The organism is Thauera sp. 2A1 (assembly GCF_009469595.2).
Taxonomy (GTDB): domain Bacteria; phylum Pseudomonadota; class Gammaproteobacteria; order Burkholderiales; family Rhodocyclaceae; genus Thauera.
The window spans coordinates 1-113652 of sequence record NZ_SSXV01000002.1; the positions used below are offsets into that span (position 1 = coordinate 1).

Sequence of the window (113652 nt, forward strand, 5' to 3'; positions counted from 1 at the left end):
TCGCCTTCAACCTGCTCAAGAATGCGGCGGGCGAAGGCGTGACGATCGGCCCGATCCTGCTGGGGGCCTCCAAGCCGGTGCATGTGCTGACGCCGTCGGCCACCGTGCGCCGCATCATCAACATGACTGCGCTCACCGTGGTCGAGGCCGGGCAGGGGCAGTAAGTCACGCTCCGCCCGCAGGCGCGGTTTTTCGTCCTCACTCCCCTGTGCCATGATGTTTGCAGGGGAGGCGCGGGATGGGGAGCAAGGCGGGGCGGGCGGCACTGGTACTGACGGGAGGGGGCGCGCGCGCCGCCTATCAGGTCGGCGTGCTGTCTGCGATCCGCGAGATCCGCGGGCGGCAGCCCGGGAATCCCTTCCCGATCCTGTGCGGGACGTCGGCGGGCGGCATCAACGCTGTCGCGCTGGCAGTGCATTCGACCAACTTCAATCACGCGGTGCGCCATCTCGCGCGCATCTGGCGCAATTTCCACGTCGGTCGCGTGTATCGGGTCGATCCGGTCGCGCTTTTCGGCAGTGGCCTGCGCTGGGGGGCGGCGGCCTTCACCGGCTGGCTGGTGCACCAGACGCCGCGGTCGCTGCTCGACAATGCCCCGTTGCGCGAGCTGCTCACGCGTGTGCTCGACTACCCGGCCATCGACCGTGCGATCAAGGCAGGTTATCTGCGGGCAATCAGCGTGACCGCCTCGGGCTATTCCTCGGGCGAGAGCCTGAGCTTCTTCGAGGGCTCGCTCGACATCGAGCCCTGGCACCGCGCACATCGCATGGGGGTGCGGGCGCGCCTCGGCGTCGATCACCTGATGGCGACCAGTGCCCTGCCGCTGGTGTTTCCGGCGGTGCGCATCAATCGCGAGTTCTTCGGCGACGGCTCCATGCGCCAGCTCGCGCCGGTGAGCCCGGCGATCCATCTCGGTGCCGACCGCATCCTGGTGATCGGTGCCGGCCGCCTGGCTGAGGAAGGGCGGCAGCGCGCCGGCGCCTATCCCTCGCCGGCGCAGATCGCTGGCCATGCGCTGTCCAGCATCTTCCTCGACACGCTGGCGGTCGATCTCGAGCGGCTCGAGCGCATCAACCAGATCATCGGCTGCCTCAACGGCGAGCAGCGCGATGCGGCAGCCGGCGGCCTGCGGCGGATCGAGACGCTCGTGATCTCGCCCTCGCGGCGCATCGACACCATCGCGGCGCAGTACCGGCAGGAGATCCCGCCACTGCTGGCGGCCGTGCTGCGCGGGATCGGCGCGATGCGGCGCGACGGCTCCACCTTGTTGTCCTATCTGCTGTTCGAGCCAGGCTTCATCCGCGCGCTGATGGACCTTGGCTACGGCGACGCGATCGCGCGCCGCGACGAGATCGCCGCCTTCCTCGATCTGTAGCATGGCGCTCGCTGCCGCATCCGGCCCGGTGGCCGCCCCCCTTTGTTTGTAAAGATTCGGCCACGTTCTGCCGTTCATGGGAGAATGGCGACAAGAATTTTCGAAACACCTTGAAAAGAACTTGCTATCTGCTTATTTTAGTTGAGAATTAGCACATAGCCTGCTGCGCCGTGTGTCTGCCTTTCCGCTCGTACTTTCGCTTTCCCGCCGCCATGAAGCCCCGACTTCTCCTTGCCCTTCTTCTTGGCCTGTCCGTCGCGCACACCAGCATCGGCACCGCTGCTGCCGCAACCGCGTCCCACGCCAATAAATCTACCAAGGCCGCGAGCAATCACGCGCGCGCCGCCGCCAAGACGACAGCCAGGTCGGCCGCGAAGAGCACAGGCAAGCCCGTCGCCAAGACGGCTGGCCGCAGCACCGAAAAGGCCGCAGTGCGCGTCTCCAGGGTGTCCGAACGCGTCGAGGCGCGCCGTGGCACCAAGGCGCAGCGGCTCGCCGAGGCCCGCCGCGGCGCGAAGGGTGGGGCGATGCGCGTGTCGCTGCGCCGTGAGCCGGTGGTGGCCAAGGCCGCGCCCGCGCTCGCCGCGCCGGTGGAACCGTCCTTCAGCGTTGACGCGCACGGCATGCCGCATCTGGGCTCGGCGGCGTTCTACGTCGTGAACCAGCATACCGGCGAGGTGCTGCTCGAGCGCAACTCCTCCTCCGTATTGCCGATCGCCTCCATCACCAAGCTGATGACGGCAATGGTCGTGCTCGACGGTGGCCAGAGCCTGTCCGAAGAGCTCTCGATCAGTGATGGCGACATCGACACGTTGAAGGGCACCGGCTCGCGCCTGGTGCTGGGAACGCGCCTGACGCGCGAGCAGTTGCTCAACCTCGCCCTGATGTCCTCCGAGAACCGCGCGGCGTCGGCCCTCGCGCGCAACTATCAGGGCGGCGAGCAGGCCTTCATCCATGCCATGAACGTGAAGGCACGCATGCTGGGCCTGAGCGACACGCGTTTCTACGACAGCACCGGACTGACGCCGCAGAACGTCTCCAGCCCGCGTGACCTGGCCAAGATGGTGGCGGCGGCCGCCTCCTACCCGCTGATCCGCGAGTTCTCGACCACGCCCGAGCGCTACGTCGAGATCGGCACGCGCCAGTTGCGCTTCGGCAACACGAATTCGCTGGTGAAGAACCCCGACTGGCAGATCGCCGTGCAAAAAACCGGCTACATCAGTGAGGCGGGCCGCTGTCTGGTGATGCAGGCCTGGATCCAGAAGCAGCCGGTGGTGATGGTGCTGATGGATTCGAACGGCCGTTACACGCGCACGGCGGATGCGCAGCGCGTACGCAAGTGGCTCGAGGCCGAGGGCGCGGAGCGTCTTGCTGCCGCGCCGAAGGACCGCGCCGGCTGAGCAGCGCGCGAGATGCGAGGAGCCCCGCTTGCGGGGCTCCGATCGTGATGTCCTGAGTTCAGTGGCGGGCGCCGCTGTAGCCGAGCGCCTGCGACACTTCGTCGGCCGTCTCGCGCACCAGCGGGGCCCAGTCCGGATTGAAGCGTTCGGACGGCGTCGATAGCGACAGACCGGCGATCAGCTCGCCATTGTTGTCGCGGATGCCGGCGGCAATGCAGCGCACACCCGATTCCACTTCGTCGAGGTCGAAGGCGACGCCATGGCGACGTACGCGGTCGAGTTCCTTCTCGAGCGCGGCGAACGTGGTGATGGACGCCGGTGTGGAGGGCGGCAGGCTGGTGCGCCGTGCATAGTCGCGCACCTGCTCGAGGCCGTCCTCGACCAGGAACAGCTTGCCGGTGGCGGTGGTGTGCAGTGGCGCGCGCGCGCCGACGATGTGCACCACGCGCACCGACGAGCGCCCGCTCGAGGTCCGCTCGACATAGACGATCTCGTCGCCTGCGCGAATGCCCAGATTGACGCTTTCCCCGGTGGCCGCGTGCAGCTTCAGCATGTAGGGCATCGCCGTGTCACGCAGCGAGATGCGCGACTTGACCAGGCTGCCGAGCTCGAGCAGACGGATGCCCAGCCGATAGACGCCCGCGTCGGAGCGTTCGACGAGACCGCTCTGCGACATCGCACCCAGGATGCGATGCGCGGTCGAAGGGTGCAGTCCGGTTTCGAGCGCCAGTTGCTTTAGCGGCACTGGATCGGCATGCTGCGCCAGGACGTCGAGCAGTTTCATCATGCGCTCGATGACCTGGATGGGGTTCTTGCCTTCGCCGGCGGCGGGAGTGGTTTCAGTCTTGGGCGGGGACACTTCGGCCTTGCAATCGATGTTGCGATGGGGTGCGGTACTGGGGTGAATGGTAACTCTGTCGCCTCATTTCGCCTAGTGAAATGAACTTCCAGTCCACGGTGTGCCCCGACTGCCGATGAGCCTGCCACTGATCGTCCTGCTGCCCTTCATCGGTGCGCCACTGGCTGCGCTGATGATCCGTGCCGGCCGCAACGCCTGCGCCGGGACGGCGTTCGCCTTCAGTCTCGGCGCCTTCGCTTTGCTGTTGTCGCATCTGCCCGATGTGCTGCAGGGCGAGCCGATCGAGGCGGGCTGGAGCTGGCTGCCGTCGCTGGGGCTGGACCTGGACTTCCGCCTTGACGGCCTGGGCTTCCTGTTCGCGCTGCTCATCCTGGGCATCGGCCTGCTGATCATCGTCTATGCGCGCTTCTACCTTTCCGGGCGCGATCCGATGGGCAGCTTCATGGCCTATCTGCTGGCCTTCCAGGGCGCGATGCTGGGCATCGTGCTGGCGGACAACGTGCTGCTGCTGCTGGTGTTCTGGGAACTGACCAGCCTGTCGTCCTTCCTGCTGATCGGCTACTGGAAGCATCTGCCCGACGGACGGCAGGGCGCGCGCATGGCGCTGACGGTGACCGCGGCCGGCGGGCTGGCGATGATCGCCGGCATGCTGATCCTCGGCGACGTCGCCGAGTCCTACCGCCTGTCGGACATCCTGCAGCAGGCCGAGGCGATCCAGGCCTCGCCGCACTACCTGCCGGCGCTGCTGCTGATCCTCGCCGGCTGCTTCACCAAGAGTGCGCAGTTTCCCTTCCACTTCTGGCTGCCGCATGCGATGGCGGCGCCGACGCCGGTGTCGGCCTATCTGCATTCGGCGACGATGGTGAAGGCGGGCGTATTCCTGCTGGCGCGGCTGTGGCCGGTGCTCGCCGGCTCCGAGGCCTGGTTCTACCTGGTGGCGACGACCGGCCTGGTGACCATGCTCGCGGGCGCGTTGATCGCACTGTTCAAGGACGACCTGAAGGCGGTGCTGGCGTATTCGACCGTCAGTCACCTGGGGCTGGTGACCATGCTGCTGGGCTTCGGCACGCCGATGGCGGCGCTGGCGGCGGTGCTCCACATCCTCAACCACGCGAGCTTCAAGGCGGCGCTGTTCATGATCGCCGGCATCGTCGACCACGAAGCCGGCACGCGCGACATCCGGCGCCTGGGCGGGTTGGCGCAGGCGATGCCGATCGCCGCCACGCTCGCCGTGCTGGCCGGGGCCTCGATGGCCGGGGTGCCGCCGCTGAACGGCTTTCTGTCCAAGGAGATGATGCTGCAGGAGGCGACGCTGCTGGCCGACTGGGCCGGCAACGCCTGGCTGGTGGCGGCATTGGCGACGCTGGCGGCCTGCCTGTCGGTGGCCTACTCCTTGCGCTTCGTCATCCACGTCTTCTTCGGTCGCCCGCGCGCCGTGCTGGCGCATCACCCGCATGATCCGCCCGCCGGCATGTGGTTGCCGCCGGCCTTGCTGGTCGTGCTGGTGGTGGCCATCGGCCTGATGCCGTCAACGCTTGCCGGCGCGCTCGTCGCGGCGGCTGCGTCCGCGGTCACCGGCGGCGATCTGCCGGCGCATGAGCTGGCCCTGTGGCACGGCTTCAACCCCGCGTTGGGGCTCAGCGCGCTCGCACTGCTGTCGGGGCTGGTGCTGCTGAAGGCCTATCGCAGCGCGCGCGCCTCGTGGTCGGCCGGACCGCACCCGCAGGCGAAAGCGATGTTCGACGGGGTCATCGACTACGTCGTCGACCTCGCGCGCACCATCACCCAGGGCTTGCACAACGGCTCGCTGCAGCGCCAGCTCGCCTTCGCCGTGGGCGCGGTGGTGGTGCTCGGCTTCGGTACCTTCCTGACCACGCCCTACGAGGCCGGTGAGCGCGCGACGCTGCCGGCGGAGCCGGTGGCGGTGGTCGGCTGGCTGCTGCTGCTGGCCGCCACGGGCGCGGTGCTCGCGCTGCACCGCAATCGTCTGCTGGCGCTGGTCAACGTCGGCGTGATCGGCCTCATCGTCTCGCTCGGCTTCGCCTACCTGTCGGCGCCGGATCTGGCGCTGACCCAGATCGCGGTGGAGGTGGTGACGGTCATCCTGCTGCTGCTGGCGCTTGCCCACCTGCCGCGCCACACGCCGCGTGAGACCGGGTGGCTGCGCCGGCTGCGCGATGCCGGCCTTGCCGTGGCCGCCGGCCTGGGCGCGGGCGGCGCGGTGTGGGCGATGATGACGCGGGAGTTCGAGACCCTTTCCGGCTACTACCTGGAGCAGTCGGTGCCCGGCGGTGGCGGGGCGAACGTGGTGAATGTGATCCTGGTCGACTTCCGCGGTTTCGACACTTTCGGCGAGATCACCGTGCTGGGCATCGCCGCGCTGGCGATCTACGCGCTGCTCGATCGCGGCACGCCGTCGGTGTACGGCGCGCCGCCCGCCGTACCGCCGGCGCAGGATGCATCCAACTCGCTGATGATGGCGGTGGCGATGCGCATCATGCTGACGCTGTCGATCGTCGTCGGCGCGTTCATCTTCCTGCGCGGACACAACGCGCCGGGCGGCGGCTTTGTCGCCGGCCTGGTGGTGTCGATCGCGCTCGCGCTGCAATACATGGCGCATGGCATGCGCTGGGCCGACACTCACATGCGCATCGACTACCACACGCCGATCGGCTGGGGCGTGGTCGTGGCCGCGACCACCGGCCTGGGCGCCTGGCTGGCCGGGCATCCCTTCCTGACGAGCACGGTGTGGCACCTGGACGTGCCGGTGGTGGGCGAAGTGCACATCGCCTCGGCGATGTTCTTCGACACCGGGGTGTTTCTCGTCGTCGTGGGCGCGACGCTGCTGGCACTCACCAGCCTTGCCCGCCTCCGCGTGGGGGATGGCCCGGCGCGCAAGCCCGGCACCGGTGGCGCGGCCGCGCGCAAGGAGGCCTGACATGGAATTCCTGGTTGCCAGTTCGGTGGGCGTGCTGACGGCGGCGGGCGTATACCTGCTGCTGCGCGCGCACACTTTTCCGGTGGTGCTGGGGCTCACGCTGCTGTCTTACGCGACCAACGTCTACCTGTTCGCGACGGGCCGGCTGGCGATCAACGCGCCGCCGCTGATCGACGCGCAGGTTGCCCGCTACACCGACCCGCTGCCCCAGGCCCTGGTGCTGACCGCCATCGTGATCTCCTTCGGCATGACGGCGCTGCTGGTGGTCATGGCGCTGCGCAGTTGGTCCGCCAGCGGCGACGATCATGTCGACGGCGGCCCGGCGGCTCCCGGCACGGCGCCGGAGGACAGGCGGTGAACCACTGGATCGTGCTGCCGGTGCTGCTGCCCGCGCTGCTCGGCAGCGTGCTGGTGCTGATCGGACGGCGCGACCCTGTCATCGCGCGCACGCTTTCCGTCGCGTCGTGCGCAGCGCTGCTGGCGCTGGTGGTGTCCTTGCTGGCGACGGCATCGACCGAGGCGCCGCAGGTGTATGCGCTGGGCGACTGGCCTGCGCCCTTCGGCATCGTGCTGGTGCTCGACCGGCTGGCGGCGCTGATGCTGGTGCTGGCCAACCTGCTCGCGCTGCTCGTGCTGCTGTCGGCCATCGGTGGCGCAGATCGCGAGAGACAGCATTTCCATGCGCTGTGGCAGTTCCAGGTGATGGGCATCAACGGCGCCTTCCTGACCGGCGATTTCTTCAACCTGTTCGTGTTCTTCGAGATCCTGCTCATCGCATCCTACGGGCTGATGGTCCATGGCGGCGGGCGCGAACGGCTCAGGGCTGGCGTGCAGTACGTGGTGGTGAACCTTGTCGGCTCCACGCTCTTCCTGCTGGCGGTGGGGCTGATCTACAGCGTGACCGGCACGCTGAACATGGCCGATCTCGCGTCGCGCGTGCCCGAGGTTGCAGCGGGCGATCGCGCGCTGCTGCACACCGGGGCGCTGCTGCTGCTGCTCGTGTTCGCGCTCAAGGCGGCGCTGGTGCCGGTGCATTTCTGGCTGCCCGGTACCTATGCGCACGCGCCGGCGGCGGTTGCCGCGCTATTCGCGATCATGACCAAGGTGGGTGCCTACGCCATCATCCGCCTGTTCACGCTGGCCTTTGGCGACGATGCGGGTGCCTCGTCCTGGCTGGCCGCACCCTGGCTGTTGCCTGCGGCCATGCTGACCTTGCTGGCCGGCATGACCGGCGTGCTGGGGGCGCAGTCGCTCGCACAACTGGCGGGTTTCTCGGTGATCGGCTCGATGGGTACGCTGCTGATGGCCGTGGCGCTGTTCACCGAGGAGGCGCTGAGCGCCGCCCTGTACTACCTGCTGCATTCCACGCTCGCTGCCGCGGCGTTGTTCTTGCTCGTCGGCATGATTGCGCAGCGGCGCGGCGGCGCTGGCGATCGGCTGCGCATTGCGCCGCCAGTGGCGCAGGCGCCGTTGCTCGGCGCGTTGTTCTTCATCGCCGCGATCGCGGTGTGCGGCATGCCGCCGCTGTCGGGCTTCATCGGCAAGCTGCTGATCCTCGACAGCGCGCGGGAATCGGTGAGCGCGTCGTGGATCTGGGGCCTCATCCTGGGAACGTCGTTGCTGGCCGTCATCGGCTTTTCACGTGCAGGCAGCCTGGTGTTCTGGAAGAGCACCGCGCAGGCTGAGGCGCAGGACGCAGAGGGCGGGGGCGCTGCCGAAGATGAGGGCGCTGCGCCGCCTGCCAGGGGCGGTGCGCTGCCGCTGGTGGCGACGTCCGCGTTGCTGGCCGGCCTGGTCGGACTGACGGTGTTCGCAGGTCCGGTGAGCGAGTGGCTGGACGACACCGCCGCTCAGGTGCACGAGCCTGCGCAGTATGTGGATGCGGTGCTGGGCGCCGCAGCGGGGAACGAATGATGGCACGCGACGCCTCCACCGCGTTGCCGCGCCCGTCCAGCCGTCGCTGGCTGCCGCATCCGTTGATCAGCGCGGTGCTGGTGGTCGTCTGGCTGCTGCTGCAGAACGATTTCAGCCTTGGCCAGTTGCTCATCGGCCTCGTCCTCGGCCTTGTCGTGCCGCGGCTGAGCGCGGGCCTCTGGCCGGCACCGCCGCGCATCCTGAGCTACCGCAAGGCGATCGCCTTTGTGCTGCTGGTGGCGTGGGACATTGCCGTCGCCAACGTGGTGGTGGCACGGCTGGTGCTTTTCCGGCCGGTGGCGGAATTGCGCATGCGCTGGGTGCGCGTGCCGCTGGAGCTCGAGGCGGCCGAGGCGATCGCCGCCTTTGCCGCAACGATCACGCTCACGCCTGGCACCGTCAGTTGCGAGCTGTCCGCGGACGGCCGCAGCCTGCTGGTGCATTGTCTGGACGTCGGTGACGCAGAAGAGGCGGCCACCGACATGAAGCGGCGCTACGAGGCGCGCCTGAAGGAGATCTTCGGATGACGACCCACGCCCCGCTCGATTACGCGCTCGCCTTCGGCTTTGCCGCCTTCGCGCTGGCGCTGCTGATGAACCTCGTGCGCCTGCTGAAGGGGCCGACGTCGATGGACCGTGTGCTGGCGGCCGACACCATGGTGATCAACGTGATCGCGCTCATCGTGCTGCTCGGCATCCACCAGGCCACCAAGGCTCACTTCGAGGCGGCGCTGCTGTTCGCGATGTTCGGTTTCGTGGCCACCGTGGCGTTTTGCCGCTTCATGCTGCGCGGCCGGCTGATCGACTGAGGAGGTGGCGATGAACCTCTATGCCGAGATCGCCGTGGCCCTCCTCATCGTGGTCGGCGCCAGCTTCGGCCTCGTCGGCTCATGGGGCTTGCTGCGGCTGCCGCACCTGATGGCGCGGCTGCATGCGCCAACGAAGGCAACGACGCTGGGCGTGGGCAGCGTGCTGCTGGCGTCGATGGTGTACTTCCTGGCGACCGGCGAGGGTTTCTCGGTGCATGAAGTGCTGATCGTGCTGTTCCTGTTCCTCACCGCGCCGGTTTCCGCGAGCTTCATCGCCAGGGGTTATCTGCGCGCGCATGTCGACCCCGCCGAGTTGCCCGGTGCAGGCGAGCAGGGATGGGCGAGCTTCGTGCCACGGGCAGGCGATGGCGGCGATCAGGCTGAAGCATCGTCGTCCTGGGACGTCCGAAAGGACTGATGCGCCGTCGCCGGCTCGCGCCGGTCGGCCGGGCTGGCGCATAATCGCGGCCTGTTTTCGCATCGCGCCATCCGGCGCTCCGAGGTCTGTCTTGGTTTCCATCCGCAAGAATCCCCCGCAACCGGCGCCGTCGCGCATCGCCGGCACGCTCAAGGTCAAGAAGCGCGAGCCCGATCCGGTCGTGGATGAAGCCGCGGCGGAGGCGCCGCGCCAGTCCGCGCGGCGCGCCAGCGAGACGGACCAGCCAGCGCGCGGGAGGACGGCCGATCGTGCGGCGAAGCCGGCCCGGCAAGGGGAGGGAAAGGGGCAGGCGAGGGGGGCCGCGAAGACCGAGGCGGGAGGCGGGAAGATGGCGGGGCCGAAAGCGGGGCCGAATGCGGCAGGCGCATCCGGCCGCCGTACGTCGGCCGCGCGGGCGCCTGCACGTGACGAGGGCAGCCGCGCGCACGCGCCTGCTCCGATTTCATCCACGTCGGCCGAAGGCGTGCGCCTGTCCAAGGTGATGGCCGACCGCGGTATCTGCTCGCGGCGCGAGGCGGATGAACTCATCGCGCGCGGCTGGGTGTTCGTGGACGGCAAGCGTGTTTCGGAACTCGGCACGCGCATCGATCCGGCGGCCGGCATCACGCTGGCACCGGAAGCCCGGCGCGAGCAGGCACAGCGGGTGACGATCCTGCTGCACAAGCCGGTCGGCTATGTGTCGGGCCAGCCCGAGCCCGGCTTCGAGCCCGCCGTGAGCCTGATCGGGGCGCACAACCAGTTCGACCGCGACACCGCGCAGCGCTTTCATCCCTCGCAGTTGAAGAACCTCGCGCCGGCCGGCCGCCTCGACATCGATTCCACCGGCCTGCTGGTGCTGACGCAGGACGGCCGCGTGGCGCGCCAGTTGATCGGTGAGGACTCCGAGATCGACAAGGAGTACCTGGTGCGGGTGGAAGGAACGCTCGTGCGGGACGGCCTCGAGTTGCTGAACCATGGGCTGGAGCTGGACGGGCGCAAGCTGCGGCCGGCGCAGGTGGAATGGCTCAACGACGACCAGTTGCGTTTCGTGCTGCGCGAGGGCCGCAAGCGCCAGATCCGCCGCATGTGCGAACTGGTCGGGCTGAGAGTGACCGGCCTCAAGCGCGTGCGCATCGGCCGCGTGCGCCTGGGCGACCTGCCGCTGGGGCAGTGGCGCTACCTGCGCGAGGACGAGGCGTTCTGAAATGGAGGAGGGGCAGCCGGCGGTGCCGGACTGCCCCTCCTCCTCCGTTCCTGCCCCGCGCTTGCGGGGCACAATCATCACGCTGCGACAGACTCCCGCAGCTCCTTGTGGGCGGCGCGGATGACGGCTTCGTGAGCTGCCCTCGCAGCGAGCTCACCGGCCATCTCTTCGGACACTCCGCTGACGGTCGCGAAACATCCATCCAGCGGGCACTTGAACCCCGGCGGACATCCATGTTCGCAAGCGCATTCCCTTTGGGTTTCGTCCAGCAGGACCATTTCCCTGACGGCTTCGCACCGGCCGATCGGCGAATCAAAAAAGCACATTTCAGCCTCCTCTTCTCTTGCCCAGTTTTTAGCTGCTGCCGTGAAAAACCGCACAATTTTTTGTTGTTTTCATGTTACTCCTCGAAGCGCTTTTTACCCGGCAATTTGAGTATTCGTTGACTTTTGTCAATACGTCCATTTCGCCAATTGAAGTTGCGTTCGGTGTATGCAAGCGGCTTTAGACAGCGGCTATCGTGGAAGGGGCCACGTGCCCACTCCCAGCCCGGACCTGGGCGTGTCTGCAGGCAGAGCTCGCGGCTGTTGATGGTGCTGCGCCACAGGTGCCATGGTGCGGGCGCTGCGCCGAGTGGCGCGCTCGCGCTTGCCGCCAGCATGAAGACCGTGCCCCGGGTGAGTCGCCGGATGAAGCTCCTGCAGCGCCCCGCGGACTGCGGCGTCGCCGGCAGCGTCCTATTCGGCACGTAGTGCCTCGACCGCGTTGAGGCGGGCAGCCTTGCGCGCCGGCAGCACGCCCGCCGCGAGGCCGATGACCACCGCCACCGCCTCGGCGAGAAACACGAAGCGCCACGGTGTGGTGACGGGCAGCGCCGGTACCAGCAGGCCGACGAGCTGCGCGATGCCGGCGCCGAGGGCGAGACCCAGGAAGCCGCCGATGGCGGCCAGGGCTACCGCCTCGCCGAGAAAGAGGCCGAGGATGGTGCGTCGGCGCGCGCCGAGCGCGACCAGCAGGCCGATCTCGTTGGTGCGCTCGGCGACCGCGATGGTCATGATCGTCACGATGCCCACCGCGCCCACCAGCAGCGAGATGCCACCGAGCGCACCCACCGCGGCGGTCAGGATGCCGAGGATGTTCGACAGCGTGGCGAGCATGTCCTCCTGGGTGATGAGGGTGAAGTCCTCGCGGCCGTGGCGTGCGACGAGGATCTTGCGGATGCCGTCGGTCACGCGCGCGGCCGGCACGCCTTCCTCGTAGGTGATGTTGATCTCCATCAGGCCGGTGCGGTTGTACAGGGCCATCGCCCGCGCAGTGGGGATGTAGGCGGCGTCGTCGAGGTCGATGCCGAGGAACTGGCCCTTGCGTTCCATGACGCCGATCACGCGGAAGCGCTCGCTGCCGATCTGCACCCGCTCGCCGAGCGGATTGTCGCTGCCGAACAGCTCCTGCCTCAGCGTCGCGCCCAGCACCAGGAAGGCGCGTGGATTCTCAGGGTCGTCGTGCGGCAGGAAACTGCCCACCTTGATCCTCATCGCGAACGCGCGCTGCATGTCGGGGCCGGCGCCGACGATGAAGGTACGGCGCGTGCGACCGTTGGCGCGCACCTCGGAGTTGCCCGAGACCGAGGGCGTCAGGCCGGTGACGTGCGGCGCGCGGCGCAGCGCAGCGGCGTCGTCCAGCGTCAGCTCGCGGGCGGTGGAGGGCAGGCCGGGCGGGCCACCCTTGGCGCTGCGACGGCCGGGCTGCACGGTGACGATGTTGGTACCGAACTGCGAGAACTCCTTCAGCACGAACTGGTGCAGGCCTTCGCCGATCGAGGTGAGCAGGATCACCGCGGCGATGCCGACGGCGATGCCCAGCAGGGTCAGGAAGCTGCGCATCCGGTGCGCGGTCAGGGCGCGCAGCGCGAGGTGGAGGAAGTCCGGCCAGCGCATGGTGGCTTCAGCGCTTCATCAGTGCCTGCACCGGGTCGAGCCGGGCGGCGCGGCGCGCCGGCATCACGCCGAACAGCAGGCCGGTGGTGAGCGCGGTGCCCAGCGCGGCGATCACGGCCCACTGCGGCGGCCAGGCCGGCAGCACCGGCCAGGTCAGGCGGATGCCCCAGGCGCCCAGGTGGCCGAGCGCGAAGCCGACGAATGCGCCCGCGAGGGACAGCAGGGCGGCTTCGGTCAGGAAGGCGAGGCGGATGTGGCGACCGCTGGCGCCGAGCGCCTTCAGCAGGCCGATCTCGCCGGTGCGCTGGGTCACCGCGACCAGCATCACGTTCATCACCAGGATGCCGGCCACCGCCAGGCTGATCGCAGCGATGCCGGCCACCGCCAGCGTCAGCGCGCCGAGGATGCGGTCGAAGGTGCCGAGCACCGCGTCCTGCGTGATCAGCGTGACGTCGAGCTCGCCTTCGTGGCGGGCGCGCATGATCTTCTCCATCTCGCGCTGTGCCGGCACGATGGCTTCGCGGCTGCGCACCTCGACCATGATGCGGAACAGCGTGTTGGTGTTGAACATCGCCTGCGCGGTGGCGACCGGCACGATGACGATCTCGTCGGTGTTCATGCCCAGGCCCTGGCCGGACGGTGCCATGACGCCCACCAGCCGCAGGCGGTGGTCGCCGATGCGCACCATGCGTCCCACCGCCGGCTCGTTGCCGAACAGCTCGCGCCGCAGCGTGTCGCCGATCACCGCGACGGCCGCGGCACGCCCGAGATCCTCGCGCGGCAGGAACTGGCCGGCGGCGACGCGGTAGTTGCGGATGTCGACATAGTCGGCAGTGGTGCCCAGCACCAGCACTTCGCGCAGCTTGCCGCCCACCGAGATCTCCGAATTGCCCAGCGACAGCGGCGCGACGCGGGTCACCAGGGGCGCGCGCAGCAGCGCACTGGCGTCGGCCACCGTGAGGTCGCGCGGGGTGCTGGTGACGAAGCTGCCCGCGTTGACGCCCCCCGTCTCGTTGCGCCCGGGCAGCACGATGACGAGGTTGGCGCCCAGCGAGGCGAACTGGCCGACGACGTAGCGCCGTGCGCCGTCGCCCAGCGCGGTGAGCACCACCACTGCAGCCACGCCGATCGCCATTGCCAGCACCATCAGCGCGGTGCGCACGGGATAGGCGAGGGCGGCGCGGCTGGCAAAGCGCAGGGTGTCCGCGGGTGTCATGTGCTCAACCGGTGGCCGGGGTGGCAGATTCCGGCCGGCGCACGTCCTGGCGCAGCGCGCCATCCTCCATCAGCAACTGCCGGCGCGCGCGCGCGCCCATGGAGGGGTCGTGCGTGACCACGATCAGCGTGGTGCCGCCGGCGTTGAGCGCCTCGAGCAGCGCGGTGACCTCCTGGCCGGTGGCGCGGTCGAGGTTGCCGGTGGGTTCGTCGGCCAGCAGCATCGCCGGCCGCATGATCGTGGCGCGCGCGATCGCGACACGCTGGCGCTGCCCGCCCGACAGCTCTTCTGGCCGATGGCCTGCCCGGGTTTCGAGGCCGAAGTCCTTCAGCGCGCGCGCCACGCGCGCGGCGCGCTCCGGCGGCGCCACGCCGGCCAGCATCAGCGGCAGTCCGATGTTCTCCGCAGCGGTGAGGCGCGGCACGAGATGAAAGCTCTGGAACACGAAGCCGATGCGGGCACGCCGGACTTCGGCCTGCTCGTCGGCCGACAGCGTGGTGACGTCACGCCCTTCCAGCCGGTAATGGCCGGCATCGGGGCGGTCGAGCAGTCCCAAGAGGTTCAGCAGGGTGGACTTGCCCGACCCCGACGGGCCCATCACCGCGACGTATTCGCCGGCCTCGATCGACACCGACAGGTCGCGCAACGCGTGCACCTCGCTGTCGCCGAGGCGGAAAATGCGCTCGATGCCGCTCAACTCGATCTGCGCCATTCGGCCCCCGTTCCGACCTTGGTCCGTGGCCGCTAGCGGCTGCCGGGTTCCGCCGCCACGTGCGCGCCGGCTTTCACGCCTTCACGCTCGAGCGAGGTGACGATGCGCTCGCCTGCGTTGAGGCCTTCCAGCACCTCGGTGTATTCCCAGTTGGCGACGCCGGTCTTCAGCGTGCGCTCGACCAGGCGGCCGTCCTCGACCACCAGCACCTTGCTGCCTTCGCGCAGCGCCGCGGTGGGGATGCGCAGCGTGTCCGGCCGCGTCGCGAGCACGATCTCGACGTCCGCGCTGTAGCCGACGAGCATGCCCTTCGCTTCTTCGGGATGCACGAAGTCGACGTCGACCTCGACCGTGCGCGCCTGCTTCTCGACCGCGGTGATGTAGGGCGCGACGCGCTTCACCCGGCCGTCGAACACGCGGCCCGCCAATGCTTCCAGCGTGATGCGCACCGGCTGGCCGGGCTGGATCTTCGGTGCGTCCACTTCGTCCATCGGCGCCGTCACGTAAAGGCAGGAATCGTCGATGAGGTCGATCGCGGGCGGGGTGGGCACGCCCGGTGGCGAGGGGATCGAGATCTCGCCCAGCTCGCCGGTGATCTTCGCCACCGTGCCGGCGAAGGGCGCCACCAGCACCAGGCGCTGGCGCTCGGTGGTGGTGGCATCGATCTGCGCCTGGGCAGTGGCGACGTCGGCGCGCGCGGTGTCGCAGGTGGCGCGGCGCGCGCGCGCTTCGGTGCGCGCCTTTTCCTCGAGGCTGGCCGAGACGAAGCCGCGCTTCACCAGTTGTGCCTGGCGCTCGGCCTCGCGTGCGGCGTTGTCCGCCACCGTACAGGCTTCCCGCACGCGCTGGCGCGCGGTGGCGAGCTGCGCCTGATTCACCGCCAGCCGGGCGTCGAGGTCGCCGTGCCACAAGCGCATCAGCACCTGCCCCGCCTGCACACGGTCGCCTTCCTTCACGCCGAGATACTCGATGCGCCCGCCGACGATGGTCGCCATCTTGGTGCGCTGGCAGGCTTCGATCTCGCCGGCCCGGGTATTGGCGAGGGTGGCCTCGACCGTGCCACGCGCCACCTCATGGACGACCACCGGGATGGCTTTCGGCCGGGTGAACCACCACCCTGCGGCGGCGAGCGCGGCGAGCATGAGGAGAAGCGGGATCAGGCGGCGAAGTGACTTCATGTTGAGTGGAGAGTCCGGGAAGGTCGTGGTTCGCTGAGTTCGCGCGCGGGATGCGCAAGCGGTATTCCTTCCGAGGCTGCGGAACTCGCTGCGCTCGGACAGTCCTCGCCTCTCCAGCAACACCGCTCGCACATCCCGGAACCACTGAGGGAGATCAGGCAGAAAGGCGAAAGGCGGCGTGAAACGGGCTCAGGTTGAAAGTGCCTCACTTCGGTAGCCGGGGGTGTGCTGGGCATTCCTGGCGCAGGCGAGGACTGTCTGAGCCCGAAGGGCGAGTTCCGCAGCCTGCAGAAGGAATGCCCAGCATGCCCCTGGCGGGCTGACAGCGCTCCGCGGCCAGGAAACGAAGCACCAAGCTGAAGATCGGCAGCGAAGTCATTGACTAAGCTCATTGGCCCATCCTGTACGCGCGCCCTGTGAGGCTTACTTCCCGCCCTTCGCCCACGAATCCTTCAGCGTGACCGTGCGGTTGAACACCGGCGCGCCGGGTTTGGAGTCCACGCGGTCGGCGACGAAGTAGCCGTGGCGCTCGAACTGGAAGCAATCCTCCGCTTGCGCGTTCTTCAGTGCAGATTCCAGGTAGGCGGTGATGGTGCGCTTGCTGTCCGGGTTGATGTCGGTGAGGAAGTCGCGCTCGAAATCGGGTGCGTCGCCCTCGCGGCGCTGGCCCGGATGCGGGTGGGCGAACAACCGGTCGTAGATGCGCACCTCGGCTTCGTAGCCGTGCGCCGCCGACACCCAGTGCAGGTTGCCCTTGACCTTGTAGTTGTCGGCGCCCGGGGTGCCGGACTTGGAGTCGGGCATGTACTCGGCGAGCACCGCGGTGACGTTGCCGGCGGCGTCCTTCTCGCAGCCGGTGCACTTGACCACGAAGCCGTAGCGCAGGCGCACCATGTTGCCGGGGTAGAGGCGGTGGAAGCCCTTCACCGGCGCTTCCATGAAGTCCTCACGTTCGATCCACAGCTCGCGGGAAAACGGCATGTCGCGCTTCCCCAGCTCCGGCTTGAGCGGATGGTTCGGTGCCTGGCACAGCTCGGACTGCCCTTCCGGGTAGTTGGTGATGACGAGCTTCAGCGGGTCGAGCACCGCGACGCGACGCTCGGCGGCCTCGTTGAGGTCGTCGCGCATGCATTCTTCCAGCACGCTCATGTCGATCCACGAGTCGGCCTTGGAGACGCCGATGCGCTCGGCGAAGCGGCGGAAGCCGGCGGCGGTGAAGCCGCGGCGGCGAGCGCCGACGAGGGTGGGCAGGCGCGGATCGTCCCAGCCGTCGACATGGCCTTCGTTCACCAACTGGATCAGCTTGCGCTTGGACAGCACCACATAGGTGAGGTTGAGGCGGGCGAACTCGATCTGCTGCGGCAGCGGGCGCGGGAAGTGGCCTTCGGTGGCGAGCGCGTCGAGCAGCCAGTCGTAGAACGGGCGCTGGTCTTCGAATTCGAGCGTGCACACCGAATGCGTGATGTTCTCGATCGCATCCTCGATCGGATGCGCGAAGGTGTACATCGGGTAGATGTGCCAGGCGTCGCCCGTACGGTGGTGGGCGGCGTGGCGGATGCGGTAGATCGCCGGGTCGCGCAGGTTGATGTTGGGGCTCGCCATGTCGACTTTCGCGCGCAGCACGTGGCTGCCTTCGGCGAACTCGCCGGTGCGCATGCGCGCGAACAGGTCGAGGTTCTCGGCCACGCTGCGGTCGCGGAACGGGCTGTTCTTGCCCGGTTCGGTGAGCGAGCCACGGTTGGCGCGCATCTCTTCGGCCGACTGCGAGTCGACGTAAGCCTTGCCGGCCTTGATCAGGCTCAGCGCACAGTCGTGCATGCGGTCGAAGTAGTCCGAGGCGAAGTACAGGTGCTCGCCCCAGGCGAATCCGAGCCACTTCACCGCCTCGAGGATGGCGTCGACGTACTCCTGCTCTTCCTTCTCGGGGTTGGTGTCGTCGAAGCGCATGTGGCACACGCCGCCATAGGATTCGGCGAGGCCGAAGTTCAGGCAGATCGACTTGGCGTGGCCGTAGTGCAGATAGCCGTTGGGTTCGGGCGGGAAGCGTGTCTCGACGCGGCCGCCCCATTTTCCGGTGCGATTGTCCTCGTCGATGATGTTGCGGATGAAGTTGGAGACGACGGGAGCCTCGGCGGCGGGAGCGGTGTTCTTGGCGTTGTTCGGGTTCATCGGTCTGTGCGGGCAGGCGCCGCGTGGGCGGCGGGTACGTGTATCGGACATCGGCGATGTCGACCTGCCCACCTCGGACCATGGCAGGACGGCGGCAGGCCGGTCTGGAATGCCGCGATTGTAGCCGATGCACCGCCGCAGCCGGGCAGGCTGGCGGTGGCGCTAGAATGCGTGGCACGTACTTTTGGTGACGTGATCCATGAACTTCTCCGCATTCGCCGCGGTCGGCGCCGGCGCCGCCTGTGGCGCATGGCTGCGCTGGGGCCTGGGCGTCTGGCTGAACCCGACATTCGCCTTGATCCCGCCGGGCACGCTCGTCGCCAATCTGCTCGGCGGTTTCGTGATGGGTATCGTGCTTGCCGCGGTGCACGCCTGGCCCGAGATGCCCGCGGCGCTCAAGCTGCTGCTCACGACCGGCCTGCTCGGCGGCCTCACCACGTTTTCCACGTTTTCTGCCGAATCGTTCCACCTGATCCAGCGCGGTGCCTGGGGCTGGCTCGCCGTTCATCTCGGCGCGCATGTCGCGGGCTCGGTGCTGCTGACCTGGGCCGGCTATTCACTTTTCAATGCGCTGCGCGGATGATGGAGCGATCCCTCTCATTCGTCTTCAACGCTTTGTTGCACTCTGGCGCCACGGCGCGGCTCATCGGGGCTGGATAATTCGTCCGGCCAATTCCCCACTGGAGGCTCACAACATGAAGAAGATCGTCGTTGCCCTGACTGCAGTCACTTTCGCCACCAGCGGCCTGGTCGGCTGCGCCAACATGAACGAAACCCAGCGCGACACCGGGACCGGCGCCGCGATCGGCGCGATCGCCGGCGGCCTGATCGGCGCCGCGACCGGCGGCGGCAACAAGGGCAAGTCAGCCGCGATCGGTGCGGCTGCAGGCGCGGCGCTCGGCGCAGGCGGTGGTTATCTGTGGTCCAAGCACATGCAGGAGCAGAAGGCGGCCATGGAGCAGGCCACCGCAGGTACCGGCGTCGGCGTGTCGCAGACGGCCGACAACCGCCTCAAGCTCGACATCCCGAGCGACATCTCGTTCGATACCGGCCGTTACGACGTCAAGCCCAACATGCGCCCGATCCTGGATCGCTTCGCCACCACGCTGAACCAGAACCCGGTGACGACGGTGACCATCATCGGCCACACCGACAGCACCGGCAGCGACGCGATCAACAATCCGCTGTCGATCAACCGTGCGAGCTCAGTACGGGATTACCTGTCCGCGCGAGGGGTGTCGGCCTCGCGCATTGCGGTCGATGGCCGCGGTTCGCGCGAGCCGGTGGCCGACAACGGGACCGCGGATGGCCGCGCCAAGAACCGCCGCGTCGAGATCTTCGTCGCCGAGGCCGCGCCGGCGCGCTGAGCATCAAGCAGTGGAATCCCGGTCAAGCCCGCTTCTGCGGCACAAGGTGCCGCGCGTACCGTGCAGGAGCGGGTTCGGATTGCGCATAGAACCCCTGGTCGACCGCTCCTGCTGGGGCGGGTACCGCACGAACCGCGTAGCAGCGGGCTTGACCGCGACCGGGGTGTGATCGAGTTGCCGCAGTCCGGTCCTATCGCACCGGATCGGGGAGCGGCGCCAGCAGCGCCGCAATGTCCGCCTCGCCGAATTTGGCCAGCGCGTTCGCATCCTCGGACAGCACGCTGGCGGCGAGTGCAGCCTTCCTGTCCTGCAGCGCGAGGATGCGTTCCTCGATGCTGCCGGCGCAGATCAGCTTGAACACGAACACCGGCTTGTCCTGCCCGATGCGGTGAGCGCGGTCGGTGGCCTGGTTCTCGGCGGCCGGGTTCCACCACGGGTCGAAGTGGATCACGGTATCGGCGGTGGTGAGGTTGAGCCCCAAGCCGCCCGCCTTCAGGCTGATCAGGAACACCGGCGCGCGACCTTTCTGGAAATCCTCCACCGGGATGCGGCGATCGCGCGTGTCGCCGGTCAGGCTCACCCAGCCGATCCGCGCGCGATCGAGTTCGGCGGCGATCAGCGCCAGCATGGTGGTGAACTGCGAAAAGATCAGGATGCGCCGCCCCTCGGCGATCAGCTCGGGCAGCATGTCCATCAGCAGCTCGAGCTTGGCGCGCTCCTTCACCTTGGCGGCTGCCGGGCTCTTCAGCAGGCGCGGGTCGCAGCACACCTGCCGCAGCTTGAGCAGCGCATCGAGGATCACGATCTGGCTGCGCCCGAAGCCCCTGTCGGCGATCTCGCTGCGCACCTTCTCATCCATCGCGGCGCGCACTGTCTCGTAGAGGTCGCGCTGGCCACCCTCGAGGCCCACGGTACGCACGATCACCGTCTTTGGCGGCAGTTCGGCGGCCACGTCCTCCTTGCGCCGACGCAGGATGAAGGGCTTCAGGCGCACCGCCAGCAGGTCGCGGCGCACGGCGTCGCCGTGCTTCTCGATGGGCGTGCGCCAGGCCGCGTTGAACTGCTTCTGGGGCCCGAGGAAGCCGGGCAGCAGGAAATCGAACTGCGCCCACAGTTCGCCCAGGTGGTTCTCCAGCGGCGTGCCGGTGAGGCCCAGGCGGTGCCGCGCTCGCAACCGCCGGATGACCTGCGCGCCCTTGCTGGCGGCGTTCTTCACCGTCTGCGCCTCGTCGAGGATCAGCAGGCTCCACTCGCGCGCCTGCAGCGCTTCGGCGTCGCGCCAAAGCAGCGGGTAGGTGGTGAGTGCCACGTCCGCCCGCGCCGTTCCCGTCTCGAGTTCGCCCAGCCGGGAATGCCGATCGGCGCCGTGCAGGCTGACCACCTTCAGGTCGGGCGCGAAGCGCGCCGCCTCTGCCTGCCAGTTGAACACCAGCGAAGTCGGCAGGATCACCAGCGCGGGCAGGTCCAGACGGCCGGCCTGCTTGAGGGTGAGCAGATGGGCCAGCGTCTGCGCCGTCTTGCCCAGGCCCATGTCGTCCGCCAGGATGCCGGCCAGGTCGTGTTTCACCAGATGCTGCAGCCAGGCCAGGCCCTCGAGCTGGTAGGGACGAAGTTCGGCGCGGAAGCCTTTGGGCGCGGGCAGCGGCGCGATGCCGGCGGCGTCGCGCAGGCGCTGCGCCATCGCCGTGACGAGATCGCGACCGCGGCCGGGCAGGTCGAGGTCGGCCAGGCGCGGCGCGTCGAGCCGCGAAAGCCGCAAGCGTCCGTCCGGGCGGTCGAAGAGATCCACCAGTGCGCGCACCAGCGGCTTCAAGCGCCGCGCCGGGATGCGCAGGCGGCCGAGCTCGGCATGGTGCAGGATGACCGCCTCGCCATCGGCGATGTCGTCGAGCCGACCGGACAGCCAGCGCCCGTCCTCCGCGAACAGCGTGGCGAGCAGCGGCCCGAGCGCCACCGGCCGGCCTTCGACCTCGATGCCGGGGGAAATGGCGAGCCAGCCGCCATCGGTCTCGTCCACGTCCAGCACCAGCGCATCGACATCGGTGGCGTGGTGGCGGAAGTCGGCTGGCATGTCGATTTTCCAGCCTGCCGTCTGCAGTTCGGGCAGAACGTCTGCCATGAAGCCCACCCACTCGTCGGCGCTGGCCAGGCCCAGTGCGCCATCGGGAAGCGGCCGTTGGGCCCACTGGATCCGGCCCGGCGGCACTGGGGCGAAACCCGCCCTCGTCAGCTTCGCCTGTGCAGCGTGCTCGGCTCGTGTGTCGCGGCTCACGCGCGCGCCGCGGCCGTCGGGCAGCGTGTGGAACAGCGCTGGATCGTCGGCAGCCAGGGTCAGCGGCCCGTAACGGAAGGCGAGGGTGGCGTAATCGAACTCCGAGGTGCCATCGGGCGCGTAGCCGCGGTAATGAGTGCCGGCGACCGGCGTCGTCGCCAGCCGCAGCACCGGCACCGGGGGGCCGCCCAGTTGCAGTGCCGGTTCGGCGCCGTGCGTGGGAGAGGGCAGCTCGGGGGTGAGTTCGGCCATCGCCTTCGCCACCAGTTCTGCTTCCACCTCGGTCAAGGGCGGCAGCGAGAGCAGCCGGTGCACGCGTTCGGGTGCCGCGTCCAGCGCGAGCGGACCGGTTTCGGCGCGCGTCGTATCCACATACCAGGGCCGCAGCAGGGTCAGCACCACGTTCGCGGGCGGGTCGCAACGTACGGTGGCGGCGCGGCGTCCGTCCGCGGTGGTGAGCCAGTCGGGCCAGCCCCGCCGCGGGCCGCCGGCGCGCAGCGGCGCACCGCTGAAGTCGCCGAAGTAGGCGCGCCCGCTTTCCGCCAGCCGCTGCATCAGTTCGTCCGCGTGGCGGCCGTCGAGCGGCAGCGCCTGCAGCGGCGCGTGATGGCGCGGACGCTGCATCCACAGCAGGCGCAGGATCTCGAGGTCGCCATCGTCGATGAAGGCGGGCGGCGCCTCGAGGGCGCGCTCGAAGTTGCTCCAGAATTCGGTGTGCCGCACCTGGCCCTGCTTGTCGAAGCGCGCCTTGAAGCAGCGCACGACCGCTGGCTGAGGGGACGCCGCGAGGAGGTAGACGAGCCCATGGACGCTGCTGCGGGCCTGCGATGTTGCTGCGTCCCGGACCCCTTCCGCGCTCACCGCGCCGCGCAGCGCCTCGACCCAGGCCAGCACCTGTTCGCGCGGGCGCTCGGGGCTGGCGCGCTGGCGCAGCCAGGACAGCATCATCGCCGCGACGTGCTTGCAATTGCGCCCTACCGGGCAGGTGCAGTCCGACATCAGCCGCCACAGGCCGCCACGCCCCTCGGCGACTTCCATGTAAACGCTGTACGGCGACCGCGCAGTTCCCTTGACCAGCGCCGACACACTGAAGTCGTTGCTCGACAACTGGCTGACGCGTGCGATGTAGCCCAGGCCCTTCGCGACCTCGTTCGCGCCCAGCCATTCGACGAGGGTTTTCTGGGTGATCTGGTCGAGAGCGGACATGCGGGCGATGGAGGTCTGTAGGTTCGGCTTGTGCGGCTGGCCGCAGAGGCCCGCGCCGGATGCTGCTGGCGTGCGGCGTGCGGCGTGCGGCGTGTGGCGGCGGGGCCGAATGTTCGCATGAATGGGGCGCGGACGCATCCGACGCCAGCCGGACGTCCGGATTCCGGACGGCAATCGCGAAAACGATCGACCTGCAGCGGCGGTGGCGGTGCTGCAGTGCCGCGTAGCTGTGCCGTGAATGCTTTCGCCCAATGTCTTCCGGGAATTTTGCGCTGCACACGCGCCGATCCGGCGCCGGCCCTGCTGTCTCCGTTTGCCAGCTACCAGCCGTTGCCGCCGCGCCGGTTCGGGGCGACGATCTGCAGCCTCGCGAGCTTGCGGTAGAAGGTGGCGCGGGACATGCCCAGCTCCTGCGCCGAGCGCTTCACCTCCCACTGGTTGTGGCGCAGGGTTTCGATCATGCGCGCCCGCAGCGTCGCTTCCGTGTCCGACAGGGCGAGGGGCTGCGCGGCCTGGGGCGAGGAGTTGCGCGGCGGCGGGACTGCAAGGACAAGTTCGCGAGGCGCTGGCGCCGGTTCATGCGCTGCAGTGATCTCGGGCGGGAAATGCTCCAGCCGCAGCGCGTTGCCGTCGGCAATCGCGCAGGCGTAGCGCACCGCGTGCCTGAGCTGGCGGATGTTGCCCGGCCAGCGGTAGCGCTCCAGGGCACGCCGCGCCTCGCTGTCGAGCTGCTGGCCTTCCCTCCCCATCGCGCCGGATTCGTCGTGCAGCACGCGCTCGATCACATGGGCGATGTCGGTCCGTTCCCTGAGCGGCGGCAGCACGAACACGGCGGCATTGAGACGGTAGTAGAGGTCCTCGCGGAAGCGTCCCTCGCGCACCAGCTCCGGCAGATTCTGGTGGGTGGCGCAGATGATGTGGAGCCTGACGGGGATCGGCGTTTCGGCGCCGAGCGGAAGCACCTCGCCTTCGGCCAGCACCCGCAGCAGCCGGCACTGAAGCTGCAGGGGCATGTCGCCGATCTCGTCGAGGAACAGCGTGCCGCCGTCGGCCTGCTGGATCTTGCCGCGGGCGCCCTTGCTGCGGGCGCCGGTGAAGGCGCCGTCGCGGTAGCCGAACAGTTCGCTCTCGATCAGGCTTTCCGGGATGGCGGCGCAGTTGAGCGCGACGAAAGGCTTGTCGCGGCGCTCGGAGAAATCGTGGATCGCGCGCGCGAACGCTTCCTTGCCGGTGCCGGTCTCGCCCAGCAGCATGGCCGGGATGTCGCGGTTCGCGATCTTCAGCGCGCGCTCGACGTTGTCGCGCAGGCGCTGATCCTCGATGGCAAGATGGCCGAAACCGCGCACCGCCTTGCCCGCCGGCGGCGCCACCACAGCGGCATCGCGAGGCGCTTCGTCGATGCGGGGCGATGTGCTCCGCCTCGGCGAGGCAGGCGCGTGCAGCGTGGCGAACAGCCGCTCGCCCGAGCCTTGGACGCGCAGCGGAAAAGCCTGTCCCGCCCGCCCGTGCGCGGTGGTCAGGATGTCGTGGGCGGTGCATTCGAACAGATCGTGCACGTATTGCGGGGGCGGGCCGTCGCCGCCGAACAGCTCCTGCTTCGCGCGGCGGTTGCCGCCGGTGATGCGTCCGCGCTCATCAAAGGCGACCAGGTAGTCGGTCTGCACGCTGAGGAACTCCGCGAGCCGGCCGCACTGCAGCACCCAGTACGGGCGCAGGTTGTAGTAGGCGAAGGCGTTCTCGATCTGCTGTGCGCGTTCGATCACCATGCGAAACACCAGCAACTGGCTCTCGCGCTGGGCCGGTGCGTGCAACGCGGAGGCGTCGAGCACCGCGATGGGCTGGTCGTCGGGGCCGAAGATGGGGGCGGAACTGCAGGTGAAGGCAATGTTGTGCGAGCGGAAATGCTCGTCGCGATGGACCAGGGTCGGCTGGCCGTCGATCAGGCTGGTGCCCACGCCGCAGGTGCCTTCATATTCCTCCGACCAGCAGGTACCGGGCCGGAATCCCTGCTCGCGGAATTCGCTCTCGAACGACGGAACGGCGCGGTAATCCAGCGTGATCCCGTCCATGTCGGTCAAAAGCACGCAATAACCGGCCGGCACCACCTGCGCGTGCAGCCGGTCGATGCCTTCGCGCGAGATGCGCATGAAGGCCTCGAGCCGCTCGCGGTGCTCGCGCAGCGCCTGCGAGGTCACCACCCGCGGCGTGTTGATGCGTGCGGGGTCCACCTGGTGGGTGTTGAGCGAGCGCTGCCACGAGCGCAGCAGTCGCTGCGCGCTGGCCTCCGGCCCGAGCGGCGTTCGCTGTTCCACTACGTCGAGCACGCGGCTCACGTGTCGCGCCACGATCTGGGTCGATTGCATCGGTCTCCTCCGTTCCGGTCTCTGGTCTGCCGGAATTCCCTGGCGCACGGTCGAGCCCAACTGCCGTGCCGCGGTACTCGCTACCGTAAGTGAAGACTATGGGCGCTGGTGTGCCAAGGCAATGCGTACACGTGTCTCATGCGGGTGAGACGGGTGTCATCCATGGCCGCCTCGTCGAGGCATCTGTCCGCACCCCGCAACAGGCCGAGTGGCGTGGCAGTGCGTCGACAGGATTCAGGTTTCGGCTTGCAGTGCATTGATTTTTAATTGAAATGGCGCGCTGCGCCGGCGTGTGCCGGCGATCGGTCGCTCGCCGGGCACGACTCCTGCGTAGGTAAGGGCATTACGCCATCCTGGAGTCAACGTGGCCAGCACCGTGCAGCGCGACATCACCGTCGGCATCATCGCCAACCCGGCATCCGGGCGCGACATCCGCCGCCTCACCGCCAAGGCCTCGGTCTTTCCCACCGCCGAGAAGGCCAGCATGATCCAGCGCCTGCTGGGCCCCCTGGGGCGGCTGGGCGTGGGTCGGGTGCTGATGATGCCGGACATGACCGGCATCGCCGCGGGCGTGGTGCGCGCGGTGCAGACGCATCACGCTTCGCGCCTGCCGCCCTGGCCCAGGGTCGACTTCCTCGACTTGAAGCTCGCCGGCGACGCCTCCGACAGCGCCCGCGCTGCACGGCTGATGCATCAGGCGGGCGCGGCGCTGGTGGTGGTCCTCGGCGGGGATGGCACCCACCGCGTGGTGGCCGACGCCTGTGCCGAGCTGCCGATGGCCACCCTGTCGACCGGCACCAACAACGTTTTCCCCGATCTGCGCGAAGCCACCGTCACCGGCCTCGCCGCCGCGCTCTTCGCCACCGGGCGGGTGGCGGCCGACCAGGCGCTGAAGCGCAACAAGCGCCTGGTGGTGAGGGTGGGCGCGCGGCGCGAGATCGCCCTCGTCGATGCCTGCGTGACCCGCCTCGACCACATCGGCGCCCGCGCGGTGTGGGATCCGGCGACCATCGTCGAGCTCTACGTGAGCTTTGCCGAGCCCGACGCCATCGGCCTGTCGGCGATCGCCGCCGCGGTGGCGCCGGTGGCGCGGGATGCGCCGCAGGGCCTGCGGGTGTGCTGCGGCGCCGGCGGTCGCCCGGTGCTGGCGCCCATCGCGCCCGGCGTGCTCGCCGAACTGCCGGTGACGCTGGTGGAGCCGCTGCTGCCGGACATGGATTACCCGATTGCGGCGCTGCGCGGCTCCATCGCCCTCGACGGCGAGCGCGAGATCGAGCTCGGCGAAGCCAGCCAGGCTTCGCTGCGGCTCGACCTGCAGGGCCCGCTCACCCTCGACGTTCCCGCCACGCTGGCCGCTGCGGCGCGCGCGGGAGGCGGGCCGGGGCAGGCCGGACTGCCGTTTTCAGTCGCTGCGCCATCCACCAGCGGATGGGCGCATTCGGTCGATTCGACCACCCACCAAGGAAGGAGACAGACGTGACCAGCACGCTCAATCGCGAAGGCCTGCTCGAGGCCTACCGGACGATGCGCACCATCCGCGAGTTCGAGGAAAGGGTGCATGCCGACTTTGCCACCGGTGAGATCCCCGGCTTCGTGCACCTCTACGCCGGCGAGGAGGCTTCGGCCACCGGGGTGTGCATGCACCTCGACCGCAAGGACTACATTGCCAGCACCCACCGCGGCCACGGCCACTGCATCGCCAAGGGGGTGGATCCGGTGGGCATGATGGCCGAGATCTGGGGCAAGGCCACCGGCACTTGCAAGGGCAAGGGCGGCTCGATGCACATCGCCGATCTGTCGGTGGGCATGCTCGGCGCCAACGGCATCGTCGGCGGCGGCGGCCCGCTGATCTGCGGCACCGCGCTGGCGGGCAAGCTGCGAGGCGATCGCTCGGTGGGCGTGTGCTTCTTCGGCGACGGCGCCTCCAACCAGGGCACCATCTTCGAGGCGATGAACCTGGCTACGGTGTGGAACCTGCCGGCGATCTTCGTGGCCGAGAACAACGGCTACGCCGAAGCCACCTCCAGCAACTACTCGGTGGCCTGCGACAACATCGCCGACCGCGCCTCGGCGTTTGGCATGCCCGGCGTGATCGTCGATGGCTTCGACTTCTTCGCTGTGCATGAAGCCGCAGGCGAGGCCATCGAGCGCGCCCGCAACGGCGGCGGCCCCACCTTGCTGGAAGTGAAGGTGTCCCGCTACTACGGCCATTTCGAGGGCGACCAGCAGCGCTACCGCGCGTCGGGCGAGGTGCAGGCCCTGCGCGAAACCCGCGACTGCCTGCTGCAGTTCCGCCGCCGCGTCACCGCCAGCGGCGAGATCGCCGACGCCCAGCTCGACGCCATCGATGCCGAAGTGAAGGCGCTGATCGACGACTCGGTGGTCAGGGCCAAGGCCGACCCCAAGCCGGCCGCCGCCGAGCTGATGACCGACGTGTACGTGAGCTACTGACAGGACCGAGGAGACGACCATGGCAAGAAAGATCACTTACCAGCAGGCCATCAACGAGGCCCTGGACCAGGAGATGAGCCGCGATCCGTCCGTGATCGTGATGGGCGAGGACAACGCCGGTGGCGCCGGTGCGCCGGGCGAGGAGGATGCGTGGGGCGGCGTGCTCGGCGTCACCAAGGGGCTCTTCCACAAGCATCCGGGGCGGGTGCTCGACACCCCGATTTCGGAGTCGGGCTTCATCGGCGCCGCGGTGGGGGCGGCCTGCAACGGGCTGCGTCCGGTGGCCGAGCTGATGTTCGTGGATTTCATGGGCGTGTGCCTGGACCAGATCTTCAACCAGGCGGCCAAGTTCAAGTACATGTTCGGCGGCAAGGCGCAGACGCCGGTGGTGATCCGCACCATGTACGGCGCCGGCTTCCGTGCCGCGGCCCAGCACTCGCAGTGCCTCTACAACGTGTTCACCCACATCCCGGGCCTGAAGGTGGTGGTGCCTTCCAACCCCTACGACGCCAAGGGCCTGCTGATCCAGGCGATCCGCGACAACGACCCGGTGATCTTCATGGAGCACAAGGTGCTCTACACGATGCAGGGCGAAGTCCCCGAGGAGAGCTACACGATTCCGTTCGGCGAGGCCAACGTGCTGCGCGAAGGCGACGACGTCACCATCGTGGCCTTCGGCCGCATGGTGAATTTCGCCAGCGAAGCGGCCGCTGCGGCGCAGAAGAAGGGCGTGCATTGCGAGGTGATCGACCCGCGCACCACTTCGCCGCTCGACGAGGACACCATCCTCGAGAGCGTGGAGAAGACCGGCCGCCTGGTCGTGGTGGACGAATCCAATCCGCGCTGCAGCATGGCGAGCGACATCGCCGCTCTGGTGGCGCAGAAGGCCTTCGGCGCGCTCAAGGCACCCATCGAGCTGGTCACTGCGCCGCACGTGCCGGTGCCGTTCAGCGACGCGCTGGAGGATCTCTACGTGCCCGGCGTGGCCCGCATCGAGGCCGCCATCATGAAAGCGAAGGAGTACAAGTGATGTCGCGCATCTACACGCTCACCATGCCCAAGTGGGGCCTTTCGATGAAGGAGGGCAAGGTCAACGGCTGGCTCAGGAAGCTGGGCGATGCGGTCGCGGTCGGCGACGAGATCATCGAGGTCGAGAGCGAGAAGATCGCCGGCGGGATCGAGTCTCCGGTGGCCGGCGTGCTGCGCCGGCAACTGGCGAAGGAGGAGGACGTGCTGCCGGTGGGCGGCCTGCTCGGCGTCATCGCCGATGCCGACGTGCCCGACGCCGAGATCGACGCGGCGGTCGACGCCTTCAACGCGAGCTTCGTGCCGCCGAGCGAGGAGGGCGAGGAAGCCGGCCCCGGCACGCAGACGGTCGATGTGGGCGGGCGCCGCATCCGCTTCCTGAAGCGCGGCTCGGGCGGCGAGCCCATGGTCCTCATCCACGGCTTCGGCGGCGATCTCAACAACTGGCTCTTCAACCACGAGGCGCTGGCGGCCGGGCGCGCGGTGTATGCGCTCGACCTGCCGGGGCATGGCGAGTCGGTGAAGGAGGTGGGCGATGGCAGCCTGGACACGCTGGCCGGCGTGGTGCTCGGCTTCCTGGACAGCCAGGGCCTGCAGGCGGCCCATCTGGCGGGCCACTCGATGGGCGGCGCGGTGTCGCTCGCGATCGCCGGCAAGGCGCCGCAGCGGGTGCATTCGCTGACCCTGATCTGCAGCGCGGGGCTGGGCGAGGAGATCAACGCCGGCTACATCGAGGGCTTCGTCTCCGCCGCGGACCGGCGCACGCTCAAGCCGCTGCTGACACAGCTCTTCGCCGACGAGAGCCTGGTCACCCGTCAACTGGTGGACGACATCCTCAAGTACAAGCGGCTCGAGGGCGTGGATGCGGCGCTCGCCGCGATCTCCGCTGCGCTGTTCCACGAAGGCCGCCAGAAGACGGTGCTGGCCGACCTGCCCGAGCGGCTGGGCAAGCCGGTGCTGGCGATCTGGGGCGAGGAGGATCGCATCATCCCGGTGAAGCACGCTACCAGGGTCGCTGGCGAGGTACGCGTGGAAGTGCTGCCGGGCAAGGGGCACATGGTGCAGATGGAAGCCGCCAACGAGGTGAACCGGCTCATCGATCACTTCCTGTCCTGAAGCGGGGGCGCGGCAGGATCGAGGGGCCGGCCCCTCGCCCTGCCGCGATCTCCTGTCGCTTCGCGCCATCAGAGGAAGCCCACATGAACACGCCACAGGATTTCCCCATCGACCCGCTGCAGGTGGGCAGCCACCGCTTCCGCTCGCGCCTGCTGGTGGGCACCGGCAAGTACCGCGACTTCGCGCAGACCCGCGCCGCCGTCGAGGCGAGCGGCGCGGAGGTCGTCACGGTGGCAGTCCGCCGCACCAACATCGGCCAGGATCCGTCCGCCCCCAGCCTGCTCGACGTGCTGCCGCCGCAGCGCTTCACCCTGCTGCCCAACACCGCGGGCTGCCATACCGCCGACGATGCGGTGCGCACCCTGCGCCTTGCCCGCGAACTGCTGGACGGTCATGCGCTGGTCAAGCTGGAGGTGCTGGGCGACTCCGAGACGCTCTTTCCCAACATGCCCGAGACCCTGGCCGCGGCGGATCGCCTGGTGCGCGACGGCTTCGAGGTGATGGTGTATTGCTCGGACGATCCGGTGCAGGCGCGCATGCTTGAAGACATCGGCTGCGTCGCCATCATGCCGCTGGCCAGCCTCATCGGCTCGGGCATGGGCATCCTCAATCCGTGGAGCCTGGAGATCATCGTCGATCGTAGCCGGGTGCCGGTGATCGTGGATGCCGGAGTCGGCACCGCGTCGGACGCGGCCATCGCGATGGAGCTGGGCTGCGACGGCGTGCTGATGAACAGCGCGATTGCGATGGCCAGCGACCCGGTGCGGATGGCGGGGGCGATGGCCGCCGCGGTGCGGGCCGGCCGTGACGCTTTTCTTGCCGGGCGCATGCCCAGGCGTCGCTACGCCGGCAGCCCGAGTTCGCCGCTGGAAGGCGTGATCAGCGGCGACGCCTGATCCGGCGTGCACCACAATGAAAACGGGCCGCAGATGCGGCCCGTTTTCGTTGCGCTACCGAGCTTCGTCAGCCCGGTCGGCAGGCTCACACGTTTCGATAGACCTCGGCGCCGCTCTTCACGAATTCCACCGCCTTCACTTCCATGCCCTTCTTCAGCGCCTCGGCTTCATCCAGGCCCTGCTGGGCGGCGAAGTCGCGCACGTCCTGGGTGATCTTCATCGAGCAGAAGTGCGGGCCGCACATCGAGCAGAAGTGGGCGACCTTGGCGGAGTCCTTGGGCAGGGTCTGGTCGTGGAATTCCTTCGCCTTGTCCGGGTCGAGGCCGAGGTTGAACTGGTCTTCCCAGCGGAACTCGAAGCGCGCCTTGGAGAGCGCGTTGTCGCGGATCTGCGCGCCCGGGTGGCCCTTGGCCAGATCGGCGGCGTGGGCGGCGAGCTTGTAGGTGATGATGCCTTCCTTGACGTCCTGCTTGTTGGGCAGGCCCAGGTGCTCCTTGGGCGTCACGTAGCACAGCATCGCGGTGCCGTACCAGCCGATGGTGGCCGCGCCGATGCCGCTGGTGATGTGGTCGTAGCCCGGGGCGATGTCGGTAGTGAGCGGCCCCAGGGTGTAGAAGGGCGCTTCCTTGCACTGCTCGAGCTGCAGGTCCATGTTCTCGCGGATCATGTGCAGCGGCACATGGCCCGGACCTTCGATCATTACCTGCACGTCGTGCTTCCAGGCGATGTCGGTGAGCTCGCCCAGCGTCTTCAGCTCGCCCAGCTGCGCTTCGTCGTTGGCGTCGTAGATCGAGCCCGGGCGCAGGCCATCGCCCAGGCTGAAGGCCACGTCGTAGGCCTTCATGATCTCGCAGATGTCCTCGAAATGCGTGTAGAGGAAGCTCTCCTTGTGATGCGCCAGGCACCACTTGGCCATGATCGAGCCGCCGCGCGACACGATGCCGGTCATGCGGTTGGCGGTGAGCGGCACGTAGCGCAGCAGCACGCCGGCGTGGATGGTGAAGTAGTCCACGCCCTGCTCGGCCTGCTCGATCAGCGTGTCGCGGAAGATCTCCCAGGTCAGCGCCTCGGCCTTGCCGTCGACCTTCTCCAGCGCCTGGTAGATGGGCACCGTGCCGATCGGCACCGGGCTGTTGCGGATGATCCACTCGCGCGTCTCGTGGATGTTCTTGCCGGTCGACAGATCCATCACCGTGTCGCCGCCCCAGCGGATCGACCAGGTCATCTTGTCGACTTCCTCGGCGATCGAGGAGGTGACGGCCGAGTTGCCGATGTTGGCGTTGATCTTCACCAGGAAGTTGCGGCCGATGATCATCGGCTCGGATTCCGGGTGGTTGATGTTGTTGGGGATGATGGCGCGGCCGCGGGCCACTTCGTCGCGCACGAATTCGGGGGTGATCTCGCCCGGGATGCTGGCGCCGAAGTTCTGGCCCGGGTGCTGGCGCAGCATCATGTCGGCCATGCGCTGGCCCTTGGGGCCGGTGGCGCGCAGCGACGCGATGTACTGCTGGCGGTTCAGGTTCTCGCGGATGGCGATGTATTCCATCTCCGGCGTGATGATGCCGCGGCGGGCGTAGTGCATCTGCGTGACGTTCGCGCCCGCCTTGGCGCGGCGCGGCTTGCGGTGCAGGCCGGGAAAGCGCAGCTCGTCGAGCGCACGGTCGGCGGCGCGGGCGCGGCCGTATTCGCTGCTCAGGTCGGCCAGCACCTCGGTGTCGCCGCGCTCCTCGATCCACTGCTGGCGCAGCGCCGGCAGGCCCGAGCGGATGTCGATCTTCGCGGCCGGGTCGCTGTAGGGGCCCGAGCAGTCATAGACGAAGATCGGCGGGTTGGGCTCGGCGCCGAACGAGGCCGGGGTGTCGGACTGCGTGATCTCGCGCATCGGCACGCGGATGTCGGGGCGCGAGCCTTCGACGTGGATCTTGCGCGAATTGGGCAGCGGGGCGATTGCCGCCTCGTCCACATGTGCATTCGCAGCGATGAATTTTTCGTTGGCGTTCATGGGTTGCTGTCTCCGTGGGATCGTGTGTTTCTGTAGGGCGGGCTTCAGCCCGCCGTTAGCGGATGTCCGGTTGCGGTTCGCCGCCGTCGACGGCCGGCTGAAGCCGGCCCTACGGTGGGCCGGGCTGCGTGCGCCATAAGGCGTGGAAGTGATGCACCGGGCCGTGGCCGCTGCCGACGGCGAGTTCGCCCGAATGCGCGATGGCGCCAAGCAGCCACTGGCGGGCGTGACGCACGGCGGCTTCGACCGGCCGAAACTGGCCTTCAGCCTGCGGCAGCAGCGCGGCCACGGCGGAGCTCAACGTGCAGCCGGTGCCGTGGGTGTTCTTGGTGTCGATGCGCTGCGCCGGCAGCTCGACCATGCGGTCGCCGTCGAACAGCAGGTCGACCAGCTCGTTGCCCGGCAGGTGGCCGCCCTTGAGCAGCACCCAGCGTTCGCTTGATGTCGGCAGCAACTCGCGCAGGCGCTCGGCGGCGCGGTACATCTCCTTCACCGATTCTGGTGCGCGCTGCTCCAGCAGCACGCCGGCCTCGGGCAGGTTGGGCGTGATCAGGAAGGCCTGCGGGAACAGCGCCTCGCGCATCATCGCGATGGCGCTCCTGGCGAGCAGGCTGTCGCCGCTCTTGGCCACCATGACCGGGTCGAGCACCACGTTGCCCGCCTTCCAGTGCGCCAGGCGATCGGCGACCGCGGCGGTGACCTCGGCGCTGCCCAACATGCCGATCTTCGTCGCGTGCAGCGCGACGTCGGCGAACAGTGTGTCGATCTGCAGGCGCAGGAAGTCGGTGGGCGGCACATGCACGCCGGTGACGGCCTGGGTGTTCTGCGCGGTGAGGGCGGCAACCACGCCACAGCCGTAGGCGCCGAGCGCGGAAAAGGTCTTCAGGTCGGCGAGCACGCCGGCGCCGCCGGACGGGTCGATACCGGCGATCGACACCACATTCGGGATGCGCGGCTTGGGGCGGGGCGCTGCACCGGAAGGCGCTGCGGACGGAGAACTGGCAGGACGACTCATGAACACGTTTCCCTACGCCGGTGCGAGCCGGATCAGGTTCCAAGGGTTTTTCTCAGCCCGCACACACGGCGGGCACCCCCAACGGCAAGAGGGCACGATACTGGATGCCCCCCGGCATGGCAAGGTCGGGGGCGAGTGACCGATATCACGTTCGGGGCATTGACAGCTCAAGATTGATGCGCCGCTGCCGTCAAAATAGACGATAGCGCATTCGACCCTTGCCGATTTCACATCGCCGCCGCCCCTTGCCGCCCATTCTTCCCTCGATCCGATGAAAACCGCTCGCCTGATCGCCGCATTGCTGGCCCTGCCTGCCGCGCTGCCCGCCGGTGCCGCCGACTGGCAGATGGTGGTGCGAGACCGCAATCGCCAGGTCGAGATCGACCGCGCCAGCATCTTCAATTCCGACCGTGGCACCAAGGTGTCGTGGGCGCGGGTCGTGCTCACGGCGGAGGAGGCTGCCACGGCGGGCTACGCGACGATCAAGGCGCTCAACCGCTACGACTGCATGAACCGCAGCTTCATGACGGTGAAGCGGGTCTATCTCGACGCCAGCGAGCAGATCCTCCGCGAGGAGGCCATCGCCGAGCAGGCGCCGATGATGGTGGCGCGCAATTCGGTCGATGAGCGGCTGTGGCGCGAGGTCTGCCACCCGCCCACCGCGAAGGACCTGGAGAAGATCGCCGACGAGGCGGTGAAGGCTACCGCCGGCGCACTGGACGCGAAGAAGAGCCCCGCGTCGGCCGGGGCCAGGCCGCCTGCGCTGGCGACCCGGCCCGCGCCTGAGCCCAAGGCGGTGGTGCAGCAGAAGGCCGAGCCCATCCCCAAGGCGGATCCGGTTGCGCGCCCGGTGCCGATTCCTGCGCGCGACGTGGCCGCAGCCCAGGTGCGCAGCGGCGACATCAGGCCGGCAGAGGCGGACAAGGCGCGCGCTGCGCCCCAGGCGGCCACCCAGGGCTCCATCGTGCCGCCCTTGCCCAGGCTGGAGCTGCCGCCGCCGCCCGAAAGCGCGGGCGACGCCAGGGCCAGGGTTGCGGCTGACGTCAGGCAGCCGTCTGCCGCCGAGATGAAACCGGAGCCGAAGGTGAAGCCCGAGCCGAGCGTGAAGCCGGAACCCAAGGTTCGCGAGGCCGCTCCTGCCCGGCCTGCCGCGCTGGCGAAGGCGCCAGCTTCAGAGTCCGGGGTGCCCGCAGCGGCGGTCGAGGCGCGGCCGGCGCGCGACAGGAAGGCGCTGGATGAAGCCGCGCTTGCCGCGCTCGTGCAGCGCAGCGCGACGCCGGCGCCACGACCGACGCCGATTCGGCCCCAGCCGGATGGGCGCGTCGCCAATGCCGTGGCGTGGAGCTACGAGGGCGAGACCGGGCCGCAATACTGGGGCCGCCTGCGCCCGGAGTGGAGCGTGTGCGCCCTGGGCACGCGGCAAGCGCCGATCGAACTGCGCGATGGCGTCGGCGTCGATCTGGAGCCGGTGAAGTTCGACTATCGGCCGTCGCATTTCCGCGTTACCGACACCGGAACCACGCTGCGTGTCGAAGTGGACGAGGCGATGGGCATGGAAGTGCGCGGCCGCCGCTACCTGCTGGAGTACCTGAGCCTGCATCGTGCTGCGCAGCAGGGCGGCGCGGGTGAGGCACAGGACATGGTGGCGCAGTTCTGGCATCGCGACGCCGAAGGCAACCGCGCCATGCTCGCGGTGCCGCTGGCCGTGGGCGCGCAATCCAGCCCGGCGCTGCAGATGCTGTGGAACAACCTGCCGCTGGACAGGGGGCGCAGCTTTGCGCCGGCCGCAACGCTCGATGCAAGCACCCTGTTGCCCGCCGATCCCGCCCATTACCTGTACATCGGGTCGCTGCCGGAGCCGCCCTGCACCGAAGGCGTGCTGTGGGTGGTGATGAAGCGGCCGGTGTCGCTGTCGGCGGAGCAGCTTGCGGTGTTCACCCGCCTGTATCCGCACAACAGCCGCCCCGTCCAGCCGGGCAATGGGCGGCTGGTGCTCGAATCACGCTGAAGATGTCGCTGAAGTTGCGCTGAAGTTGCCATTGACGCGCCCGCATCGGCCGCGGGCAGCTAAAATCATGCCCTTGCGCTGAACGGCCGCGGGCAGGTGGAGATGCCCGCGCTTTCCATGGGGTGGGCGGACGGATGGCTATGCGTGACATGCGTGGGTGGGTCGTGGTCCTTGCAGTTGGCGCGGGGCTTGCCGGCTGTTCGCGGCCGCCGGAAGTGGCGCAGCCGCCGCTTTCAGTGCTGGTGCGCAGCGTTGGCGGCGCACCCGCTGCAGCGGGTGCCCAGGTCTACACTGGGGAGGTGCGCGCCCGCATCGAGACCGATCTGGGCTTTCGCGTCGGCGGCAAGATCCTGCAGCGGCGGGTGGATGTCGGCGCGCGGGTGAAGGCCGGCGAGGTGCTCGCGCAGCTCGATCCGCAGGATGCGCGCCTCGGCGCGAGTGCCGCCGCCGCTGCCGAAGCCGCCGCCGCCGCCGATCTGGCGCTGGCCGAGGACGAATTCCGGCGTGCGCGCGAGCTGCGCGCGCGCAACTTCATCAGCGAATCCGCGCTGGACGCGCGCCGCACCGCGCAGCAGGCGGCCGAGGCCAGGTTGCGGCAGGCGCGCGCGCAGGCGGCCAGCGCATCGAACCAGGCCGATTACACCCGCCTGCTGGCCGACGCCGACGGCGTGGTGACCGCTGTGCTGGCCGAGGCGGGCCAGGTCGTGGCGGCCGGCCAGGCCGTGCTGCGCGTGGCGCGGCCGGGCGAACGCGAGGTGCTGATTCATGTGCCCGAGAACCGGGTGCGCGGCTTTGCGCCCGGCGACATGGCCGAGGTGCGGCCGTGGATGGCGGCAGACAGGGTCTATGCGGCGCGGGTGCGGGAAGTTGCGCCCGCGGCCGATACTGCGACGCGGACCTATGCGCTGCGCGTGAGCGTGCCGCGCGCCGACGATGCGCTGCCACTGGGCGCCACTGCCAGCGTGGCCTTCGCCAGCGCGGACGGCGAAGGCGTGCTGCTGCCGCTGTCGGCGGTGACGCGGGCCGATGGGCAGGCGCAGGTGTGGGTGGTTGCCGCCGACGACAGCCTGCGACGGGTCGCTGTCGATGTGGGCGCGTGGCGCGAGGATGGTGCCCTGGTGCGTGGCGGCCTGCCGGCGGATGCACGAGTGGTGGTGGCCGGCGTGCAGCGCCTGGTCGAGGGGGCCAAGGTGCGGCCGGTGGAAGAGGGGGCGCCGGTGGCGCTGGACGTCAAGCGATGAGCCATCATCGCAAGGGCGTCGGCAGCCGCTTCAACCTGTCCGAATGGGGGCTGGCGCATCGCTCGCTGGTGCTCTACCTGCTCTTCGTGTCCACCCTGATCGGGCTCGTCGCCTATACGCGCCTGGGGCAGTCGGAAGATCCGCCTTTCACCTTCAAGATCATGGTCGTGCGCGCGGAATGGCCGGGCGCCACCGCGCACGAGGTGGAGCAGCAGGTCACCGACAAGATCGAGCGCAAGCTGCAGGAGATTCCCCAGCTCGACGTGGTGCGCAGCTTTTCGCGGCCGGGCGAAGCCATGGTATTCGTCATCACGCGCGACTCGACGTCGGCGCGAGAGATTCCCGACGTGTGGTACCAGGCGCGCAAGAAGATCGGCGACATCGCCTACACGCTCCCTGCGGGCGTGCGCGGCCCCTTCTTCAACGACGAGTTCGGCGACACCTACGGCAACATCTTCGCGCTCGTCGGCGAGGGTGTGTCGCACGCGGAGCTCAAGCGCCATGCGGAGGCGATCCGCAGTGAGCTGCTGCGGGTGCAGGACGTCGCCAAGGTCAGCTTCTTCGGCGAGCAGGCGCAGCGGGTCTACATCGAACTCTCCAACACCAAGCTCGCCACCTTCGGCCTGCAGCTCGGCGACATCGTCACCGCGCTGTCGGCGCAGAACGCCGAGACCGGCGCCGGCTTCTTCGAGACCGCTGCCGAGCGCATCTGGCTGCGCCCGAGCGGGCAGTTCGAGGATCTGGACGCGATCCGCGCCACCGTCATCCGCGCCAAGGGGCGCGAATTCCGTCTGGGCGACATCGCCGAGGTGCGGCGCGGCTACGTCGACCCGCCCACCGAGCGCATGCGCTTCATGGGCCAGGACGCCTTCGGCATCGGCGTGTCGATGCGCGCTGGCGGCGACATCGTGGCGCTGGGCGACAACCTCGATGCCGCAGTCGTCCGCATCGAGCGCCAATTGCCTGCCGGCATTCGCCTGGAGCGCGTCGCCGACCAGCCGCACGCGGTGAGCCGCTCGGTGAGCGAGTTCGTGCGCGTGCTGGCCGAGGCGGTGATCATCGTCATGGCCGTGAGCCTGCTGTCGCTCGGCTTCCGCACCGGCGTGGTGGTGCTGATCGTGATCCCGGTGGTGCTGGCGATCACCTTCCTGTTCATGCATCTGCTGGGCATTGGCCTGCACAAGATCTCGCTCGGCGCGCTGATCCTGGCGCTCGGCCTGCTGGTGGACGACGCCATCATCGCTGTCGAGATGATGGCGACCAAGATGGAGGAGGGCTGGAGCCGCGTGCGCGCGGCGAGCTTCGCGTGGACCTCGACCGCCATGCCGATGCTGTCGGGCACGCTGGTCACCGCCGCGGGCTTCCTGCCGATCGCCACCGCGGCCTCGTCCACCGGCGAATACACGCGCTCGATCTTCCAGGTGACGGTGATCGCGCTGCTGGTGTCGTGGGTCGCGGCGGTGCTGTTCGTGCCCTACCTCGGCTATTACCTGCTGCCCGATTTCCGCGCCGATGCAGGCAAGCCGTCGCGGCTGGCGGGGCTGGTCGGCCGCGTCTTCCCGGCGCTGGGGCGGCGCATGGCCGAACGTGCGCTGCATGCGCAGGACCCGCACGACGAATACGCCATCTACCACACGCCCTTCTACACGCGCTTTCGCGCAGTGGTGAGTGCCTGCGTGACGCATCGCTGGATGGTCATCGCGCTGACGCTGGCCGCCTTTGCCGCCTCGCTGGTGGTGTTCGGGCGCTTCGTTCCGCAGCAGTTCTTTCCCGACTCCACCCGACCCGAGCTGATCGTTGATCTGCGCCTGGCCGAAGGCGCCTCGCACCAGGCCACCGAGGACGGCGTGCGCCGCCTGGAAGGCTTCCTCGACAAGCAGGACGGCATCGCCAATTACGTGGCCTGGCTGGGAACCGGCAGCCCGCGCTTCTACCTGCCGCTGGACCAGCAACTGGCGCAGACCAGCTTTGCCCAGTTCGTCGTCCTCACCAACGGCGTCGCCGAGCGCGAGGCGCTGCGCGCGAAGCTGATCCGCATGTTCGATGACGAGCCCTGGCCGCTGATGGGGACGGTGCTGCGGCTGGAGAACGGTCCGCCGGTCGGCTTCCCGGTGCAGTACCGCGTCAGCGGACCCGATCTGGGCGAACTGCGTCGCATCGCACACCAGGTCGCCGACGTCATGCGCGGCGACGCCCGGCTGTCCAACGTGCATCTGGACTGGGAGGAGCCGTCCAAGACGGTGCGGCTGAAGGTCGACCAGCACAAGGCGCGGCTGCTCGGCGTCTCCAGCCAGGACATCGCCAACCTGCTCGCCACCTCGCTGCAGGGCGTCACCGTGACGCAGTTCCGCGAGGGCACCGAGACGATCTCGGTGGTGCTGCGCGGCGCCACGTCGGAGCGCGTGCACCTCGGCCTGCTGCCCGATCTCGCGCTGCCGGTGGCGGGCGGGCGCAGCGTGCCGCTGGCGCAGGTCGCCACCGCCGAATACGGCTTCGAGGAAGGCGTGATCTGGCGCCGCAACCGCCTGCCGACGGTGACGGTGCGCGCCACGCTGTACGGTTCGACGCAGCCGGCCGTGCTCGTCGCCCAGCTCGCCCCGCCCATGAAGTCGATCGAGGACGCCTTGCCGCTGGGCTACCGCCTGGGAGTGGGCGGTGCGGTGGAGGAGAGCGCCAAGGGCGGCAGCTCGGTGGCCGCAGGCGTGCCGCTGTTCGTGCTGGTGGTGGTGACCGTGCTGCTGCTGCAACTGCAGAGCTTCTCGCGCACGCTGATGGTGTTGCTGACCGCGCCGCTGGGCATGATCGGCGTCACGCTCTTCCTGCTGGCCTTCAACAAGCCCTTCGGTTTCGTCGCCATGCTCGGCACCATCGCGCTGTCGGGCATGATCATGCGCAACTCGGTGATCCTGGTGGACCAGATCGAGCAGGACCTCGAAGCCGGCCGCACGCCGTGGGAGGCGATCATCGAATCCACCGTGCGCCGCTTCCGGCCCATCATGCTGACCGCCGCGGCCGCGATCCTGGCGATGATCCCGCTGTCGCGCAGCGCCTTCTTCGGGCCGATGGCCGTCGCCATCATGGGCGGGCTCACCGTCGCCACCGCGCTGACCATGCTCTTCCTGCCCGCGCTGTATGCGGCGTGGTACCGGGTGAAGCCCTCGGACCGCGCGCTCGGCAGGGATCGCACCGCAGCAACTGCGCTAGAATGACGTGATTTTGTCTGTGGACGACGCTTTATAAATAAGCGTGTGCTAATATTTCGCCAGGGAGTGCCCGATGAACTTCGAGAAAGCGCGTTTCAACATGGTCGAACAGCAGATCCGCCCCTGGGAGGTGCTGGATCCGGACGTGCTCGATCTCCTGATGACGGTGAAGCGTGAGGAGTTCGTGCCCGAGAACGCGCGCGCCCTGGCATTCGCCGACGTCGAGATCCCCATCGGCCGCGGTCAGGTCATGCTCAAGCCGGTGATCGAGGGCAAGATCCTGCAGGCCCTGCAACTCAACCGCGCCGATTCCGTGCTCGAGATCGGCACCGGCTCCGGCTTCTTCGCCGCGCTGCTGGCGGCGCGGACCGAGTGGGTCCGCTCGATCGAGATCGAGCCCGAGCTGGTGCGCTTCGCGTGCGCCAACCTGTCGCGCAACAAGGTCGAGAACGTCATCGTCGAGGAAGGCGATGGTGCGCAGGGCTGGATCGGCCGTGCGCCTTACGACGTGATCGTCATTTCCGGTGGCCTGCCCTTCCTGCCGCAGGCCTTCCTCGAGCAGCTCAAGGTTGGCGGGCGCCTGTTCGCCTTCGTCGGCGAGGCACCGGTGATGAAGGCGCGGCTGGTTACCTGCGAGGCCGAGGGCCGCTTCCGTACCGAAGACATTTTCGAGACCGTCGTGCCGATGCTGCAGCATGCGGCGCGGCGCGAGACTTTCCGCTTCTGAGGATCCATGCAACAGATCAGCCCCGCCCAACTTGCCGCCTGGCTCGCCGACGAGCAGAGGCCTGTGCCGCTGCTGCTCGACGTGCGTGAGCCGTGGGAGTTCGAGTTCTGCCACATCGAGGGCTCGGTGCCGATGCCGATGGCCTCGGTGCCGGCACGCATCGGCGAGCTCGACCCCGATCGCGAGACGGTGGTGATCTGCCACCACGGCGGGCGCAGCGCGCAGGTCTGCATGTTCCTCGCGCGCCAGGGTCATGCCAGGGTGATCAACCTGGCGGGCGGTGTCGCCGGCTGGGCTGCGCAGGTCGATCCGCGCATGCCGCAGTACTGAGTTCCGGGGCCGTCCGTCCGGTTGCGTCCCGATGCGGGTCTTTGCGGAGAAGCTGTGATGAAGCGAGCGTTGTTGGTGTGCCTGGCCGGTCTGTTTTCCACGGGTGCCCTGGCGGCCGATCTGTTGCAGGTCTATCGCGACGCGCTCGCCAATGATGCGAAGTTCGCCGCCGCGCGCGCGCAGCGTGAGGCCGGGCAGGAAAAAGTCGTGCAGGGCCTCTCCGGCCTGCTGCCGCAGATCGGCGCCGCCGCCAGCACCAACTGGAACCAGGCCAATGCACGCACCAGCCTGGGCAGCTTCGACCGCGACTACAACAGCAACGGCTATTCGGTCCAACTGACCCAGCCCCTGTTCCGCTGGCAGAACTGGGTGCAGTACAAGCAGGGCGAGCTGCAGACGGCGCTGGCCGACAGCCAGTTCGGCCTTGCCCGGCAGGACCTCGTGCTGCGCGTGGCCGACGCCTACTTCAACGTACTGAACGCGCAGGATGCGTTGGCCGCGGTCACGCAACTGCGCACCGCCGCGGGCGAGCAGCTCCAGCTTGCCAAGACCAGCTTCGAAGTCGGCACCGTCACCATCACCGACGTGCACGAGGCGCAGTCACGTTTCGACTTGGCATCGGCGCAGGAGATCGCCGCGCAGAACCAGCTCGAGGTCGCGCGCCAGACGCTGGCGCAGATCATCGGCAAGCAGCCCGACGCACTCGCCGGCCTGCGCCCCGGCGTGGAGCTGCAGCGGCCGCAGCCCGACAACATCGCCGACTGGGTGAGCGCAGCCGAGGCTGGCAGCCTCGGGGTGCAGTCGCAACAGCTCGCGCGCGAGATCGCCGCGCGCGAAGTGGAGCGCGCCCAGGCGGGCCATCTGCCCACGGTCGACGTCGTCGCTTCGTACGGGCTGAATCGCCGCCCGGCGATCACCACCGACCGCTCCGAGGCCACCACCATCGGCCTGCAGCTCAACGTGCCGCTGTATTCCGGCGGCCGTACCTCTTCGCTTACCCGCGAAGCCGCGGCGCTGCGCCTGAAGGCGGATTCCGACCTCGAAGACGCTCGCCGCAGCGCCGCGCTCGCCGCCCGGCAGTCATGGCTGGGCGTGACCAGCGGGCTGGCGCAGGTCAAGGCGCTGGAGGCGGCCAGGGTGTCGTCGACGTCCTCGCTCGAAGCCAACAAGCTCGGCTACGAAGTCGGCGTGCGCATCAACATCGACGTGCTCAACGCGCAGAGCCAGCTCGCCGATACCCAGCAGAAGCTGGCGCGCGCGCGCTACGACACGCTGCTCGCGCAACTGCGCCTGAAGGCCGCCGCCGGCACGCTCGGCGAGGACGACGTGCAGGCCATCAACGCCTTGCTGACGACCGCGCCGGCACGCTGATCCGGATCGCCGAAGCGATCGCGGTCAAGCCCGCTCCTACGCACCCCCGATACAGGCTCGACTCTGCTGCGGCGCTGCAAGGCCGACGTGGCTATGACCGCAGCAAGGCGCCGTTTCGTGCCTTGCGTCAGCCGGCCGGCTTCAGCCGCTCCAGCAACTCGATGGAGCGCTGCGTCGCGCCCCGATGCGCTTCGGCAAACTTGCGCCCGGCGGTCGCCATCGCGCCGCGCGCTTCGGCATCGCGCAACAGCGCCAGGGCTTGTGTGACCCCGTCCTCGATGTCTCCGGCGCGCCGCGCTGCGCCGGCGGCGATGGCCTGCTCCGCGACCATCTGGAAATTGAAGGTGTGCGGCCCCACGACCACCGGTGTGCCCACCGCGCAGGCCTCGATCAGGTTCTGCCCGCCCAGCGGCAGCCAGCTTCCGCCGATCAGCGCGGCATCAGCGGCGGCGTAGTAGGCGAACATCTCGCCCATCGAGTCGCCCAGCCACACGCGCGTGGCGGCCTCGACCGGCGATTCGTCCGAGCGCCGCTGCAGCGCCAGGCCGCGTGTGCGCACCAGCTCCGCCACTTCATCGAAACGCTGCGGATGGCGCGGCACCAGCGCGAGCAGCACATCCGGCGGCGCGAGGCGGGCGAAGGCGTCCAGCAGCGGGCCTTCCTCGCCTTCGCGCGTGCTGGCGGCGAGCAGCACTGGGCGCGAGCCGAAGCGCTCGCGAAAGCGGGCGGCCAGCGCCTGCGCTGCAAGTGGCGGGGCGATGTCGAACTTGATGTTGCCAGTGATGCTCACCCGTTCCGCGCCCAGCCCCGACAGCCTCGCCGCGTCGGCCGCCGTCTGCGCGCCGATCGCCGCCAGCGCCTTCATTGTCAGGCCGGTGAGCGCCGGCAGGCGCGCGTAGCGGCGTGCGGAACGCTCCGACAGGCGTGCGTTGGCCAGCATCACCGGGATCTTGCGCCTGCGGCACGCGGCCAGCAGGTTGGGCCACAGTTCGGTTTCCATGATCACGCCGAAGGCCGGGCGGAAATGGCGCAGAAAGCGGCGCACCAGGCAATTCACGTCGTAGGGCAGATACACGCGCAACACGCGCGATTCGCTGCCGAACAGCGCCTTCGAGGTCTCGCGCCCGGTGGGCGTCATATGCGTCATCACCACCGAATGCTCCGGCCAGCGCTCGAGCAGTGCGCGCACCAGCGGCTCGGCCGCCCGCGTCTCGCCCACCGACACCGCATGCACCCAGATCACCCGGCCCGGCGCGCGCACGCGATAGCGGCCGAGGCGTTCGCCCACATGTTTCAGGTAGGCGGGTTGCCGCCGCGCCCGCCATACCAGGCGCAACAGCGCCAGCGGCAGGACGAGGAGCCACAGCAGGGAGTAGGGCAGGCGGGTCAGCATTGGAAGTTGCGCAGGCTCGGCCCGATGAGGTCGCGAGCCCTTGCCGGATTTTCAGCCTTCTGACGCATGACGGCAGCGGACGTTGTGAGTCGCGCATGCTACGGCAAGTACGCCGTCCAGCGTCACCACCACCAGGCCCAGCCGTCGGGCAAGCGCGAGGTGAAGGGCGTCGGGGGTGCGCAGGCCGGGCGCCGGCGTGGTTTCGCAAAGTCGTGCCGCCTCGGCGAAGTCTTCTCGCAAGACATCCACCACCGTCAGCATCGACGCGGTGAACTGCTGGAACAGTTCGCGGGCGCGTGCTGCTGTCGTTGCATCCGTTTGTCCGCTCCTGAGCTTGAAGGCCGTTGCGCTCGCAAACTCCGCGAGGGTCCAGTGGCTGATCCATCTGTCGGAGGCGAGAGCGACTTCGCCCTGCGCCAGCGCGGTGCCCGGCTCGCGAAAGAACAGCGGCACCAGAACGGAGGTATCGAGGTAATGCGGCATCACCAGGCGTCGCTTTCGCGCATGGCGCGCACGGTGTCCTGCGTCGAATCCGGCTGGCTGTCGACGAACTGCTTCAGCGCCTCGAAATCGAATGGCGCGCCTGCGATCGCCGCCGCGCGCTCGGGCACCAGCCTGGCGATGGGCCGGCCGCGACGCGTAATGACCACTTCGTCACCGGACTCCACTTGCGACAGCAATTCGGACAGGTGCGCCTTGGCGTCGGCGACGGACATTGCCTGCATGGAGGGCTCCTGGCGAGCTTGTTGGTCACATGATTATAGAATGGCCTCGCGAGATAGTCATCCGCGGCGGGAATCCTGCGCTGGGGCATGGAACCGCTTCGAGGTCGAAGCGCTCTGTGAAGACAAGCGCCGTTCGTGCCGGGAACTCGAGTCTGCTGAGGTGGCAGGAAGTTGATCTTGCTCGGCGCGATACCAGACTGTTGCAGGCGCTGCATTGCTGTCAAAATGACAGCACTTGGATGCCACGAGAACAACATGCCCAATCTCACCCTCCGCGATGTGCCCGAAGAGCTTCACTCGTGGCTGAAGTACACCGCGCGCGCTCATCGGCGCTCGGTCAACCGCGAAGCCATCCTGCTGCTCGAACTGGTCCGCTCGGGACAACGCGTCGCGCCGACAAAGGCGTCGTACGAAGACCTGCTGGCGATCAGCCGACAGGCGGCGGCGCTGCCGGTGCTGGACAGGCGTGCCGAGGCAGACATCCTCGGCCTCGACGAGTCCGGCGTGCCGCGCAACTGAGCGTCGCTCATGGTCGTTGATACCTCCGCCATCGTCGCCATCCTGCTCGGCGAAGTGGGGCACGAGCGCTACGTGCGTGCCCTGGCCGACGCCGAGACCTGCCTGATGGCTGCACCGACCTGGCTCGAATGCGCCATGGTGATCACGACGCGGTTGGGCCAGCCCGGCATGGATGCGATGGAACAGTTGCTTGCCGGTGCCCTCGTCGAAGTCGTACCGTTCGACGAAGAGTTGGCGCGCGCCGCGCATCGTGCGTGGATACAATTCGGCAAAGGCCGGCACCCGGCTGCGCTCAATTTTGGCGACTGCATCTCCTACGCGCTCGCGCGCCAGTCCAAGGCCCCGCTGCTGTTCAAGGGGCTGGATTTCGCGCAGACGGACGCCCTTGCCGCGGTGCCGGCAATGGTTTGAATCGAACACCCACACAGAACGGACTCCTCATGAAAATCCTCGTCACCGGCGCCGCCGGTTTCATCGGCATGCACACTTCCGAGCGCCTGCTCGCCCGCGGCGACGAAGTGGTCGGCCTCGACAACCTCAACGACTACTACGATCCCACGCTGAAGGAGGCGCGCCTCGCTCGCCTCACGCCGAACAAGGGCTTCCGCTTCGTCAAGATGGACGTCGCCGACCGCGCCGGCATTGAGCGCCTGTTCGCCGAAGAGAAGTTCGACCGCGTGATCCACCTCGCCGCCCAGGCCGGGGTGCGCTATTCGCTGCAGAACCCGCACGCCTACGTCGACAGCAACCTCGTCGGCTTCATCAACATCCTCGAAGGCTGCCGCCACAGCAAGGTGCAGCACCTCACCTACGCGTCGAGCTCCAGCGTGTACGGCGGCAACACCAAGATGCCGTTCTCCGAGCACGACAGCGTCGACCACCCGGTGAGCCTGTACGCCGCCACCAAGAAAGCCAACGAGCTGATGGCGCACACCTACAGCCACCTCTACGGCCTGCCCACCACCGGCCTGCGCTTCTTCACCGTGTATGGCCCCTGGGGCCGTCCCGACATGGCGCTGTTCCTGTTCACCAAGGCCATCCTCGAAGGCCGCGCGATCGACGTCTTCAACCACGGCAAGATGAAGCGCGACTTCACCTTCATCGACGACATCGTCGAAGGCGTGATCCGCACCATGGACCGCGTCGCCGAGGCCGACCCCGGCTTCAACCCCGACCAGCCCGACCCCGGCCGCAGCAACGCGCCCTTCCGCGTGTTCAACATCGGCAACCACAACCCGGTCGAGCTGATGGAATTCATCGCTGCCATCGAGAAATCGCTCGGCAAGACCGCGCAGAAGAACTTCCTGCCGCTGCAGGACGGCGACGTGCCCGCCACCTACGCCGACACCGCCGAACTCAACGCCTGGACCGGCTTCGCCCCGGCCACCAGCGTGGAAGAGGGCGTCGGGCGCTTCGTGCAGTGGTATCGGGGGTATTACGGGGTTTGACGGCAAAGTAAGGCCGTGGCCTACACTGAGAGCGTTCGCACCACGGAGACAGAGGGAGCAGGCATATGCATCCGATCATCGAGGCACACCGTCAAGAGCTACGGTCGCTGGCGCATCGATATGGCATGCGCTCGATCAAGGTGTTCGGTTCCATGGCCCGCGCGGACGCCGATGATTCCAGCGATGTCGACCTGCTCGTCGATACTGCTCCAGGCACGTCGGGCTTCGTGCTTGGAGCCTTACTGATGGACGCGCAGGACATCCTCGGACGTCGAGTGGATGTCGTGACGGAAAAGTCACTGCATCCCTTGTTGCGGGATCGCATCCTCAACGAAGCACAGCCGCTCTGAGTCCCGGTCCATGAGGCCCAGCCCGACTGCAGATCAGGTCTACCTCGTCCACATGCTGGAATGCATCGCCCGCATCACGGAGTACGCGGGCGATGATGAGGCCGATTTCCGCGCCTCACATTGATTCAGGATGCCGTTGTCCGAAATCTTCAGACGCTGGCGGAATCCAGTCAGCGATTGACGAACGAGATCAAGGCTACGGAACCCGGAATCCCATGGCGTGCAATCTCCGGCTTCCGGAACATCCTGGTGCACGACTATCTCACGATCGACGTCGATGCCGTATGGGTCGTCGTGAGCAGGGAACTGCCCGCGTTGCGCGACGCGCTCCAGCGCATGGCGCAGCGTTTGCGGTCGGTGTAGGAAGTGGCTCCGTCCGCTACACGACATCGTTGAGATGTCGCGCTGATCTCCCGAAGCGTGAGGCCTGGAAGTCGTCGGCTGGCAGATGCGGTTAAGACCTTCCACGGCCCGACCTCCTCAGTCCGGCGTCCTAGGGCCTGGCCACGCGGAAGGCGGGCCGCAGAAAGGGGGTGACGGTTACTCTCTAACGTCGGAAGCGCGATGCCACCCGCTCGGCAATTGCCGAGCGCCTGACCGATGAACGCTAAGCCGAGTTGTGGCGCGATATCTAAGCCCCTGAAGGAGAGAGGAAAATGAAGTACGTCACAAGCGTGGAGCGGCTCGCGGTCAAGCGAGGAATCCAGCAAGGCATCGAGCGAGGACTTGAGCAAGGCCGTGCGGAAGGCCGCGCGGCGCTGCTTGGCCGCCAGCTCACCCGCCGCTTCAGTCCACTACCCGCGACCATCACCCAACGCCTCGCCCATGCCTCCGCCGAGCAGCTCGACCTGTGGGCCGAGCGCATCCTGGACGCCGACAGCCTCGACGAGGTGTTTGTCGGCAACTGACATTCAGGCCTCTTCGAGGCGATCGGAGACTTGCACGCCGTTGTGGCCAAGCAGCCCCGGCGGGCCCGATTCGGCCGGGCCTGCCCTCCTTCAGAATCTGCATCCCAGCGCTCGGCTCGAGACGATGCGAATCGGCCTTCGCTTCTTCGGCGCTCAGTTCGCCGATCTCGGCACGCGCTGCACCCTGTAGGAGCGGGCTTGACCGCGACCCGCCCAAGCCTGGCTGCTGCTCCACGCGTCAATCATGACCACGTTGTCAACTCTTGACGCCGGATTGTCTGCCTTTGCCATCGCTTCCGTTCCGTGGCGGCAGCGACCGTGAAATCCTTCACGCAAATCGCTCCGAACAAACCTGGCACGCCTTCTGCTTAATGTCTTTCAAGCGCCGACACTTTCCACGGCGTCGAGTCAATCCAGTCGGAGACTTCAAATGATGAAGAAATTGCAGAAAGGCTTCACCCTGATCGAGCTGATGATCGTCGTGGCGATCATCGGCATCCTGGCGGCAATCGCGATTCCGCAGTTCAGCGAGTACACGAAGAAGGGCGAGGACAAGGCGGCGCAGTCGGATGCGCGCAACCTCCTGACCCAGGCCACGGCCAGCGTCAATCAATAATCGAGAGGGGTAGATAAATGGACAAGCGTATTCTTGCTGCGTTGGCTTTGGTCGCGGTTTCCGGTTTTGCGCAGGCTGCGAGCACCGCAGTCTGTGGTGGAGCTACCCAGGCTACTAACGGGACGACCATCTCTTCGTCCACCGACGGCTTTGTCAAGGTTGACTTGACGCCGAAGTGCTCGGCCAACGTAAATATGGCTTACGATCAAACTGGTACTACTTTCGGGGTCTGTTCTAACTCGGTGAAGGGGAAGAACAACTTTGGCGGATCGACTGAGGGCGGAGGCGTGACCCAAAAATCGGCATGCGCCGCTGGCGGGTGTACGGCTCCTACTGCCGCGGCGGCAACGGGCTGCAGCGGTGCTGCTGGTACTTAAGCACCTTGAGCCAATGTTGGCTGCGCTTCGTCAGCACGCGGTGACCGCATGGAAGTCCGGCCTCAGAGGCCGGACTTTTCATGCGGTTTTCGTCTTTGCGCTTTTGCTTCTGACTGCCGCATGGCTGGCGGCCGCATTCTCAGCGCGCCAGCCGCAGGCCGTGGCGCTCGATGTGGGTCTGTCCGGCATCCGCATCAGCATGACTTTTCTCGCGCTGATCTGGGTGCAGGAACTGGTCGGCCGGGAAATCGAGCGGCGCACGGTCTTCCTCGTGCTGGCCTATCCCATGCCTCGGGCGGCCTACATCCTTGGCCGCTACCTTGGCATCCTCCTTCTGGCTGCTGCAGCCATTCTGCTGTTGGGTGTGATCCTGCTCGCGGTCATCCAGATTTCGGCCTGGGGCTACCAGTATCCACATGCATTGAAGCTCGGATGGCCCTATTGGGCAACGATCGTCGGCTTCTTTGTTGACATCGCGGTCGTCAGTGCCTTCACGCTCGCCGTTGCAACAGTGTCGTCCAGCGCCATCTTTCCCTTGATTGCAGGCGCTGGTTTCTCGCTGGCGTGCAGGATGCTTGGGCCGGTGCTCGATTACCTCTCGCGTGGTGCGGAGGGGGACAAGGAGCTTGTCCGGCACTTCGATCCCCTGGTGAGTACCATTCGCTGGCTGATACCCGATCTGGATCGGCTGGATCTTCGCCTGTGGCCGATGTTCGGCACGTCGCCGGTGCCGGACGCTTTTCTTGTTTCCGTGGCAATGGCTTCCTGCTATGCGGCCCTGATGCTCCTTCTGGCGGTGCATGCCTTCAACCGGCGGCAATTCGTCTGACGCGAACGATGATCCGACGCCTTGGGTCGGCGACCTTCGTCCTGTTGCTGGCGCTGTTTGGCTACGGTCACGCCGTGGATTGGCTGAGTACGAAGGAACGGCCGCGCGCGCGCGACGAGCTGGCGATCTATCTGCCACCGGTTGCACAGCTTCTGGGCGCCGGTGGCGATCGATATCTTGCTGCAAACATGGATGTCTTTCGCACTTTCATGGCGGGAACCGGGCGATTGCGGCCTGAGGAATACGAGATCCTCGCCCGCCTGCATGTCGATGCCGCACTTTTCAATCCAGGGCACGAGGACAACTACTACGTTGCGGCTGCCATACTGCCTTGGGCCGGGCACGTCACGGAGGCGCAGTACGTGTTGGGGCGCGCCATGGAGTCGCGACCATTCGATTACATGCCTGCTCTTCTGTACGCGTTTGATCAGCGATATTTCCAGAAGGATCCCGTCGCCGCGGCAGGCACCTTGCGAACGGCTGCTGCGCGAATCGATGACGAGCGTACGCGGATTGCTCTCGAAGTGATGGCGGCAAACTGGTACGAGAAGGCCGAAGGCAGCAGCGCGGCCGAAATCTTAAGGTTGATGGCTGCACAAACCAACAACAAGGATTTCGCCGAACATTTGAATCGACGTGCCGCTAGGCTGGATGCGATGGCAGCCATCGAAGTTGCAACGGGCAGGTGGAGGCTTGAGCGGGGCGATCTTCCCCACTCGGTGAGCGAGCTGGTGCGCGCCGGCTTTCTTCCAGCCGAGCCGGTCGACCCTTTTGGCGGCCGCTGGAGCATCACGAGAGATGGCACGGTTACCGTGGCTGAAAAGACGAACTGAGGCCGGCGCAGGTGAATGCAATCGAGCTGCAGAATCTGAGCAAGACGTTTCGGCAGGGCTGGCGGGGCACCGAGGTCAGCGCGCTGAAAGGCGTCTCATTGGCGGTGGAGCAAGGGGAAGCGTTCGGCTTCGTTGGCCAGAACGGCGCGGGCAAGAGCACCACGATCAAGATCCTGACGGGTGCCCTGCGTCACGATGGAGGCGAAGCGCGGCTGTTCGGCTTCGATGTCGCAGACTTCCGCAGCCGTGTCGGTCTGGGTTATGTGCCGGAGAACCCCTGGCTCTACGACTACCTGACCCCACTTGAAATCGTCCGGATGGGCGTCATCGCGCACGGCAGGCGGAAGGGCGCCGACGTGAGCTCACATTGCCGGCAGTGGCTCGAAAGGCTGGGGCTTGGACCGGTCGCGCAGCGGCGGGTGAGAGGATTTTCGAAGGGCATGTTGCAGCGAACCGCGCTTGCTCACGCGCTGGCTTGCGAGCCACGCCTGCTGATTCTGGACGAGCCATTGTCGGGGCTTGATCCCCTGGGGCGGCGCGAAGTGGTCGATATTCTTCTGGAGTATCGAAAGGGTGGCGGCACGGTGTTTTTCTCGTCCCACGTGTTGCACGATGTGGAGCGGCTCGCCGACCGCTTCGGCCTCATTCACAAAGGTGAACTGCGCAGCGTGCAGCAGCCGTCTGAAGTGTGCGCGAGGTCAGAGACGGTGCTGGTCCGTTCCATCGGCGCACAGCCTGTCGAGGGGCTCTCGCCTGAGGTTGGCGGTCGCTGGTCCGGAGATATCCCCGCGACCGATGTCTGGCATGTGCTCGACAGACTGCGGGAGGCGGGGCATACGCTGCTCGAGGTCAGGCCAGGGATGTCGCTCGAACGGCTGTTCCTGGATGTCGTGCGGCGAGACCAGTAGTTGACCCGCAGCAAGCGCTGTGCGGTGCTTGCATATGTCATGAGTCACGGAGCGGAAAATCTGAATGTCCAATTCAAGGAAAGGGCGCCGTCCACACGCACATGGCGCCGATCACGAATTCTCCAGACTTGCGGCCCTGTTCGCTGCGGGTCGCTACAAGGACGCTGAGGTCGGTGCGCATGAGCTGCTTGCACGACGTCCCGGAAATCCGCTGAGCAATAAGCTGCTGGGCGCAGCTTTGATTGCTCAGGAGCGAGCCGCGGAGGCACTACCGCCTTTGCGCGAGGCGCTGGTCAAATTGCCGGCGGACGCCGAGCTCATGACCAATCTGGGGATCGCGATGTGGAAACTTGGTGACTTGCCGGCGGGGAGGCGTCATCTCGAGCGGGCTGTAGAGCTGTCCCCGCGTGATCCGGCGTTGCATGTAAACCTTGCTCGGCTGATTCGCCATTCGGGCGATCTGGGGGGAGCGGCGGCGCAGTTGCACGAAGTCTTGAGAGTCGACCGTGACAATGGTGAGGCACTCAGAGAATTGGCCCTCATCTCTCTGGATGCTGGGGCTGTGGACGCTGCAAAAGAGCTTTTTGAGCGTGTCATCGCGCTGGGGGCGCGAGACGATGGTGTCTATTTTGGGTATGGCGCTGCGTTGAAGCGGCTGAACAGGGCGCCAGAAGCTGCACAAGCGTTCAAACAGGCCTATGAATTGGCTCGCAGCTCGAATTCGCTCGCCCAGTTGTTGCATGTCGAGTTATTTGGCGCGGACTGGCACGAGCTCTCGCAACTCGAGTCGGAACTCGTCGAGCGACTGGATCGTGGCTTCTCGAGTGGCGTGCCCCTCTTTTCGCTGCTGTCCATTCCGCGAATTTCATCCAAGCACGTCCTCGAGGTGGCGAAGGTGGAAGCGAAGGCCTTGTTCGTCGGTGTCGAGCCACTGCCAAAGCGTCTGATGGGGTCGCTGCAAGATGGTCGGCCGTTGAGGATTGGATATCTATCGGCCGATTTTCATGGCCACGCAACAGCCGACCTGTTGGCTGGAGTCATCGAGAGTCACGATCGCGAGCGTGTTCGTTCGTATGCCTATTCACATGGGCCAGACGACGGCACGGAGATGTGCAGACGAATCCGCGGTGCGTTCGATGTCTTTGTGGATGTGGGCGAACTGGATCTGAAGCAGACGGCCCAACGCATTTTCGATGACGAGATCGACATCCTTGTCGATCTGAAAGGTTGGACCCAAGACGCGCGGCTTGGCGTCCTTGCCTACCGACCGGCTCCCATTCAGGTGAGCTGGCTAGGCTTCCCGGGAACGCTCGGCGATGCGCGACTGGTCGATTACATCATTGGCGACCGCTGGGTAACGCCGCGCGAGCACCTCGATGATTTTGGGGAGATCGTCGCGCAGATGCCGAATTGCTATCAGCCCAATGACGACAAGCGGCAGATCGGGCCGATTCCCTCTCGGAAAGAGGCTGGCCTGCCGGATGCGGCCTTCGTCTACTGCTCCTTTAATCAGTTTTACAAAATTAATCCCGAAGTCGCGGACTTGTGGGCACGGGTGCTAGAAAACGTGCCTGCTAGTGTGCTCTGGTTATTGGACCCGGGTGAGAGCGCCCGTGCGAATCTCATGCGTGAGTTCGGCTCACGTGGGGTAGATTCCGAACGAATCATTTTTGCTCCTCGGCTCAAGGGGCTTGACCATCTGGGTAGGCTTACGCTCGCAGATGTTGCGTTGGACACTTTCCCCTACGGCTCCCACACGACGGGCAGCGATGCACTCTGGGCGGGCGTGCCGTTGGTGACCCTGCCAGGCACGACCTTCGCAAGTCGAGTTGGTGCTAGCTTGGTCTCTGCCGCCGGGATACCTGAACTTGTCTGCAGCGATCCTGATGCGTTTGTGGATTGTGCAGTTGAACTATATCGAGACAGGGAGCGCTTGGCGCAAATCAAGCAATGGCTAAAATCTGGAGGGCGCAGGTCTGCGCTGTTCGACACAGCTCGATTTTCCCGCGACCTTGAAAATCTCTACCTTGAAATTTATCGCCGAAATTTAGTTGGGGATAGATCGGCAATCATCCAATGAACGTAGGGTGACATTAGGTTTCTCGTGTCTATCGGATGCTCCGAATGGGAAGAGTCTAAGAAATGGACAAGAGGGTATAGGCCTATCTTGAGGTCATGAAAGTTGTTTTAATTAATTATTGCCCAGATGAACCAAGATTTTGACAGTCCTCTGCCCAGTTCAAGCTTGCCTTTTTTTGCCCTTCTAGGGGGCTTGATTCTGCTGGTACTGCTTCCGACGGTTACCTGGTTGCCAGGTGAAAATTGGCATGATAGGCAGCGCATTGGGCAAATCGTGCTCATTGCATGCACGGCAATGACAGGCTCGTTCATGATCTTTTCTTTCAAGCCGCTGCCATATGCAGTGAGTCGGGTAACGTTCTTTTTGATTGTCGGTCTCGTCCTTGTTGGCGCCATGTCTTCCGTCCGCGCTGACGCGCCGATATGGGCTTTCACCGAACTAGCTACCTTTTTTGGCTGTGCCGGGATCGCGTGGTTCATTGCAATTGTTCGCATCACCGGGGGTGCGTTAGTCGACCGAATGTTGCTGGGATCGGTCGTGTTGACGTGTGCAGCGCTATCTATTCAGGTGGGCGTTAGTTACGCGAGTACCATCCTTGTGCGACTTGAACCGGTCGACCCATGGGGTTTCCTGGGCGGATTCTCTAATTTACGATTCTTCGGCCAATTTATTAGTCTGTCCCTGCCTCTGCTCGCGGCGCCCGCGATGGTGCCCGGTCAATCGAGGCCGTGGCGTATCCCTACGCTGCTCTTGCTCGTCGTTTGGTGGGCGATAGCAATCTGCTCGGGCACTCGCGGTACTTGGCTCGGCCTCGCGGTCGCGAGTACCTGGCTGTGTTTCATGGGGGAGAAAGCGCGACGCTGGGTAACCTTGCAGGTCTTTTCCGCGATCGGGGGCGGGGTACTCTTCTTTATCTGCATGAATTGGATTCCACAAATCGCTGACCTCGAAGTGGCTAATCACGCGTCGTCGCGCTTGACCGCCTCACTTTCCGGGAGGGAGGTGTTGTGGATCCAGGCTGTCAGCATGATAGTGGAGCGCCCATTGCTTGGCTTTGGGCCGATGCACTTCGCCAGTATAGCGAACGCCGTTGCTGCTCATCCGCATCAAGCTTTGCTGCAGTTGGCCTCTGAGTGGGGGCTTCCTTTCTCGGTAGCAGTCACGTTCGGCGTTGGGCTTGCAGCGTGTTCTGTCTTTCGGTGTGTAAGAGCTGAGGCGAATCTTGATACCTCGGTCAGTGTCCTACGGCTCTGTCTATCCGCTTCCCTGGTAGCGTCGTTGACGCAAGCCATGGTTGATGGAGTGCTAGTGATGCCTTACACGCAGGTTTGGCTTGCGCTAGTTTCGGGTTGGTTGCTTGCGCTCCATCCCCGACGAGAGTCGACGGTCGGTCCATCCGCAACTGGTCGATTGCTTTGGACCGGTGGGCTCATATTGGCTGCGGGGTTGCTCGTCGGTGTCTTGGTGCGCGACTATCCTCGCCTCAATGAACTGGAGAATTCCTACGTGCAGCAGGTCGGGGGGCATCTGCAGCCGCGTTTTTGGCAACAGGGTGTTATCGTTGCGCGGGGGCAACAGAACTCCAAGTGAAGCGAGCGTAAGGTGCTTTTCTTACTGGGCCTGAGGTCACCTGCGGATCTCTTCGACGTCAAGACGGGGAAGACTGGATGGAAATGATCCGAGGCCGAAACCAGATGGCGCACACCTCCCACGAAGAAGTTGCGGACGAGACTTCAGCGCGCATCATGGCACCTACCATCCCGTGTTTATGGTGTTCGCGAAGCGCATGCGAGCCTTGGGATCCGGCCGGTGGCGAGGTAGTCTTTGCCCACTTTTCGATGCGTTGCGACGACATGATGCGGAGCTCTTGCAGGTCATCCAGCTGGCACGGGTAGCCTGGTGGGCATCGGCAGTGGCGGTGTGCGGTAGGGCATTGATCGCGGCCAGGTCCGCTCCCACACGACGCGCCCTTGCCGTGGCAGCGGACCGGGCCGCGATCGAGCCGCTGCTCGCGCTCAGGCGATGCGTTCCCACAGGCAGGTTTCGTCCTCCAGCCGGTCCAGTTCCAGGCCCTTGAAGTCGCCGCGCGACACGATGCCGACGAGCTTGCCGGCATCGACGATGGGGAGGTGGCGGTAACCGCAGTCGGCCATGCGGCGCAGGGCGTCGATCGCCATCGCGTCGGGGGCAATGGTGTCGGGCGCGGCGGTCATCACTGCAGACAGCGGCGTTGCCGCCGGCGGCTGGCCTTCGGCGAGGGTGCGCACTGCATCGCGGCCGGTGAAGATGCCCACCAGGCGGTCGCCGTCGGTCACCAGCACGGCGCCGACGCGGCGTTCCCACATGCACTGGCAGGCGTGCTGGACGGTGGCGTCGGGCGGCAGCGTCAGCGGGTCCTGATTCTTGATGATGAAGGCCAGGCAGCGGTTCGTCATGATGGATGTCTCCGGGTGGTCAAAGATGTATGCATTCACCTTCCAATATAGACGCCGGCATGACGGTTTGTTGGCGGCGGATCGGAATGCCTTGCGCAACGCGCAAGGGCTTTAGAATATCGACCACTTCCTCGCCGTCCGGCGCTGCCGGGAGCGGTTCGACCCTTTCCATCTCTTTACCATGGCCACCTACGCAATCGGCGACATCCAGGGCTGTTATCCGGCGCTGCAGCGGCTGCTGGAGCGGGTGGCGTTCGATCCGCTGACGGATCGGCTGTGGATCGTGGGCGATCTCGTCAATCGCGGACCGCAGTCCCTGCAGGTGCTGCGCGTGCTGCGCGACCTGGGCAGCGCGGCGACGGTGGTGCTGGGCAACCATGACCTGTATCTGCTGATGGTGGCGGCCGGCTACCAGCGGCGCGAGGACGACGACACGCTGTACCAGGTGCTTGAGGCGCCGGACCGCGATGAACTGCTGCAGTGGCTGACGTGCCGGCCGTTGATGCATGTGGAAGACGACTACGTGCTCGTCCACGCCGGGCTGCTGCCGGGCTGGACGGTGGCGCACGCGCAAACGCTGGCCGACGAGGTGGTCGCAGTGCTGCGCGGGCCGCAGGCGAAGGAGTTCCTGCTTAACCTTGCCGGCAACAAGCCCGACCGCTGGTCGGACGATCTGAAGGGTTGGGAACGGCTGCGCGTGGTGGTGAACGCGATGACGCGCATGCGCTTCTGCACCGCCGACGGGCGCATGGCACTGCGCGCGAAAGGCCCGCCCGACAAGGCGCCGCCGGGAACGATGCCGTGGTTTCTCGCGCCGGACCGCTTCAACCGCACCCACACCATCGTCTGCGGGCACTGGTCGGCGCTTGGGTTTTATCGTGCGCCGGGGCTCATTGCGCTCGATTCCGGCGCCGTGTGGGGGGGGAAGCTGACGGCGGTGCGGCTGGAAGACGGCGAAGTGATCCAGGTACCGGGCTGAGCCCTACAGCCGCGCCAGGATGAGCTCACGCGCCTCGCGCGCCAGGCTGCGGCGGTCGGTGTGCGGGCCGGTGGCGAGCGGAGCGACAGCCTGCACGCGGGCGATGATTTCACGTTCGGCGATGATGCTGGCGATGCACTGGCCCAGGCTGACGTCGCCGTCGTAGGCCGCCGCGCGGCTGAAGCTGCCGTCAGGCGCGTGGTACGACAGGGCGACCGGCTGCACCGCGTGGCCGGCGGCGATGGCCGGCTGCAGCAGGGCGGCGTGGAAGTCGAGCACGTGGCTGCCGTCGGTGGTGGTGCCTTCAGGGAAGATCGCGACGTTGCGCCCGGCGTCGAGCTGCGCGGCGGTTTCCGCGTTGATGATCTTCGCGTGGCCGCGGCTGCCGCGGCGCAGGAAGATGGTGCCGTTTTTCGCCGCGAGCCAGCCGATGAGCGGCCAGTTGCGCACTTCCGCTTTCGACACGAAGGAGGCGGGCGCCACCGCGTTGATGACGAAGATGTCCACCCACGAGATGTGATTGGCCACCAGCATGCAGCCCGGCTCCACCGCCACGCCCGCGGTCTGCAGGCGGATGCCGAGGATGGCCAGCAGGCGCTGCGACCAGCGCTGGCGCAGGCGGCGGTGAGCGGGTTCGGCGCAGAACGGGTAGATCAGCGCGATCGTCAGCGTGCCCTGGGCGATGTGCAGCGCCAGGCGCAGGCTGCGCCAGCCGCGCAGCAGCGCGGGGCTGGCGGTGCGGCTGGCGGGTGCGGTGGAGGCCGCAGCGGCGGCGGTGTTCATCGGTTTCAGTCCTTGCGTCCCATGAAGTGTCTGGCGTAGCGGTCGTCGACCTTGTTCATCGGCATCAGGATGGGCAGGTCGGCGGTGTTGAAGTCGGGATCCCACGCCGGCTCGCCGCAGATCCAGGCGCCTGCACGCAGATAACCCTTGATGAGCGGCGGCGCTTCCGCCGGCAGGTCGCCGCGCAAGGCCTCGAGCGGCAGCGGACAGCGCGGGAAGACGCGGTATTCGAGCGGCGCCAGGTGGTCTTCACGCAGGCGATTGTACAGGCTGGCCGCGGCGTGGCCGCCGTCGGCCATGCTGACCGAGGCGCAGCCGACAAGGTAGTCGTAGCCGTTTTCCTGCATGTAGCGCGCGAGGCCCGACCACAGCAGCGCGATCACCGCGCCGCTGCGGTACTCTGCGTCGATGCACGAGCGCCCGATCTCCACCAGGCGGCCGCGCAGGTGCTGCAGGCGGGTGAGGTCGAATTCGTTCTCGGAGTAGTAGCCGCCGACCTTGCGCGCCGCCGCCGGCGACAGGATGCGGTAGGTGCCGACGATGCGGCCAGCGTCCTCGTCGCGCACGATGAGGTGCTCGCAGTAGGGGTCGTAGATGTCGCGATCCACGCCCGGCGTGCGCGTGTTGAGGCGGGCGCCCATCTCGTCGGCGAAGACGCGATAGCGCAGCTTCTGGGCTTCGAGGATTTCCGTTTCGCAGCTTGCGAGGCCCACATGCAGGTTGCGGCCCTTGCTGCGCTTGGCGGTGGCCAGGTCCGGCTGGGTGTGCTTGAGCATGGCGTGCTTCCGTTTGGTGAGGATGAGGGCATTCTCGAAAGCCTGCGTTGCGGCACGGTGACGCGCTGGTTACGATCGGGTGACGGACATGGCATCGAAGAGGGGAGTCGAGATGGACAACTGCGTTTTCTGCCGCATTGCGAAAGGTGAGCTGCCGTCGTCGAAGGTGCACGAGGACGAGCACACGCTGGTGATCATGGACATCCAGTCGGTGAACCCGGGCCACATGCTGGTGCTGGTGAAGCCGCATCGCGAGAACATCTATGCGCTGGACGACGAGCTTGCCGGCGCCGCCTTCCGCACCGCGGCGCGCGTGGCGCGAGCGGCCAAGCAGGTGACCGGCTGCCAGGGCGTGAGCCTGTTCCAGGCCAACGAGCCGGCCGGCGCGCAGACGGTGTTCCACTTCCACATCCACGTGCTGCCGCGCTGGGAAGGCGATGGCATGGCGCTGGCGTGGCCGGTGAAGAACCCGCCGCGCGAGGCGCTGGAGGAGATGGCGGCGAAGCTGAGGGCAGCGGTGGGCGCCTGATCGCGATTGGGCGGATGCGGTCGCGCTCAAGCGCGCTCCTACATGGGGGCGAGCATCGAGGGGGGCGCGGCGGCGCCCGCTTATAATGGCGGTTCCAGACACTTCCGTACGGGACCCGACATGTCCATCCTCGTCTGCGGCTCCATGGCCTATGACTCGATCATGGTGTTCAACGACCGCTTCAGGAATCACATCCTGCCCGAGCAGATCCACATCCTGAACGTGTCCTTCCTGGTGCCGGACCTGCGCCGCGAGTTCGGCGGCTGCGCCGGCAACATCGCCTACAACCTGAAGCTGCTGGGCGCCGATCCGCTGATCATGGCGACGGTGGGCGAGGATTCCGACCCGTACCGACGCCGCCTCGACCACCTCGGCCTGCGCCAGGACCACGTGCGCGAGGTGCGTGGCACCTTCACCGCGCAGGCTTTCATCACCACCGACCTCGACGACAACCAGATCACCGCCTTCCACCCGGGGGCGATGTTCCATTCGCACCTCAACGACGTGCGTGACGCGGCAGGCGCGAAGCTGGGCATCGTCGCGCCCGACGGCCGCGACGGCATGCTGCGCCATGTGCAGGGTTTTGCCGATGCGGGCCTGCCCTTCATCTTCGATCCGGGCCAGGGGCTGCCGATCCTCAGTGGGGACGAACTGCGGCATTGCCTGAAACTGGCCACCTGGTGCACGGTCAATGACTACGAGATGCGCCTGATGAGCGAGAAAACGGGCCTTTCCGAAGCCGAGCTGGCCGCCGAGGTGGATGCGCTCATCGTGACCCTGGGCGCGGAAGGCTCGCGCATCCACGCCAAGGGCGAGTGCGTGGAGATTCCGGCGGTGAAGCCCGACGAGATCCTCGACCCTACCGGCTGCGGCGACGCGTATCGCGCCGGGTTGCTGTATGGCTTGGCGAACGGCTGGGACTGGCTGCAGAGCGGGCGCCTGGCGGCAGTGATGGGCGCGATCAAGATTGCCCACCGCGGTGGGCAGAACCACCGCCCGACGCGCGACGACATCGCCGCGCGTCACCTGGCGGCGTTTGGGGAGAATCCATGGTGAACGGACAGACGATGACGACGCGCGCCGTGCTTGGCGCGCTGGTGGTCGCGCTGATGCTGGGTGGCTGTGCTGCAGGGATGGGCGGTCGCGACTATGCGCGCGCCGACGCACGCCGCACGATGGTGGTGCAGTTCGGCACGGTGGCCGGCGTGCGCGGCGTCAATCTCGAAGGCACGAAGACGCCGATCGGCACCGTGACCGGCGCTGCCGTCGGCGGCATCGCCGGCAGCACCATCGGCAGTGGCAAGGGTTCCGCCGTGGGCGCGGTGCTCGGTGCCGTGGTCGGCGGCATGACCGGCGCCGCGGTCGAGGAGGGCACGACGCGCAAGGTCGGGGTGGAAGTCACGGTGCGGATGGACGACGGGCAGTATCTCGCCGTGGTGCAGGCCGACGAAGGCGAGAACTTCCGCGTGGGCGAGCGAGTGCGCATCCTGCGTGACGCGGGCGAGACCCGGGTCGCGCGCTGATGGCTGATTCGCGCCCCGGCGTTCAGGGGTAGAAGACGTACACGCGATACCCGGTGGGCGATGCGCCTTCCAGGCGGAAGGGCAGCCGCACCGGGACGGTCGTGCGCGCGGGCAGGCTGGCCTTTGGCGCGTCGGCGGGCATCCAGTCTGCCGGCGCGAACACGCGACGCACCACCGGCGTGTCGGTGCCGTCGGTCAGCGTCAGTTCCAGATGCGGCCAGGCTTGCGGGTAGTCCGCCCGGTTCTTGACGGTGGTGAACAGGGTGTAGCGGCCGGTGCGCGCGGGGTCGGATTGCAGATCGGAGGTTTCGATGGCGATCAGCGCGACGTCCTTCGGTAGCGGCACGTCGCAGCCGAGGGCCGCGCAGCCGGCTTCGAGCAGCGGGCGGGTGCCCGGCAGGCTGCGGCCGATTTCCGTCCGGAACAGGTAGGTGGCCTGGGCGGCCAGGGTTCCAGCCAGCAGCCCGGCGGCCATGCCCGTCAGCGTGCGCGCCACGGCACTGCGTTTGCTGGCTGGGCGCCCGTAGGTGGCGTCGAGGTGCTCGAGGTCGACGTGGCGGGCTTGCGGGGTTGCAGTTGCCAACGCTTCTTCGTCGGCATCGGCAGGGGAGATCGAAGCTCGCCCCTGGTCGTGCCCTTGGTCGTGCCCCTGCTCTGCCTCCGGCTCCAGCTCGCGCTTCGGTTCCGGCTCTGTTGTCACACGCGCCGCTGCAGCGTCTGCCCGTTCATCCGGTTCAGGGGCCGTGTGCCCCCGCGCGGCAGCAAAGGTTTCGGTCGGCGAGGGGTTGCGGCGGCCGCTGCGGATGACATCGGGGAGGGATGAAGCGGCGCCGGATTCGGCCGCATCGAATGCTTGCGGCTGCTCAACTGTCCTGTCGCCCCAGTCCGGTGCTTCCGGATAGTCTGTCGTCGGGTATGCCCGCTCCGCTTGGCCGGGAGGCTCTGGCGCGGCGCGGTCATCGTCGAACGGCGGAAACTCGGGCAACTCGAAATCGAGCTCTTGGGTATTGCGGCCGGCGCCGGGCGCATGCGCGGCGACGACCGGAGTCGGTTCGCCGTGTGTGGCTGCGGCGGCTTGTTCGCGCCCGCGTGCGGCCGGCTCCGCTTCATCGGTCGTCGCGATGCGGTGCTGCAGTGCGTTGAACGGGTTGAAGCAATGACCGCAGCGCACCTCGCCGTTGCGCGCGCGGATCTGTTCCGGGTGCAGCCGGAACACCGTCTGGCAGGCGGGGCAGCGTGTCAGCATCATGGCAGGATGCTCAGCGGCGGCCCTCCAGCCGCACCCAGCCGTCCAGCGTGGCGCCGACCTCAAGCGCCAGGTAGGGCGCCCAGGCGTCGATGACCTGCTGCGACTGCGTCGCGAGTACGCCGGAGAGTGCCACGCGTCCGCCGGTGGCGACGCGCGCGGCGATGGCCGGTGCAAGCACGCACAGCGGATTCGTCAGGATGTTGGCCACCACCAGGTCGAAGGTGTCGCCCACCGGAACGCCGGAATGCTGCAGGCGCATCGTCACGCGATTGCGTGCGGCGTTGTCGCGCGCGGCCTCGACGGCCTTCTCGTCGATGTCGATGCCCATCACGTCGCCGGCGCCGAGCAGCCCCGCGGCGATGCCGAGGATGCCCGAGCCGCAGCCGTAATCGAGGACGCTGCAGCCCGGAGTGACTGCATCGCACAGCCACTCCAGGCACAGCCGGGTGGTGGGGTGCGAGCCGGTGCCGAAGGCCATGCCCGGGTCGAGTTCGATGTTGATCGCCTGCGGGTCCGGCGCCTGATGCCAGGAGGGGACGATCCACAGCCGGTCGGTGATGCGGATGGGGTCGAACTGGCTCTGCGTGAGCTGCACCCAGTTCTGCTCGGCGATCTCTTCGGTGGTGAACGGCGGAACGGCGGGCAGGCCGGCGGCGCCCGAGGCTTCGGCAAGCATGGCCGCCAGCTCGTCGCTGGCTGTGTTGCCATCGAACAGCGCGATCACGCGGCTGTGATCCCACAGCGAGGTCGGCAGGTGGCCTGGTTCGCCGAACTGCGGCTTCTCGGCGTCGGTGCCGGCGTCGGCATCCTCGATGGACACCGACAGGGCGCCGATGTCCATCAGCGCATCCGACAGCGCCTCGGCCCTGGCGGCGTCGGCCTGCAGCGTCACGGAGATCCACGTTGACATGGCAGCGGGCTCAGGCCTTGACTTCGTTGCGGTTGGCCAGCTTGTGTTCCAGGTAGTGGATGCTGGTGCCGCCCTCGTTGAAGCCGGGGTCGAGCATCAAGGTCTGGTGCAGCGGAATGTTCGTCTTGATGCCCTCGACCATCATCTCGGACAGTGCGATGCGCATGCGGCGGATGGCCTGGTCGCGGGTGTCGCCGTAGGCGATGACCTTGCCGATCATCGAATCGTAGTGCGGCGGAACCATGTAGCCGTTATACACGTGCGAATCGACCCGCACACCGGGGCCGCCGGGCGTGTGCCAGTTGGTGATGCGGCCGGGCGAGGGCGTGAACTTGAACGGATCCTCGGCATTGATGCGGCACTCGATGGCATGGCCGCGAAACTCCACGTTGCGCTGGCGGAACCAGAGCTTCTCGCCATCGGCGATGCGGATCTGCGCCTGCACGATGTCGACGCCGGTGATCATTTCGGTCACCGGGTGCTCCACCTGCACGCGGGTGTTCATCTCGATGAAGTAGAACTCGCCATTCTCGAACAGGAACTCGAAAGTCCCTGCACCGCGGTAGCCGATGGTGCGGCAGGCTTCGGCGCAGCGCTCGCCGATCTTGGCAATGACCTTGCGCTCGATGCCCGGTGCAGGCGCTTCCTCGATCACCTTCTGGTGGCGGCGCTGCATGGAGCAGTCGCGCTCGCCCAGATAGACCGCGTTGCCGTGCTGGTCGGCCAGGACCTGGATCTCGACGTGGCGCGGGTTCTCGAGGAACTTCTCCATGTACACGGTCGGGTTGCTGAACGCTGCCTGGGCTTCGGCCTTGGTGGTGGTCACCGCGTTGAGCAGCGCGGCCTCGGTATGCACCACGCGCATGCCGCGGCCGCCGCCGCCGCCGGCCGCCTTGATGATCACCGGATAGCCGATGGCGCGCGCGATGCGCACGATCTCCTTGGGGTCGTCGGGCAGGGCGCCTTCCGAACCGGGGACGCAGGGCACCCCGGCCGCCTTCATCGCGTCCTTGGCCGACACCTTGTCGCCCATCAGGCGAATCGTTTCGGCACGCGGCCCGATGAAGACGAAGCCGGATTGCTCGACGCGCTCGGCGAAGTCGGCGTTTTCCGACAGGAAGCCGTAGCCGGGGTGGATCGCCTCGGCGTCGGTGACTTCGGCGGCGGAGATGATCGCCGGCACGTTGAGGTAGCTCGCACCCGACGGCGCGGGGCCGATGCACACCGATTCGTCGGCGAGGCGCACGTACTTGGCCTCGGTGTCGGCCTCCGAGTGCACCGCGACGGTCTTGATGCCAAGTTCGCGGCAGGCCCGCAGGATGCGCAGGGCGATTTCCCCGCGGTTGGCGATGAGGATCTTCTCGAACATGGCGCGATCAGCCGATCACGAACAGCGGCTGGCCGTATTCGACCGGCTGGCCGTTCTCGACCAGGATGGCCTTCACCGTGCCGCTGAATTCGGATTCGATCTCGTTCATCAGCTTCATCGCCTCGATGATGCACAGGCGATCGCCTTCGGATACCGTCTGGTTGAGTTCGATCAGCGGCTTGGCGCCCGGCGCCGAGGCACGATAGAAGGTGCCGACCATCGGCGACTTGACGATGTTGCCGGCCGGCAGCGCGTTCTCCGCCGGCTCGGCGGCGGCAGGTGCGGTCGCTGCGGGAGCGGCGGCCGCCATCGGGGCCGGGGCAGGAGCCGCCATCGGCGCCGCATACGTGACGGGCGCACCGCTGGCGTGCTTGGCGATACGGACCTTCTCCTCGCCTTCGGTCACTTCGAGTTCGGAAATCCCCGACTCCTGTACAAGGTCGATCAGTTTCTTGAGCTTGCGCAGATCCATGCTGTTCTCCGTGCCGGGCACAAGACGCTTGCGCGTGTCGTTGCCCGGGATGTGAATGGTTGTCTATGCCTGCGAGTGCGCAGGATGGAATGCCGATGCGGGTGGGGCGCCGCTGGGCCGCGCCGGGATGACGGGCTCGCGGGTGGAGCATTCAGGAACGTCGCGGCTGCCGGCTGCGGCTGGAAAGGGTGGCGCAGCCGCCGCGCAGGCCGTCGTCAGACGGCTGGGAGCGTGGTCAATTTCGAGCCGCGGGCAGCGATTTGAACGCATCATGCAGTCAAGTTTGCCGCAATTCCCGACAATTTGTCTACGCTCGCACTTGCCCCGAAGCTGCCTCAGGAGCCCAGCAGTGCGCGGATTCTGCCTTCGAGATCGTCGCGTTTCAAGGTGCCCAGCTTGACGTGGCGGACCTTTCCTTCGCGGTCGAAGATCACGGTGAAGGGCAGCGCCTGGGCCTGGTTGCCGAAACCGGCTGCCAGGCTCAGCACCTGTGGCGAGGCGATCAGCAGCGGGTAGGGAATGTCGAGTTCATGGTCGAAAGCCCGCACCTTGTCGGCATCGTCAACGCTGAGGCCGACGAACTGGACCGGCTGCTCGGCGAGCGCGCGGCTGGCGGCGGAGAAGTCGGGAATTTCCTTGCGGCAGGGCGGGCACCATGTCGCCCAGAAGTTGACCACCACCACCTTGCCGCGCCATTGCGCGAGGGCTTGTTCCTTGCCGTCGGTGTCGGGCAGGCGCAGCGCGAAGAGGGCGTCCACGGTTTCCTGGCTGACGACCTGGGACGGGGCGTTCGCCGGCGCCATCTGGCGGTTGACGAAGAAGCCGGCCGCGGCGGCGATCGCCGCCACCGCGGCAACGAGCGCGATGCGAGCACTGCGGGTCATTCGCGTACCTCGGACGGTTGATCTCCCTCGGGCGCAAGGTGCAGCAGTGCTTCCACCTGGGCCCTGCGTGCGCGTTCCTGTCCGCGGCGCCCCCGGCGCTCGGCGCTCGCCGGGTAGATCGACAGGCGCACCGGGATGTCTTCCCAGTCGAAGCTGAGGATGGCCTCGGGCGCGTCGGGTGCCGGGCGACGCGGTTCGCGGTGCTCGTAGGCGACGTCCTGGTTGAGGAAGAAGATCTCGACCTCCTTGGCGCTCTCCGGGTAAAGCTCGATCTCCAGTTCGGAATAGCGGCCGGCCGTGCCGTCCAGCGCGCCGCCGGTCAGGTAGGGGCGAAAATCCTCCAGCAGACGCATGATCTCGACCGCTGCAGTGCGCATCTCGCGCACTCGCTGCGGCTGCTCCTCGTCCTGGTAGAGCGCCTGCCAGGCGCGCAGCTCGGCTTCGATTTCCGCGTTGTTGGGCAGCACTTCGGCGTCCACCGCGCCCAACTGGCGTGCCGCCTTGCGTTTGGCGAAGCCGAAGTCGCTGATGCCGTCTTCGGCCATCATGCGTGCCGCGAGCGCGGCGATCTCGCGCCGCAGGTTACCGCTTCGTGTGGCGTGGGCATGGGAGGACATGGAAGCTGGCTCGAATGGAGGCGGCAGGAACGGGGACGATTGGCAGGCCGGACCCCATTCTTCCGCAGAGCAGACGTCGCGGACAGGCGGGCGCCCGGTCGCCGTCGGTTAGAATGCGGGCCATTTTACACGGGCCGGTTGCAATCGGATGACGGCCTCGCGGAGCACAACCTTCATGCATATCCACATTCTCGGCATCTGCGGCACCTTCATGGGTGGTGTCGCGTTGCTTGCCCGCGCGGCGGGCCACAAGGTCACCGGCTGCGATGCCAACGTCTATCCGCCGATGAGCACCCAGCTCGAGGAGCAGGGCATCGCGCTGAGCGAAGGCTACGACGCCTCGCAGATCGACCTGGCACCCGACGTGTTCGTGGTCGGCAATGCGGTGTCGCGCGGCAACCCGCTGCTCGAGGCCATCCTCGATCGCGGCCTGCCCTATGTTTCGGGCCCGCAGTGGCTGGCCGAGCATGTGCTCGCCGGGCGCTGGGTGCTGGCGGTGGCCGGCACGCACGGCAAGACGACGACGACCTCGCTGCTGGCCTGGATGCTGGAAGATGCTGGGCTGAATCCGGGCTTCCTGGTGGGCGGCGTGCCGCAGAACTTCGGCGTGTCGGCGCGGCTGACCGATTCGCCGTTCTTCGTCATCGAGGCGGACGAGTACGACACCGCGTTCTGCGACAAGCGCTCGAAGTTCGTGCATTACCGGCCGCGCACCGCCATCCTGAACAACCTCGAGTTCGATCATGCGGACATCTTTGCCGATCTCGCGTCGATCGAGACACAATTTCATCACTTGGTGCGAACCATTCCGGGCGCCGGGCGCATCATCGCCAATGCCCGCGAGGAGAGCCTGAAGCGAGTGATGGCGCGCGGTTGCTGGTCGGAACTCGAGTGGTTCAACGACGATGCGGCGTGGACGGCGGGTGTTGGTGCATCCGACGCCGAGGCCGTCTTCAGCCTGGGTGGCGCCGAACTCGGTCGCGCGGCGATGCCGCTGGCGGGCAGCCACAACCGCGAGAACGCGCTGGCGGCGATCGCGGCGGCGCGCCATGTGGGCGTCACGCCGGCGCAGGCCATCGCCAGCCTGGCGCGCTTCCAGGGCATCAAGCGACGCCTGGAAGTGCGCGGCACGGTGCGTGGCGTCACCGTCTATGACGACTTCGCCCACCATCCCACCGCGATCTCGCTCACCATCGACGGCCTGCGTCGCCGCGAAAGCTCAGGACGCATCCTGGCCGTGCTGGAGCCGCGCTCCAACACGATGAAGCTGGGCGTGATGAAGGCGCAATTGCCCGGCAGCCTGGCGCAGGCCGATGCGGTGTTCTGTTACGCCGGCGGGCTGGGCTGGGATGCGGCGGCGGTGCTGTCGCCGCTGGGCGATCGTGCGCAGGCCTACGAGGCGCTCGACGCGCTGGTTGCCGACGTCGTGGCGAGGGCTCAGCCGGGGGACCACATCCTGGTGATGAGCAACGGCGGGTTCGGCGGCGTGCATCAGAAGCTGCTCGATGCTCTGGGCGCCGGCGCGCACTGAGCCTTTCGCCGCTCCGCAGCGATTGTGCGGGGGCGGGTCTGGCCCGCTCCCGCATGGACGTCAGCGTTTCGCGCCGGTGGGGTTGTCCAGGCGGCGGGCTTCGTCGTCGCTGATGTACTCGAAGACCCGCACCACCTTGCGCACACCCTGGCTGGTGCGCGCCACTTCCGCGGCGGCGTCGGCCTCGGTGCGCGTGACCAGGCCCAGCAGATAGACGACGTTGGCCTCGGTCACCACCTTGATGTTGTGGGCCGGAACGCTGTTGGCGTCGATCATGCGCGCCTTGACGTTGGACGTGATCAGCGTGTCGTTGCCGCGCGCGGTCAGGGCCGACGTGGGGCCGACGACGAGCTCATTGACGATGCCCTTCACGTTCGGCACGCCGGCAACCAGGCGCTCCACTTCGGCGCGGGTGTTGTCGTTGGGCACTTCGCCGGTGAGCAGCACGTTGCGGTTGAAGGAGGTGACGTTGACGTGCGTGTTGCTGCCGAAGAACTCGCTGATGCGTCCACCAGACTTCCATTCGATGGCCTCGTCCTCGACGTAGGTGCCGCTGCTGCGGCGGTCGGCCACCATGGCGGCTCCCGCACCGACGCCGGTGGCGACGACCGGGAAGCAGCCCTGCAGCAGGGGGATCGCGGCCGCGGCGACGAGGCCGAGCAGCAGGCGGCGGCGCGGCGCGCCGGACGAGGGGGTCAGTCGATTCGTCATCAGTCTTCCACTCCCAGTAAGAGACAGTCGATGCCGTCGCACAGGCAGTGCAGCACCAGCAGGTGAACCTCCTGGATGCGGGCCGTGCGATCGGATGGAACGCAAAGATGGATGTCGCCGTCGGCCAGCATCTCGCCAATCTTCCCGCCGCCCTTGCCGGTGAGCGCGATGACGCGCACTTCCCGCTCGTGGGCGGCGACGATCGCCTCGATGACATTCGGCGAATTGCCGCTGGTGGAGATCGCCAGCAGGACGTCGCCCGGCTGCCCAAGCGCGCGCACCTGCTTGGAGAAGACCTGGGTGAAGTCGTAGTCGTTGGCGATCGACGTCAGCGTGGAGCTGTCGGTGGTGAGCGCGACCGCAGCCAGCGGCGGGCGCTCCATTTCGAAGCGGTTCACCAGCTCCGCGGCGAAGTGCTGTGCGTCGGCTGCCGAGCCGCCGTTGCCGCAGGCGAGGATCTTGCCGTTGTTCAATAGCGCGGTGGTCATGATCTCGACAGCGCCCGCGATGGGCGCGGCGAGATGTTCCACGGCGTCGAGCTTGGTGCGGGCGCTGTCCTCGAACTGGCGGGATACGCGGTCGATCAGATCCATGTCGCGGCGGGCTGTTTTCAGGACGGGCAAGTCTAGCATGGGCCCTCAGCCGGCATCGAAGGCGCCCGGTAACCAGTTGATGCATTGTTCGTCCAGGCCGTCGAGCAATACCGCGTCGAAGCGGCAGGGGGCGGCGCGGTAGCGCCGGCCGGCGCCGCACAGCCACCACTGCGCCGCCAGCAGGATGCGCTGGCGCTTGGCGGCGGTGATGCTTTCGGCGGCGCCGCCGAAGCGGCTGCTGGTGCGCAGGCGCACCTCGACGAACACGAGCAGGTCGCGGTCCACGCAGATCAGGTCCACTTCGCCGCCCCGGCAGCGCACGTTGCGCTCGATGACGCGCAGGCCCTGGCGGACGAGATGGCGCGCGGCGAGCTCCTCGGCGAGCTGGCCGCGCGCTTGCGCGGGTGTCGGCTGCGCGTCGACAATGCGCGGCGTGCTGTGGGCCGGCTTGCGGCTGCCTGAATGCGCCTGTGATGGCGCGCGGGTGTCGCGCTGGCTCATCGTCGCCTCCTTGAATTTGTCCTTGCGCCTGGTGCATTCGATCCGATGAACGAACTTCCGACCGCCGGCGGTGCGCCGCTTGGCAAGACACCGTCATTGTACGTGGTGGCCACGCCGCTCGGAAATCTGCAGGACATCACGCTGCGTGCGCTGGCGGTGCTGCGCGCGGTCGATGTCATCGCGGCGGAAGACACGCGCCACAGCCAGCGCCTGCTCGATGCCTGCGGCATCCGATCGCGCATGTTGGCGCTGCACGAGCACAACGAGCAGGCCGCCGCGGGGCAGCTCATCGAGCTGCTGGAGAAGGGGCAGCATGTGGCACTGATCACCGATGCCGGCACGCCGGCGGTGTCCGACCCTGGCGCGCGCGCGGTGGCGCGCGTGCGTGCTGCGGGGCATCCGGTGGTGCCGGTGCCGGGCGCGTGCGCGGCGATCGCCGCGTTGTCGGTATCGGGCTTCGGCGAGGCGGGATTTCGTTTCGTGGGCTTCCTGCCGCCGAAGAGCGCGGCGCGCCGCGCGGCACTCGAAAGCCTGGCAGCCGACCCCGATGTGCTGATCTTCTACGAGGCGCCGCATCGGGTCGTCGAATGCGTGGCCGACATGGAGATGGTGCTGGGCGGCGCGCGCGAGATCCTCATCGCACGCGAACTGACCAAGCTGCACGAGGAATCGGCGTGCCTGACATTGGGCGAGGCGGCGGCGTGGTTTGCCTCCGACCCGAACCGCAGCCGTGGCGAATTCGTGCTGGTGGTGCGTGGCGCGCCTGCCCCGCAGGGGCTGGGTGCGGAAGCAGAGCGCATCCTGGCGTTGCTGCTCGCGGAACTGCCGGTGAAAACGGCTGCGCGCCTCGCCGCCGACATTTCAGGCGCGCCGCGCAACGCGCTTTACGCGCGTGCATTGCAGCTCAAGGCGGAGGCCGGCGCGCGGGACGAATAGCGCCGAGTGCGGAAAATTGGCGTGCCGGGCGGGCGGCCGGGCGCCTTATAATTCCGGCGTTGCGAACCGGGAAAGGCTCCATGCAATCGATCACCCTCATCCGCCCCGACGACTGGCATCTGCACGTGCGCGACGGCGACGCCCTCGACGCAGTCGTTCCGCACACCGCAGCACGCTTCGGCCGCGCGCTGATCATGCCCAACCTCAAGCCGCCGGTGACCACCACCGAGCAGGCGCTGGCCTATCGCGAGCGCATCCTGGCCGCGGTGCCGGGCAGTCGTTTCGATCCGCTGATGAGTCTCTACCTCACCGACAAGCTGCCGCCGGACGAGATCGACCGCGCCAAGGCCAGCGGCAAGATCGTCGCGGTGAAGCTCTATCCGGCCGGTGCGACGACGAATTCGGATGCCGGCGTGACGTCGATCGACAAGGTCTATCCGGTGCTCGAGCGCATGGAAGCGCTGGGCATGGTGCTGTGCGTGCATGGCGAGGCGACCGGCCATGATGTGGACGTGTTCGACCGCGAGCACGTCTTCATCGAGCGGGTGCTGTCGCCGCTGGTGCGCCGTTTCCCGAAGCTGCGTGTCGTCTTCGAGCACATCACCACCGCCGAAGCCGCGCAGTTCGTGCGCGCGGCCGGCGCCAACGTGGCAGCCACGGTGACGGCTCACCACCTGCTGCTCAACCGCAACGCGATCTTCGCCGGTGGCATCCGGCCGCATCACTACTGCCTGCCGGTGCTCAAGCGTGAGACGCACCGGCGTGCGCTGGTCGAGGCGGTGACATCGGGCAATGCGCGCTTCTTCCTCGGTACCGATTCGGCGCCGCACGCGCGCAGCACCAAGGAGGCCGCCTGCGGCTGTGCAGGATGCTATACGGCACACGCCGGCATCGAGCTGTATGCGGAAGTGTTCGACGCAGCCGGTGCGCTGGACAGGCTGGAGGCCTTTGCCAGCTTGAACGGCCCCGCCTTCTACGGCCTGCCGCCGAACACCGACACCATCACGCTGCAGCGCGAGAGCTGGGAAGTGCCGTCGTCGTACGGCTACCTCGGCGATGACCCGCTGGTGCCGCTGCGCGCGGGTGAATCGGTGGCCTGGAAGCTGGTCGTCTGAGCGCCCGCCGCACGCAGCAGGAGATGAGCATGTGGATGCGCAAGGCGGGTCGTGTGGCGAAGGCGGCGCTCCTGGCAGGCTGCCTGCCCTTGCTCGCTGGCTGCGAGAACTCGGCGACGGCGTTTCCCATCGAAGGCAAGGATCATGCGCTGATCCTGGTGCGTGAGCAGGCCTGGGTGTGGGACGGCGAGCTGGCGCAGTACATCGTGGTCGCGCGGCTGCCCCAGTGCCAGCGCAGGGTCGCCATTCATCGGGGCTCGACGCGGCTGGTGGAGATGGAGGTGTACGAGGCGGGCGATCGCCTGTGGGCGCTGCATCAGGGCGATCGCTGGTATCTCGCCGGGACGGAACGCTGCCTGGTGCAGGACTGGAATCCGCCTGGCGGCCGGGCTCCCGGTCCGCTCGTCGGCAGTTTCCGGATCAAGGATGGGGTGGCGAGTTTCGTCAAGGCAGACGCGGCGCGCTGATTCGATGGCGGCCGCCGTATAATGCCGGCCGGGAAGTTCGCCAGGCAGTCGCTGCGCACCTCGTCGTGCGTGGAGGAAAGTCCGGGCCCCACAGGGCAGGATGCCGGCTAACGGCCGGGCGCCGTGAGGCGACGGAAAGTGCAACAGAGAGCAGACCGCCGATGGCCTTCGCAAGAGGGATCAGGCAAGGGTGAAACGGTGGGGTAAGAGCCCACCGCAGGACTGGCAACAGGACTGGCACGGTAAACCCCATCCGGGGCAAGGCCAAATAGGGGAGCATTGACGTGGCTCGCGTCGCTCCCGGGTAGGCTGCTAGAGCGTCACGGCAACGTGGCGCCCAGAGGAATGACTGCCCGACGAGGCCGGCTTGCGCCGGCACCGTTCGACAGAACCCGGCTTATCGGCGAACTTCCCACCTCCAATTTTCGGCAGCGCGGCGTGCGCCTGCGTGTCGCCGTGTTTCGCCCCCGGGCGAGCCCGTGTCCGCGGACTCCCCGCGACCGTCGCGCCCATCCGCTGGCGGCTTCGCAGCGGCGCTTTTCGTGCGTCGTTCACCACTTCTTCCCACTTCGGCTGTGCGGCGCCTCCAGTTCGCCCAGTTTTTCATCAATTCGCCCTATCGCCCTTGATTTTTCAGGGTTTCTCGAGATTGCTCGTGCGCTCATAAGTCTTTGTGTATCAAAGAAAAACCCCGTTGCGTGCGCTTGACCGCCCTAGGCCGATGCACTAAAGTGGAAATAAGTGGAAAAAAGTGGGTGAAAGTGTCATTCGGACGCTTCGCCAGTGCCGTGAGGGGGGGTCAATGTTCCAGGGAGCCGCCGCGCTCAGTCTTGATGCGAAGGGTCGCCTTGCGATTCCCGCCAAGCATCGGGACGCGCTCGCGGTTCAGGACGGGCAGGTCGTGATCACGGCGCATCCGCATCGCTGCCTCCTCGTCTATCCCGTCCCGGCCTGGATTCCGATTCGCGATCAGGTGCTGGCTGCGCCCAGCTTCGATGCGCATGCGGCGATGCTCAAGCGCCTGCTGGTGGGTTTTGCACAGGATGAGTCGCTCGATGCGGCGGGTCGCGTACTCATCGCGCCCTCGCTGCGGCTGTTCGCCCAACTCGAGAAGCAGGTGTGGCTGGTGGGGCAGGGCAGTCATTTCGAGCTGTGGTCCGACGCCCGCTGGCAGGAGCAGCAGGAAAAGATGCTGGCGCTGGCGACCGAAGGCCTGCCGGCCGGATTTGAGAGTCTTGCCCTGTGAGTGGCGCGCATGAGCACGTCAGCGTGCTGCTCGCGGAAGCGGTCGATGCGCTGGCGATCCGGCCGGACGGAATCTACGTGGACGGCACCTTCGGGCGCGGCGGCCATAGCCGAGCGGTGTTGGCCCGGCTTGGCGCGGGGGGGCGGTTGATCGCATTCGATCGCGATCCGGCGGCAATCGCGGTCGGACAGGCGATCGCCGATCGGCGACTGACACTGGTGCACCAGCCGTTCAGCATGCTCGACGAAGAGCTCGAGCGGCTGGGCGTGGCGCAGGTGGATGGGGTGTTGCTGGACCTGGGGGTGTCATCGCCCCAGTTGGATGATGCCGCACGCGGCATGAGTTTTCGCTTCGATGCGCCTTTGGACATGCGCATGGACACGAGCCGCGGTCAGACCGTGGCGCAATGGCTGGCGGAGGCGTCCGTCGGTCAGATCACGGAGGTGCTCAGGGATTATGGGGAAGAACGGTTTGCTCATGCGATTGCAAAGGCGATTGCAACTGCTCGGACAGGGGGGGCTGTTGCAACCACTGGACAGCTTGCCGCGATCGTGGAAAAAGCGGTCCGTACACGCGAGCCGGGGCAGCACCCGGCGACACGCTCCTTCCAGGCTCTACGGATTTTCATCAATCAGGAGCTTGAAGAGCTGACGCGCGTGCTGCCGGCCTGCGTCGCGCGCCTGCGTGCGGGCGGCCGGCTGGTGGTGATCAGTTTCCATTCTCTCGAAGACCGCATCGTGAAGCGTTTCATGCGCGATGAGTCGCGCCCTCCCGCGCTGCCGGCGCGCCTGCCGGTTCGCGCCGCCGATCTGCCGCCGCCGCGCCTTGCGCTGGTGGGTAAGGCGCAGCGGCCGGGTGCCGACGAGGTGGCGGGCAATCCGCGCGCGCGCAGCGCGGTGATGCGGGTCGCCGAACGCAGCGGGGTGAGCGCGTGATCCGCCTCGATGCCGTCCTCGTTGCGCTTGCGGTGGCCAGCGGGCTGGGCGTGGTCGCGTCGCAGCATCAGGCGCGCAAGCTCTTCGTGCAGCTCGAGCGCGAACAGAACCGTGCCCACGGCCTCGAGGTCGAGTGGGGTCAACTGCAACTGGAACAGAGCACCTGGGCAACCCATGCGCGGGTCGAAAAGCTCGCACGTGAAAAACTTGGCATGCGCCCGCCGGCCCCCGCGCAGGTCATCACGGTGGAGCCGCAATGATGAAAAGCCAGCGTACCGTCACCTTCAACCACAACCCCTTGCTCAAGCGCGACCTTCCCATGTGGAGGCCGCGCTTCGTGCTGTTCGCCCTGCTCGCCGGTTCGGTGACGCTGGCCGGACGGGCTTTCTACCTGCAGGGGGTGAATCACGACTTCCTGCAGGCCAAGGGCGAATCGCGCTACGCGCGCATCCTCGAGGTGCCGGCGACGCGTGGCCGCATCACCGACCGGAACGGCGACATCCTAGCGGTGAGCGCGCCGGTGCGCTCGATCTGGGCCATCCCTTCCGATGCGAAGCTGGAGCCGGCCGACGCCCGCAAGCTGGCCGCCCTGCTGGAGATGAACGTCCGCGAACTCAACGACAAGCTCGGCACCGCGCGCGACTTCGTGTACCTGAAGCGCCAGCTCTCGCCCGAGGTGGCGCAGCGTATCGTCGATCTCAAGCTGCCCGGCATCCATCAGCAGCAGGAATACCGCCGCTACTACCCCTCTGGCGACGTCACCGCCCACATGCTTGGTTTCACCAACGTGGAGGACAAGGGCCAGGAGGGCATCGAGCTCACATTCGAGAAGCAGCTTGCCGGGCGGCCGGGGGCTCGCCGCGTGATCAAGGACAGGCGCGGCCAGGTTGTCGAGGACCTGGAGGCCATTCGTGCCCCGCGCGACGGCGAGGACGTCACGCTGTCGATGGACAGCAAGATCCAGTATGTCGCATGGTCGGCGCTGCGTGATGCGATGACCACGCACAAGGCCAAGGCAGGTGCGGCGGTGGTGCTCGATGCGCGCACCGGCGAAGTCCTCGCGCTGGCGAATGCACCCACCTACAACCCCAACAACCGCGCAGACCTGACCGGCGAGCAACTGCGCAACCGCGTGTTCACCGACACTTATGAACCGGGCTCGATCATGAAGCCCTTCATCGTGAGCATGGCGCTCGACCGTGGCAAGGTGAAGCCCAATACGCCCATCGACACCAGCGGCGGGCGCATGACCATCGGCACGGCGACGATTTCCGACGCGCACCGGCATGGCGTGCTGACCGTCACCGAAGTCATCCAGAAGTCGTCGAACATTGGTACGGCGAAAATCGCCCTGCAGTTCAGCCCCGAAGAGATGTGGAAGCTGTTCGATCAGGTCGGTTTCGGCACGCCGCTGAACATGGGTTTCCCCGGCGAAGCCAGTGGCCGTCTGCGTCCGGCCAAGACTTGGCGGCCGATCGAGCAGGCGACCATGTCCTACGGGCACGGGATCTCGGTCAGCCTGATCCAGATGGTGCGCGGCTACCTTGCATTCGCGCGCGATGGCGAGATCGTTCCGCTGTCGCTGACCAAACTGGAAGGTCCTCCTGCGGCCGGCCGGCGCATCTATTCGCCGGAGACGGCGCGCGAGATGCGCGCGATGCTCGAGATGGCCTCGGCCCCGGGCGGCACGGCGCCACAGGCGCAGGTCGCCGGTTACCGGGTCGCGGGCAAGACCGGCACTGCGATCAAGCTCGAGGGTGGCCGCTACGTGAAGAAGTACGTGGCCTCCTATGTCGGCTTCGCGCCGGTGTCGAATCCGCGGCTGGTCGTCGGTGTGATGATCGACGAGCCGAGTGCCGGCCAGTATTACGGCGGCACGGTGGCGGCGCCGGTGTTTGCGCGCATCGTGGAAGGTTCGCTGCGCACGATGGGTGTGGCGCCCGACGCGCCGCGGACGACGCTTCAACTTGCGCGCAAGCCGGGTGATGCGGCGCAGCAGGTGCGGGAGAACATGTGATCGCGCCGGTGGCACCCGTCCTCGCGCAACTTGCGGCCGCTGGCGTGCGCCCGCGGGGCATCACCGCGGACTCGCGCAAGATCGGCGCGGGCGACATCTTCGCCGCCTGGCCGGGTTACCGGACGGACGGCAGGCAGTTCATCGGCGCCGCAATCGAACGCGGTGCGGCAGCGGTGCTGTGGGAAAGCAGCGATGGTTTTCGCGCCGAGGGGTTGCCGGTGCCCTCGGTGCCGGTGCAAGGCCTGCGCGATGCTGCGGGTTTCCTCGCCCATGAAATCCATGGACGCCCGTCGGAACGACTGTGGCTTGCCGGCGTCACCGGCACCAACGGCAAGACGACCGTCAGCCAGTGGCTTGCGCGCATGCTCGAACGCCTCGGTACGCGCTGCGGCGTGATCGGCACGTTGGGCAGCGGCTTCCCCGACAATCTTTCCGCAAGCCTGAACACCACGCCCGATGCCCTCGAACTGCACGCCACGCTGGCGTCGTTCGTGGCCGCGGGCGCCGGCGCCGCGGCGATGGAAGTGTCGTCGATCGGGCTCGATCAGGGGCGGCTCAACGGGGCGAAGGTGGAGGTGGCGATCTTCACCAACCTCAGCCGCGACCACCTCGACTACCACGGCACCATGGACGCCTATGCGGCGGCCAAGGCCCGCCTCTTCACCCTGCCAGGCGTGCGCAGCAGCGTCATCAACGTGGACGATGCCTTCGGCTTGATGCAGGCGCGCATGCTCGCTGCGGCGGGCGCGGAGGTGATCGGCTACACGCTGGCTGCCGGCCAGGCGGCGGTCATCCCGGGGGTGCGCATGCTGGTCGCCGAGCATCTGCGCATCACCTCGACCGGCCTGCAGTTCAGCCTGCTGTGGGATGGCAGGCGCAGTGAGGTCGCCGTGCGCATGGTGGCCCCGTTCAATGTGTCCAACCTGCTTGCGGTGATCGGCGCGCTGCTGGCCCGCGACGTGGCGCTCGACGACATCCTGCCGCGGGTCTCGCAGCTCACCCCGCCCGAGGGCCGCATGCAACTCGTCGGCGGCGTGGGCGAGCCGCTCATCGTCGTCGACTACGCGCACACGCCCGATGCCCTCGCCAAGGTGCTCGAGGCCGTGCGCGACACGGTGCGCACGCGGCGCGGCCGCTTGGTGTGCGTGTTCGGCTGCGGTGGTGATCGCGACCCGGGCAAGCGCCCGATCATGGGCGAGCTGGCGCGCCAGCTCGCCGACCGCGTGGTCGTGACCAGCGACAATCCGCGCACCGAGGATCCGCTGCGCATCATCGAGGCGGTGGCCGCCGGTGCTGGTCCGCAAGCCGAATGCGTGATCGACCGTGCCGAAGCGATCCGCCGCAGCGTGGTTGAGGCGGGCTGCGACGACGTCGTCGTCATCGCCGGGAAGGGACATGAGCCTTATCAGGAAATCCTCGGTGTCCGCCTGCCGTTTTCCGACGTCGAGCAGGCCCGCGAGGCGTTGAAACTTTGGCATGAGCGGAGGGGCGGCCAATGATGATGCTCGACGACGCCCTGCGGGCGCTCGCGGCGCACGGTGCGCGTGCAGTCGGCAAGGCGCACTTCGATTCCGTGACCAGCGACAGCCGCGCGCTCGCCCCCGGGCAGTTGTTCGTTGCGCTGCGCGGCGAGCGCTTCGACGGCCACGAATTCCTTGCCGCCGCTGCCGCCGCCGGCGCCGCGGCGGCGATGGTCGATACCCGCTGGGCAAATGCGCAGCTCAACCTGCAGGCCGAGGCGGCGCTGCCGCTCGTCGTCGTCGATGACACGCGGCTTGCGCTCGGCACCTTGGCCGCCGCCTGGCGCGCGCGTTTCGCCGTCCCGCTGATCGGCGTCACCGGCAGCAACGGCAAGACCACCGTGAAGGAAATGTGCGCCGCCATCCTGCGTGCCCAGGCGCAGCGCGAGGGCTCCGGCGAGGAGGCGGTGCTGGCGACGCAAGGCAATCTCAACAACGACATCGGCCTGCCTCTCACCTTGCTGAAGTTGCGCGAATTTCACCGCGCGGCGGTGATCGAGATGGGCATGAACCATCCTGGCGAGATCGCTTACCTGACGCGGCTGGCACGCCCGACGGTAGCGATCGTCAACAACGCCCAGCGCGCGCACCTGGAAGGCGTCGGCTCGCTGGATGAGGTCGCGCGCGAGAAGGGGGCAATCTACGACGGACTGGGCGCGGGTGGTGTGGCCATCGTCAATGCCGACGAGGCCTATGCCGACTACTGGCGTGCGCTGAACGCGGGCCGCGCGATTGTGACATTCGGTATCGACAAGCCCGCCGACGTGCGCGCCGAGTGTACCCTGCGCGGCTTCGGTGCCCGCATCGAACTCGAGACGCCGCAGGGTCGGCTCGGGTTCGACCTGCAGGTGCCGGGCATGCACAACGTTCGCAATGCGGTCGGTGCCGCTACCGCCTGCCTGGCCGCCGGAGTGTCGCTCGACGCGGTGGCCGACGGCCTGGCCGGCTTCACCGGCACCCGCGGTCGCCTGCAACGCCGCGCCGGGCTGCACGGTGCGGTGGTGCTCGACGACAGCTACAACGCCAACCCCGACTCGGTGCGCGCCGGCATCGATGTGCTGGCTGCCATGCCGGGACACACCTGGCTGGTGCTCGGCGACATGGGCGAGATCGGCGATGCGAGTGCGCAACTGCACGACGAGATCGGCGGCTACGCCAAGAGCAAAGGGATAGACGGCCTGTACGCGCTGGGCGACATGAGCGCAGTGGCGGCGCGAAATTTCGGCGAGGGCGGCCACCATTTTTCGTCGGTCGAGGCATTGGTGGCGTCGCTGGCCCGGCGGCTGGATGCGGATAGCGTGGTGCTGGTGAAAGGGTCCCGCTTCATGCGGATGGAAAGGGTGGCGGACGCGCTTGCGGCAGTGCACAATTCGCCCCCCGTGAAACCTACCGGCTCGTAACATGCTGCTCGAACTCGCCCTCTGGCTTGGCCAGGATATCCGCAGTTTCAACGTCATCGGCTACATCACGCTGAGGACGGTGCTCGCCGCGCTCACCGCGCTGGCGATCTCGCTCGTCGCCGGCCCGGGCGTGATCCGCTGGCTCACCGCGAAGAAGATCGGCCAGGCAGTGCGCGATGACGGACCCAAGTCGCACCTGACCAAGGCGGGCACTCCGACGATGGGCGGCGCCTTGATCCTCATCGCGATCGGCATCACCGTGCTGCTGTGGGGCGACCTGAAGAACAGCTACGTGTGGGTGACCCTGTTGGTCACGCTCGGGTTCGGCGCGGTGGGCTGGGTCGACGACTGGCGCAAGGTCGTGCATCGCGATCCGAAGGGGCTTGCCAGCCGCTGGAAGTATCTGTGGACCTCGGTCATCGCGCTCGCCGCAGCAATGTTCCTCGGCCTCACCGCCGCCACGCCGGCCCAGACCGAGCTGATCGTGCCCTTCTTCAAGGCGGTGGCCTATCCCCTGGGTGTGCTCGGCTTCATCGCGCTTACCTACTTCGTGATCAACGGCACCAGCCACGCCGTGAACCTGACCGACGGCCTCGATGGCCTGGCGATCATGCCGACGGTGATGGTCGCCGGTGCGCTGGCCATCTTTGCCTACGTCGCAGGCCACGCGGGTTTCTCGAAATATCTCGGGGTGCCCTACGTCCCTGGCGCCGGCGAGCTGGCGGTGTTCTGCGGTGCGATCTGCGGTGCGGGCCTGGGCTTCCTGTGGTTCAACGCGTATCCGGCCGAAGTCTTCATGGGCGACGTCGGCGCGCTCGCGCTCGGTGCCGCGCTCGGCACGATCGCGGTGGTCGTGCGCCAGGAGATCGTGCTTTTCATCATGGGCGGCCTGTTCGTCGCCGAGACGCTGTCGGTGATGGTGCAGGTGCTCTACTTCAAGGCCAGCGGCGGCAAGCGCATCTTCCGCATGGCGCCGCTGCACCACCATTACGAGCTGAGCGGCTGGAAGGAAACGCAGGTGGTGGTCCGCTTCTGGATCATCACCATCATGCTGGTGCTGTTCGGCCTGTCGACGCTGAAACTGCGATGAGTGCATTGACCGGAAAACACGTCCTGGTGCTGGGGCTCGGCGAATCGGGGCTGGCGATGGCGCGCTGGTGCGCGCTGCGGGGCGCGCGCGTGCGCGTCGCCGACAGCCGCGCGCAGCCGCCGGGGGTCGAGGCGCTGCGCGAGGATGCGCCGCTGGCCGAGATCATCACCGGCGCCTTCGGCGCCGAGGTGCTCGACGGCGTCGATGTCGTCGCCGTCAGCCCCGGTCTCGACCCGCGCGTCGGCGTCGTGGCCGAGGCGCGTCGCCGCGGCCTGCCGGTCACCGGCGAGATGAGCCTGTTCGCGAAGGCGCTGGACGAACTGGGCGTGCGTGGCCAGACCCGCATCCTCGCCATCACCGGCACCAACGGCAAGACCACCACCACGGCGCTCACCGCCGCGCTGGCGCAGGTGGCCGGGCTGGATGCCGTCGCCGCCGGCAACATCAGCCCGGCGGTGCTGGACGTGCTGATGGAGCGCCTGGAGCTGGGGCTGCACCTGCCGCAGTGCTGGGTGCTGGAGTTGTCCAGCTTCCAGATCGAGACCATGACGGGGCTCGATGCCGATGCCGCCGCCGTGCTCAACGTCACCGACGACCACCTCGATCGCTACGCCGATGTCGACGCCTACGCTGCGACCAAGGCGGCGATCTTCCAGGGGCAGGGCGCGCAGGTGCTCAATCGTGACGATGCTCGCGTCGAGTCCATGGCGCTGCCCGGGCGGCGCACGATCCGCTTCGGCACCGGGCCGGCGGCGACCGATGACGACTACGGCCTGCTCGAGTCCGATGGCAGCACCTGGCTGGCGCGTGGTCGCGTACCACTGCTGGCGTTCGACGAGCTGCCGCTCGCGGGCCGTCACAACGCGGCGAATGCGCTGGCCGCGCTGGCGCTGTGCGAGGGCGGGCTGGGCATCGCGCCGCAGACGCTGGTCGACGGCCTGAAGGCCTTCCGCGGCCTGCCGCACCGGGTCGAACTGGTGGCCGAGCGGGCGGACGGCGTGCGTTACTACGACGACTCCAAGGGCACCAATGTCGGCGCCACCGTCGCTGCCCTCGATGGCCTGTCGAGTCCGGTCGTGCTGATTGCCGGTGGCGACGGCAAGGGTCAGGACTTCTCGCCGCTCGCCGACGCGCTTGCGCGTCATGCGCGCGCGGTGGTGCTGATCGGGCGTGACGCGGCACGCATCGAGGCGGCGATCGATGGCTGTGGCGTGTCGCTGGAGCACGCCGCCGACCTCGACCGCGCCGTCGAACGCGCCAATGCGCTGGCGCAGCCCGGTGATGTCGTGCTGCTGTCGCCTGCCTGCGCCAGCCTGGACATGTTCCGCAACTACGCCCACCGCGCCGAGGTGTTCATCACCGCGGTACGCCGCCTGCCGGAAGTGAGTCCGCGATGAATACGGGTGCCGCCCAACGTTCGCCTTCCCGGATCGGGGCCTTCATGGCCGGGCTGATGCCTTTCCGGCGTCGTCCGAAGTCGAGCGAAGCGTCGCGCAGCACCGGCCGTCTGGCGCGGCCTACCGGACCGGCGCACGAGCTGGACCCGCTGCTGATCTGGTCGGCGCTCGGGCTGCTGCTGCTTGGCCTCGTCATGGTGTATTCCGCCTCCATCGCCACGGCGGAAGGAAGCCGCTTCACCGGCTATCAGCAGTATTACTTCCTGGTCCGTCACACCGTCTTCGTGGGGATAGGCATCGTCGCCGGGCTCGCAGCCTTCCAGTTGCCGATGACGCAGTGGCAGCGGCTGGCACCAGCCCTGTTCGTGTCAGGCGTGGTGCTGCTCATCGTCGTGCTGATTCCCGGCCTGGGGCGCGAAGTCAACGGCGCCCAGCGCTGGCTCGGCTTCGGCCCGATCAACCTGCAGCCCTCCGAGCTGATGAAGATTTTCGCCGCGCTCTACGCGGCCGACTACACGGTGCGCAAGCTCGATGTGATGGGCAGTTTCCGCCACGGTTTCCTGCCGATGATGGCGGTGATCCTGTTCGTCGGCTTCCTGTTGCTGCGCGAGCCGGATTTCGGCGCCTTCGTGGTCATCACGACGATCGCTTTCGGCGTGCTGTTCCTCGGCGGCGTGAACGTACGCGTGTTCGCGCTGCTGGCCGTGGTCGCGGTGATCGGCTTCATCATCCTGATCTGGACGTCGCCCTATCGCCGCGACCGGCTGTTCGGCTTCATGGATCCGTGGCAGGACGCCTTCGGCAAGGGTTACCAGTTGTCGCATGCGCTGATCGCCTTCGGCCGTGGCGAATGGTTCGGCGTCGGCCTGGGCGCCAGCGTCGAGAAGCTCTTCTACCTGCCCGAGGCGCACACCGACTTCCTGCTCGCGGTGATCGCCGAGGAACTCGGCCTCGTCGGCGTCGCGGTGGTGGTCGCGCTGTTCGCGCTGCTGGTGCAGCGCGCCTTCGTCATCGGGCGCGAGGCGATCAAGCTCGAGCGCTACTTCTCCGGCCTCGTTGCGCAGGGCATCGGGCTCTGGTTCGGCGTGCAGTCCTTCATCAACATGGGTGTGAACATGGGGTTGCTGCCCACCAAGGGCCTGACCCTGCCGTTGATGAGCTTCGGCGGCTCGGGCGTGGTGGCCAACTGCGTGGCGCTCGCCATCCTGCTGCGCGTGGACTGGGAAGTGCGGCAGCTCAAGCGCGGGGCGACGCCATGAGGACGTTGATGGTGATGGCCGGCGGAACCGGCGGGCACATCTTTCCGGGCGTGGCGGTGGCGGAAACCCTGCGCGCGAAGGGCTGGCGCATCGTCTGGATGGGCAATCCGGACGGCATGGAGGCGCGCATCGTGCCGCAGCGCGGCTACGACACCGCCTGGGTGCGCTTCGGCGCACTGCGCGGCAAGGGCTTGCTGCGCAAGCTGATGCTGCCGCTCAACCTGTTGTCGGGTTTCGCGCAGGCGCTGCGCGAACTGCGCCGTGTGCGCCCCGACGTGGTGCTCGGCATGGGCGGCTACATCACCTTTCCCGGCGGCATGATGGCGGCGCTGCTCGGGCGGCCTTTGGTGCTGCACGAGCAGAATTCGGTGGCGGGGCTGGCCAACCGCGTGCTCGCCGGCGTGGCCGACCGCGTGCTGTCGGGTTTTCCGTCGGTCTTGAAGGGCGCGAACTGGGTTGGTAATCCGGTGCGCGACGAGATCGCTGCGGTCGCTTCGCCGGCGGAGCGCTTCGCCGGCCGCAGCGGCCCGCTGCGCCTGCTGGTGGTCGGCGGCAGCCTGGGCGCCGCGGTGCTCAATGAAACCGTGCCGCAGGCGCTCGCCCGCCTGCCGGCCGCAGCGCGGCCTACGGTGGTGCATCAGGCGGGCGAGAGGCAGCTCGAGGCCTTGCGCGCCGCCTATGCGGCTGCCGGCGTGCAGGGCGAGCTGCGCCCCTTCATCGACGACATGGCGAGCGCCTACGCCGTGGCGGATCTGGTGATCTGCCGCGCCGGCGCGCTCACCGTGGCGGAGCTGGCGGCCGTCGGTGCGGCCAGCCTGCTCGTGCCCTTCCCGCATGCGGTGGATGATCACCAGACCGGCAACGCACGCTTCCTGGCCGACAGGGGCGCAGCCTGGCTGTTGCCGCAGAACGAACTCACTGCCGAACGACTGGCCGGCATCCTCGCCAGCACCGACCGTCAGCGCTTGCTGCAGATGGCCGACAACGCCCGCGCGCAGGCCAGGCTGCGCGCCACCGAGGCGGTCGCGCGCGTCTGCGAGGAACTGGCCGTTGGAGCCACTTCATGAAGCACAAGGTCAAACACATCCATTTCGTCGGCATCGGCGGCTCCGGCATGAGCGGCATCGCCGAGGTGCTGGTGAACCAGGGTTACGTCGTCAGCGGTTCGGACCTGGGCGACACCGCCACGACGCGCCGCCTGCGCGCGATGGGCGCCTGCGTGATGCAGGGGCACGACGCGGCCAACATCGCCGGCGCCGACGCCCTCGTCGTGTCCACCGCGGTGAAGAACGACAACCCGGAGGTGGTGGCGGCGCGTGCGAAGCACATTCCGGTGGTGCCGCGAGCGCAGATGCTCGCCGAGCTGATGCGCCTCAAGAGCGGCGTCGCGATCGCCGGCACGCACGGCAAGACCACGACGACCTCGCTGGTGGCCAGCATCCTCGCCGAGGGTGGCATGGATCCGACTTTCGTCATCGGTGGGCGCCTCAACGCCGCCGGTGCCAATGCGCATCTGGGCAAGGGCGATTTCCTGGTGGCGGAGGCGGACGAGTCCGACGCGTCCTTCCTGATGCTCAGCCCGGTGATCTCGGTCGTCACCAACATCGACGCCGACCACATGGACACGTACGGCCATGATTTCGCGCGGCTCAAGCAGGCCTTCATCGATTTCCTGCAGCGGCTGCCCTTCTATGGTGTCGCGGTGCTGTGCGAGGACGATCCGCACGTGCGCTCCATCATGCCGCTGGTGTCGAAGCAGATCGTGCGCTACGGCCTGTCCGACACGGCCAACATCCGTGCCGAGAACATCCGCGCCGAGGGCGGTCGCATGTTGTTCGATGCGGTGCGGGTCAACGGCACGACCACGCGCCTGCCGATCGAGCTGAACCTGCCGGGCATGCACAACGTGCTCAACGCACTGGCGGCGATTGCCGTCGCCACCGAGGTGCAGGTGCCCGATGCGGCGATCATCAAGGCGCTGGCGGAGTTCCGCGGCGTTGGCCGGCGCTTCCAGCGCTATGGCGAAGTGCCGCTGCAGGATCAGGACGGCCAGTCCGCCGGCAGCTTCACTCTGATCGACGATTACGGCCATCACCCGGTCGAGATGGCGGCAACGCTGGCCGCCGCGCGCGGCGCATTTCCCGGTCGACGCCTCCTGCTGGCCTTCCAGCCGCATCGCTACACGCGCACACGTGACTGTTTCGACGACTTCGTCAAGGTGCTGTCGACGGTTGATGCGCTGTTGCTGGCCGAAGTCTATGCGGCAGGTGAGGCACCGATCGTTGCCGCCGACGGTCGCGCCCTGGCCCGTGCGCTGCGGGTGGCAGGCAAGGTCGAGCCGGTGTTCGTAGAGGACATTGCCGGCATGCCGGCGGCCATCCTGTCGGCGGCGCGCGACGGCGATGTGGTGATCACCATGGGTGCGGGCAGCGTCGGCGCGGTGCCGGGCAAGCTCGCCAACTACGAGGAGCAGGCGTGAAGCGGTTCGGCAAGGTTGCGGTTCTGTTCGGCGGCAATTCCGCCGAGCGCGAGGTGTCGCTGATGTCCGGGCGCGCGGTGCTGGCCGCGCTGCAGGGCGTAGGGGTCGATGCGCATGCCTTCGATCCGGCCGAGCGCGACCTGCACGTCCTCAAGGAAGACGGCTACGACCGCGTCTTCATCGCCCTGCACGGCCGTGGCGGCGAGGACGGCACGGTGCAGGGGGCGCTCGAGCTGATGGGCATTCCCTACACCGGCAGCGGCGTGATGGCGTCGGCGCTGTCGATGGACAAGTGGCGCACCAAGATGGTGTGGCTGGCCGCGGGCCTGCCGACGCCGCGCTACGCGATCCTCGACGCCGACAGCGACTGGCATGCGGTCGCGCGCGACCTGGGTTTGCCGATCTTCGTCAAGCCGGTGCACGAGGGCTCGAGCATGGGCGCCACCAAGGTGACCGAGGCCGGGCAGTTGAAGGCCGCCTGGGAGCTGGCGGCGCGCTACGACAGCCTGGTGATCGCCGAGGAATTCATCGCCGGCGCCGAACTGACGGCCCCATTCCTGGAAGACCGGGCACTGCCGCTGGTGCGCATCGTCGCGCCGGGGGGCAACTACGACTACCAGAACAAGTATTTCACTGACGACACGCGCTACGACTGCCCGAGTGGGCTGCCCGCGGAGCAGGAGGCGGCGCTGCAGGCGCTGGTGATGAAGTGCGCGCGCATGCTCGGTTGCCGTGGCTGGGGGCGCGCCGACCTGATCCTGACCGAGGACGGTCGCCCCTACCTGCTCGAAATGAACACCGCGCCAGGCATGACGGCGCATTCCCTGGTGCCGATGTCGGCCCGGGTGGCCGGCCTCGGTTTCGAGGCGCTGTGCCTGAAGATCCTGGAGGGGGCCCGCCTTGGCTGAACTGCGCGCCCACCTCGCCGGTCCCGTCGTCACCCGCGGTCGCGCAGGGGCGGGGACGGGCGTGCGCGCGCAGGTTCCCGAAACCGGGCTTTGGCATCGTCCGGCGCTGCTCAACCTGATCTCCGACCTGCTGATGCTGTTCGCGGCGGTCGGACTCGGTTGGGCGCTGGTCATCTGGTTCGTGTCGCGTCCGCTGTTCCCGGTGCGCGAGCTGATCGTACAGACGCCGCCAGCCCTGGTGACCGAGGCGCAACTGGAATATGTCGCGCGCACAGCGATCCGCGGCAACTTCTTCACCATGGATCTGGAAGAGATCCGTGCGGCCTACGAGAAGTTGCCCTGGGTACGGCGCGCCGAGGTGCGCCGGCGTTGGCCCGACGCGGTGGAGCTGCGCCTGGAGGAGCACCAGGCCGTCGCTTACTGGACAGTGTCGGACAGCGGGGATGCCCGCCTGGTGAACCGGTTCGGCGAGGTCTTCACCGCCGCCAGCAACGCGCAGATGCCGCAGTTCGATGGGCCGCAGGGCTCGTCCGGCTGGTTGCTGGCGCGCCACACGGAGTTTTCGGCGATGCTGCAGCCGCTGGGCTTCAAGCTGGTCGGCCTGGCGCTGTCGGCGCGCGAAGCGTGGCGTCTGACGCTGGACAACGGCATGGTGATCGTGCTCGGCCGCCAGCAGGAGCGCGCGCCGCTCAAGGACAGGCTGGCACGCTTCATCGCCGTGTGGCCGAAAGTGCAGGAACAGGTTGGATCACAGGTCGCGGTGGCGGATCTCCGCTATCCGAGCGGTTTCGCGTTGACGCCGGTCGCCAGCGCGACACCGGCGGCGGCTGCGTCAGTCAAGGGCAAGAAATGAGCAAGGAATACAAGGATCTGATCGTCGGGCTGGATATCGGCACCTCCAAGGTCACCTGCATGGTGGCCGAGGCGCGACCGGACGGGCGGCTGAACGTGATCGGCCTCGGCACCCAGCCGACCACCGGCCTCAAGCGCGGCGTGGTGGTGAACATCGAAGCCACGGTGGATGCGATCTCGCGCGTGATCCAGGAAGTCGAGCTGATGGCCGACTGCAAGATCCACGACGTCTATACCGGCATCGCCGGCAGCCACATCAAGAGTTTCAACTCCAGCGGCACGGTCGCGATCAAGGAGAAGGAAGTCTCGCCGATGGACGTCGAGCGCGTGATCGAGGTCGCGCGCGCGATGCCGATTCCGGCCGAGCAGCAGATCCTGCACATCCTGACGCAGGAATTCATCATCGACGGCCAGGGCGGCGTGCGCGAGCCGATCGGCATGAGCGGCGTGCGCCTGGAAGTGAAGGTGCACATCGTCACCGGCGCGGTTTCGGCCGCCCAGAACGTGATCAAGTGTGTGCGTCGCTGCGGGCTGGAGGTCATGGACCTCATCCTGCAGCCGCTCGCCTCCAGCTACGCGGTGCTGACCGAGGACGAGAAGGAGTTGGGCGTATGCCTGGTCGACATCGGTGGCGGCACCACCGACATCGCGGTGTTCACCCAGGGGGCCATCCGCCACACCGCCGTCATCCCGGTCGCCGGCGACCAGATCACCAACGACATCGCGATGGCGCTGCGCACGCCGACAGCCGAGGCCGAGGAGATCAAGATCCACCAGGGCGTGGCCATGCATCAGCTCGCCGAGTCGGACGACATGATCGAGGTGCCGGGCGTCGGCGACCGTCCGCCGCGCAAACTGTCGCGCCAGGCGCTGGCGGACGTGATCGAGCCGCGCGTGTCGGAACTGTTCGAGCTGGTGCAGGCGGAACTGCGCCGCAGCGGCTACGAGGAGCTGCTGTCGTCGGGCATCGTGCTCACCGGCGGCTCGTCGGTGATGCGCGGCATGGTGGAACTCGGCGAGGACGTGTTCCACATGCCGGTGCGCGTCGGTGCGCCGCAGTACGACGGCGGCCTGGCCGATGTCGTGTGCCAGCCGCGCTATGCGACCGCGATGGGCCTCGTGATGGAGGGCGCGGCGCAGCGTCGGCGCGGCATCCAGGCGCGCGAGACGCGCAGCGTGCGGCAGGTCTTCGGCCGCATGAAGTCGTGGTTCGAGAAGAATTTCTGAGCGGCAGGGGAGAGCCCAGTCGTTTTGAATGTTGGCTTGCGTCCGGGTCCAGATTTAGTAGTAAACTCTGCGGCCAATACTAAATAAAGCCCGGTCGGCGTTCGGTGGATAGCAGGATCGTTATTCTTGGAGGCGAGGCAAATGTTTGAAATCATTGAGAAGGAACCGACCGGGACGATCATCAAGGTGATCGGCGTTGGCGGTGCGGGCGGCAACGCCGTGGATCACATGATCCGCGAAGGCGTCCAGGGCGTGCAGTTCATCACCGCGAACACCGACGCGCAGGCGCTCAATCGCTGCCTCGCGTCGCACAAGGTCCAGCTCGGCACCACCGGCCTGGGGGCGGGTTCGAAGCCGGAAGCTGGCCGTGCCGCTGCACAGGAATCGCGCGACACGATCGCCGCCGCGCTCGAGGGCGCGCACATGGTGTTCATCACCGGCGGCATGGGCGGCGGCACCGGCACCGGTGCGGCGCCCGTGGTGGCCGAGATCGCCAAGGAAATGGGGATCCTCACCGTCGCGGTGGTCACCAAGCCCTTCGACTTCGAGAACCGCATCCGCGTCGCCGAGAGCGGTGTCGAGGAGCTCACCCGCCACGTCGATTCGCTGATCGTGGTGCTCAACGACAAGCTGCTCGACGTCTTCGGCGACGATGCCGGCTTCGAGGAGTGCTTCCGTTCCGCCGACAACGTGCTGCGCTCCGCGGTGGGCGGCATCGCCGAGATCATCAACGTGCCCGGCCTGGTCAACGTCGACTTCCAGGACGTGCGCACCGCGATGGCGGAGATGGGCCGCGCCATGATGGGTTCGGCCGAGGCGGCCGGCATGGATCGCGCGCGCATCGCCGCCGAGCAGGCTGCCGTGTCGCCGCTGCTCGAAGGCACCGAGCTGTCCGGTGCGCGCTGCGTGCTGATCAACATCACCGCCAGCAAGTCGCTGAAGATGTCGGAAGTGCGTGATGCAGTGAAGACGGTGCAGGCCTTCGCCGCGCCCGAAGCCTTCGTCAAGTACGGCACCGTGTTCGACGAGACGATGGAAGACCGCATCCGCATCACCGTCGTCGCCACCGGCCTGGGTACGCCGCGCGCAGTGCGCCAGCCGGTGATGCAGGTGGTGGCCGGCACCGGCACCTATGGTCCGATGAGCGGTGGCACGGTCGACATGAACAACCTCGACGTGCCTGCGGTGATCCGCAGCGGCCGCCGCACGACGGTCGAGGCGATGAGCACCAACGGCATCGGCACCTACGACATCCCGGCCTTCCTGCGCCGCCAGGCCGACTGACCGCGGCGGGCCTCGCGCCCTCGGGGCACCTCATCGGGATCGCTGCCTCCGGTCCCGGTCAGGTGCCCTTGATTTTTTGTGCGAGCGACCGCTGGCTGTCGGCACCGTTGCTGCACAGCAACATCTCGTTGCGCAACAGACCGCGGCCATCGGTGCCATTGCCTCGGCGGCCGCAGGCCGCGTGATAAACTGCTGGCCTGAAAGAGGATTTTCCAGATGATCAGGCAGCGCACCCTCAAGTCCATCGTCAAGGCGACAGGCGTCGGCCTGCACGGCGGCCGCAAGGTGTCGCTGGTGCTGCGCCCGGCCGCGCCTGACACTGGCATCGTCTTCCATCGCGTCGATCTCGATCCGCCGCTGGATCTTCCTGCCGATCCTTACGCCGTGTGCGACACGCGCATGTGTTCCGGCCTGGAAAAGGGGGGCGAGAAAGTTGGCACCGTCGAGCACCTGATGTCCGCGCTCGCCGGGCTGGGCATCGACAACCTGCACGTCGATGTGGACGCCCCGGAGATTCCCATCCTCGACGGGAGCGCCGGCCCCTTCGTCTTCCTGCTGCAATCGGCGGGCATCGAGGAGCAGAACGCGGCGAAGAAGTTCATGCGCGTGAAGAAGCCGGTCGAATATCGCGAGGGCGACAAGTGGGTCCGCCTCGAGCCCTACGACGGCTTTCGCCTGACCTTCTCCATCGTCTTCAACCATCCGGCCATCGACAGCACCTCGACGTCCGTGACGGTCGATTTCGCCGAGCAGTCCTATGTACGCGATGTCGCGCGCGCACGCACCTTCGGCTTCATGCAGGACGTGGAGTCGATGCGCGCAGTGGGGCTGGCACTGGGTGGCAGCCTCGACAACGCCATCGTGATGGACGAGTACCGCGTGCTCAATGCCGATGGCCTGCGCTACGCGGACGAGTTCGTCAAGCACAAGGTGCTGGATGCGATCGGCGACCTTTACCTGTGTGGCCATCCACTGCTGGCTGCCTATTCCGCGCACAAGTCGGGCCATGCGCTGAACAACCAGATCCTGCGCGTGCTGCTGGAAGACCGCGAGGCCTGGGAAATCGTCACTTTCGAGCAGGCGGGCGCCACGCCCGCGGCTGTGGCGCACCAGTTCGCACCGATTCTTTCGGGCGTATGAACCTGCGCGCCCCCGCCTCCTGGTGTGCAATGACCGCCTGCGAGCCCGCTGCTGTCGAGGGGGGGCCGGCATGCTGATCATGCGGCTGTTGTTGCTGCTGGCGGTGCTCGGTATCGGCGGTTCGCTGCTGCTGTGGATGCTGACTGGCAACCCGCGCTATCGCACCTGGGCGTGGAAGGCCTTCCGCGTGGCGGCGGTCGTCATCTTCCTGCTGCTCGCCATGTTCGCGCTCGAGCGTGTGCTCGTGCCGCTGGGCTGAGGCAGCCCGCTTCTTCTTGTTCTTCTCACTCCCGGCTGCGTTGCGCGAGCCGCTCCAGCGAGGCGCGCAACGGTGAGTCCGGCGGCAGCGTGGCGGCAAAGCGGGTGAGGCTGGCGCGGGCATCGGCCGAAATGTGGCGCTCGGTGGGAGGGCGGCGCCACTGCGGCGTTTCCGGGGTGGCGACCTTGACCTTGATGATCTGCACCGCATGCCCAGCCTGCACGAAATGTTCGACCAGGCTGGGCGTCAGTTGCCGCAGGCGTGCCGCAGCCGGGCCCCCGCTCGCGCTCAGCACCAGGGTGCCGTCCTTCAGGTTCGCCACCCGGCACAGGCCGGCAAGCAGCGGCGGCAGCCCGCGCTCGAGCACGAGTTGCAGCCGGCGCAGGCGTGCGGCGTGATCCTGCAGGCGGGCAAGCGCCTCGCCGCTGCCGAGAAAGCGGTTCAGAAGCTGTGACATCGTAGGCGTCATCCAGTGTCGCCGCCGGAGTCGTTCATGAGGCGGCTTAGCCCGACATGATAGACTGTGCGTTTTGCCGAATCGACGTCACACCCAAACATGATCTCCGGCCTGCTCAAGAAAATCTTCGGTAGTCGTAACGACCGTCTCGTCCGTCAGTACTCCCAGTCCGTGCGCAAGATCAATGCGCTCGAGCCGGAAATCTCCGCGCTGTCCGACGAGGCGCTGCGCGGCAAGACCGCCGAATTCAAGCAGCGAGTCGCCAACGGAGAAGCGCTCGACGCCATCCTGCCCGAGGCCTTCGCGGTGGTGCGCGAGGCGGGCAAGCGCGTGCATGGCATGCGCCACTTCGACGTGCAGCTCATCGGCGGCATGGTGCTGCACGACGGCAAGATCGCAGAAATGCGCACGGGCGAGGGCAAGACGCTGGTCGCAACGCTCCCGGCCTACCTCAACGCGCTGACCGGCAAGGGCGTGCACGTCATCACGGTGAACGACTATCTCGCCAGCCGCGACGCCGAGTGGATGGGCCGCATCTACGGCTTCCTCGGCCTCACCACCGGCTGCAACCTTTCGCGCATGGGGCACGAGGCCAAGCAGGCCGCCTACGCCGCCGACATCACCTACGGCACCAACAACGAGTTCGGCTTCGACTATCTGCGCGACAACATGGTGTACGCGGTCGGCGAGCGCGTGCAGCGCGGCCTGAACTTCGCCATCGTCGACGAGGTGGACTCCATCCTGATCGACGAGGCGCGCACGCCGCTGATCATCTCCGGCCAGGCCGAAGACCACACCGAGCTCTACCTCAAGATGAACCAGGTGGCGCCGATGCTCAAGCGCCAGGAAGGCGGTCTCGACGACAAGGACGAAGTGTCCGAGCCGGGCGACTACACCGTCGATCTGAAGGCGCATCAGGTGCTGCTCACCGAGCAGGGTCACGAGACGGCAGAACAGATCCTCGTGCGCCTGGGCCTGCTGGACGAAGGCAGCGGTCTGTACGAGCCGGGCAACATCCTGCTGGTGCATCACCTGTACGCGGCGCTGCGCGCCCACGCCCTGTACCACAAGGACCAGCAATACGTGGTGCAGAACGGCGAAGTCATCATCGTTGACGAATTCACCGGCCGCCTGATGCCCGGCCGGCGCTGGTCGGATGGCCTGCATCAGGCCGTCGAAGCGAAGGAAGGCGTGCGCATCCAGGCCGAGAACCAGACCCTCGCCTCGATCACCTTCCAAAACTATTTCCGCATGTACGGCAAGCTCGCCGGCATGACCGGCACGGCCGACACCGAGGCTTTCGAATTCCACTCGATCTACGGCCTCGAGACGGTGGTGATTCCGACCAACAAGCCCACCCAGCGCAAGGACGAGAACGACAAGGTCTACCGCACCGCGAACGAGAAGTGGAATGCGGTGATCGACGACATCCGCGCCTGCGTCCAGCGCGGACAGCCGGTGCTGGTCGGCACCACCTCGATCGAGACCAACGAGTTCCTCTCCGGCTTCCTCGAGCAGGCGAAGATCCCGCACCAGGTGCTGAACGCCAAGCAGCACGAGAGCGAGGCGCAGATCGTCGCCCAGGCCGGCCGTCCCGGCATGGTGACCATCGCCACCAACATGGCCGGCCGCGGCACCGACATCGTGCTCGGCGGCAACGTCGAGAAGCCGGTCGCCGCGGTGCGGGACGATGAGAGCCTCTCAGCCGAGCAGAAGGAAGCTAAGATCGCCACGCTGCGCGAGGAATGGAAGAAGGTGCACGAACAGGTGATCGCCGCCGGCGGCCTGCACATCATCGGCACCGAACGCCACGAATCGCGCCGCATCGACAACCAGTTGCGTGGCCGCTCCGGCCGCCAGGGCGACCCGGGCTCCAGCCGCTTCTACCTGTCGCTGGAAGATCCGCTGATGAAGATCTTCGCCGGCGAACGTCTCAACGCGATCATGGTGCGGCTGAAGATGCCCGAGGGCGAGGCGATCGAGCACGGCATGGTGACGCGCTCGCTCGAGTCCGCGCAGCGCAAGGTCGAGCAGCGCAACTTCGACATCCGCAAGCAGTTGCTGGAATACGACGACGTCGCCAACGACCAGCGCAAGGTCATCTACCAGCAGCGCAACGAACTGCTCGAAACCGAGGACATCTCCGACACCATCCGCGCGATGCGCCAGGGCGTGCTGCACGACACCTTCCGCCGCTACGTGCCGGTCGACAGCGTGGAGGAGCAGTGGGAGATCGGCGCGCTCGAGCAGGCCCTCGCCGCCGACTTCCAGCTCAGGCTGCCGCTGGGCGAGTGGATCAAGGCCGAGCCGGGCCTGGACGACGAATCCATCCTGCAGCGCATCATCGACGCCGGAGAAGAGGCCTACGCGGCCAAGGTGGCGATGGTCGATCCGGGCGCCTGGCACCAGTTCGAGCGCAACGTGATGCTGCAGAGCCTGGACACGCACTGGCGCGAGCACCTCGCGGCGCTCGACCACCTGCGCCAGGGCATCCACCTGCGCGGCTACGCGCAGAAGAACCCCAAGCAGGAATACAAGCGCGAAGCCTTCGAACTGTTCGAGTCGCTGCTCGACATGGTGCGGGTCGATGTCACCAAGCTGCTGACGACGGTGCAGATCCGCACCGAAACCCAGCTCGAGGAGGCCGAGGCACCCCCCGAGCTGGAGAACGTCCAGTACCAGCACGCCGACTACGACGAGGCGCTGGCCGCGGCGAACCCGGAGCAACCGGCCGGCAACGAGCCGCACCACAACCTGGCCCCCAAGGTCGGCCGCAACGACCCCTGCCCCTGCGGGTCGGGCAAGAAATACAAGCATTGCCACGGCAAGCTGAGCTGATCGATCTGCGCCTGCCCATATGCGTTGGCGTGGAGGCTGTGCGCCACACAATCCAGGCACGCTTGCCGACTTGTCGAAAAAATTTACACTGGACCGTTCCGGTCTAGGGTTTGATTCAATAAGTGACTGTATAAAAATAATAAAATTGTTCTGGCAGAGTAGTTGCTAGGTTTCTGTGCCGGTCAGTAAGGTCTCCCAAGAAGGCCGCTACCGGTTGGTCGCCCGGTTCGCAACGAACCGGCGACATGAGGTCGCAGGGGAAGAGCTACGGCGCGGGATGCAAAGGCTGGGTTTTTCCAGCCTTGCCCCCCCGCCCGATGAGGCGAGGACTGGCTGCGACCGGAGAACTGGAGGAGCTATGAACCAATCGAGCGGGGCAGCATGCCGAAGCCCCATCCCTGCCGTGTTGCTTGACCATTGCCGTCGCAATGTCCAGTCGTAAGGTTTTGGTCCTCGACAGGGTGGGCGCCCTGTGCTCCGAGCTGCGTGCGCTTGAGCTGCAGGACTGGGATTTTCTCGAGGTTTCCTCCCTCGACGCTGCACGCCGTGCGCTAGGGTCAAGTGAGGCCTCGGTCGGCCTTGTCGTGTTCGATTCCGTCTCGTCCTGGGGCGAGCGCGAGGTGGAGGCGCTCATTTCCCTCCACGACATCGAGTGGATTGCGATTCTGGGTGAGGGATTGTTGCGCACCCGAGCCTTCCCGGCGGGAATCCTGCGCCAGTTCCACGACTTCCACTCGATGCCGATCGATCGCGAACGGCTGCAGTTCTCTCTCGGGCACGCCTACGGCAAAGTCCGCTTCTGCACCCGCGACAGTGAAGTACCGCATGTGTCCGGGCGCTATGGCATGACGGGCTCGAGCCCGAGGATGCTGCAGCTCTACCGGCAACTGGAGAAGGTGGTCACGGTGGACGCTCCCGTGCTCATCGGCGGCGAGTCCGGTTCGGGAAAGGAACTCGTCGCACACGCCATCCACCAGCACTCGGCAAGGGGGCGCGGTCCCTTCATCGCCATGAACTGCGGTGCGATCGCGTCCTCGCTCATCCACTCCGAGCTGTTCGGTTACGAGCGTGGAGCATTCACCGGTGCGAACCAGCGCAAGGTGGGAAACATCGAGGCCGCCAGCGGAGGCGTGCTGTTTCTCGACGAAATCGGCGATCTGCCGCTCGACCTTCAGGCCAGCTTCCTGCGCTTCCTGCAGGAGAAAGTGATCACACGGGTGGGTTCCACCGAGCGGGTGAAGGTAGACGTGCGTGTGATTGCTGCAACCCACGTCGACCTTGCACGTGCCGTCCTCGAGGGCAAGTTCCGGCAGGATCTGTATTACCGCCTGAATGTCCTGCATCTGCACGTGCCGCCGCTGCGCGAGCGAAAGGAGGATATCCCGCGCCTGGCGGACGCCATCTTTGCCGACAATCGGCACCAGAAGAGCTCGCAGGTGAAGGGCTTCAGCTCCGAGGCCATACGCGCCATGGTCGACCACCCATGGCCCGGCAATGTGCGCGAGCTGATCAATCGCGTGCAGCAGGCGATGATCATGAGCGAGCACAAGCTCATCACCGCTGCCGACCTGGGGCTGTCAGTGGCAGATGCGGCAACCGCGGCGCCCACGCTCGAAGAACTTCGCTCGTCGATCGAGCGTGAGGTCATCGAGACCAGCCTGCGCAGGCATCGCAACAACGTCTCCGAGACGGCCCGTCAGCTCGGAATATCCCGTGTCACGCTGTACCGCATGATCGATCGTTTGAAAATCATTCTCTAGCCGCACCGATGGCGGCTTGACTGTCCACTGGGGGGTGTCATGGTGTGCTTGTTTCGTCCGACGGGTAGGCTGCGGTCTCCGGTCGCCGGGCTGTTGCTGGTTGCGTCTGCCAATGGCGCGCTGGCCGCTGAGGAGGCGGCCTCGGGTATGGAAGGCGTGCAGCAGCAACTCGACGTGCAGACCCGGCAGATCGAGCTGATGAAGCGCGAGTTGCAGCGGCAGGAGTCGGCGCTGGCCGAGCTGCGGCGCCAACTCGACCTGAACCGCCGCGGACGCGGCGACACGCCGCCGGCGGTGGCACAGGCGGCGCCTGCCGCGGAATCGCCCCGCCCTGTCGGTCAGGCGCCGGCCGCGCCGGAGCGGCCGCCCGAAGTGGCGCCGATCTTCGAGCAGCCCGGCGTGCTCACGCCGCCCGGCAAGTGGATCGTCGAGCCGTCGCTGCAATACTCCTACTCGTCGTCGGACAAGATTGCGCTCGTCGGCTACACGGTGATTCCGGCGATCCTGATCGGCCTCATCGACGTTCGCAACGTGAAGTCCAACAGCTTCACCGGTACGCTCGCCCTCCGCCGCGGAATCACCAACCGCTTCGAACTGGAGGCGCGGATACCGTACGTGTATCGCTTCGACAATACACGTGGAAGGGAGGTCTTCACTGGCCAAGCCACCGACGAGTTCTTCGTCGATAGTTCGGGGCGCGGCCTGGGCGATGTGGAGCTGATCGGACGCTACCAGCTCAATGACGGCGGCGGCGACTCGCCGTATTACATCGCCTCGATGCGACTCAAGACCCGCACCGGCAAGGATCCATTCGAGGTCAGGACGAGCTTTCAGGCGGACGGGGCAAGGACATCTGGCGTGCAGGAGGAGCTACCTACCGGCTCCGGGTTTTACTCGCTGACACCAGGCCTGACTGTGCTGATTCCCTCGGACCCAGCGGTCTTCTTTGGCGGCATCAGCTACCAGTACAGCTTCAAGCGGGACAACGTAACCCCCAACGTCGTGCCCGACACCGCACGCGCGAATTATGCCGAGATTCAGCCTGGAGGAGTCTTTGGCTTTAACTTCGGCATGGGGCTCGCACTCAACGAACGTTCATCATTCAGCATTGGCTACGATCATCTGTCCGTGGGGAAGACGGACGCCACGTTCGAGAACGGCTCTAGGGCCAAAGGCGTTCGTGTGCAACTCGGTTCCCTTCTGCTTGGATACTCCTACAAGCTGAATTCGCAGCGCACATTGAATCTGTCCCTAGGTGTCGGTGTCACGCGGGACACCCCGGACGTTCAACTCACACTCAGGACGCCGCTCTCCTTCTGACCAGTCTTTGTGGGAACGGATGGGCCTCGGCACCGCGGTTGTCGCGGTTTGCCGAGGCGCTGGAATGGTGCCGCGCCTTTTCTAGCGCGTCATCGTGGCGCGGTTCAGGGCTTCCTGCAGTGAGCTTTGCATCCGCAGGTTCTGAAGTGCCTGCACGCTGTTGACCGTCGCATTCACGGTCGTCACCGTCTGGATCTTCTGGTTGTCGACCGAGTTCTGGATGATCGTGCCGAGCGCCGATCCGGATAACGCGTTCGTCGCGACCGCATTGCCGCTTCCGTTCTGGATCAGCGCGACGGTCGCGCCCGGTGGCAGAACTGCGGTTGGACCCGCTGCACCTCCCTGCAGGCGACCCAGATCTTCCACGCGCAGGGCGGTGGTGCTCTGCAGTACGCCATTCACGTACACCACACGCTCGATGCCGAAGCTCACGCTGAGACCATCAGCCGTCTGAAAGCCGCCGCGCAAGTTGTCGAGCTGGTCGTCTTCCACGCCGGCGCGTGCCAGCAGTTCAACTCCCTTTACCGCCTTGGTTTCACGTGCCCGCAAGGGCGCTGACGTCGGTGCGACAGTCTCGTCCGCTGCGCCATCCGTCTCGTGGTGCGCGCGGGTTGTGGCCGCTGGCGGCATTTCCTCGATGCTGGCAACGAGGATCTCGCGCACCGGGCGCACGCGGGCCTCCACAACTTCAGCGAGCCTCGCGTCCGCAGTTCGCGCATCGGCCATGTTGCTGCCGCCCAGGCAACTGTCCCCGCTGTCGAGCGGCCAGTCGGAGAGGGCGAGCAGTTCAGCCGGCGGGTCGATTGCGCACTTCCCGGGCTTGAAGCCATTTCCTGCGAGAGAGCTGCTTCCCCGGCCGTTGGATGTCGCCTCGTCGGGCAGCACCATGACCCCGACCAGGAGCAGCGGCAACGCACACATCAGCGGCTTGCGAAGGTCCACGTCCATCTCCGCTCAGAAGTCCACCAGGCTGCGTTGCTGAAGCAACTGCATGTCGATGCCGCCCTCGTTCAGTCCGCTGCGTAGCGGCGCCTTCGGGCGTACGCGCCAGTCGACGTCCTGATTGAAGCGGGCAAGTTCGATCCGGTTGTTCACCACCAGCAGGATGTTGTTCATCCAGTGGCGCTCGAATTCTGCGCGAGGGACCACGCGCGTGCCTGCGGCGGGGTCGCCGATCAGAACGTCGCCCGGCCGCAACCCCTTGATGACCACGAAATGCGCGTAGCCGTTTTCGTTGATCAATGCGATGGCCGGTACTTTTGCCTTGCCCAGTTCGTCCAGCGTCGCCTCCACGCCGGTGGCGTTGAAGCCTTTGCTGTCGAGGTAGAGCTTCATGTCCAGCATCGAGAAGCCTTCTCGACGGATCTTCTCGCGATTGCCGCGCTCGAACATGGCCTGAAACACCGTGGCTTCGTCCACCTTCTGGCCGTAATGGTGGCTCAGCAGTGTCGCAAGCGCGGCTGAGCCGCAACTGAAATCGTACTGTTGGTGCAGGGTGGAAACGAAGCGAGCCTGCTTCATGCTGACGGCGGGTACGTTCATGCTGCCACCCAGCGGCGCCACCAGGCTCAGATTGTCGGCACGGGTGCCCGTGGCGGCGCTACCGAGTGACACCGCCACGGCGCAAACGAACAGCCTACGCAGACCGAGCGCGTTCATGCTCATCTCCGCTAGTGGACCTCGACATTGAGGATGACCGCGTTCTGAATCAGCACGCCGTTGCCCGAATTCTGGACCACCAGCGGCATGCCGGCAGTGCCGGCGAACGAGCCTTCCGAAATGACGTTGTGACCCGTCGTCAGATCGTAGGCCTTCACATCCTCCACCGAGCCCACGGCGCGGATCTCGCTGAGCCGGGTGTCGGCACCGCCCCGTTGCTCTGCAAGCGTCTCGATATCCACCAGCTTGTGCCCGAGGACGAACGGAGCGGAGTCCGAACTCAGCGCAGCACCTTCCTCCGCGTGCACCCCAGCGGGTGTGGCGCAGGTCGCGGCCAATCCAATTCCCAACGCGATCATCAGTGCGGCAGATCTCATGGTTGCTTTCTCCTTGGATGCTCGCGCCCGGATGCCGGCACGTCGGTTGCTGACGGCCGGCATCCGTTTGAGGCTTACCTGTTGAAGTTCAGGTTGGCCTGCACGTTGGCGCTTTGCTGCACCAGGGCACCGATGCCGCTGTTCATGGCATTGATGATGATGCCGGCGCCGTTGCTGAAGCTGCCGCTGATGGTGTTCGACATGTCGAAGGTGCCCGCCGCGACGCTCACCGCGCCGCCTGCGCCGCCCGCACCGCCGCTGCCGCCGTTGCCTGCGCCACCGTTGGCCGCGCCGGCGGTCACCGTGCCGCCGCCGCCGCCGGCACCGCCCGTGCCGCCATTGCCGGCTCCGCCGCCGCCGCCCGCACCGCCGTTGGCGCCGCCGCCATTGGAGTCACCGCTGCTGGCCGTCGTCGTGGCGCCGCCGCCGTTGGCTCCGCCGCCGGTCGAAGCGCCGCTGTTGGCGGTCCCGCCATTGCCCGCGGTGGCCGAGCCGCCGCTCGCCGAGCCGCTGGTCGCGGTGCCGCCGTTGCCGGCTGCGCCACCGGTGTTCGACGCCAGGCCGCCAGCGCCGCCCGTCGCCGTGCCGGCGCCAGAAGTCGCAGTCGCCGCGCCGGAGGCGCCGGCACCGCCGGTCGCGCTGCCGCTGCCGCCAGTCGCGGTGGCCGCACCGCCTGCTGCCGAGTTGGTCGCGCTACCTGCTCCGCCAGTACCCGAACCGGCACCGCCAGCCGCACTGGCGGTCTGGGTGCTGGCGCCGCCATTGGCCGTCGCCGCGCCCGTCGTGCCGCCGGCCGACTGCGCTGCGCCACCGCTGCCGCCAGCGCCGCCGCCGGAGGTCGAGGTGTTGGACGCGGTCGCGCTGTCGTTGCCGGAACCACGCGCATTCGCGGTGGCGTCGATCGCCCTCGCGTTCGCCGCGCCGCCGCCGGCGCTACCGCCGTCCGCACCGCTACCGCCGGCCTTACTCCCGGCATCCGCTCCGCCGACGGAGGCCTTGGCCGCAGACCAGCCATCGCCGCCGTAGCCCTTGGCGTTGCCGCCGGACGCGCTACTGCTCGACGTCGCATCGCCCGCGCCAGCCCTGGTGCTGCCGACCATGCTCTTGGCGTCGCCGCCACTCGCCTTGCCGGTATCTGCCGAGGAGCCGACCTTGGCGGTGGCATCCCCGCCGCCACCGGCCCTGGCGTTGCGGGCGTTGCCGCCGTCGCCGCCGCTGGCGCCCCAGGCGCCGCCCGAGTCGGCCCCGCCGCCGTTGGCATCGCCGCCACCGCCGGCCTTCACGTAGCCGGAGTCTGCGCTACCACCGCTCGCCTTGCCGCCGGACGCTGCGGCCTTCGCGCTGCCGCTGTCGGCGTTGCCGCCCCAGGCGCTGCCGCCCTTGGCGCCGTTGCCGCCGTCGCCACCCCAGGCCTTGCCGCCATCGCCGCCGTTGGCACCCTTGGCGCTGCCGCCGACCGCCTTGCCGCCGTCGCCACCATAGGCCTTGCCGCCGGCGCCGCCGTTGGCATCGCCGAAGTTGGCGGCGTTGTTACCGAGGCCATGCACCTTGATGTGCGTCACCGAGCCCTCGAGCTTGGACAGCGCCACCGCCTTGCTGGTATTGAACGCATTGTCGATGCTCGACGTCGCGCTACCACCGTTGTTCGCCGCCGTGGCGTAGTCGCGCGCCGACGCCTTGCCGTCGTTGTCGCGGTTGCTGCCCTGGCTGTTGTTGTTGCGTTCGTGCGTGTGCACGCTGTTGTCGGAGTTGTTGCTGCTATCGGTGTCCTGCGACCACTTGGCGATGGAACCCTCGTTGGCCTGCGGCCCGGTGCCGCCCTGGGTCGAGTTCGCCGTCGCGGTCTGCGTTGCGGTATCCGCGGAATCGAGGGTGTTGGTCGGGTTTGCCGATGCCTGCGTGGCAAAACCGAACGCGAGGGCGATTGCGCTCGCGAGCAGACTGAGTTTCATGGCTTCCTCCGCTGAATTGGTGTCAAGACACGGCGACGCGCCCTGCCTCGATACGAGGGATCGCAACTCCCATGCCAGGGTCCGCAAGCCATGTAGCGCGCGGTGTTTCAGCGAAGGGCGGCGTTGGCGTGCCGCCTGCGAGGTGCGGGGAGGGGGTGACCGTTACAGATCTGATACACCATACGCCCAAGTGCGGCGACCGCCCGGAAACCGGTTGTTACATCAAAAGACAACAAAAACAATCATCTGGCGCAGTCATCTGGCTTGGACGGGGGTGTTTCACTTGTGTATCACCCAAAGGTTCTAGGCGCGGAATGGGCACTGCCACCGTTTCCTGCACCGCGCAGCTGGCCGCGACGTGCGTACGCAAAAAAAAGCCGCGCAGTGCGCGGCTTTCGAGGGGGGTGAAACATGCGACCGGGTGCGCAGTGCCTCCTGGCCTCGCATGTATCGGCGTGCTGCGGCAGGGGTGGTTGGCCCCTGCCGCCGGCACCGGTCAGCGGTTGAAGTTCAGGTTGGCCTGAACGTTCGCGCTTTGCTGAACCAGCGCGCCGATTCCGCTGTTCATGGCATTGATGATGATGCCTGCGCCATTCGTGAAGCTGCCGCCGATGGAGTTGGACATGTTGAAGGTGCCGGCATCCACCATCACCGTTCCACCATTGCCACCTGTGCCGCCGGCGCCGCCCTGGCCAGCGCCGCCCGTGGCGTTGCCTGCGGTGAGCGAGCCACCAGCGCCACCCGCACCACCGGAACCACCCTGGCCGGTGCCGCCTGCACCACCGGCGCCGCCGCTCGCCGAACCGCCCGAGGCCAGGCCGCTGGTCGAGCTGCCGGAACCGCCACCGCCGTTCGCTGCGCCGCCGCTGGCAACGCCGCTCGAGGCCTGGCCGCCGGCGCCGCCATTGGCGGAGCCACCGGTGGCGACGCCGGTTTGCGCGGTGCCGCCATTGCCGCCGGCACCGCCGTTGTTGGCGGCGTTACCGCCAGCGCCGGCGATCGCCGAGCTGTTGCCGGAGTTGGCCGATGCGGTGCCCGATGCGGCCTGGCCGCCGTTCGACGTGTTGGTGCCGCCATTGGCGCCGGCGTTGCCGCCCGTGGCGCCCGCGCTTGCAGTGGCGCCACCGCCGGTGCCGGTCGCATTGCCGCCGGTCGCCCCTGCGGTTTGCTGGTTGTTGCCGCCCTGCGCTTGCGACGGGCCGGTCTGGCCGCCGGCCGACGTGGCATTGCCACCCGTGCCGCCGGTGCCGCCGGTGGCCTGCGCGTTGTTGCTGGCGTTGGCCGTGTCGTTGCCGCTGCGGCGTGCATTCGCGTCCGCATTCATCGCCTTGGCCCAGGCGCCGCCGGCATCCGCGCTGCCACCGCTGGCGCCGCTGCCGCCGGCCTTGCTGCTTGCCTCAGCGCTACCGACGCTCGCCTTGGTCATCGCACCGGCATCGCCGCCGCTGCCCTTGCCGTAGCCACCGTAGCTGCTGGCCGTCGAGCCGGCGTCGCCGCCGCTCGCCTTCGTGCCGCCGGTGTAGCCATAGGCATCACCGCCACTCGCCCTGCCGGAGTCGGCCGACGAGCCGACCTTGGAGTAGGCGTCGCCGCCGCCGTAGGCCGCGGCCTTGCTGGCATTGCCGCCATCGCCACCGCCGGCTCCCTTGGCATAGCCACTCGCCGCGTCGCCTCCTGTTGCGGAGCCGCCGCCGCCGGCCCTGACCGAGCCGGAATCGGCATTGCCACCGTAGGCCTTGCCGCCGCTTGCGTAGCCCTTGGCATCGCCGCTGTAGGCGTCGCCGCCGCTTGCCGAACCACCCCGGGCGCCGTCGCCACCATTGCCACCGAAGGCCTTGCCGCCGTCGCCGCCGTTGCCGCCCTTGGCGCTGCCGCCATAGGCCATGCCGCCGTTGCCACCGAAGGCTGTCCCGCCATTGGCGCCATTGGCGCTTCCTTCATTGCTGGCCTGATTGCCCAGCCCGTGCACCTTGACGCCGGTGACCACGCCGCTGAGTTTCGAGATGGCCATCGCGGCGCTCTTGTTGAACGCGTTGTTGATGGCATTACTCGCGGAGCCGCCGTTGTTCGCCGCCGTGGCGTAGTCGCTCGCCGAGGCCCGGCCTTCGTTGTTGCGGTTGTCACCCGTGCTGTTGTTGTTCTTCTGGGAGCTGTGCTGGCTGTTGTTGGAGTTGTTGCTGCTGTCCTGGTTGGCGGACCAGTACGCCTTGGAATTCTCGTTGGCCTGCGGGCCGGTGCCGCCCTGCTGGGAGTTGGCGGTCGCGGTCTGCTCCGCCGACGTTGTGGCCTCTGTCACGGTGTTGGTCGGGTTCGCCGACGCCTGTGTTGCAAAACCGAAGGCGAGTGCAATTGCGCTCGCGAGCACACTCTGTTTCATGGCTTCCTCCTCTGACTGGTGTCAAGACATGGCAACGCGCCGTGCCTCGGGAACAACGTCAGCATTTCCTGTGCCACTGCCCGGTGGATGCTCAGCCGCGCAGGCAAGAGCGGCGCTGCCCCCCTGTCGGCGCACGCTGCCGGGCGCGTCCGTCGCGAGTTTGTCAATTTTCGTTACACGTCGCCGTCGAGGAGGGCTGTGCGGCGCAGGGGAGGAGGTCGATCCCCGCCGCCCATGACCGGCCGCGGATGCGATGGCCGCTGAGCGAATCCGCTATCATTCGCCGTCCTGTCGCGTCGCGTCTGCCGATGCCGCTTCGATCCCGACCACTTCCGGAGACCTGCATGGCTGTCAACCTCAACCTTCCGAATCCCGCCGATCTGCTGCCGGTTGCCGGCGTCCGCCTGGGAATCGCCGAAGCCGGCATCCGCAAGGCCAATCGCCGCGATCTCACCGTGATCGAGCTGGCGGCAGGCAGCCGCGCTGCGGGCGTCTTCACCCAGAATCGCTTCTGCGCGGCGCCGGTGCAGGTGTGCCGCGCGCATCTTGACGGCGGCGACATCCGCGCGCTGGTGATCAACACCGGCGTGGCCAACGCGGGCACCGGTGAGCCCGGGCTGAACAACGCGGTGGCCACCTGCGAGGCGGTGGCGGCGCAACTGGGGGTGAAGGCGGCGCAGGTGCTGCCGTTCTCCACCGGCGTGATCCTCGAGCCGCTGCCGGTCGACCGTCTGGTGGCCGGCCTGCCGCGGGCGATCGCCGACCTGCGCGCCGACGCCTGGTTCGACGCCGCGCACGCCATCATGACCACCGACACGCTCGCCAAGGCGGTGTCGAGGCAGGTGCAGATCGGCGGCCGCACAGTGACGCTGACCGGCATCAGCAAGGGCGCCGGCATGATCCGGCCCAACATGGCGACGATGCTCGGCTTCCTCGCCTGCGACGCAGCGGTGAGCCAGCCGCTGCTGCAGGCGCTGGTGAAGGAGGCGGCCGACCTGTCCTTCAACAGCATCACCGTCGACGGCGACACCTCGACCAACGATTCCTTCATCCTCATCGCCACCGGCCAGGCCGGCAACGCCGAGATCGCCGACGCCGGGAGCGCCGACTACAAGGTGCTGCGTGACGCCGTGGTCGACGTCTCGATCGCGCTGGCGCAGGCCATCGTGCGCGACGGCGAGGGCGCGACCAAGTTCATGAGCATCGTCGTCGAGGGCGGCAAGGATCGCGAGGAGTGCCGCAAGGTCGCCTACGCGGTGGGCCACTCGCCGCTGGTGAAGACCGCCTTCTTCGCCTCCGACCCGAACCTCGGGCGCATCCTGGCGGCGATTGGCTACGCCGGCATCGATGATCTCGATGTGGCTGCACTGCGTGTCTGGCTGGGCAGCCCGGAAGAATCCGTCCTCGTCGCCGAGCACGGCGGCCGCGCCGCGAGCTACCAGGAGGAAGCCGGGGCACGCATCATGCAGCACGCCGAACTCACCGTGCGCATCGACCTCGCCCGCGGCAGCGCCGCGGCCACCGTGTGGACGTGTGATTTCTCCTACGACTACGTGAAGATCAACGCCGATTACCGGAGCTGATTCCCGCGTCGATGCTCAATGCAGCACCCTGGGCATCGCCAGCATGAAGGGCGGGATCTCCGCTTCGAAGGGGTGACCGTCCTCGGCCACCATCTGGTAGCTGCCGTGCATGGTGCCGACCGGCGTCTCGAGCACGCAGCCGCTCGTGTAGCTGTAGCTGTCGCCCGGCGCCAGCAGCGGCTGTTCGCCGATCACGCCCTGGCCATGCACTTCCTGCACCTTGCCGGTGCCGTCGGTGATGACCCAGTGCCGGCTGACGAGCTGTGCCGGAACGGTGCCGGTGTTGCGGATGGTGACGTGGTAGGCGAAGACGAAATGCTCGTCATCGGGGCGAGACTGGGCCGGCACGAATTCGGCGACGGCCTGGACTTCGATGCGGTAGCTGTCCGGTGAGCTCACTGGGGCGCCTCTGTCCTGCGGGTTGGGGAGCGAGGCGGTAAAATAACATTTTGTCCGGAAGTCCTGTCATGTCTGTCGCCGCTCCTTCCCCGCTCACCGCCCTGTCTCCGCTTGATGGCCGCTACCACGGCAAGGTCGCCGGCCTGCGCGACCATTTCTCCGAGCACGGCCTGATCCGCAATCGCGTCAAGGTCGAGGTCGAGTGGCTCAAGGCGCTCGCCGCCGAGCCTGCGCTGGCCGAGATCGCGCCCTTTTCGGCGGCGACCGTCGCCGAGCTCGACGCGGTGGTCGCGGGCTTCTCCACCGATGACGGCGAAGCGGTGAAGGCGATCGAGGCCACCACCAACCACGACGTGAAGGCGATGGAGTACTGGCTGAAGAAGCGCCTCGGCCACAATCCGGAAGTGATGAAGGTCTCCGAGTTCATCCACTTCGCCTGCACCTCGGAAGACATCAACAACACCTCGCACGCGCTGATGCTGGCCGAAGGCCGCGACAAGGTGCTGCTGCCGGCGCTCGACGCGGTGATCGCGCGCTTCCGCGAGCTCGCCCATCAGCTCGCCGACCTGCCGATGCTGTCGCGCACCCACGGCCAGCCCGCCAGCCCGACCACGCTCGGCAAGGAGATGGCCAACATCGCCGCGCGCCTGATGCGCGCCCGTGCCGCGATCGTCGGCGTCGACATGACGGCCAAGTTCAATGGCGCGGTCGGCAACTACAACGCCCACCTGTCGGCCTGGCCGGAATTCGACTGGGAAGGCTTCAACAAGCGCTTCATCGAGTCGCTGGGGCTCACCTTCAACGCCTACACGATCCAGATCGAACCGCACGACGCCATGGCCGAGCTCTTCGACGCCATCGCCCGCGGCAATACGATGCTGATCGACGCCTGCCGCGACATCTGGATGTACATCTCGTTCGGCTACTTCAAACAGAAGCTGAAGGAAGGCGAAGTCGGCTCCTCGACGATGCCGCACAAGGTCAATCCGATCGACTTCGAGAACGCCGAAGGCAACTTCGGCCTCGCCAACGCGGTGCTCAAGCACTTCTCGGAAAAGCTGCCGATCTCGCGCATGCAGCGCGACCTGACCGACTCGACCGTGCTGCGCAACATGGGCGTGGGTTTCGGCCATACCGTGCTCGCGCTCGATAGCTGTCTGCGCGGCCTGGGCAAGCTGCAAGCCGATCCGGCGCGCCTCGCCGCCGACCTCGACGAGTGCTGGGAAGTGCTGGCCGAGCCGGTGCAGACGGTGATGCGCCGCTTCGGCATCGAGAACCCGTACGAGCAATTGAAGGCGATGACCCGCGGCAAGGGCATCACCCGCGAGGCGCTGCAGGACTTCATCCGCACGCTGGCGATTCCCGCCGAGGCGCGCGACCACCTGCTGGCGATGACGCCGGCGAGCTACGTCGGCAAGGCCGCCGAGCTGGCGCGTCGCATCTGACGTTCTGGTCGCGGTCAAGCCCGCTCCTACACGGTAGCCTCGCATGTAGGAGCGGGCTTGACCGCGATTGGCCGTTCCGGACGAGGCTGGCTCGCTGCTGACGGATTTGCTCATTCGACATTTCGGGACTTCACATGGCTTTTTCAGACAACCTCAAGACCCTTCCAGGCATTTCGCACCTCGCCGCGCTGAACCTGATCGACGCCGCCGATGCGGTCGTCGCCACCATCGAGAACAAGCCGGGCCAGGCCGGCTCGCTTGCCGTCTATAACCACCTGGCCCAGCTCTACGGCGCGATCACGCCCGAGGCGGCGAAGAAGGGTATCGAGCTGTACGCCGAGCACAGCGAGGACGCACGCCTGAACCCCGGCAAGCACCCCAACATCGACCGCCTGATCGGCCTGACCGAGCGCGGCGAGACGTTGCGCGTGAAGCAGGTTTTCGCCGTATAAACGACGTACAGCGCCGTCGTTTCGACGGGCGAAAAGGTCCACCGCACGAGGTCGCGGGGCGGGCGCAGCGGGCGCCAACTTCATGAGCGCCGAGGTGGAGGGCGTCGCGGGGGAAACAAGGCGACGCATGTCTGAGGAGCGCAGCGACGAGTTTGCGTCGCAGCCCCCGCGGCGTCCTCCGCCGAGGGCAGCCGCAGGCCGCGAATGCAGGCGGCGACCGCTGCACCCGCCCCGCGACCGGACCGAAAGCACGATCTGGCGGGCACAGCCTCCCCAAAAAAGAAAGGCGCCACAAGGGCGCCTTTTGCACATCCGGAAGAGCGTGAGGCCTCAGACCACCGCCTCTTCCTTTTCCTTCTTCGGCTTCACGAACTGCTCGCGCGACGCGCCCAGCCACATCACCAGCGGGCTCGCCACCAGCACCGACGAATAGATGCCGAAGCAGATGCCGATGGTCAGCGCCATCGCGAAGTAGTGCAGCGTCTCGCCGCCGAACAGCAGCATCGACAGCACCATCACCTGCGTGCTGCCGTGGGTGATGATGGTGCGCGAGATCGTGCTCGTGATCGCGTGATCCAGCACCTGCGGCGTGGTGAGGTTGCGCTTCTTCTTGAACGTCTCGCGCACGCGGTCGAACACCACCACCGACTCGTTCACCGAATAGCCCAGCACCGCCAGCACCGCCGCCAGCACAGGCAGCGAGAACTCCCACTGGAAGAAGGCGAAGAAGCCCAGGATGATGATCACGTCGTGCAGGTTGGCGATGATCGCCGACACCGCGAAACGCCATTCGAAGCGCAACGCCAGATACACCACGATGCCGACGATCACCAGCAGCAGCGCCATCGCGCCATCGGAGGCCAGCTCCTTGCCCACCTGCGGGCCGACGAACTCCACCCGGCGCAGCTCGGGCACCGGGCCGGCGACGCCCTTCAGCGTGCCCATGACCTTCTCGGAGACGCCGTTGGTGTCCAGATCGTCGCGGTTCGGCAGGCGCACCAGCAGGTCGCGGGCGCTGCCGAAGTTCTGCACCTGCGCGTCCGGGTAGCCGCTGGCCGCCAGCGCCTCGCGGATCGGCTCGAGCTGCGGCGCCTCGGCGTAGGTGACTTCCACCAGCGTGCCGCCGGTGAACTCCACCGACAGATGCAGACCGCGGGTGGCGAGGAAGAACACCGCCAGCAGGAAGGTGATCAACGAAATCACGTTGAACACCAGCGCATGGCGCATGAAGGGGATGTCTTTCTTGATGCGGAAGAATTCCATGATTGCCTGTTCCTTTCGTTCCGCTCAGTTGTTGCCCGGCTTCCAGATCTGGCCGATGGCGAGCGATTCGACCTTGCGCCGGCGGCCGTAGAGGAAGTTGATCATCATGCGCGACACCAGGATGGCGCTGAACATCGAGGTCAGGATGCCGAGGCAGTGCACCACCGCGAAGCCGCGCACCGGACCGGAACCGAACACCAGCAGCGCGATACCGGCGATCAGCGTGGTGATGTTGGAGTCCAGGATGGTGTCGAAGGCGCGGTCGTAGCCGGCGGAAATGGCGGCCTGCGGCGTGGCGCCGTTGCGCAGCTCCTCACGGATGCGCTCGTTGATCAGCACGTTGGCGTCGATCGCCATGCCCAGCGTCAGCGCCATCGCGGCGATGCCGGGCAGCGTCAGCGTCGCCTGCAGCAGTGAGAGCAGCGCCACCAGCAGCAGCAGGTTGGCCGCCAGCGCGATCGACGACACCAGACCGAACAGCATGTAGTACGCGCTCATGAAGATCGCGATCGCGACGAAGCCCCACAGCGTGGAATGGAAGCCCTTGGCGATGTTCTCGGCACCCAGGCTGGGGCCGACGGTGCGCTCCTCGATGATTTCCATCGGCGCCGCCAGCGAACCCGCGCGCAACAGCAGCGCCACGTCGTTGGCCTCGGTGGTGGTCATGCGGCCCGAGATCTGCACGCGGCCGCCGCCGATCTCGCTGCGGATCACCGGTGCGGTGACGACTTCGCCCTTGCCCTTCTCGATGAGCAGGATCGCCATGCGCTTGCCGATGCTCTCGCGCGTGATGTCGCGGAAGATGCGTGCGCCGGCGGCATCCAGCGTCAGATGCACCGCGGGCTCGTTGGTCTGGCCGTCGAAGCCCGGCTGGGCGTCCGTCAGGCGGTCGCCGGTCAGCACCACCTGTTTCTTCAGCAGCAGCGGCGCGCCGCCGCGCTCCTTGAAGAGCTCGGTGCCGAAGGGAACGTTGCCGGTCAGCGCCTGTTCGAGCAGGCCCGGCGTGTCGTCGACCATGCGCACTTCCAGCGTCGCGGTGCGGCCGAGGATGTCCTTCGCCTTGGCCACGTCCTGCACGCCCGGCAACTGCACGACGATGCGATCCGCCCCCTGCTGCTGGATCACCGGCTCGGCCACGCCGAGCTCGTTGATGCGGTTGTGCAGTGTGCTGATGTTCTGCTTGATGGCGAAATCGCGCATCGTCTTCTGCGCCTGCGCGGTCAGCGTGGCGACCAGCTTCAGGTCGTCGGCCGTGTCGTCGCGGTCGGCGAGCTGCAGGTCGGCGGTGGAGGACTGGATGGCGCGGCGCGCGGCTTCGCGCTGATCGGCGTCACGGAAGCGCACCACTACGGTGTTGCCTTCGCGCGTGATGCCGGCGTGGCGCACGTTCTTGTCACGCATCAGCGTGCGCAGGTCGCCGGTGGTGGCGTCCAGGCGCTTGGTGAGCGCGCCCGGCATGTCCACCTGCAGCAGGAAGTGCACGCCGCCGCGCAGGTCGAGGCCGAGGTACATCGGCAGTGCGTGGATCGCGGTGAGCCAGGCGGGCGAGGCGGAAAGCAGGTTCAGCGCGACGACGTAGGAAGGATCCTGCGCATTCGGGTTCAACGCGCGCTCGATCGCGTCCTTGGCGCGCAACTGCAGATCGGTGTTGGCGAAGCGGGCGCGCACGCTGGTGGCGTCGGAGAAGATGCCCGCGTTGTCGATGCCCGCCTCCTTGAGCACGCCGGCAACGCGGTCGGTCGCCGCTGCAGGGTCGAGCTTGAAGGTGGCCTTGGCGCTGGAGACCTGAACCGCCGGCACTTCGCCGTAGAAGTTCGGCAGCGTATAGATCAGGCCCCAGAGCAGCACGAGGCCGATGAGCAGGTTTTTCCAGAGTGGATAGCGATTCATGGTCGGGTCGGACGCAAGAGGAGGACGCCGCGCTTGCCGCGCAGCGCCTTCAGGACGGCTGGGCGCAACATCTGGCGCACCTTGCCGGGATTACAGGCTCTTCAGCGTGCCCTTGGGCAGCACGGTGGAGACGGCCTGTTTCTGCACCACCACATTGGTGTTCGGCGCGACTTCGATGTGAAGGAAGTTGTCGCCCACTTCAGCGATTCGCCCTGCGATGCCGCCCTGCGTCACCACTTCGTCGCCCTTCGACAGCGCTTCGACCATGGACTTGTGCTCCTTGGCGCGCTTCATCTGCGGCCGGATCATCAGGAACCACAGCACGACGAACATCAGGATCAGCGGCAGCAGGCCCATCAGGCCGCCGGTCGGGTCGGTGCCGCCTGCGGCTTGCGCATATGCGTTTGAAATCAGCACGGTAGGAACTCCAAGAGTGGCAAAAAGCGTTGGATTATAGCAGCAGGCGCATGACAGCCCGTGGGCGGCGCCGGCGCGCCTCAAACGGCGCCGGTGGCGCGCTCGCTGCGGAAGCGCTGCACATAGGCAGGGAAGGCTTGGTCCTCGATCGCCCGGCGCAGTTCCGCAGTCAGGGTCTGGTAGTAGCGCAGGTTGTGGATGGTGTTGAGCATGCTGCTCAGAATTTCGCCGGCACGGTGCAGGTGGTGCAGGTAGGCGCGACTGAAGTTGCGGCAGGTGTAGCAGTCGCAGGACGGGTCGAGCGGCCGGGTATCGGCCTTGTGCACCGCATTCTTGATCTTTATGTCGCCGTAGCGGGTGAACAGCCAGCCATTGCGCGCGTTGCGGGTCGGCATCACGCAATCGAACATGTCGATGCCCGCGGCCACGCCGGCGACGATGTCCTCCGGCGTGCCCACGCCCATCAGGTAGCGTGGTTTGTGCTGCGGCAGGCGCGGTGCGGTGTGGGCGAGGATGCGCTGCATGTCTTCCTTGGGCTCGCCCACCGACAGGCCGCCGATGGCGAAGCCGTGGAAGCCGATGTCCTGCAGTGCGCCGAGCGACTCGTCACGCAGATCCTCGTACATGCCGCCCTGGACGATGCCGAACAGTGCGTTCGCGTTCTGCAGCCGGTCGAACTCGTCGCGCGAGCGCTTCGCCCAGCGCTGCGACAGGCGCATGGATTTTGCCGCCTCGTCGCGGCTGGCCGGGTAGGGCGTGCATTCATCGAAGATCATGACGATGTCGGAGTCGAGCACCGTCTGGATCTGCATCGAGATCTCCGGGGTCAGGAACAGCTTGGCACCGTCGATCGGGCTGGAGAATTTCACTCCTTCCTCGCTGATCTTGCGCAGCGCGCCGAGGCTGAACACCTGGAAACCGCCCGAATCCGTCAGGATGGGCTTGTCCCAGGCCATGAAGCGGTGCAGGCCCTGGTGCGCGCGGATGATGTCGAGCCCTGGGCGCAGCCACAGGTGGAAGGTGTTGCCCAGGCAGATCTGCGCGCCGATGTCGCCGAGCATGGCGGGCGTCATCGCCTTCACCGTGCCGTAGGTGCCGACCGGCATGAAAACCGGCGTCTCGACGACGCCATGGGCGAGCGTCATGCGGCCGCGGCGTGCGCCGTCGCTGGTGCCGAGGAGTTCAAACTGCATCGTCTTCAGTGTCGTTCTTGCGGGTCAGGAACATCGCGTCGCCGTAGCTGAAGAAGCGGTAGCGTTGGGCGACGGCGTGGGCATAGGCACTGCGGATCGTCTCCACGCCGGCAAAGGCGGAAACGAGCATCAGCAAGGTGGATTTTGGCAGGTGGAAGTTGGTGATCAGCGCGTCCGCGACCTGGAAGCGGAAGCCCGGCAGGATGAAGATCTCGGTCTCGCCGCTGCCGGCCTGCAGCGGGCCGTCCTGCGCAGCAGCTTCGAGTGCGCGCATGCTGGTGGTGCCCACCGCGATGATGCGGCCGCCCGCGGCGCGGGTGGCGGTGATGGCGTCGGCCGTCTCCTGCGGGATCACGTAGCGTTCGCGGTGCATGCGATGCTCGCCGAGGTCGTCCACCCGTACCGGCTGGAAGGTGCCGGCGCCCACATGCAGCGTGAGCCAGGCGCAATGCGCGCCGCGTTCGGCGAGGCGGGCGAGCAGGGCATCGTCGAAGTGCAGCCCCGCGGTGGGGGCGGCGACCGAGCCGGGCTCGCGCGCAAAGACCGTCTGGTAGCGCGATTCGTCGTCGTCGCCGGCCGCGCGCTGGATGTAGGGCGGCAGCGGCAGCTTGCCGTGGCGCTCCAGCAGCGTGTGGAGGTCGTCGGTGTCGGGGAAGCGCAGGTGGTAGAACTCGCCCACCCGACCCAGCACGGTGACGTCGAGGGCGCCTGCCAGTCGCAAAAGGCTACCCGTCTTGGGGGACTTGCTGGCGCGTACCTGGGCGAGCGCCTCGTGCGGCCCGATCGCGCGTTCGACCAGCACTTCGATCTGGCCGCCGCTGTCCTTGTGCCCGTGCAGGCGCGCGTGGATCACCCGCGTGTCATTGAACACCAGCAGGTCGCCAGGGCGGATGAACTCCGGCAGGTCGGTGAAGCGGCGGTCGGCCAGACGCCCCTCATCCACCACCAGCAGGCGGCTGGCGCTGCGCTCGGGGAGCGGCGCCTGGGCGATCAGTTCGGGGGGCAGGGTGTAGTCGAAATCGTTCAGCTTGAGTGACATCGGATCGTGACAAACGTCATGCAGGGATGCAATCGAAGCGCCCGGCTTGCTGCCGGCGCCCGTGTTCGGAGATAATGCGCGTCCCCAGCCGGGATGGCGGAATCGGTAGACGCAGCGGATTCAAAATCCG

102 protein-coding genes, 1 tRNA gene, 1 other RNA gene, 1 pseudogene and 1 riboswitch (1 of these 106 only partly in view) are annotated in these 113652 nt (G+C 67.3%); of the genes and pseudogenes, 68 read left to right on the top strand and 37 right to left on the bottom strand.

Features of this window, described 5'->3' with window-relative positions:
- The 3 genes from GH664_RS02060 to GH664_RS02070 all read left to right on the top strand — a co-directional run.
- Positions 1-164 (top strand): phosphate acyltransferase (locus tag GH664_RS02060; protein WP_153166501.1); only part of this gene is annotated, 164 nt, incomplete at its 5' end.
- 74 nt (positions 165-238) lie between these two features.
- Complete coding sequence (locus GH664_RS02065) at positions 239-1375, top strand: patatin-like phospholipase family protein (protein ID WP_153166502.1); 1137 nt, start codon at positions 239-241, stop codon at positions 1373-1375.
- Positions 1376-1587: 212 nt separating this feature from the next.
- Positions 1588-2775 (top strand): serine hydrolase, encoded by a 1188-nt coding sequence (locus GH664_RS02070; protein WP_153166503.1) that lies wholly within the window; start codon positions 1588-1590, stop codon positions 2773-2775.
- A 58-nt stretch (positions 2776-2833) separates the two neighbouring features.
- Here GH664_RS02070 and GH664_RS02075 read toward each other — a convergent pair whose 3' ends face one another.
- The gene (locus GH664_RS02075; protein WP_228111364.1) at positions 2834-3562 is read right to left on the bottom strand and encodes an IclR family transcriptional regulator; all 729 of its coding nucleotides are present in this window, start codon (positions 3560-3562) and stop codon (positions 2834-2836) included.
- Between the two features lie 187 nt (positions 3563-3749).
- Here GH664_RS02075 and GH664_RS02080 point away from each other — a divergent pair, with 187 nt between their 5' ends.
- From GH664_RS02080 to GH664_RS02110, 7 genes are all read left to right on the top strand, one after another.
- Entirely contained in the window at positions 3750-6572 is a 2823-nt protein-coding gene (locus GH664_RS02080; RefSeq protein ID WP_153166505.1) for a monovalent cation/H+ antiporter subunit A, read from the top strand.
- A 1-nt stretch (position 6573) separates the two neighbouring features.
- The gene (locus GH664_RS02085; RefSeq protein ID WP_153166506.1) at positions 6574-6930 is read left to right on the top strand and encodes a Na+/H+ antiporter subunit C; all 357 of its coding nucleotides are present in this window, start codon (positions 6574-6576) and stop codon (positions 6928-6930) included.
- Complete coding sequence (locus tag GH664_RS02090) at positions 6927-8486, top strand: monovalent cation/H+ antiporter subunit D (RefSeq protein WP_153166507.1); 1560 nt, start codon at positions 6927-6929, stop codon at positions 8484-8486. Before GH664_RS02085 ends, GH664_RS02090 begins: the two co-directional genes overlap by 4 nt.
- Positions 8483-9013 carry a Na+/H+ antiporter subunit E gene (locus GH664_RS02095; protein WP_228111343.1) on the top strand — a complete coding sequence of 177 codons (531 nt, stop codon included), beginning with the start codon at positions 8483-8485 and terminating at the stop codon, positions 9011-9013. The genes GH664_RS02090 and GH664_RS02095 overlap by 4 nt, the downstream gene beginning before the upstream one ends.
- Positions 9010-9294, top strand: coding sequence for a K+/H+ antiporter subunit F (locus tag GH664_RS02100; RefSeq protein WP_153166508.1), 285 nt, complete (start codon positions 9010-9012; stop codon positions 9292-9294). The genes GH664_RS02095 and GH664_RS02100 overlap by 4 nt, the downstream gene beginning before the upstream one ends.
- Positions 9295-9304: 10 nt before the next feature.
- Positions 9305-9712: a Na+/H+ antiporter subunit G gene (locus GH664_RS02105; protein WP_153166509.1), complete on the top strand. Its 408-nt coding sequence runs from the start codon at positions 9305-9307 to the stop codon at positions 9710-9712.
- A gap of 91 nt (positions 9713-9803) precedes the next feature.
- The gene (locus tag GH664_RS02110) at positions 9804-10916 is read left to right on the top strand and encodes a pseudouridine synthase (RefSeq protein WP_228111344.1); all 1113 of its coding nucleotides are present in this window, start codon (positions 9804-9806) and stop codon (positions 10914-10916) included.
- Between the two features lie 737 nt (positions 10917-11653).
- On the opposite strand, the gene GH664_RS02120 is transcribed toward GH664_RS02110, so the two are convergent.
- The 5 genes from GH664_RS02120 to GH664_RS02140 all read right to left on the bottom strand — a co-directional run bounded on the left by GH664_RS02120 (position 11654) and on the right by GH664_RS02140 (position 18128).
- Entirely contained in the window at positions 11654-12853 is a 1200-nt protein-coding gene (locus GH664_RS02120) for an ABC transporter permease (protein ID WP_153166510.1), read from the bottom strand.
- 7 nt (positions 12854-12860) lie between these two features.
- Positions 12861-14069 carry an ABC transporter permease gene (locus GH664_RS02125; RefSeq protein WP_153166511.1) on the bottom strand — a complete coding sequence of 403 codons (1209 nt, stop codon included), beginning with the start codon at positions 14067-14069 and terminating at the stop codon, positions 12861-12863.
- 4 nt (positions 14070-14073) lie between these two features.
- Complete coding sequence (locus GH664_RS02130) at positions 14074-14781, bottom strand: ABC transporter ATP-binding protein (protein ID WP_153166512.1); 708 nt, start codon at positions 14779-14781, stop codon at positions 14074-14076.
- A gap of 32 nt (positions 14782-14813) precedes the next feature.
- Entirely contained in the window at positions 14814-15959 is a 1146-nt protein-coding gene (locus GH664_RS02135) for an efflux RND transporter periplasmic adaptor subunit (RefSeq protein WP_153166513.1), read from the bottom strand.
- Between the two features lie 423 nt (positions 15960-16382).
- Positions 16383-18128, bottom strand: a complete 1746-nt coding sequence (locus GH664_RS02140; protein WP_153166514.1) for a glutamine--tRNA ligase/YqeY domain fusion protein — start codon at positions 18126-18128, stop codon at positions 16383-16385.
- Positions 18129-18327: 199 nt separating this feature from the next.
- Between GH664_RS02140 and crcB the strand changes: the two genes are divergently transcribed.
- Together crcB and GH664_RS23875 are read left to right on the top strand one after the other, a co-directional pair.
- Entirely contained in the window at positions 18328-18711 is a 384-nt protein-coding gene (gene crcB / locus GH664_RS02145; RefSeq protein ID WP_153166515.1) for a fluoride efflux transporter CrcB, read from the top strand.
- 112 nt (positions 18712-18823) lie between these two features.
- Complete coding sequence (locus GH664_RS23875) at positions 18824-19495, top strand: OmpA family protein (protein WP_153166516.1); 672 nt, start codon at positions 18824-18826, stop codon at positions 19493-19495.
- A 190-nt stretch (positions 19496-19685) separates the two neighbouring features.
- Here the strand turns inward: GH664_RS23875 and GH664_RS02160 are convergent, their stop codons facing one another.
- The gene (locus GH664_RS02160; RefSeq protein ID WP_153166517.1) at positions 19686-22973 is read right to left on the bottom strand and encodes a DEAD/DEAH box helicase; all 3288 of its coding nucleotides are present in this window, start codon (positions 22971-22973) and stop codon (positions 19686-19688) included.
- Positions 22974-23293: 320 nt separating this feature from the next.
- Complete coding sequence (locus GH664_RS02165; protein WP_153166518.1) at positions 23294-25336, bottom strand: sigma-54-dependent Fis family transcriptional regulator; 2043 nt, start codon at positions 25334-25336, stop codon at positions 23294-23296.
- Positions 25337-25700: 364 nt separating this feature from the next.
- Between GH664_RS02165 and GH664_RS02170 the strand changes: the two genes are divergently transcribed.
- From GH664_RS02170 to GH664_RS02190, 5 genes are all read left to right on the top strand, one after another.
- Positions 25701-26816, top strand: coding sequence for an ATP-NAD kinase family protein (locus GH664_RS02170; RefSeq protein ID WP_228111346.1), 1116 nt, complete (start codon positions 25701-25703; stop codon positions 26814-26816).
- Complete coding sequence (locus GH664_RS02175; protein WP_269468947.1) at positions 26813-27787, top strand: thiamine pyrophosphate-dependent dehydrogenase E1 component subunit alpha; 975 nt, start codon at positions 26813-26815, stop codon at positions 27785-27787. The genes GH664_RS02170 and GH664_RS02175 overlap by 4 nt, the downstream gene beginning before the upstream one ends.
- A gap of 19 nt (positions 27788-27806) precedes the next feature.
- On the top strand, positions 27807-28817 hold the full coding sequence (locus tag GH664_RS02180) for an alpha-ketoacid dehydrogenase subunit beta (RefSeq protein WP_153166520.1): 1011 nt from the start codon (positions 27807-27809) through the stop codon (positions 28815-28817).
- Entirely contained in the window at positions 28817-29929 is a 1113-nt protein-coding gene (locus GH664_RS02185) for an acetoin dehydrogenase dihydrolipoyllysine-residue acetyltransferase subunit (RefSeq protein WP_153166521.1), read from the top strand. The genes GH664_RS02180 and GH664_RS02185 overlap by 1 nt, the downstream gene beginning before the upstream one ends.
- 83 nt (positions 29930-30012) lie before the next feature.
- On the top strand, positions 30013-30825 hold the full coding sequence (locus GH664_RS02190; protein ID WP_153166522.1) for a thiazole synthase: 813 nt from the start codon (positions 30013-30015) through the stop codon (positions 30823-30825).
- Positions 30826-30910: 85 nt separating this feature from the next.
- Here the strand turns inward: GH664_RS02190 and thiC are convergent, their stop codons facing one another.
- The gene (thiC, locus tag GH664_RS02195; RefSeq protein WP_153166523.1) at positions 30911-32827 is read right to left on the bottom strand and encodes a phosphomethylpyrimidine synthase ThiC; all 1917 of its coding nucleotides are present in this window, start codon (positions 32825-32827) and stop codon (positions 30911-30913) included.
- Positions 32828-32936: 109 nt separating this feature from the next.
- Positions 32937-33767 carry a bifunctional hydroxymethylpyrimidine kinase/phosphomethylpyrimidine kinase gene (thiD, locus tag GH664_RS02200; protein ID WP_194270317.1) on the bottom strand — a complete coding sequence of 277 codons (831 nt, stop codon included), beginning with the start codon at positions 33765-33767 and terminating at the stop codon, positions 32937-32939.
- Between the two features lie 67 nt (positions 33768-33834).
- Positions 33835-33932: riboswitch (TPP riboswitch) on the bottom strand.
- A gap of 181 nt (positions 33933-34113) precedes the next feature.
- On the opposite strand from thiD, the gene GH664_RS02205 reads away from it, so the two are divergent.
- The 6 genes from GH664_RS02205 (at position 34114) to GH664_RS02230 (ending at position 42722) form a co-directional block, all read left to right on the top strand.
- The gene (locus tag GH664_RS02205) at positions 34114-35850 is read left to right on the top strand and encodes a surface-adhesin E family protein (protein ID WP_153166525.1); all 1737 of its coding nucleotides are present in this window, start codon (positions 34114-34116) and stop codon (positions 35848-35850) included.
- Between the two features lie 149 nt (positions 35851-35999).
- Positions 36000-37091, top strand: coding sequence for an efflux RND transporter periplasmic adaptor subunit (locus GH664_RS02210; RefSeq protein WP_153166526.1), 1092 nt, complete (start codon positions 36000-36002; stop codon positions 37089-37091).
- Complete coding sequence (locus GH664_RS02215; RefSeq protein WP_153166527.1) at positions 37088-40300, top strand: efflux RND transporter permease subunit; 3213 nt, start codon at positions 37088-37090, stop codon at positions 40298-40300. Before GH664_RS02210 ends, GH664_RS02215 begins: the two co-directional genes overlap by 4 nt.
- Positions 40301-40367: 67 nt before the next feature.
- Positions 40368-41021 (top strand): protein-L-isoaspartate O-methyltransferase, encoded by a 654-nt coding sequence (locus tag GH664_RS02220; RefSeq protein ID WP_153166528.1) that lies wholly within the window; start codon positions 40368-40370, stop codon positions 41019-41021.
- Between the two features lie 6 nt (positions 41022-41027).
- On the top strand, positions 41028-41351 hold the full coding sequence (locus tag GH664_RS02225; protein ID WP_153166529.1) for a rhodanese-like domain-containing protein: 324 nt from the start codon (positions 41028-41030) through the stop codon (positions 41349-41351).
- Between the two features lie 57 nt (positions 41352-41408).
- Positions 41409-42722 (top strand): TolC family outer membrane protein, encoded by a 1314-nt coding sequence (locus tag GH664_RS02230; protein ID WP_153166530.1) that lies wholly within the window; start codon positions 41409-41411, stop codon positions 42720-42722.
- A 127-nt stretch (positions 42723-42849) separates the two neighbouring features.
- Here the strand turns inward: GH664_RS02230 and waaA are convergent, their stop codons facing one another.
- Genes waaA through GH664_RS02245 form a run of 3 tightly spaced genes read right to left on the bottom strand, consistent with a single transcriptional unit; the run spans position 42850 to position 44840 of the window.
- Positions 42850-44115 (bottom strand): lipid IV(A) 3-deoxy-D-manno-octulosonic acid transferase, encoded by a 1266-nt coding sequence (gene waaA / locus GH664_RS02235; protein ID WP_153166531.1) that lies wholly within the window; start codon positions 44113-44115, stop codon positions 42850-42852.
- A gap of 51 nt (positions 44116-44166) precedes the next feature.
- Positions 44167-44598, bottom strand: coding sequence for a type II toxin-antitoxin system VapC family toxin (locus tag GH664_RS02240; RefSeq protein ID WP_153166532.1), 432 nt, complete (start codon positions 44596-44598; stop codon positions 44167-44169).
- On the bottom strand, positions 44598-44840 hold the full coding sequence (locus tag GH664_RS02245; protein WP_153166533.1) for a type II toxin-antitoxin system Phd/YefM family antitoxin: 243 nt from the start codon (positions 44838-44840) through the stop codon (positions 44598-44600). The genes GH664_RS02240 and GH664_RS02245 overlap by 1 nt, the downstream gene beginning before the upstream one ends.
- 255 nt (positions 44841-45095) lie before the next feature.
- On the opposite strand from GH664_RS02245, the gene GH664_RS02250 reads away from it, so the two are divergent.
- From GH664_RS02250 to GH664_RS02305, 12 genes and pseudogenes are all read left to right on the top strand, one after another.
- On the top strand, positions 45096-45359 hold the full coding sequence (locus GH664_RS02250) for a hypothetical protein (protein WP_153166534.1): 264 nt from the start codon (positions 45096-45098) through the stop codon (positions 45357-45359).
- 9 nt (positions 45360-45368) lie between these two features.
- A complete protein-coding gene (locus GH664_RS02255; protein WP_153166535.1) occupies positions 45369-45770 on the top strand; it encodes a type II toxin-antitoxin system VapC family toxin in 402 nt (133 codons plus the stop codon).
- A 29-nt stretch (positions 45771-45799) separates the two neighbouring features.
- Entirely contained in the window at positions 45800-46807 is a 1008-nt protein-coding gene (locus GH664_RS02260; RefSeq protein WP_153166536.1) for an NAD-dependent epimerase, read from the top strand.
- A gap of 65 nt (positions 46808-46872) precedes the next feature.
- Entirely contained in the window at positions 46873-47157 is a 285-nt protein-coding gene (locus tag GH664_RS02265) for a nucleotidyltransferase family protein (RefSeq protein ID WP_153166537.1), read from the top strand.
- Between the two features lie 177 nt (positions 47158-47334).
- Positions 47335-47520: a DUF86 domain-containing protein gene (locus GH664_RS02270; protein ID WP_255424897.1), complete on the top strand. Its 186-nt coding sequence runs from the start codon at positions 47335-47337 to the stop codon at positions 47518-47520.
- A gap of 293 nt (positions 47521-47813) precedes the next feature.
- Positions 47814-48065, top strand: a complete 252-nt coding sequence (locus tag GH664_RS02275) for a DUF4351 domain-containing protein (protein WP_153166538.1) — start codon at positions 47814-47816, stop codon at positions 48063-48065.
- A gap of 433 nt (positions 48066-48498) precedes the next feature.
- A pseudogene (locus GH664_RS02280) lies at positions 48499-48591 on the top strand (prepilin-type N-terminal cleavage/methylation domain-containing protein); the annotation flags it as partial.
- 450 nt (positions 48592-49041) lie between these two features.
- Positions 49042-49887 carry an ABC transporter permease subunit gene (locus tag GH664_RS02285; protein WP_153166539.1) on the top strand — a complete coding sequence of 282 codons (846 nt, stop codon included), beginning with the start codon at positions 49042-49044 and terminating at the stop codon, positions 49885-49887.
- Positions 49888-49895: 8 nt separating this feature from the next.
- The gene (locus tag GH664_RS02290; protein WP_153166540.1) at positions 49896-50720 is read left to right on the top strand and encodes a hypothetical protein; all 825 of its coding nucleotides are present in this window, start codon (positions 49896-49898) and stop codon (positions 50718-50720) included.
- Positions 50721-50731: 11 nt separating this feature from the next.
- Complete coding sequence (locus GH664_RS02295) at positions 50732-51628, top strand: ABC transporter ATP-binding protein (RefSeq protein WP_153166541.1); 897 nt, start codon at positions 50732-50734, stop codon at positions 51626-51628.
- A gap of 64 nt (positions 51629-51692) precedes the next feature.
- Positions 51693-53708: a tetratricopeptide repeat protein gene (locus tag GH664_RS02300; RefSeq protein ID WP_153166542.1), complete on the top strand. Its 2016-nt coding sequence runs from the start codon at positions 51693-51695 to the stop codon at positions 53706-53708.
- Between the two features lie 126 nt (positions 53709-53834).
- A complete protein-coding gene (locus GH664_RS02305) occupies positions 53835-55298 on the top strand; it encodes an O-antigen ligase (protein ID WP_153166543.1) in 1464 nt (487 codons plus the stop codon).
- A 425-nt stretch (positions 55299-55723) separates the two neighbouring features.
- Here the strand turns inward: GH664_RS02305 and GH664_RS02310 are convergent, their stop codons facing one another.
- A complete protein-coding gene (locus GH664_RS02310) occupies positions 55724-56143 on the bottom strand; it encodes a cyclic nucleotide-binding/CBS domain-containing protein (protein ID WP_153166544.1) in 420 nt (139 codons plus the stop codon).
- Positions 56144-56324: 181 nt separating this feature from the next.
- On the opposite strand from GH664_RS02310, the gene GH664_RS02315 reads away from it, so the two are divergent.
- Positions 56325-57122, top strand: a complete 798-nt coding sequence (locus GH664_RS02315; protein WP_153166545.1) for a symmetrical bis(5'-nucleosyl)-tetraphosphatase — start codon at positions 56325-56327, stop codon at positions 57120-57122.
- Positions 57123-57125: 3 nt separating this feature from the next.
- Here the strand turns inward: GH664_RS02315 and GH664_RS02320 are convergent, their stop codons facing one another.
- The gene (locus tag GH664_RS02320) at positions 57126-57905 is read right to left on the bottom strand and encodes a 1-acyl-sn-glycerol-3-phosphate acyltransferase (RefSeq protein WP_153166546.1); all 780 of its coding nucleotides are present in this window, start codon (positions 57903-57905) and stop codon (positions 57126-57128) included.
- 5 nt (positions 57906-57910) lie between these two features.
- Positions 57911-58681, bottom strand: coding sequence for a GNAT family N-acetyltransferase (locus GH664_RS02325; RefSeq protein ID WP_153166547.1), 771 nt, complete (start codon positions 58679-58681; stop codon positions 57911-57913).
- Between the two features lie 112 nt (positions 58682-58793).
- On the opposite strand from GH664_RS02325, the gene GH664_RS02330 reads away from it, so the two are divergent.
- The 3 genes from GH664_RS02330 (at position 58794) to GH664_RS02340 (ending at position 60733) form a co-directional block, all read left to right on the top strand.
- The gene (locus GH664_RS02330) at positions 58794-59210 is read left to right on the top strand and encodes an HIT family protein (protein WP_153166754.1); all 417 of its coding nucleotides are present in this window, start codon (positions 58794-58796) and stop codon (positions 59208-59210) included.
- Positions 59211-59330: 120 nt separating this feature from the next.
- The gene (locus GH664_RS02335; protein ID WP_153166548.1) at positions 59331-60266 is read left to right on the top strand and encodes a carbohydrate kinase family protein; all 936 of its coding nucleotides are present in this window, start codon (positions 59331-59333) and stop codon (positions 60264-60266) included.
- The gene (locus GH664_RS02340) at positions 60260-60733 is read left to right on the top strand and encodes a glycine zipper 2TM domain-containing protein (RefSeq protein ID WP_153166549.1); all 474 of its coding nucleotides are present in this window, start codon (positions 60260-60262) and stop codon (positions 60731-60733) included. The genes GH664_RS02335 and GH664_RS02340 overlap by 7 nt, the downstream gene beginning before the upstream one ends.
- A 22-nt stretch (positions 60734-60755) precedes the next feature.
- On the opposite strand, the gene GH664_RS02345 is transcribed toward GH664_RS02340, so the two are convergent.
- The 6 genes from GH664_RS02345 to GH664_RS02370 all read right to left on the bottom strand — a co-directional run bounded on the left by GH664_RS02345 (position 60756) and on the right by GH664_RS02370 (position 66234).
- Positions 60756-61982, bottom strand: a complete 1227-nt coding sequence (locus GH664_RS02345; protein WP_153166550.1) for a DUF3426 domain-containing protein — start codon at positions 61980-61982, stop codon at positions 60756-60758.
- 10 nt (positions 61983-61992) lie between these two features.
- A complete protein-coding gene (gene prmA, locus GH664_RS02350) occupies positions 61993-62892 on the bottom strand; it encodes a 50S ribosomal protein L11 methyltransferase (protein WP_153166551.1) in 900 nt (299 codons plus the stop codon).
- A 10-nt stretch (positions 62893-62902) separates the two neighbouring features.
- A complete protein-coding gene (gene accC / locus GH664_RS02355; protein WP_153166552.1) occupies positions 62903-64261 on the bottom strand; it encodes an acetyl-CoA carboxylase biotin carboxylase subunit in 1359 nt (452 codons plus the stop codon).
- A gap of 7 nt (positions 64262-64268) precedes the next feature.
- Complete coding sequence (gene accB / locus GH664_RS02360; RefSeq protein ID WP_153166553.1) at positions 64269-64733, bottom strand: acetyl-CoA carboxylase biotin carboxyl carrier protein; 465 nt, start codon at positions 64731-64733, stop codon at positions 64269-64271.
- A gap of 335 nt (positions 64734-65068) precedes the next feature.
- Positions 65069-65617, bottom strand: a complete 549-nt coding sequence (locus GH664_RS02365; RefSeq protein WP_153166554.1) for a TlpA disulfide reductase family protein — start codon at positions 65615-65617, stop codon at positions 65069-65071.
- On the bottom strand, positions 65614-66234 hold the full coding sequence (locus GH664_RS02370; protein WP_153166555.1) for a hypothetical protein: 621 nt from the start codon (positions 66232-66234) through the stop codon (positions 65614-65616). Before GH664_RS02370 ends, GH664_RS02365 begins: the two co-directional genes overlap by 4 nt.
- A 175-nt stretch (positions 66235-66409) precedes the next feature.
- On the opposite strand from GH664_RS02370, the gene mpl reads away from it, so the two are divergent.
- Positions 66410-67765 carry a UDP-N-acetylmuramate:L-alanyl-gamma-D-glutamyl-meso-diaminopimelate ligase gene (gene mpl, locus GH664_RS02375; RefSeq protein WP_153166556.1) on the top strand — a complete coding sequence of 452 codons (1356 nt, stop codon included), beginning with the start codon at positions 66410-66412 and terminating at the stop codon, positions 67763-67765.
- A 60-nt stretch (positions 67766-67825) separates the two neighbouring features.
- On the opposite strand, the gene GH664_RS02380 is transcribed toward mpl, so the two are convergent.
- The 3 genes from GH664_RS02380 to GH664_RS02390 are packed head-to-tail and all read right to left on the bottom strand — an operon-like array spanning position 67826 to position 69570.
- Entirely contained in the window at positions 67826-68476 is a 651-nt protein-coding gene (locus tag GH664_RS02380) for a BON domain-containing protein (RefSeq protein WP_153166557.1), read from the bottom strand.
- The gene (locus GH664_RS02385; RefSeq protein ID WP_153166755.1) at positions 68476-69069 is read right to left on the bottom strand and encodes a phosphoheptose isomerase; all 594 of its coding nucleotides are present in this window, start codon (positions 69067-69069) and stop codon (positions 68476-68478) included. Before GH664_RS02385 ends, GH664_RS02380 begins: the two co-directional genes overlap by 1 nt.
- Before the next feature lie 45 nt (positions 69070-69114).
- Positions 69115-69570, bottom strand: coding sequence for a YraN family protein (locus GH664_RS02390; protein WP_153166558.1), 456 nt, complete (start codon positions 69568-69570; stop codon positions 69115-69117).
- A gap of 45 nt (positions 69571-69615) precedes the next feature.
- On the opposite strand from GH664_RS02390, the gene rsmI reads away from it, so the two are divergent.
- The 21 genes from rsmI to GH664_RS02495 all read left to right on the top strand — a co-directional run bounded on the left by rsmI (position 69616) and on the right by GH664_RS02495 (position 91101).
- Positions 69616-70506, top strand: coding sequence for a 16S rRNA (cytidine(1402)-2'-O)-methyltransferase (gene rsmI, locus GH664_RS02395; protein ID WP_153166559.1), 891 nt, complete (start codon positions 69616-69618; stop codon positions 70504-70506).
- Between the two features lie 80 nt (positions 70507-70586).
- Complete coding sequence (pyrC, locus tag GH664_RS02400; protein WP_153166560.1) at positions 70587-71621, top strand: dihydroorotase; 1035 nt, start codon at positions 70587-70589, stop codon at positions 71619-71621.
- A gap of 29 nt (positions 71622-71650) precedes the next feature.
- Positions 71651-72088 carry a hypothetical protein gene (locus GH664_RS02405; protein WP_228111348.1) on the top strand — a complete coding sequence of 146 codons (438 nt, stop codon included), beginning with the start codon at positions 71651-71653 and terminating at the stop codon, positions 72086-72088.
- Positions 72089-72120: 32 nt separating this feature from the next.
- Positions 72121-72504, top strand: an RNA gene (gene rnpB / locus GH664_RS02410) — RNase P RNA component class A.
- A 386-nt stretch (positions 72505-72890) separates the two neighbouring features.
- Positions 72891-73334 carry a division/cell wall cluster transcriptional repressor MraZ gene (mraZ, locus tag GH664_RS02415; RefSeq protein WP_153166561.1) on the top strand — a complete coding sequence of 148 codons (444 nt, stop codon included), beginning with the start codon at positions 72891-72893 and terminating at the stop codon, positions 73332-73334.
- Positions 73331-74269, top strand: a complete 939-nt coding sequence (rsmH, locus tag GH664_RS02420; protein ID WP_153166562.1) for a 16S rRNA (cytosine(1402)-N(4))-methyltransferase RsmH — start codon at positions 73331-73333, stop codon at positions 74267-74269. The genes mraZ and rsmH overlap by 4 nt, the downstream gene beginning before the upstream one ends.
- On the top strand, positions 74266-74529 hold the full coding sequence (gene ftsL, locus GH664_RS02425; RefSeq protein WP_153166563.1) for a cell division protein FtsL: 264 nt from the start codon (positions 74266-74268) through the stop codon (positions 74527-74529). Before rsmH ends, ftsL begins: the two co-directional genes overlap by 4 nt.
- Positions 74529-76286 (top strand): penicillin-binding protein 2, encoded by a 1758-nt coding sequence (locus GH664_RS02430; protein ID WP_153166757.1) that lies wholly within the window; start codon positions 74529-74531, stop codon positions 76284-76286. Before ftsL ends, GH664_RS02430 begins: the two co-directional genes overlap by 1 nt.
- Entirely contained in the window at positions 76286-77785 is a 1500-nt protein-coding gene (locus GH664_RS02435) for a UDP-N-acetylmuramoyl-L-alanyl-D-glutamate--2,6-diaminopimelate ligase (protein ID WP_153166758.1), read from the top strand. Before GH664_RS02430 ends, GH664_RS02435 begins: the two co-directional genes overlap by 1 nt.
- Positions 77782-79206, top strand: coding sequence for a UDP-N-acetylmuramoyl-tripeptide--D-alanyl-D-alanine ligase (gene murF / locus GH664_RS02440; protein ID WP_153166564.1), 1425 nt, complete (start codon positions 77782-77784; stop codon positions 79204-79206). Before GH664_RS02435 ends, murF begins: the two co-directional genes overlap by 4 nt.
- A gap of 1 nt (position 79207) precedes the next feature.
- The gene (gene mraY / locus GH664_RS02445) at positions 79208-80296 is read left to right on the top strand and encodes a phospho-N-acetylmuramoyl-pentapeptide-transferase (protein ID WP_153166565.1); all 1089 of its coding nucleotides are present in this window, start codon (positions 79208-79210) and stop codon (positions 80294-80296) included.
- Positions 80293-81693, top strand: coding sequence for a UDP-N-acetylmuramoyl-L-alanine--D-glutamate ligase (gene murD / locus GH664_RS02450; RefSeq protein WP_153166566.1), 1401 nt, complete (start codon positions 80293-80295; stop codon positions 81691-81693). Before mraY ends, murD begins: the two co-directional genes overlap by 4 nt.
- Positions 81694-81749: 56 nt before the next feature.
- Positions 81750-82952: a putative lipid II flippase FtsW gene (ftsW, locus tag GH664_RS02455; RefSeq protein WP_228111366.1), complete on the top strand. Its 1203-nt coding sequence runs from the start codon at positions 81750-81752 to the stop codon at positions 82950-82952.
- A complete protein-coding gene (murG, locus tag GH664_RS02460; RefSeq protein WP_153166567.1) occupies positions 82949-84019 on the top strand; it encodes an undecaprenyldiphospho-muramoylpentapeptide beta-N-acetylglucosaminyltransferase in 1071 nt (356 codons plus the stop codon). Before ftsW ends, murG begins: the two co-directional genes overlap by 4 nt.
- Positions 84016-85431, top strand: coding sequence for a UDP-N-acetylmuramate--L-alanine ligase (gene murC / locus GH664_RS02465; protein ID WP_153166568.1), 1416 nt, complete (start codon positions 84016-84018; stop codon positions 85429-85431). The genes murG and murC overlap by 4 nt, the downstream gene beginning before the upstream one ends.
- Positions 85428-86339 carry a D-alanine--D-alanine ligase gene (locus GH664_RS02470; protein ID WP_153166569.1) on the top strand — a complete coding sequence of 304 codons (912 nt, stop codon included), beginning with the start codon at positions 85428-85430 and terminating at the stop codon, positions 86337-86339. Before murC ends, GH664_RS02470 begins: the two co-directional genes overlap by 4 nt.
- Before the next feature lie 61 nt (positions 86340-86400).
- Positions 86401-87192: a cell division protein FtsQ/DivIB gene (locus tag GH664_RS02475; RefSeq protein WP_228111367.1), complete on the top strand. Its 792-nt coding sequence runs from the start codon at positions 86401-86403 to the stop codon at positions 87190-87192.
- Positions 87189-88418, top strand: coding sequence for a cell division protein FtsA (gene ftsA, locus GH664_RS02480; protein ID WP_153166570.1), 1230 nt, complete (start codon positions 87189-87191; stop codon positions 88416-88418). Before GH664_RS02475 ends, ftsA begins: the two co-directional genes overlap by 4 nt.
- 141 nt (positions 88419-88559) lie before the next feature.
- Positions 88560-89702 carry a cell division protein FtsZ gene (gene ftsZ, locus GH664_RS02485; protein WP_153166571.1) on the top strand — a complete coding sequence of 381 codons (1143 nt, stop codon included), beginning with the start codon at positions 88560-88562 and terminating at the stop codon, positions 89700-89702.
- 216 nt (positions 89703-89918) lie between these two features.
- A complete protein-coding gene (gene lpxC / locus GH664_RS02490) occupies positions 89919-90842 on the top strand; it encodes a UDP-3-O-acyl-N-acetylglucosamine deacetylase (RefSeq protein WP_153166572.1) in 924 nt (307 codons plus the stop codon).
- 70 nt (positions 90843-90912) lie between these two features.
- Positions 90913-91101: a hypothetical protein gene (locus tag GH664_RS02495; protein WP_153166573.1), complete on the top strand. Its 189-nt coding sequence runs from the start codon at positions 90913-90915 to the stop codon at positions 91099-91101.
- A 25-nt stretch (positions 91102-91126) separates the two neighbouring features.
- Here GH664_RS02495 and GH664_RS02500 read toward each other — a convergent pair whose 3' ends face one another.
- Positions 91127-91558 carry a DUF721 domain-containing protein gene (locus tag GH664_RS02500; RefSeq protein ID WP_153166574.1) on the bottom strand — a complete coding sequence of 144 codons (432 nt, stop codon included), beginning with the start codon at positions 91556-91558 and terminating at the stop codon, positions 91127-91129.
- Between the two features lie 99 nt (positions 91559-91657).
- On the opposite strand from GH664_RS02500, the gene secA reads away from it, so the two are divergent.
- From secA to GH664_RS02515, 3 genes are all read left to right on the top strand, one after another.
- The gene (gene secA / locus GH664_RS02505) at positions 91658-94396 is read left to right on the top strand and encodes a preprotein translocase subunit SecA (protein ID WP_153166575.1); all 2739 of its coding nucleotides are present in this window, start codon (positions 91658-91660) and stop codon (positions 94394-94396) included.
- Between the two features lie 428 nt (positions 94397-94824).
- Positions 94825-96156, top strand: coding sequence for a sigma-54 dependent transcriptional regulator (locus tag GH664_RS02510; RefSeq protein ID WP_153166576.1), 1332 nt, complete (start codon positions 94825-94827; stop codon positions 96154-96156).
- A 147-nt stretch (positions 96157-96303) separates the two neighbouring features.
- The gene (locus tag GH664_RS02515; protein WP_228111349.1) at positions 96304-97476 is read left to right on the top strand and encodes an acetate kinase; all 1173 of its coding nucleotides are present in this window, start codon (positions 96304-96306) and stop codon (positions 97474-97476) included.
- Between the two features lie 81 nt (positions 97477-97557).
- On the opposite strand, the gene GH664_RS02520 is transcribed toward GH664_RS02515, so the two are convergent.
- The 5 genes from GH664_RS02520 to GH664_RS02540 all read right to left on the bottom strand — a co-directional run bounded on the left by GH664_RS02520 (position 97558) and on the right by GH664_RS02540 (position 103841).
- Entirely contained in the window at positions 97558-98418 is an 861-nt protein-coding gene (locus tag GH664_RS02520) for a hypothetical protein (protein ID WP_153166578.1), read from the bottom strand.
- 12 nt (positions 98419-98430) lie between these two features.
- Complete coding sequence (locus GH664_RS02525; protein ID WP_153166579.1) at positions 98431-99135, bottom strand: C39 family peptidase; 705 nt, start codon at positions 99133-99135, stop codon at positions 98431-98433.
- Positions 99136-99146: 11 nt separating this feature from the next.
- Entirely contained in the window at positions 99147-99512 is a 366-nt protein-coding gene (locus tag GH664_RS02530) for a hypothetical protein (RefSeq protein ID WP_194270306.1), read from the bottom strand.
- A gap of 74 nt (positions 99513-99586) precedes the next feature.
- Positions 99587-101464, bottom strand: coding sequence for a hypothetical protein (locus tag GH664_RS02535; RefSeq protein ID WP_153166580.1), 1878 nt, complete (start codon positions 101462-101464; stop codon positions 99587-99589).
- A gap of 496 nt (positions 101465-101960) precedes the next feature.
- Positions 101961-103841: a hypothetical protein gene (locus GH664_RS02540; RefSeq protein ID WP_153166581.1), complete on the bottom strand. Its 1881-nt coding sequence runs from the start codon at positions 103839-103841 to the stop codon at positions 101961-101963.
- A gap of 344 nt (positions 103842-104185) precedes the next feature.
- On the opposite strand from GH664_RS02540, the gene argJ reads away from it, so the two are divergent.
- Complete coding sequence (gene argJ / locus GH664_RS02545) at positions 104186-105424, top strand: bifunctional glutamate N-acetyltransferase/amino-acid acetyltransferase ArgJ (RefSeq protein ID WP_153166582.1); 1239 nt, start codon at positions 104186-104188, stop codon at positions 105422-105424.
- A 15-nt stretch (positions 105425-105439) separates the two neighbouring features.
- On the opposite strand, the gene apaG is transcribed toward argJ, so the two are convergent.
- On the bottom strand, positions 105440-105823 hold the full coding sequence (gene apaG / locus GH664_RS02550) for a Co2+/Mg2+ efflux protein ApaG (protein ID WP_153166583.1): 384 nt from the start codon (positions 105821-105823) through the stop codon (positions 105440-105442).
- Between the two features lie 68 nt (positions 105824-105891).
- Here apaG and purB point away from each other — a divergent pair, with 68 nt between their 5' ends.
- Complete coding sequence (purB, locus tag GH664_RS02555) at positions 105892-107268, top strand: adenylosuccinate lyase (RefSeq protein WP_153166584.1); 1377 nt, start codon at positions 105892-105894, stop codon at positions 107266-107268.
- Between the two features lie 134 nt (positions 107269-107402).
- The gene (locus tag GH664_RS02560) at positions 107403-107720 is read left to right on the top strand and encodes a DUF2322 family protein (RefSeq protein ID WP_153166585.1); all 318 of its coding nucleotides are present in this window, start codon (positions 107403-107405) and stop codon (positions 107718-107720) included.
- A 330-nt stretch (positions 107721-108050) separates the two neighbouring features.
- Here GH664_RS02560 and secF read toward each other — a convergent pair whose 3' ends face one another.
- The 5 genes from secF to queA form a co-directional block, all read right to left on the bottom strand.
- Positions 108051-108983, bottom strand: a complete 933-nt coding sequence (gene secF / locus GH664_RS02565; protein ID WP_153166586.1) for a protein translocase subunit SecF — start codon at positions 108981-108983, stop codon at positions 108051-108053.
- A gap of 24 nt (positions 108984-109007) precedes the next feature.
- Positions 109008-110873, bottom strand: a complete 1866-nt coding sequence (gene secD / locus GH664_RS02570; protein WP_153166587.1) for a protein translocase subunit SecD — start codon at positions 110871-110873, stop codon at positions 109008-109010.
- A 90-nt stretch (positions 110874-110963) separates the two neighbouring features.
- Positions 110964-111290, bottom strand: a complete 327-nt coding sequence (gene yajC / locus GH664_RS02575) for a preprotein translocase subunit YajC (protein ID WP_153166588.1) — start codon at positions 111288-111290, stop codon at positions 110964-110966.
- Positions 111291-111370: 80 nt separating this feature from the next.
- Complete coding sequence (gene tgt / locus GH664_RS02580) at positions 111371-112483, bottom strand: tRNA guanosine(34) transglycosylase Tgt (protein ID WP_153166589.1); 1113 nt, start codon at positions 112481-112483, stop codon at positions 111371-111373.
- Complete coding sequence (gene queA, locus GH664_RS02585) at positions 112473-113522, bottom strand: tRNA preQ1(34) S-adenosylmethionine ribosyltransferase-isomerase QueA (RefSeq protein WP_153166590.1); 1050 nt, start codon at positions 113520-113522, stop codon at positions 112473-112475. Before queA ends, tgt begins: the two co-directional genes overlap by 11 nt.
- An 87-nt stretch (positions 113523-113609) precedes the next feature.
- On the opposite strand from queA, the gene GH664_RS02590 reads away from it, so the two are divergent.
- Positions 113610-113652 (top strand) — tRNA-Leu (locus tag GH664_RS02590) (it continues 42 nt past the right edge of the window).

Bases quoted from the DNA above. Each gene is read 5' to 3' on its own strand.
- GH664_RS02065 (WP_153166502.1), top strand. From the start codon at position 239: ATGGGGAGCAAGGCGGGGCGGGCGGCACTGGTACTGACGGGAGGGGGC.
- GH664_RS02070 (WP_153166503.1), top strand. From the start codon at position 1,588: ATGAAGCCCCGACTTCTCCTTGCCCTTCTTCTTGGCCTGTCCGTCGCG.
- GH664_RS02075 (WP_228111364.1), bottom strand. From the start codon at position 3,562: ATGATGAAACTGCTCGACGTCCTGGCGCAGCATGCCGATCCAGTGCCG.
- GH664_RS02080 (WP_153166505.1), top strand. From the start codon at position 3,750: ATGAGCCTGCCACTGATCGTCCTGCTGCCCTTCATCGGTGCGCCACTG.
- GH664_RS02085 (WP_153166506.1), top strand. From the start codon at position 6,574: ATGGAATTCCTGGTTGCCAGTTCGGTGGGCGTGCTGACGGCGGCGGGC.
- GH664_RS02095 (WP_228111343.1), top strand. From the start codon at position 8,483: ATGATGGCACGCGACGCCTCCACCGCGTTGCCGCGCCCGTCCAGCCGT.
- GH664_RS02100 (WP_153166508.1), top strand. From the start codon at position 9,010: ATGACGACCCACGCCCCGCTCGATTACGCGCTCGCCTTCGGCTTTGCC.
- GH664_RS02105 (WP_153166509.1), top strand. From the start codon at position 9,305: ATGAACCTCTATGCCGAGATCGCCGTGGCCCTCCTCATCGTGGTCGGC.
- GH664_RS02120 (WP_153166510.1), bottom strand. From the start codon at position 12,853: ATGCGCTGGCCGGACTTCCTCCACCTCGCGCTGCGCGCCCTGACCGCG.
- GH664_RS02125 (WP_153166511.1), bottom strand. From the start codon at position 14,069: ATGACACCCGCGGACACCCTGCGCTTTGCCAGCCGCGCCGCCCTCGCC.
- GH664_RS02130 (WP_153166512.1), bottom strand. From the start codon at position 14,781: ATGGCGCAGATCGAGTTGAGCGGCATCGAGCGCATTTTCCGCCTCGGC.
- GH664_RS02135 (WP_153166513.1), bottom strand. From the start codon at position 15,959: ATGAAGTCACTTCGCCGCCTGATCCCGCTTCTCCTCATGCTCGCCGCG.
- GH664_RS02140 (WP_153166514.1), bottom strand. From the start codon at position 18,128: ATGAACCCGAACAACGCCAAGAACACCGCTCCCGCCGCCGAGGCTCCC.
- crcB (WP_153166515.1), top strand. From the start codon at position 18,328: ATGAACTTCTCCGCATTCGCCGCGGTCGGCGCCGGCGCCGCCTGTGGC.
- GH664_RS23875 (WP_153166516.1), top strand. From the start codon at position 18,824: ATGAAGAAGATCGTCGTTGCCCTGACTGCAGTCACTTTCGCCACCAGC.
- GH664_RS02160 (WP_153166517.1), bottom strand. From the start codon at position 22,973: ATGTCCGCTCTCGACCAGATCACCCAGAAAACCCTCGTCGAATGGCTG.
- GH664_RS02165 (WP_153166518.1), bottom strand. From the start codon at position 25,336: ATGCAATCGACCCAGATCGTGGCGCGACACGTGAGCCGCGTGCTCGAC.
- GH664_RS02180 (WP_153166520.1), top strand. From the start codon at position 27,807: ATGGCAAGAAAGATCACTTACCAGCAGGCCATCAACGAGGCCCTGGAC.
- GH664_RS02185 (WP_153166521.1), top strand. From the start codon at position 28,817: ATGTCGCGCATCTACACGCTCACCATGCCCAAGTGGGGCCTTTCGATG.
- GH664_RS02190 (WP_153166522.1), top strand. From the start codon at position 30,013: ATGAACACGCCACAGGATTTCCCCATCGACCCGCTGCAGGTGGGCAGC.
- thiC (WP_153166523.1), bottom strand. From the start codon at position 32,827: ATGAACGCCAACGAAAAATTCATCGCTGCGAATGCACATGTGGACGAG.
- GH664_RS02205 (WP_153166525.1), top strand. From the start codon at position 34,114: ATGAAAACCGCTCGCCTGATCGCCGCATTGCTGGCCCTGCCTGCCGCG.
- GH664_RS02210 (WP_153166526.1), top strand. From the start codon at position 36,000: ATGCGTGGGTGGGTCGTGGTCCTTGCAGTTGGCGCGGGGCTTGCCGGC.
- GH664_RS02215 (WP_153166527.1), top strand. From the start codon at position 37,088: ATGAGCCATCATCGCAAGGGCGTCGGCAGCCGCTTCAACCTGTCCGAA.
- GH664_RS02220 (WP_153166528.1), top strand. From the start codon at position 40,368: ATGAACTTCGAGAAAGCGCGTTTCAACATGGTCGAACAGCAGATCCGC.
- GH664_RS02225 (WP_153166529.1), top strand. From the start codon at position 41,028: ATGCAACAGATCAGCCCCGCCCAACTTGCCGCCTGGCTCGCCGACGAG.
- GH664_RS02230 (WP_153166530.1), top strand. From the start codon at position 41,409: ATGAAGCGAGCGTTGTTGGTGTGCCTGGCCGGTCTGTTTTCCACGGGT.
- waaA (WP_153166531.1), bottom strand. From the start codon at position 44,115: ATGCTGACCCGCCTGCCCTACTCCCTGCTGTGGCTCCTCGTCCTGCCG.
- GH664_RS02240 (WP_153166532.1), bottom strand. From the start codon at position 44,598: ATGCCGCATTACCTCGATACCTCCGTTCTGGTGCCGCTGTTCTTTCGC.
- GH664_RS02245 (WP_153166533.1), bottom strand. From the start codon at position 44,840: ATGCAGGCAATGTCCGTCGCCGACGCCAAGGCGCACCTGTCCGAATTG.
- GH664_RS02250 (WP_153166534.1), top strand. From the start codon at position 45,096: ATGCCCAATCTCACCCTCCGCGATGTGCCCGAAGAGCTTCACTCGTGG.
- GH664_RS02255 (WP_153166535.1), top strand. From the start codon at position 45,369: ATGGTCGTTGATACCTCCGCCATCGTCGCCATCCTGCTCGGCGAAGTG.
- GH664_RS02260 (WP_153166536.1), top strand. From the start codon at position 45,800: ATGAAAATCCTCGTCACCGGCGCCGCCGGTTTCATCGGCATGCACACT.
- GH664_RS02265 (WP_153166537.1), top strand. From the start codon at position 46,873: ATGCATCCGATCATCGAGGCACACCGTCAAGAGCTACGGTCGCTGGCG.
- GH664_RS02275 (WP_153166538.1), top strand. From the start codon at position 47,814: ATGAAGTACGTCACAAGCGTGGAGCGGCTCGCGGTCAAGCGAGGAATC.
- GH664_RS02290 (WP_153166540.1), top strand. From the start codon at position 49,896: ATGATCCGACGCCTTGGGTCGGCGACCTTCGTCCTGTTGCTGGCGCTG.
- GH664_RS02300 (WP_153166542.1), top strand. From the start codon at position 51,693: ATGTCCAATTCAAGGAAAGGGCGCCGTCCACACGCACATGGCGCCGAT.
- GH664_RS02305 (WP_153166543.1), top strand. From the start codon at position 53,835: ATGAACCAAGATTTTGACAGTCCTCTGCCCAGTTCAAGCTTGCCTTTT.
- GH664_RS02310 (WP_153166544.1), bottom strand. From the start codon at position 56,143: ATGACGAACCGCTGCCTGGCCTTCATCATCAAGAATCAGGACCCGCTG.
- GH664_RS02315 (WP_153166545.1), top strand. From the start codon at position 56,325: ATGGCCACCTACGCAATCGGCGACATCCAGGGCTGTTATCCGGCGCTG.
- GH664_RS02320 (WP_153166546.1), bottom strand. From the start codon at position 57,905: ATGAACACCGCCGCCGCTGCGGCCTCCACCGCACCCGCCAGCCGCACC.
- GH664_RS02325 (WP_153166547.1), bottom strand. From the start codon at position 58,681: ATGCTCAAGCACACCCAGCCGGACCTGGCCACCGCCAAGCGCAGCAAG.
- GH664_RS02330 (WP_153166754.1), top strand. From the start codon at position 58,794: ATGGACAACTGCGTTTTCTGCCGCATTGCGAAAGGTGAGCTGCCGTCG.
- GH664_RS02335 (WP_153166548.1), top strand. From the start codon at position 59,331: ATGTCCATCCTCGTCTGCGGCTCCATGGCCTATGACTCGATCATGGTG.
- GH664_RS02340 (WP_153166549.1), top strand. From the start codon at position 60,260: ATGGTGAACGGACAGACGATGACGACGCGCGCCGTGCTTGGCGCGCTG.
- GH664_RS02345 (WP_153166550.1), bottom strand. From the start codon at position 61,982: ATGATGCTGACACGCTGCCCCGCCTGCCAGACGGTGTTCCGGCTGCAC.
- prmA (WP_153166551.1), bottom strand. From the start codon at position 62,892: ATGTCAACGTGGATCTCCGTGACGCTGCAGGCCGACGCCGCCAGGGCC.
- accC (WP_153166552.1), bottom strand. From the start codon at position 64,261: ATGTTCGAGAAGATCCTCATCGCCAACCGCGGGGAAATCGCCCTGCGC.
- accB (WP_153166553.1), bottom strand. From the start codon at position 64,733: ATGGATCTGCGCAAGCTCAAGAAACTGATCGACCTTGTACAGGAGTCG.
- GH664_RS02365 (WP_153166554.1), bottom strand. From the start codon at position 65,617: ATGACCCGCAGTGCTCGCATCGCGCTCGTTGCCGCGGTGGCGGCGATC.
- GH664_RS02370 (WP_153166555.1), bottom strand. From the start codon at position 66,234: ATGTCCTCCCATGCCCACGCCACACGAAGCGGTAACCTGCGGCGCGAG.
- mpl (WP_153166556.1), top strand. From the start codon at position 66,410: ATGCATATCCACATTCTCGGCATCTGCGGCACCTTCATGGGTGGTGTC.
- GH664_RS02380 (WP_153166557.1), bottom strand. From the start codon at position 68,476: ATGACGAATCGACTGACCCCCTCGTCCGGCGCGCCGCGCCGCCGCCTG.
- GH664_RS02385 (WP_153166755.1), bottom strand. From the start codon at position 69,069: ATGGATCTGATCGACCGCGTATCCCGCCAGTTCGAGGACAGCGCCCGC.
- GH664_RS02390 (WP_153166558.1), bottom strand. From the start codon at position 69,570: ATGAGCCAGCGCGACACCCGCGCGCCATCACAGGCGCATTCAGGCAGC.
- rsmI (WP_153166559.1), top strand. From the start codon at position 69,616: ATGAACGAACTTCCGACCGCCGGCGGTGCGCCGCTTGGCAAGACACCG.
- pyrC (WP_153166560.1), top strand. From the start codon at position 70,587: ATGCAATCGATCACCCTCATCCGCCCCGACGACTGGCATCTGCACGTG.
- GH664_RS02405 (WP_228111348.1), top strand. From the start codon at position 71,651: ATGTGGATGCGCAAGGCGGGTCGTGTGGCGAAGGCGGCGCTCCTGGCA.
- mraZ (WP_153166561.1), top strand. From the start codon at position 72,891: ATGTTCCAGGGAGCCGCCGCGCTCAGTCTTGATGCGAAGGGTCGCCTT.
- GH664_RS02430 (WP_153166757.1), top strand. From the start codon at position 74,529: ATGAAAAGCCAGCGTACCGTCACCTTCAACCACAACCCCTTGCTCAAG.
- murF (WP_153166564.1), top strand. From the start codon at position 77,782: ATGATGATGCTCGACGACGCCCTGCGGGCGCTCGCGGCGCACGGTGCG.
- mraY (WP_153166565.1), top strand. From the start codon at position 79,208: ATGCTGCTCGAACTCGCCCTCTGGCTTGGCCAGGATATCCGCAGTTTC.
- murD (WP_153166566.1), top strand. From the start codon at position 80,293: ATGAGTGCATTGACCGGAAAACACGTCCTGGTGCTGGGGCTCGGCGAA.
- ftsW (WP_228111366.1), top strand. From the start codon at position 81,750: ATGCCTTTCCGGCGTCGTCCGAAGTCGAGCGAAGCGTCGCGCAGCACC.
- murG (WP_153166567.1), top strand. From the start codon at position 82,949: ATGAGGACGTTGATGGTGATGGCCGGCGGAACCGGCGGGCACATCTTT.
- murC (WP_153166568.1), top strand. From the start codon at position 84,016: ATGAAGCACAAGGTCAAACACATCCATTTCGTCGGCATCGGCGGCTCC.
- ftsA (WP_153166570.1), top strand. From the start codon at position 87,189: ATGAGCAAGGAATACAAGGATCTGATCGTCGGGCTGGATATCGGCACC.
- ftsZ (WP_153166571.1), top strand. From the start codon at position 88,560: ATGTTTGAAATCATTGAGAAGGAACCGACCGGGACGATCATCAAGGTG.
- lpxC (WP_153166572.1), top strand. From the start codon at position 89,919: ATGATCAGGCAGCGCACCCTCAAGTCCATCGTCAAGGCGACAGGCGTC.
- GH664_RS02495 (WP_153166573.1), top strand. From the start codon at position 90,913: ATGCTGATCATGCGGCTGTTGTTGCTGCTGGCGGTGCTCGGTATCGGC.
- GH664_RS02500 (WP_153166574.1), bottom strand. From the start codon at position 91,558: ATGTCACAGCTTCTGAACCGCTTTCTCGGCAGCGGCGAGGCGCTTGCC.
- secA (WP_153166575.1), top strand. From the start codon at position 91,658: ATGATCTCCGGCCTGCTCAAGAAAATCTTCGGTAGTCGTAACGACCGT.
- GH664_RS02510 (WP_153166576.1), top strand. From the start codon at position 94,825: ATGTCCAGTCGTAAGGTTTTGGTCCTCGACAGGGTGGGCGCCCTGTGC.
- GH664_RS02515 (WP_228111349.1), top strand. From the start codon at position 96,304: ATGGAAGGCGTGCAGCAGCAACTCGACGTGCAGACCCGGCAGATCGAG.
- GH664_RS02525 (WP_153166579.1), bottom strand. From the start codon at position 99,135: ATGAACGCGCTCGGTCTGCGTAGGCTGTTCGTTTGCGCCGTGGCGGTG.
- GH664_RS02530 (WP_194270306.1), bottom strand. From the start codon at position 99,512: ATGAGATCTGCCGCACTGATGATCGCGTTGGGAATTGGATTGGCCGCG.
- GH664_RS02535 (WP_153166580.1), bottom strand. From the start codon at position 101,464: ATGAAACTCAGTCTGCTCGCGAGCGCAATCGCCCTCGCGTTCGGTTTT.
- GH664_RS02540 (WP_153166581.1), bottom strand. From the start codon at position 103,841: ATGAAACAGAGTGTGCTCGCGAGCGCAATTGCACTCGCCTTCGGTTTT.
- argJ (WP_153166582.1), top strand. From the start codon at position 104,186: ATGGCTGTCAACCTCAACCTTCCGAATCCCGCCGATCTGCTGCCGGTT.
- purB (WP_153166584.1), top strand. From the start codon at position 105,892: ATGTCTGTCGCCGCTCCTTCCCCGCTCACCGCCCTGTCTCCGCTTGAT.
- GH664_RS02560 (WP_153166585.1), top strand. From the start codon at position 107,403: ATGGCTTTTTCAGACAACCTCAAGACCCTTCCAGGCATTTCGCACCTC.
- secF (WP_153166586.1), bottom strand. From the start codon at position 108,983: ATGGAATTCTTCCGCATCAAGAAAGACATCCCCTTCATGCGCCATGCG.
- secD (WP_153166587.1), bottom strand. From the start codon at position 110,873: ATGAATCGCTATCCACTCTGGAAAAACCTGCTCATCGGCCTCGTGCTG.
- tgt (WP_153166589.1), bottom strand. From the start codon at position 112,483: ATGCAGTTTGAACTCCTCGGCACCAGCGACGGCGCACGCCGCGGCCGC.
- queA (WP_153166590.1), bottom strand. From the start codon at position 113,522: ATGTCACTCAAGCTGAACGATTTCGACTACACCCTGCCCCCCGAACTG.